A 115,343-nucleotide genomic window follows, 5' to 3' on the forward strand; every position below is an offset into this window, starting at 1 on the left:
GCTTCCGGCACCTCTGCCGCCGGCAAGGTGCTGAACATCTGGTGCTGGAACGATGAGTTCCAGAGCCGCTTCAACGACTACTATCCGGAAGTTTCCGAGATCGCAGCGGACAAGTCCACCACCACCCTGAAGGACGGAACCACCGTCAAGTGGACCATCAACGCCAACGAGAACAACAACTATCAGAACAAGCTGGACGAAGCACTGCTGAGTCAGGACAGCGCCGCCGACGATGACAAGATCGATATTTTCCTGATTGAAGCCGACTACGCGCTGAAGTATGTAGATTCCGACTACGTTCTGGATGTGAAGGCCGACATCGGCCTGACCGATTCCGACCTGGCCGGCCAGTACCAGTATACCAAGGACATCGTCACGGTGGACGGCAGCCAGCGCGGCACCACATGGCAGGCAACGCCCGGCCTGTTCGCATACCGCCGCAGCATCGCCAAGGATGTTCTGGGCACCGACGACCCCGCCGAGGTGCAGGCACACCTGTCCGACTGGGATAAGTTCAACGATGTGGCAGCACAGGCCTCTGCCAAGGGCTACAAGATGCTGTCCGGCTTTGACGATGCATACCGCACCTTCTCCAACAATGTGGCCGCTCCGTGGGTGGACGGCACCACCGTCACCGTGGACGAGAACATCATGAAGTGGGTGGAACAGACCAAGGAATACACCGACAAGGGCTACAACAACAAGTCCAGCCTGTGGGACAGCCAGTGGGCGGCCGATCAGGGCCCCACCGGCAAGGTGTTCGGCTTCTTCTACTCCACATGGGGCATCAACTTCACCCTGCTGGGCAACTCGCTGGAGACCCCTGTGGCCGAGGGCGGCAAGGAGGAAGTGGGCAACGGTATCTACGGCGACTACGCCGTGTGCGAAGGCCCTCAGCCCTACTACTGGGGCGGCACCTGGATCTGCGGCGCAGCCGGCAGCGACAACATCGAGACCATTAAGGATGTTATGCAGAAGCTGACCTGCGATGAAGCCATCATGAAGCAGATCACCATGGATACGCAGGACTACACCAACAACGAGAAGGCTATGAACGAGATCGCAAACAGCGATTACAGCTCCGCTTTCCTGGGCGGCCAGAACCACATCGCTCTGTTTGCAGAGGCTGCAACCAAGATCGATATGTCCAACGCCGGTCCCTACGATCAGGGCCTGAACGAGAGCTTCCAGAATGCGTTCAAGGATTACTTCACCGGCAACGTGGACGAGGATACCGCAAAGGCAAACTTCGAGACCGCCATCAAGGAGAAGTACCCCGAGCTGACCGATGTGGTCTGGCCCGCATGATTGCGGCATGACCCAATTCGCTGACACGGAAAAGTGAATACAGAGGGCGGGCGGCATATCTCGCCCGCCCTCTTTGCTTTTCTACAGATAACAGGAGGCGATCCTATGGGAGAAAAGAAAAAGAAAGGGTCGATCAGCTACGCGAAATGGGGCTACATCTTCATTGCGCCGTTCTTTATCATCTTCGCGGTATTCCAGCTGATCCCTCTGGCATCCACCATCTACTACAGCTTTTTTGAATATTACCGCAGCGGCCTGAAGATCATCGGCCCCAGCTTTGTGGGCCTGAAAAACTACATCACCCTGTTCGCCACCGACCTGCCCAAGTATTTCAGCAACACGCTGATCCTGTGGATCATCGGCTTTATCCCGCAGATCGCCGTTTCGCTGCTGCTGGCGGCATGGTTCACCGACCTGCGCCTGAAGCTGAAGGGCCAGACCTTCTTCAAAACAGTCATCTACATGCCCAACCTGATCATGGCTTCGGCCTTTGCCATGCTGTTCTTTGCGCTGTTCTCGGACAACGGCCCGGTGAACGCCGTGCTGCTGAGCATGGGCTGGATCAAGACTCCCATCAGCTTTTTGAACACCGTGTGGGGCAACCGGGGACTCATCGGCCTGATGAATTTCCTCATGTGGTTCGGCAACACCACCATCATGCTCATGGCAGCCATCATGGGCGTAGACCCCACCCTGTACGAGGCTGCGGAGCTGGACGGCTGCACCCCGAACCAGATGTTCTGGAAGATCACCATTCCGCTCATCCGGCCCATTCTGGTCTACGTGATGATCACCTCCATGATCGGCGGTCTGCAGATGTTCGATGTGCCGCAGATCCTCACCAACGGCAAGGGCGGGCCGGACCGCACCTCCACCACCATGATCATGTACCTGAACAACCACCTGTTCAGCAAGAACTACGGCATGGCCGGTGCTGTATCCGTGGTGCTGTTCCTCGTTTGTGCGGTGCTGTGCGTGGTGGTCTACTTCTCCCTCACCCGGGAGGATGACGGCCTGACCAAAGCCCAGCGCAGGGAATTGAAAGCTGCCCGGAAGGCAGCAGCTAAAGGGGGCAAGTGAATATGGCACGCACTCCGAAAACGCAGTCTGAAAAAGCAACACTGGCGGCACGCCGCGCCTGGTGCTATCTGGTGCTGGTGCTCATCAGCTTTCTGTGTCTGTTCTTCTTCTATGTGCTGGTGATCAACTCCACCCGCACCCATTTTGAGATCCAGAAGGGCTTCTCGCTGCTGCCGGGCAAGTCCCTCGTCACCAACTTCCGGAACGTGCTGGCAGACGCCAATATCCCGGTGGGCACCGGCATCCGCAACAGCCTGATCGTCTCTGCCTGCTCGGCAGCCCTCAGCGTGTATTTCTCGGCCCTGACGGCTTACGGCATCTACGCCTACAATTTCCGGTTCAAAAAAGCCGCCTTTGCCATCATCCTGCTCATCATGACCATGCCCACGCAGGTGTCGGCTCTGGGCTTTTTGCAGCTCATCACCAAAATGGGCCTGAAAAACAGCTTTGTCCCGCTGATCCTTCCCAGCATCGCAGCGCCCACGGTGTTCTTCTTCATGAAGCAGTATCTGGACGCTTCCCTGCCCATGGAGATCGTGGAGGCCGCCCGCATCGATGGCGCAGGCGAGTTCTATACCTTTAATAAGATCGTGCTGCCCATCATGAAGCCTGCTCTGGCGGTGCAGGCCATCTTCTCCTTCGTGGCCAGCTGGAACAACTACTTCATCCCCGCTCTGGTGCTGGACAGCGCCGACAAAAAGACCCTGCCCATCCTCATTGCACAGCTGCGCAGCGCAGACTTCCTCAAGTTCGATATGGGCAAGGTGTACATGATGGTGGCCATCGCCATCCTGCCGGTGATCATCGTTTACCTGCTGCTCTCCAAGTTCATCGTCCGCGGTGTGGCGCTGGGCGGTGTCAAAGGTTAAAGCACATCTGACCGCAAAAGGGCCCCCGCCGGTTGGCAGGGGCTCTTTTGCTGTGTTCAGGAACTGTTTAAGGTGTCAGATACGCCCCAGGATACAGGGAATGGTTCCATCAGACAAGGAGAGAAAAGAAGAAAAGACAAGGCACATACACACTCTGTCGGAGACGCTCAGGGGAAAGCGATTTACTCACCGCGGACAGCTGCGAAGCCTGCCTCCAGATCGGCAATGATATCATCGATGTGCTCGGTGCCGATGGACAGGCGGATGGTGTTCTGGTAGATCTGCTGCTCGGCCAGCTCCTGATCGTTCAGCTGGCTGTGGGTGGTGGAAGCCGGGTGGATGACAAGGCTCTTCACATCCGCAACGTTTGCCAGCAGAGAGAAGATCTTCAGGTTATCGATGAACTTGAATGCTTCCTCGCGGCCGCCCTTGATGTTGAAGGTAAAGATGGAAGCACCGCCGTTGGGGAAGTACTTCTCGTACAGGGCGTGATCCGGGTGATCCGGCAGGGAGGGGTGGTTGACCTTCTCCACCTGCGGGTGGTTTGCCAGAAACTCGACCACCTTCTTGGTGTTCTCCACATGGCGCTCAATGCGCAGGCTCAGGGTCTCGGTGCCCTGCAGCAGCAGGAAGGCGTTGAACGGAGAAATGGTGGCACCGGTATCACGCAGCAGGATCGCACGGATGTAAGTGACAAAGGCTGCGGGGCCTGCTGCATCGGCAAAGGAGACGCCGTGGTAGCTGGGGTTGGGATCGGCGATGTTGCCGAACTTGCCGCTTGCCTTCCAGTCGAACTTGCCGCTGTCCACGATGATGCCGCCCAGCGTGGTGCCGTGACCGCCGATGAACTTGGTGGCGGAATGAACAACGATATCCGCGCCGTGCTCAATGGGACGGATCAGGTACGGGGTGCCGAAGGTGTTATCGATGACCAGCGGCAGGCCGTGCTTGTGCGCGATGGCAGAAATGGCGTCGATATCGGGGATATCACTGTTGGGGTTGCCCAGAGTTTCCAGATAGATTGCCTTGGTGTTGGGCTGGATGGCGTTCTCCACCTCGGCCAGATCATGTGCGTTCACAAAGGTGGTGGTGACGCCGAACTGGGTCAGGGTGTGCTCCAGCAGGTTGTAGCTGCCGCCGTAGATGGTCTTCTGGGCCACGATGTGGTCACCGGCCTGTGCCAGTGCCTCGATGGTGTAGGTGATGGCAGCGGCACCGGAGGCGGTTGCCAGAGCAGCCACGCCGCCCTCCAGAGCAGCGATGCGCTTCTCGAACACGTCCTGGGTGGAGTTGGTCAGGCGGCCATAGATGTTGCCGGCATCTGCCAGACCAAAGCGGTCTGCTGCGTGCTGGCTGTTGCGGAACACATAGGAAGTGGTCTGGTAGATAGGCACTGCGCGGGAATCGGTTGCGGGATCGGCCTGCTCCTGGCCAACATGAAGCTGCAGAGTCTCAAATTTATAGTTAGACATTGTATTTTACCTCAATATTTGTACTTTTAGTATAATTTCTTGATACAAAAAATCCCGATGCGTGATACAAAAGCGCACCGGGCAATCACAATTCAGCTGTAAAACTGTCCCATGTCACATTCGGGCACACATTCGTGCACAACAAGAGGGCATCGTACAGTTCACAGCCAGATGTTCTGCCCGGTCACCGCACATTCGCCCACAGCGGAAGTTTGCATGCAGCAGGTCGTTCCAAATCAGCTTCATATCCGTGCCCTCCTTTCCCGTAAAACTCTTTCCCACTCCTCTACAAGCCGGTCTTTCAATTTCCCATCAGGCTTGTGGATTTGTTGTCTGCATTATATTCCTTCTTACCTAGTTTGTCAATGGGTTAATTCCAGTTTTTTGTAAATTGAGTTTTCTGCACGATGTGCAGCCCACATTTGCGGCAGGGCCTTGTGCAGTTGCAACAGGAGTCACACTTTTCCGTTCCTTCGGAGAACTTTTTCCATTCCTTGATAAAACCTTAAAAATTTGCTGCTATACTGGAACCGTTCTTGCAAAAGCCCGGCAAATCGTTTATTATGGTAGCGTTCTTTTTTATCATCAAAGGAGTTTTTCGATGCTTCATCGTTTCTTTCGTTTTGTAACACAGAGTCTGCTCACCTTCCTGTGCATTCTGCTGCTCGGCGGACTGCTGGCGGGCGGCTGGTTCTTTTATCAGGGCAGGCAGCTGTACCGCAGTGCCGCCAGCAGTTACCCGGTGGCTTCCATGTACGACACCATCCGTGCCCGCGGGAGCTATACCTCCTACGATGCGCTGCCGCAGACCTACATCAATGCGGTCATCTGCACCGAGGACGAGCACTTTATGACCCACAAGGGCATCGACCCGGGGGCCATCGCCCGCGCTCTGCTGGCCGACCTGCGTACCCACTCTCTGGCCGAGGGCGGCAGCACCCTGACCCAGCAGCTGGCCAAGAACGAGCTGTTCACGCAGGACAAGCATCTGGCCCGCAAGGCCGCCGAAATGCTGGCCGCGTTCGATCTGGAAAAGGCCTACTCCAAGCAGCAGATCTTTGAGATGTACGCCAACACCATCTATTTTGGAAACGGCTGCTACGGCATCACGCAGGCCGCCGAGGGGTACTTCGGCAAGGAACCCGCCCAGCTGACCGATGCCGAAGCCGTGTTTCTGGCGGGCCTGCCCAACGCGCCCTCGCTCTACGCCAGCAGCCCGGAGCTGGCCCTCAAGCGCACCCAGACCGTGCTCAAGCGGATGGTCAAGTGCCGGGTGCTCACCCAGATGCAGGCCGATGCCATCGCGGAAGAGGCTGCAGGGCTGACGGTCTGAGCGGCAGCCCGCGCTGTGCTTTTCGCCCATAACAAAACGCCGCGCCCTGTCTGCTGCGGAACAGACGGGGCGCGGTATTTTTTGCGGTATTTGGTTTGTAAAGGAGGAATCATGTTACCCATTCAGGCAGTTGCGGCTCTGCCTGTCCGGTGATATTAGGATACCAGATAATTTCAGCGAAAACATGTTCTTTATATGAAGCTTTTATGAATTTACCGGTTCTTTGCCGCGCTGCAGGAGTGAACAATTACTCCGGTGCCTTCATGCTTTCCACCATGCTGATATGGCGCACATGCCGCCGCATGGCAAAGCAGACCACAACGGTGAACAGCATGGTCAACGCCACTGCCAGCAGGTAGCTGCGGGGTGCAATGGTGCGAATGAACATCAGCTGATCCATTTCCACGGTCAGGATGATGAACCGGTGCAGCGGCACGCCCAGCAGCAGGCCCACGCCGGAGCCGATGAGGGACAACAGCTCGATCTCGCGGAAGATGTAGCGGTACACTTCTTTGTCATAGAAACCCAGCACCTTGATGGTGGCAAGCTCCTTTTTGCGCTCGGCAAGGTTGACGCTGATCAGGTTGTACAGCACCACCGCCGCCAGCGCCGCCGCGCACACGATGATCAGCACCACCACGTAGTTCAGGCTGCCGATCAGGCTGCCGAACATGGAGGTGGTGTCCTCGGTGAAGCTGACGCTGCTGACGTAGTTGCAGCCCAGCAGCTTTGTGCGCAGGGCATTGTACTCTGCCTCGGTGGCACAGCCGGTCAGGCCGTACACGGTATTCCACTCCGGGGTGCCGCCCAGCAGGCTCTCCAGCTGTGCACCGGACAGATACAGCCGGGTGAACATGTAGTTCTCGGCAATGCCGGTCAGGGTCAGCGGCACACGACTCCCGTCTGCAGCCTCCACGTAGAACGTATCGCCCACGCTCAGCCCCAGATTCAGGGCCGTTTTTTCGGTCAGGATCACGCTGTCCTCTTCAAAGGGAATGGGGTCGTGGCCCACCCGGGTGCGGAAGGTGAAGTATTCGGTCATCCGGGCATCGTCCTCCGCGCCCACAATGCTGACGTCGGCGCTCCCGCCCTCTTCATTATAAAGGGTGGTGGACTTTGTGTAGAACGCGCCCCAGCTGCGGACCGCACTGCTGCTGTCCAGCGTGCTGGCAAGGCCCTGCTCCATGGTCAGCGCTTTTTCGTCGCTGAGGACGATGGTCATATCGTTGTGGGTCAGCTGCTCAGACTGCTTGTCCACGATGGGCAGGATGGAATCCTGAATGCCAAAGCCGATCAGCAGCAGCGCTGTGCAGCCCGCCACGCCCAGCACGGTCATGAAAAAGCGCTTTTTGTAGCGGAACAGGTTGCGGGCTGTGGTCTTTTGGGAGAAGCTCATGTGCTGCCACAGCGGGGTGATGTACTCCAAAAAGATGCGCTTGCCCGCCACAGGTGCCCGGGGCAGCAGCAGGGCTGCGGTCTTTTCCTTCAGGCTGGCGCGGCAGGCGCTCCATGTGGCAAAACCGATGACGGCCGCACTGATGGCCACGCTGGCTGCCGCCATGCCGGGGTAAAAGTGCAGCGTGAAGGTGGACATGCTGAAGATCATCTGGTAGGCGTACCAGATGATGAGCGGGAACACCACAAAGCCGATGACCATGCCCACGATGCTGCCCAGCACGCTGGCGCTGAGGGCATAGAACAGGTACTTGCCTGCAATCTTTGCGTTGGAGTAGCCCAGCGCTTTCAGAGTGCCCAGCTGCAGGCGGTTCTCGTCCACCATGCGGGTCATAGTAGTAGTGGCCACCAGCGCCGCCACCAGGAAGAAGAACACCGGGAACACCCGTGCAATGGCGTCCATGCGGTCGGCATACTGCTCAAAGGTGACAAAGCTCATGGTGGAGCCGCGGTCCAGCACATACCACTCGCCGCTCTTGATCTGGCTCACCTGCTCCTCGGCATCGTTCAGCTGGGCAAGGCCGTCGGCCAGCTGCTGTTCGGCTTCGGCCTTCCGGCTCTCGTACTCCGCGCGGGAATCGGCCAGCTGCTGCACGCCGTCCCTGTATTCCTGCCAGCCCTCGTCCAGCCGGGTGCGTGCCGCATCAAACTGGGTGTAAGCTGTGGCCGTGCCGGTGGTGAGCTGCAGCTGCCCCTGCAGAAGCTTTACCTTCATCTGGCGCAGTGCGGCTTTGGCTTCGGTCACCAGCTGCTCGTTGGAAAGGCTGGGTGAAGAGATCAGCCCCTGTGCATACATCTGGCGCTTGCCCGCATCCAGCTGGGCCTGATAGCCGTTCAGCTGGCCGCTGATGTTGTCGTAAGCATCCTGCGCCTTCTGCAGGGCATCCCGCAGGTCAGTGTATTCCTCGTCGGCGGGCTCGGCCTCGTCCAGCGCCTTCTGCGCGTTGTGCAGAGCCGTTTCGGCATAGCCCAGCAGCGGGTCGGCCACCTTTTTCAGGTTCACCAGCATCTCGATCTGCTGCAGCTGATCCTCAAATTCCAGCAGTTGTTCCTCGCCGCTCACCAGCTCGTCCGCACCGCCCTGCATGGTATCCGGCAGGACCTTTTTGCTGGCGGCAAGCTCCGCTTCGCCCGCGTCCAGCTGGGCTTTGGCGCTGTCCAGCTGCGCCTGTGCATCGGCCAGCTGCTGCTCTGCCTCCGCAAACTGACGGTCTGCTTCGGCTTTTTTGTCGTTGTACTCGGCCCGGGCGTCGGCCAGCTCTGCACTGGCGTCCTCGATCAGCTCCGCCCGCCGGGCCGTGCACTGTGCCCCGCTGATGGCCTTTACCCTTGCGGCTGTGTCATCCACTGTCGCCTGATACTCGTCCGAGTAATTATCATACAGGCCGGCATTTTTCACCTTGAGATAGCACGCCGTATAATAATCCATGGTCAGGCTGCCTTCCGGCAGGAATACGATATCATCCAGCTGGCCGTCACCGGCGGTGCTGCTCTCCTTGTCCGTGGAAAAATGCTGTGGGTCCTGCACGGTGCCCACCACCGTGAACTGCCTCCGGCTCACATGTTCGGTGTCCTCCGGCAGGGTGAGCACCGTGCCCGGTTCCACCGGGTCGCCGTAGCCCATCACATGCACCACGCACTCGTCCGGAGCCTCGGGCATCCGGCCCGAGAGCAGCACCAGACGATCCATATTTTCTGCCGTGTCGGCCCCAGGGTCGGCGGGCAGCTGCTGCAGGCGCACCACCGCCGTCTCGCTCTGGCCCTGCCACTGGGCCTCCACGTCCTGATATTTCACCGGCTGCACAGCCTCCACGCCGTCCACGGCGGCAATGGCGGTGATATCGTCCTCCGAAAGGCCCAACGTGGACAGCACCCGCAGGTCGAATACGTTCTGCTGCACGTAGTATTTCTGCCCGGCGATGCGCATGCTGGGCGCAAAACTCATCAGGCCGGTCAGCATCATGACGCCCAGCGCCACGATGCCGAACAGCGAGACCATGCGGCTCAGATTGTCCTTCATTTCCCGCAGGATGTTTTTACGATAACTTTTCAGCACAGCTCTCACCACTCAATCTCCTGCACCGGCACAGGGTGCTCGTTGACCTGATTGGAGACGATCTTACCGCTGCGCACCTGAATGATGCGGTCTGCCATCGCCGTCAGGGCGGTGTTGTGGGTAATAACGATCACCGTGCGGCCGGTGCGGCGGCAGGTATCCTGCAGAAGGGCCAGCACCTGCTTGCCGGTCTTGTAGTCCAGTGCACCGGTGGGCTCGTCGCAGAGCAGCAGCTTGGGGTTTTTGGCCAGTGCGCGGGCAATGGACACCCGCTGCTGCTCGCCGCCGGAAAGCTGGGCCGGGAAGTTGTTCAGCCGCTCTCCCAGACCCACGCTGCGCAGGGTCTCTTTGGGGTCCAGCGGGTCGCGGCAGATCTCGCTGGCCAGCTCCACGTTTTCCAGTGCGGTCAGGTTCTGCACAAGGTTGTAGAACTGGAACACAAAGCCCACATCGTACCGGCGGTAGGTCGTCAGCTCTCTGGCGGTAAAATGGCTCACGTTCTGGCCGTCCAGCCAGACGTTGCCCTCGTCGCAGCTGTCCATACCGCCAAGGATGTTCAGCAGGGTGGTCTTGCCTGCGCCGGAGGGCCCCACGATGATACAGAACTCGCCCTTATCCACATAGAAATTCAGGTGGTCTGCGGCGGCGATCTTCACACTGCCGGTCTGGTAGTATTTGCAAACGTCCTCAAACTCCACAAAGTGTTCCATGGCGTCTTTTCCTTTCTATCGGGAATGCATACTGTTTCAATTTAACTATAACATCTCCCGGCAGACTTTGCAAAGACATCTGCGCAAATTTTCAAAAACTTAACAGAAAAGCGCAAAAAGGGCCGCTGCACATCTCTGCGTGCAGCAGCCCTTTCATCATTTGATCTCAGCGGTCAGCGCCCCACGATCAAATCGCGGCGGCAGCGCAGACCCACGGTGAGGAAGGTGTTTTCGCCCAGTCGGCGCAGCACCACGCGGTCGGTGCCCTTCTGGCCCTCCACCAGCAGAGACAGGTTCAGGGTGGTGGAGCCCTTCTCGGTCTGGACCACCAGCGTGCTCACACCCTCGTTCAGCAGGGTCTGCATGTCCTGCACGGTGGTGCGGAAGGTAGCAGAACCGGCGGGCACATCCAGCGTCAGCACGCTGTCCTTCTGGCGGGCAGTGTACAGCACTTCCCTGCCGAACAGGCCCTTGACGGTGTAACGGGCCTCGCTCTTTTTCGCCGCTGCATCTGCGGACGGGGCAGCCAGCTCATCGCCGGAGATCAGCATGATATTGCCCTGAATGGGGTTTCCCTCCGGTGCGCCGTAGCCGCCGTAGGTGGGGTCCTTTTCGCCGATCGCCACATCGGCGCTGTGCAGGGCGATATCCCCCTGCACCATCTGCTCCTGCGGGGGCAGATAGCCTGCGGCAGCAGGGTCGTTGATGTCTGCCTCTGCGGCAAATGCGCCCACGCTCAGCATGGCGGCAGCACCCAGCACTGCAGCTGTGGTGGTGACGGTACGGACAAATTTATGGTTCAGTTTCATTTGGAATACCTCCGTTGACGGCGGTTTTGCACCGCACATTTTTGTTTTGTGGAAAACCATGGTCTGCCATGCGGTGTAATACAAAACCGCCGCATCTGTCTTATAAACGGATGCGGCGGCGGGATTATTGCAGCGGGCTATAAAAATTTTTGGAAGCTCTGCCGCCGGGGTCACTGGGCCTGTGCCGGTTCCCGGTTCAGGATCTCCATGAACTCCTCGCCGGTGATGGTCTCCTTCTGGTACAGATACTGTGCCAGCTCGTCCAGCTTGGCGCGGTTGTCGGTCAGGATGCGGACAGCCTTTTCGTGCTGGGCCTTGACCAGCTCCACCACCTTCTGGTCGATCTCGCGCTGGGTCTGCGCCGAGCAGGCCAGCGAGGTGTCGCCGCCCAGATACTGGTTGTTCACGGTCTCCAGCGCCACCATGTCAAAGTCCTTGCTCATGCCGTAGCGGGTAAGCATGGCGCGGGCAAGCTTGGTGGCCTGCTCGATATCGTTGGAGGCACCGGTGGTGATGGATCGGAACACCACTTCCTCGGCGGCGCGTCCGCCGGTAAGGGTGGCGATCTTGTTTTCCAGCTCTTCCCTGCTCATCAGGTAGTGGTTGCCCTCGTCCACCTGCATGGTGTAGCCCAGTGCGCCGGAGGTGCGGGGGATAATGGTGATCTTCTGCACAGGGGCAGAGTTGGATTGCTTGGCCGCCACCAGTGCATGGCCGATCTCGTGGTAGGCCACGATGCACTTTTCCTTGTCGGTCAGGATGGAGTTCTTCTTCTGGTAGCCTGCAATGACCACCTCGATGCTCTCCTCCAGATCGGCCTGGGTCACGCTCTTGCGGCCTGCACGCACGGCGCGCAGGGCTGCTTCGTTGACGATGTTGGCAAGTTCCGCACCGGATGCACCGGAGGCCATGCGGGCCACGGTGTTGAAGTCGATGCCCGGGGCCAGCGCCACCTTTTTGGCGTGCACCTTCAAAATCTCTTCGCGGCCCTTGAGGTCGGGCAGCTCCACCGGCACGCGGCGGTCAAAGCGTCCGGGACGGGTCAGGGCCGGGTCCAGCGAATCCGGGCGGTTGGTGGCCGCCAGAATGATGACGCCGGTGTTGCCCTCAAAACCGTCCATCTCGGTGAGCAGCTGATTCAAAGTCTGCTCACGCTCGTCGTTGCCGCCGAGGTTGCCGCTGTTGCGCTTCTGACCGATGGCATCGATCTCATCGATGAACACGATGCAGGGGGCCTTTTCCTTGGCCTGCCGGAACAGGTCGCGCACCTTGGATGCGCCCATGCCCACGAACATCTCTACGAATTCGGAACCGGAAATGGAGAAGAAGGGCACGTTGGATTCGCCTGCCACGGCCTTGGCCAGCATGGTCTTGCCGGTGCCCGGAGGGCCCACCAGCAGGATGCCCTTGGGCATGGATGCGCCAATGCTCTCGTACTTGCCGGGGTCGTGCAGGTAATCCACGATCTCCTGCAGGTTTTCCTTGGCTTCATCCTCACCGGCCACATCCGCAAAGCGGATGCCGTGGGTGGACTGCACATAGACCTTGGCGTTGGATTTGCCCACGCCGCCGAACATCATAGCCCCCGGGCCGCCGCCGGCCTTTTCCATCAGCTTTTTGTTCATCTGGTTGCCGATGAAGCTGAACAGCAGGATGGGCAGCAGGAACCAGATCAGGAAATTGAGTATCGGCGACCCCTGCTCCACGATCTCGCTGGAAAACTGCGCTCCGGCGTCATACAGGCGCTGGGTAAGCTCCGGGTCGTTCATCAGGCCGGTCTTGTAGACCTGCTTTTCCTCTTTATCGGTAAAAATGATCTGGTTGGATTCGATATCCACACGGCCGATGTTCTTTTCCTCGGTCATGGTCATAAAGGTACCGTAGTCCACTTCCTCCACCTGACGCTCGCTCATCCACGGCACCAGCACAAGGTTGAGCAGCAGCAGGACCGCCAGCACGATGGCGTAATAGATCGCCAACGGCTTTTTGGAAGGTTTGACTTCTTTCATGACGCAATTCCTCCTTTGGTTCTTGATGCAAGTAGTATAGCACAGCCGCCGGGCCCGCAACAGCGGTTCGAGCACAACTTTCCAAAAACTTAGCAAATTGTTAACAATAAGAGTCCGTGCGCTCTGCTTGACAATATACGTTGGTTCGATTATACTACAAATAGAAAGGGCGCTGACTGCAATGGTCAGCTTCCTGTCCCGCTAGTCAAAAAGATTGACCGTCAGGCTTGGAACACTGGGCGGTCAATCTTTTTTGTTTTTATCGTTTCTTCGGTCGTGCGAGATCTTCCACGCAATGTCAAATGCAGCTTTCGCTACATCAACGAGCAACGCCGCCACTGTGGCCAGAAGAGTCAACAGCAGCATGGTCTCAGACAACGTCATTCGACATTCCTCCCTTCGCCTTCAAGGCTCCGGGAAGCTTCATTTACAAAAAAGTTCCACTCCCGGAACCTCTGCTTCGTTCCATGTATAGGAAGAATCAGTGATGCGGGAGCAGGAAGCATGACCACCGATTTTGCAATCAGTGCCTTGCAAATAGTGTACCATACTCTGGTGCGAAACACAACGCCCCCGGAAGGCTATTGTTCTTCCGGGGGCGTTATTGTACTGTTATTATGCGATTACTGCTTGGGGAACGCCTTGTTCCAGACCTCAATGACCTTGAGCTTGGGGGTCCAGCCTTCCGGCTTGAAGGTTTCTGCGGTCTTGGCTTCCATGATGCCCTGTTCCACGCACCACTGTGCAGCCTTTGCCATGTCGGCATCGTCCATATCCGCAAAGGCAGGTTCGTTCACAGGCGCGGGACGTCCTGCATTGTTCCAGACGAGCAGTGCCAGCTGACCGCGGTTTGCAGGGATGGCTGCGCCCTCGGGCAGGATGTTGTGCAGGATCACCCGGGTAGCGATCTCGTAGCCGCCCCAGACGGCCGCGCCGCCCACCAGAACGGCTGCAACAGCGCCGCCTGCGTCAGAGCCGGAGTCAACCGTACCGGTATCGTCGGGGGTGGTGTCACCGCTGCTTGCCGGGGCAATGCTGATGTACGGATCATTAAAAGCACCCGTGTATCCTGTGCCGCTTTCGCCCGTGTAGAAAGTCTCCGCACTTGCGGCAGCCGCACCGGTCTTGATCTCGTACTTCTGTGTATGAGTCGGGGTGTATTTCAGCTCACCTCTGACAGCCTTGCCGCTGCCCTTGTTTTCCAGAACCACATCACCGGTACTCTCGATATTGGCACTGCCAAAGATAGGATAAGCCTGACCAGTGCTGTTGCCTTTAACGGTCACATCGTGCGCGTCGACCTTGAATGTGGAAGCTGTAAGGCCGCCGATCACATCGCCGTTGCCCTTGTTCTCAAACAGCACATCGCCGGAGCAAGTAATATCGACATCGCCGTCGATGATCGTGCCATAGTGGCTGTCGCCGGTTTGATCTCGGTTTCCAACCACCGTTACGTTGTTTGCGCTGTCCACAGTAAGCTTGCCGTTTACCGCAACCGTCCCATCTGCGGGGGTCACAGTGATATTGTTTGCATTGTTGATGGTCAGGGCACCATCAACGACAGGAGTGGTGGCACCAACGTCGTTGCTCAGCTTCACATCCACACTGTCCGCAGCTGTAATATTGATTTTCAACTCGCCAAAGGTGCCGGTACCGGTCAGGGTGTGGCTCTCCGGGTCATAGGTGAGCTTGCCGTTGGTGTAGGTGTCACCGAGAATGTTCCCGCAGTTATTGCTGGTCACTCCAATGGCTTCACCATGGTTCATCGTGACCGTGATACCGTAGTTGGTTACTTTATCATCCGGGGTGGTATTTTCCGGGGTACCAGGCTGGATGTTCAGATACTTTGCATTCACCGGTTCAGAGTAAGTCGTACCCGTCAGCGCAGTCTGCGTATTGCTGCTTTCACTTTCACCAACTGCCACACGGTAAGCACTCGCGGTATCCGTGCCGGTAAACTCGACCGGACCCACAGGGCCGCTCTTGTTTTCCATCGTCAGCGTCTTGGCTTTGATCTTGAACGTGCTAAGGGACGAATCCCGGAACAGCACTAAGCCGCTACTGTCGCTGCCAGTCAGCTTGACCTCAGCAGCTCCTTTGCTAATCGACAGGTTCGTACGAACATCAGCGCCATCCGGGTTCTCAATGGTGATATTACCACTGCTGTAGGAAGAAAATGAACCGCCAATCAGCGGGGCCTCGCTTTTGCCGGTGATTATGATATCTTTTGCATAGTCATAAACAACGATGCCATCATATTGGCTGGTTACTGCACCGCTCGGGTTCGTAATCGTCACATCACCATAGCAGTCAAATGCAGCACTGCCATTGATTGCGGTAGAGTTGTTGTTTGCAAGCACTGTAACATTCTTTGCGCCGCGTGTCTGGTCTGAGACACCGATTTGCAGGCTCGTATTGACAGCCACGCCGTCGCCGCCATCGATCTTGATACTGTCATTCTGTGGATCAGAGCAGATCAGCGTTGCCGTATGACCTGTTCCACCTGCCGGAACAGAGAGCGTGCCGGAAAAAACATAGGTATTGGAACTGGTGTCGTACGAAACATCCACGCCGTCCCAAGGGTTCTTGTCATCTTCCCAGCGAACGCTTCCATCAGTATAGCGGTTCAAAACATAGGTGACAGAAGTATAGAGCCTTGAGAAGCCATCGTACACAGTGATGGAGCTTTCCACCGTAGGAGTCTCTGCCGCCAGTGCACTGAGGGGACTTTCCACCTGCAGCAGCATACCAAAGCTCAGCAGACCGGCAAGGAGTTTTCGGGTCCATCGTTTCATAAAATGAGTGCCTCCTCTCTTTCTTTGTCTGTATCATATCATGCTTGCCCCTCCCCCGGACGATCTCCGGCACGAATCGACTGTAAAATGCATCGAATCGACCCGTGCACAATTTTGGAAAATTCTGCCCCTTCTTTTGTGAAATTGTTTCATTTTGAGAATGAGCCAGACTGCTTGACACTGCCTGCGAATCATGCTAAACTTAGTCCACTTTGAAAAAAGCACAAATGCGTTGACGGGGAAAAAACGAATTTCTTCTGCGTACAGAGAGCCGCCGGGTGGTGCAAGGCGGGTGCAGAGGGCTTCGGTTACTGGCCCCTGAGCGGCAGAGTTGAACATGCAAGTAGGCTCTGACGGACGCCCACCGTTACCCGGGCAGCGATTCGCCGCAAAAAGCCGATCGTGCAAAGCGGCTGTGCCCAAAGGCGCAGCAAAGAGAGTGGTACCACGGGTGCCCTGTAGTTTGAATTTACAGGCTCTCGTCTCTCAAGGTTTTCGCCTTGAAAGACGAGAGCCTTTTCGTATGTAAACCCTCTCAGTCGCCTGACGGCGACAGTTCCCCCGAGGGGGGAGCTTTAAGAAAAGGGAAGAGATCTTTCTTCGAAGAAGGACCGACTTGCCCGTCAGAAGCCGAAAAGCTCCCCCTTTGGGGGAGCTGGCAGCCCCGCAGGGGCTGACTGAGAGGGTTCGTCTCACCACAACATCAGGAGGACGCACATTATGATGGACGCAACCAAGTACGCTCCGGGTTACTACCCGGTACCCGCAGGCTATGACAGCTGGGTAAAGAAAGATCACATTGAAAAGGCCCCCGCATGGTGCAGTGTGGACCTGCGCGACGGCAATCAGGCCCTGATCGTGCCCATGAGCCTTGAGGAAAAGCTGGAGTTCTTCCAGATGCTGGTCAAGATCGGCTTCAAGGAGATCGAGGTGGGCTTCCCTGCCGCCAGCGACACCGAGTACGAGTTCCTGCGCACCCTGATCGAGAAGAACATGATCCCCGAGGATGTTACCGTGCAGGTGCTGACCCAGTGCCGTGACCACATCATCCGCAAGACCTTTGAGGCCGTCAAGGGTGCTCCCCGGGCGGTGATCCACTTCTATAACTCCACCTCTGTGGCCCAGCGCGAGCAGGTGTTCCACAAGAGCAAGGAGGAGATCAAGAAGATCGCCACCGACGGCGCAAAGCTGGTCAAGCAGCTCAGTCAGGAGTACGAGGGCAACTTCCTGTTCGAGTACAGCCCCGAGAGCTTCACCGGCACCGAAGTGGACTACGCCGTGGATGTGTGCAATGCCGTGTTGGACATCATGCAGCCCACCCCGGACCGCCCCATGATCATCAACCTGCCCGTCACCGTGGAAATGAGCATGCCGCATGTCTACGCCAACCAGATCGAATACTGCGACAAGCACCTGAAATACCGCGACAGCGTCATCATCTCCACCCACCCCCACAACGACCGCGGCACCGGCGTGGCCTGCGCAGAGCTGGCCGTGCTGGCGGGTGCACAGCGGGTGGAGTGCTGCCTGTTCGGCAACGGCGAGCGCACCGGCAACGTGGACGCCGTGACACTGGCCATGAACATGTACAGCCATGGCGTGGACCCCAAGCTGGACTTCTCCGATATGCCGGACATCTGCGCCACCTACGAGCGGGTGACCCGGATGCACATTTACGAGCGCACCCCCTACGCCGGTCAGCTGGTGTTCGCCGCCTTCTCCGGCAGCCATCAGGACGCCATTGCAAAGGGCATGGCCTACCGCAAGGAGCATGGCGAGCACCGCTGGACCTGCCCCTACATCCCGGTGGACCCCCACGACATCGGCCGCACCTACGACGCCGACGTCATCCGCATCAACAGCCAGAGCGGCAAGGGCGGCATCGGCTTTGTGCTGGAGCAGAACTTCGGCTACAACCTGCCGCCCAAGATGCGTGAGGCGCTGGGCTACAAGGTCAAGAGCGTTTCCGACCACAGCCACAAGGAGCTGAGCGCAAACGAGGTGCTGCACATCTTCGAGGATGCCTTCCTCAACCGCTGCAAGCCGCTCAACGTTCTGGAAGCCCACTTTGCACAGGTGGGCGGCATCACCGCCACCGTCACGCTGGAGCTGAACGGTCAGCGCAAGGTGGTCACCTCGGTGGGCAATGGCCGTCTGGACGCCGTGGCAAACGCCATCCAGAGCGCCACCGGCATGGAGTTCCACCTCGAGACCTACTCCGAGCACAGTCTGGACGAAGGCTCCACCTCCCGCGCTGCCTCCTACGTCGGCCTTGTCTGGGGCGATAACACCGTCACATGGGGTGCCGGCACCGACACCGATATCATCGTGGCCGGCATCAAGGCACTGGTGAGCGCGATCAATAATAAGTAAAAGCATTTTTTCGATAAAAGGAGAGTACCATCATGGGAATGACCCTGACGCAGAAAATTCTTGCCGCACATGCCGGTCTTGCCGAGGTCAAGGCAGGCCAACTCATCAATGCAAAGCTGGACATCGTGCTGGGCAACGATATCACCACCCCCGTTGCCATCAACGAGTTCGAGCGTGCCGGTTTCAACTCCGTGTTCGACAAGCAGCACATCGCCATCGTGCTGGATCACTTTGTGCCCAACAAGGACATCAAGAGCGCCACCCAGTCCAAGCAGTGCCGCGAGTTCGCCAACAAGTACGACATCCTCAACTTCTACGATGTGGGCCAGATGGGCATTGAGCACGCCCTGCTGCCGGAAAAAGGCATCGTGACCGCAGGCGACTGCGTCATCGGTGCGGACAGTCACACCTGCACCTATGGTGCACTGGGCGCCTTCTCCACCGGCGTCGGCTCCACCGACATGGCCGCAGGCATGGCCACCGGCATGGCATGGTTCAAGGTGCCCTCTGCCATCAAGTTCGTGCTCAAGGGCAAGTTCGGCCCCCGTGTGTCCGGCAAGGACCTGATCCTGCACATCATCGGCATGATCGGTGTGGATGGTGCGCTGTACAAATCCATGGAGTTCACCGGCCCGGGCGTTGCCGGTCTTACCATGGACGACCGCCTGTGCATCTGCAACATGGCCATCGAGGCCGGTGCCAAGAACGGCATCTTCCCGGTGGACGATGTGACCCGCAGCTACCTCAAGGGCCGCAGCCAGCGTGAGCCGGTGTTCTACACCGCTGACCCCGATGCCGAATACGAAAAAACCATCGAGATCGATCTGGACAAGCTGGAGCCCACCGTCAGCTACCCTCACCTGCCCGAGAACACCCACCTTGCCAGCGAAGGCAAGGACATCAAGATCGATCAGGTAGTGATCGGCAGCTGCACCAACGGCCGTCTGGAGGACATGGAAGCCGCCTACAACGTGCTCAAGGGCAAGCACATCGCCAAGGGCGTGCGCGGCATCATCATCCCCGCCACCATGGCCGTTTACAAGGAATGCATCCTGCGCGGCTGGACCACCGCCTTTATTGATGCAGGCTGCATCGTGTCCACCCCCACCTGCGGCCCGTGCCTCGGCGGCTACATGGGCATTCTGGCCGAGGGCGAGCGCTGCGTTTCCACCACCAACCGCAACTTTGTGGGCCGCATGGGCCATGTGAAGAGCGAGGTCTACCTTGCTTCTCCCGCCACTGCCGCCGCCAGCGCACTGACCGGCTGCATCACCGACCCCCGCACGGTCTGATCGGAAAGGAGCACAACAATGAACGCAAAAGGTTCTGTTTTCAAATACCCGGACAACGTGGATACCGATGTCATCATCCCGGCCCGCCACCTGAACACGCAGGACGCCAAAGAGCTGGCCAGCCACTGCATGGAGGACATCGACAAGGATTTCGTCAAGAAGGTGAAGGACGGCGACATCATGGTGGGCGGCTGGAACTTTGGCTGCGGCTCCTCCCGTGAGCACGCACCGCTGTGCATCAAGACCGCCGGTATCTCGGTGGTCATTGCCAAGAGCTTTGCCCGCATCTTCTACCGCAACAGCATCAACATCGGTCTGCCCATCATGGAGTGCCCGGAGGCCGTGGACGCCATCAACGCAGGCGATACCGTGAGTGTGGACTTTGATACCGGCGTCATTACCGATGAGACCAACGGCAAGGTGTTCCACGCCGAGCCCTTCCCGCCGTTCATTCAGGAGATCATCTCGGCCGGTGGACTGATGAAGTCCATCAAGGCGAAGCAGCAGTAACCCTCTCAGGCGCTTCGCGCCAGCTCTCCCAAAGGGCGAGCTTTTTGCCATCTTCCCGAATGTATTTTCTTCCAGGATAAACAACGAACAATATCTTGCCCGCCTGAAAAGCTCCCCCTTCGGGGGAGCTGGCAATGCCGCAGGCATTGACTGAGAGGGTTCAAACCGATAGAAGGAGTTTCCCAATGGAAAAAAACATTGCTGTCATCTGGGGCGACTGCTCCAGCCCGGAGATCGTCAAGCAGACCATCCGTGTGCTTGACAAGGTGGCCGAAAAGTACGGCCACACCTTCCACTACACCGACGCTGCCATGGGCGGCGAAGCCATTGACAAGTACGGTGACCCGCTGCCCCAGCACGAGCTGGACAAGTGCCTTGCCGCGGACAGCGTCCTGCTGGGTGCCGTGGGCGGCCCCAAGTGGGAGGGTCTGCCCGGTGAGCAGCGCCCGGAGAAGGGCCTGCTGCGCCTGCGTGCAGGCATGGGCCTGTACTCCAACAACCGCCCGGCCAAGATCTGGCCCCAGCTGGCTCCTGCCAGCCCCCTGAAGCCCGAGATCGTGGCACAGGGCATCGATTTCATCATCGTGCGTGAGCTGATCGGCGGCGTATACTTCGGCAGTCACGAGACCCACACCCTCGAGAATGGCGAGAAGCAGGCCATCGACTCCATGCCCTACTCGGAGCACGAGATCGAGCGCATCGGCCGCATCGGCTTCGAGACCGCACGCAAGCGCCGCAAGAAGCTGTGCTGCGTGGACAAGGCCAACGTGCTGGACACCAGCCGCCTGTGGAGAAGCGTGATGCACCGCCTGCAGGCCGAGTACCCGGATGTGGAATACAGCGAGATGTTCGTGGACAACTGCGCCATGCAGATCGTCAAGAACCCCGCCCAGTTCGATGTCATCGTCACCGAGAACATGTTCGGCGACATCCTGTCGGACGAGGCTTCCATGATCACCGGCTCCATCGGCATGATCCCGTCCTCTTCTCTGGGCGACGGCACCCGCGGCCTGTACGAGCCCATCCACGGCTCCGCCCCGGACATTGCCGGCAAGGACATCGTGAACCCCACCGCCTGCATCCTGTCTGCCGCCATGATGCTGCGCTACTCCTTCGGCCTGACCGAGGAAGCCGACGCCATCGAGAACGCCGTGAACAAGGTGCTGGACAAGGGCCTGCGCACCGCCGACAACATGAGCGAGGGCTGCACCTGCCTTGGCTGCACCGCCATGGGCGACGCTATTCTGGCCGAGATCTGAATTTTTCCATAACGCACAAAGGGGAACGACAGCCGTCGTTCCCCTTTTCGTCTGCACAAAAAAGAGCAGCTGTTCCCAACTGCCCTTCTGCGATATAGTTTCTTACTTGGTGCCGTAGATACGGTCGCCGGCGTCGCCCAGACCGGGAACGATGTAGCCGTTCTCGTTCAGGTGGTCATCCTCTGCGCCGAGGTAGATATCCACATCAGGGTGTGCCTCGTGCAGGGCCTTGATGCCTTCCGGAGCAGCGATCAGGCCGATGAACTTGATGCGCTTTGCGCCATGCTTCTTGATCTGGGTGATGGCGTCGATGGCGCTGCCGCCGGTGGCCAGCATCGGGTCCAGAACCAGAACATCACGCTCTGCAATGTCCTGCGGCAGCTTGCAGAAGTACTCCACGGGCTGCAGGGTCTCCTCGTTGCGGTACAGGCCGATGAAGCCCACCTTTGCAGCGGGCAGCAGGGTCAGCATACCGTCCAGCATACCCATGCCTGCGCGCAGGATGGGCACCAGAGCCAGCTTGCGGCCAGCCAGCACCTTGGTCTTTGCCATGGTGATGGGCGTCTCGATCTCCACCTCTTCCAGAGGCAGGTCACGGGTCGCTTCGTAGCACAGCAGGGTCGCGATCTCGCCAACGAGGTCACGGAACTCCTTGGTACCGGTCTGCTTGTTGCGCAGAATGCTCAGCTTGTGCTGCAGCAGCGGATGCTCAACGATCATCGGGGTCATAAAAACACGCTCCTTATTTTAAATAGATAACTCTATCGGGTACGGGATCACGCTCTGAAACGGCTCTGCGTGCGCTTCGCCATGAGCAGAAGGGTCGTAACGAAAAGCGGCATCTGCACTGCAGTATTTCTAAGCAGCTGCCCATTACGGTCCCTTTTGTGAAAATGCGTTTGGAGCGGCCCTGCGGTTGCGCAGCAATGAAAGCCCCAGTGGGTCTTTCAAGCAGGCGAGCGATCTGCGATAGCAGATGGAAGGGCTTTGCCCTGACAAGCGTCGGGGCCGCGACAAACGCGAAATCAAAAAAATTTTTTCCTTGATTCATGGCCAGAGTAAAACGGAGGCCATTCCAATCGTCCAGCCTGAGAATCAGCGGTTCTCCAGTGCGGTCAGCTTGTCGATGCGGCGCTGATGGCGGCCGCCCTCAAACTCGGTATTCAGGAAGATATCCACCAGCTGGCAGGCCAAGCCTGCACCCACGACGCGGCCGCCCATGCACAGGGCGTTGGCGTCGTTGTGGCGGCGGGTATACTCGCAGCTGAAGCTGTCGGAGCAGCAGCAGGCACGAATGCCCTTGATCTTGTTTGCCGCCATGCTGATGCCCACGCCGGTGCCGCAGAACAGCAGTGCCTTTTCACACTGGCCGTTCACCACGGCGTCGCAGGCAGGCACTGCCATGTCGGGGTAATCCACGCTGTCGGTGCTGTGGGTGCCAAAATCGATGTATTCCAGCCCCAGCTCCTTCAGATGTGCCTTGACAGCTTCCTTCAGTTCAAATCCGCCGTGGTCAGCGGCCAGTGCAATGGGTTTTGCCATGGAAAAACGTCCTTTCTCTTGTAACGCAAACTATAACTCAAGCTTTTTCTTTTTTTGCCGCAGCTTCGGCCGCAAGGCGCTCTGCGCGCTCCCGCTCCGCCTGACTCAGGCGGTGATAATCCGGCAGCAGCGCCTCTGGCAGCACAGCCTGTCCGGCTGCGGCCATCTGCTTTGCCACAAGGGCTACCGCTGCAGCCCGTCCGCCGCGCAGCGCCGGGGGCGTTTGCAGCACGCCCGGCACACTGCTGTATTTATTATAGCACAGAGAAGCGCCATCACCAACAAAAAACAGGGGCTTTTTGCAATTTTCTACAAATTCTGCAAGATCAGCCACAGCCCGGGCATCGTCCTCCAGCAGGCGCCGGTGGGTGGAAAGCTCGAATGCGGCGCTGTACACCTGTGCGCGGCGGGCATCCAGTGCGCACAGCACAGTGCCCTCGCCGGTGTGTGCTGCGGCCAGTGCTTCCAGCGTAGACACCGGTGCACACAGCGTCTCCCGCGGGAAGGCAAGCCCCTTCACCGCTGCCAGACCGATGCGCAGGCCGGTAAAGCTGCCAGGGCCGGCATTGACGCCATACAGGTCGATGTCCGTGCAGGTCATGCCGCACATCTTCAGGCAGGTGTCGATCATGGGCATCAGGGTCTCGCTGTGGGTCATGCCCGCGTCCAGATAGACCTCGTACAGCAGGCGGTCGTCCTGCAAAAGGGCCACACCGGCCGTCTTGCCCGCCGTATCCACGGCTAAGATGTTCATAGCGTTACCCCCTCAATGGTGATCCTGCGGGTGTTCTCGTCCACACGCTGGATGTCCACCCGGATGGGGTTTTCCAGCGCCAGCAGGTCGGCGAAATTCTCGCTCCACTCTGCCGCCACAACGGCCCCCTGATCCAGATAATCGTAAAAGCCTGCCGCACACAGATCATTCTCGGTGGAAATGCGGTACAGGTCAAAATGTGCCAGCGGTCTCGGGCCGCGGTAATAGTTCACGATGGCAAAGGTGGGGCTGGACACCGGGTCGGTGCAGCCAAGCCCCTGCGCAAGGCCCTCGGTGAAAGCGGTCTTGCCCGCGCCAAGTCCGCCGGTAAAAGCCACCAGAGAGCCCGGTGCCAGTGCGCCGGCCATGCGTGCGCCCAGCGCCACGGTCTCGGCACGGGAGTGGGTGATATATTCAGACATGAAGCTTACCTCATTTTATAAAGCAAAAGGGACGGCAGAGCTCTGCCATCCCTTAGTATAATATACTTTGCACAAAAGCGCAATGCCAAGAAACTGCTGCGGGGTCTGCTCAGGCCGCAGCCGCAGCTTCTTGTGCCGTGTAGGGGTTGGGCAGCACGGCACTCCGGCTTCCGCTCAGCATCGCATAGGATGCCGCTGCATGGGGCCGTCTGCCGCCCTGCTCGTTGTACCAGATGATATCATCGGTGCCGTAGATGCTCTTGGCATAGTCCACGGCCTGCTCCAGCGTTTCGCCTTCGATCATCCGGTTCACAGTGGCCCACAGCATGCTGCGGGAGTACACCGAGTACACATTGTTCACATAGCCCATCACGGCTTTGGCACCGCCTGCCAGCAGGCCGTCTGCCATAGCGGTATCCACATGGCCGTTCTTGCCGTAGAACTCACAGGTCTCGCTGAGCACGATGCCATTGCCCCGGTATGCACTGCGGAAGAAATCGCCGTTGACGGCATACATGCCGTTCACCTTGACCACACGGTGGGCCAGCAGGTCAAAGCCATAGCGCAGGTCGCTCCAGAATTCTGATTTTTCGCTCAGCAGGATCAGCGGCTCGGTGGCGGTCCTTTTCCACAGCCAGCCGTATTCATAGGTATAGTAGGCACCATGGGTGCTCAGGATGCACAGGTCATAATCACCCATCCTGCGCAGGTCGGACACGGTAACGGTAGTGTCCAGTCTGGTCTGCAGCCCCACCGAATCCCAATAGGTCTGCATATAGGCATAGTAGGGGTAGCGGGCGCTGTTGATGGTGTTGTCAAAGGCGTAATAGATGGCCGCCGTGCCCACCCGCTTGTTCTCGGCCAGCTGCTGCAGCTGTTCTTTCTCCAGCTGCGGCAGAGCGGCAGCGTTCTCCTCCTCCGGGTCTGCCACCAGAATGCCGCCCAGCGCACCGCAGCTGTAGGTAAAGCTCACCATACCGTTTTCGGCATCGGTGTACACAGAGCCCTGCTTCACAAGGCCCTGCCGGGTCAGCTCCTCCAGCTGCTGCAGGGCTGCATCGATGCGCTCGTCCTCGCTCATCCGGGTGTAATCCTCGCTATCGGTCAGCTCCGTGACTGCAGCATCTGCCTGCTGCATCCCGCGCACATCCGCAGCCGTCAGGCTCTGCTGCACAGCGGCGGTTTCCTCCGGCTGCTGTGCAAAAGCCGCCATGGGCAGAGCTGTCAGCGCAAAAGCCAGCGCACACAGCACACACACAAGGCGGCAGGGTCTATTCTGTTTCATTCCCATTCCCTCCGGGCCTGCCGTGCGCCCATGCAGCACGGGGCCCTTTTCCGGCAGGCAGGATGCCTGCCCGGCCAATGACCGGCCGTTCCATCTTCTTCCCGCGGCAAAAACTTCATCCGTGTTTGTCGTGCCTTCATTGTAGATGCTGCCGTCCGCTTTGTCAAGCACCCACGCAGATTTTACAAGGCTGTTCCACACGGCAGATTGAAAACGCTGCGCCATCTGTGTATAATAAGGATAAACTGGGTTTGTGTTGCCTATGCGTGCAGCCGGACCCGGTGTGCATCTGGAAACGAAAGGTGGTGCTTTCTTGGAAAGCATTCGACAATATCTGAAGCGGACGGATAAGCTCTACCTGCTGCTGTGCATCTTCAGTAGCACCATGGCTGTGGTGGCACTGGCCTCCTGGGCCGCAAAGCAGGGCAGCGGCTTTGCTACCGATGAGCTCACCGGTGCCGTTATCGGCATCGGCGATTACCGCCGTGCGCTGGTGCAGGCCGGTGCGGCGGTGCTGGGCATCATCCTTGCGCTGCTGCTCTCCTGCATCGATTACCGCAGCCTCGTCAAGGTGTGGCCGGTGCATGTGGCCCTGACATGGGGCCTTGTGCTGCCCACCCTGTTCATCCGCAACGTGACCATCGGCCCGCTGACCATCGGCTTCAACGCCGGTGATACCGATAACTACTCCTGGTACAAGCTGGGCGGCTTTACCTTCCAGCCCACTGAGCTGGCAAAGATCAGCTTCATCCTCACCTTTGCCATGCATCTGAACAATGTGCGCAGCCGCATCAATGAGCCCAAGGAGCTGGCCAAGCTGCTGCTGCACCTGCTGGTGCCCATCGCCATCATCCATGTTCAGGGCGATGACGGCACCGCCATCATCTACGCCATCATCGGCTGCAGCATGATGTTTGCGGCGGGCCTGAGCTGGAAGTATATCATCGGAGCCATTGCAGCCGCCGCTGCCGCAGTGGCCGCAGCCTTCGCCTTTTTCAGTGATAAGATCGGCAAGGGCTACCAGTGGTACCGCATTCTGGCCGTCATCGACCCGGAGAACACCACCGGCTGGGCACCCAACGAGACCACCTGGAAAAACATCATCTACCAGCAGCAGCGCGGCGAGATCGCCATCGGCTCCGGCGGCATCTTCGGCAACGGCCTGTTCAGCGGCCGGTACTACAGCGTACCCAACGCCCACAACGACTTTATCCTCAGCTGGATAGGCAACACCATGGGCTTTGTGGGCCTGTGCATCGTGCTGGGTGCCCTGCTGGCACTGGTGATCAAGACTTTTGCCACCGGTGCCCGCAGCGAGGATCTGCTGGGCAGCTATATCTGCGCCGGCATCGGCGGTGCCCTGATGGCTCAGATCGCCGTGAACGTGGGCATGAACCTGCGGGTGCTGCCGGTCATCGGCGTCACCCTGCCCTTTTATTCTGCGGGCGGCAGCTCGGTGCTGATGCTGTATATCTGCGTGGGGCTTGTGCTGTCGGTCTATATGCACAACACAAAGAGCCTGTTCGGGTAAGGCTCCGGCACACCGGTCTGTCTGTTCATCGTTTCCCCCCTGTGATCCGGCTTTTTCTGACATACCTGACAAAAAAATGGTTCAACTCTCTTGCAATCTGCCTGTGCACATGGTAAAATTGTACAGAAGTTTGCAGTTTTATTGTGCAATAGGTGCAATAACTGTGTGGGAGAGTTTGGGGCTCTTCTTATTTTCTGTTATGGACTAAGATGGAGTGAATCTGAATATGACAACTGTAAACACTGCGCCAGAAGCGGAATACTGGCTGCAGACCGGCCGGATGGAGGAGCCCGGCGCAGAGCTTGGCATCCGCAAGCCGGTCACGGTCGACCGTAAGACGAATCTTCATGAGCACCGCGCCTACTGGTGTGTGCGCCGCGCACAGGATATCTTCTTTTCCCTGCTGGCGCTGATCGCGCTTTCCCCGCTGATGCTCCTTACCTGCATTGCAGTCTGGATCGACAGCCCGGGTGCAAGCCCGGTGTTCAGCCAGCTGCGGGTGGGCCGCAACGGCAAGCTGTTCCGGCTGTACAAGTTCCGTTCCATGTGCCCGAACGCTGAGAGCAAGCTCAACGATCTGCTGCAGGACAACGAGATGGACGGCCCGGTGTTCAAGATGAAGGACGATCCCCGCATCACCCGGGTGGGCCATTTCATCCGCAAGACCAGCATCGACGAGCTGCCTCAGCTGGTGAACATCCTCAAGGGCGATATGAGCATTGTGGGCCCGCGCCCGGCTCTGCCCCGTGAGGTGGCCCAGTACACCCCCTATGAATGGCAGCGGCTGTACGTGACGCCGGGCCTGAGCTGCTACTGGCAGATCGCCCCGCACCGCAACCAGCTGAGCTTTGAGGAGTGGATGGCGCTGGATGTGAAGTATGTCAAGGAGCGCAGCTTCCTGGTGGACTGGAAGATCATCTTTGCAACCTTCCGTGCAGTGCTGTTCGGCCACGGAGAATAAATTTTTGCCTGAGAAGTGACAAAGCCTGTCTGCTTTGTCGCTTTCTTTTTATCTATGGGCCTGCGGGCCTGCAGGAAACAAAAAAACAGAGGGACGACGCGGGGTCGTCCCTCTGTTTTTGCTTAGATCATCAAATTACTTCAGCACGGCACCCAGATTTGCACTGGTGACCATGCGTGCATAGCGGCTGAGCCAGCCGGTCTTGATGTTGGGTTCGGGTGCAACATACTTTGCCTTGCGCTGGGCCAGGACTTCGTCGCTGACCTCCAGCGTGATGGAGGCATTGGGGATATCAATGTTGATGGTATCGCCCTCCTCGATCAGGCCGATGGGGCCGCCGGAAGCAGCCTCCGGGCTCACATGGCCAATGGCTGCACCGCGGCTTGCGCCGGAGAAGCGGCCATCGGTGATGAGGGCCACGGTCTTGTCCAGCTTCATGCCGGCCAGTGCGGAGGTGGGGTTCAGCATCTCACGCATGCCGGGGCCGCCCTTGGGGCCTTCGTAGCGGATGACCACCACATCGCCCGGGACGATCTTGCCCGCGTAGATGGCGGCAATGGCCTCGTCCTCGCTGTTGAACACACGGGCCGGGCCGGAATGCTGCTGCATCTCGGGGGCCACGGCGCTGCGCTTGACCACACAGCCGTCCGGTGCAATGTTGCCCCACAGGATCTGCAGGCCGCCGGTCTGGGAATAGGGGTTGTCGATGGGGCGGATGGCCTTGTCGTTCAGGATGTGTGCGCCCTTGATGTTCTCGCCCAGCGTCTTGCCGGTAACGGTAGGCACATCCAGATCCAGCAGGCCCTTCTTGGCCAGCTCTGCCTGCACAGCAGGAATGCCGCCTGCGGCGTACAGATCCGGCATGTGGGTGGGGCCGGCCGGTGCCAGATGGCACAGGTTGGGGGTCTTGGCGCTGATCTCATTGAACAGCTTCAGGTCGATGGGCACACCGGCCTCATAGGCGATGGCCAGCAGGTGCAGCACGGTGTTGGTGGAGCAGCCCAACGCCATATCACAGGTCAGAGCGTTGCGGATGGAGCGCTCGTTGATGATCTGGCGTGCGGTGATGCCCTTCTTGACCATATCCATGATGGCCATACCGGCGTGCTTTGCCAGCTGCAGACGCTTGGAGTAGACGGCAGGAATGGTGCCGTTGCCGGGCAGTGCGATGCCGATGGCCTCGCACAGGCAGTTCATGCTGTTGGCGGTGTACATGCCGGAGCAGCTGCCGCAGCTGGGGCAGCAGTTGCAGGTGCAGTCTTCCAGCTGATCCTCGGTGATCATACCGGCCTTGTAGGCACCCACAGCCTCGAACATCTTGGAAAGGCTGACCTCTTCGCCGCCGTAGGTACCGGCCAGCATGGGGCCGCCGGAGCAGACCACAGCGGGCACATCCATGCGCACCGCTGCCATCACCATGCCGGGCACGATCTTATCGCAGTTGGGCACCAGCACCAGACCGTCCAGCTGGTGGGCCATGAGCATGGTCTCCACGCTGTCGCAGATCAGCTCGCGGGAAGCCAGCGAGTACTTCATGCCCACATGGCCCATGGCGATGCCGTCGCACACGCCGATGGCAGGAATCAGGATGGGGGTACCGCCTGCCATCTCAACACCGGCCTTTACGGCATCGGCGATCTTGTCCAGATTCATATGGCCGGGCACGATCTCGCTGTAGGCGCTCACCACGCCGATCAGCGGGCGCTCCAGCTCTTCCTTGGTATAGCCCAGTGCGTAGAACAGGCTTCGGTTCGGAGCGCGCTCCGAGCCCTTGGTCACATTGTCGCTTCTCATTTCAAATCCTCTTTTCTGTCAAAAACCCTCTCCGTCACGGCTGCGCCGTGCCACCTCTCCCGAAGGGGAGAGGTTTTTGCGGAGGATCTATAAGTATAAGGTTCTCACTTTCAACAAAAGCTCCCCCTTTCGGGGGAGCTGGCCGCCGAAAGGCGGCCTGAGAGGGTTTTCCTCTTACTTCTTCAGCCAGCTCATCATGCCGCGCAGCTCTGCGCCGACCTTCTCGATGGGCAGCTCTGCTTCCATGCGGCGCTTTGCCAGGAAGTGCACCTTGCGGCCGCCGTTGGGGCTCATCTCGGTCAGGAACTCGGAAGCGAAGGTGCCGTCCTGGATCTCGGTCAGGACCTTCTTCATCTCCTTGCGGGTCTCGGCGGTGATCAGGCGCTTGCCGGTGCGGTAATCGCCGTACTCAGCGGTGTTGGAGATGGAGTAACGCATCTTGGAGAAGCCGCCCTCATTGATCAGGTCAACGATCAGCTTCATCTCGTGGCAGGTCTCAAAGTATGCCATCTCGGGCTCGTAGCCAGCTTCCACCAGCGTATCGAAACCGGCGTGGATCAGCTCGGAAACACCGCCGCACAGCACTGCCTGCTCGCCGAACAGGTCGGTCTCGGTCTCCTCCTTGAAGGTGGTCTGCAGGATGCCTGCACGGCCTGCGCCGATGCCGGAAGCGTATGCCAGAGCGATATCCTTAGCCTTGCCGGTGTAGTCCTGCTCCACGCAGATCAGAGAGGGGCAGCCCTCACCCTCGGTGTACAGGCGGCGGACAATGTGGCCGGGGCCCTTGGGAGCGATCATGATAACATCCACATTCTTGGGAGCGGTGATGGTCTTGAAGTGGATGTTGAAGCCGTGTGCAAAGGCCAGTGCCTTGCCCTCGGTCATGTAGGGAGCCACCTGCTTGTTGTAGATGTCGGCGCACAGCTCGTCGGGCACCAGCATCATGACAACGTCGCCGGCCTTGGCAGCTTCTTCCACTTCCATGACCTTGAAGTTCTCGTGAGTTGCTGCGAACTCAGAAGCCTTCTCCCAGTGAGCAGAGCCCTTGCGCAGGCCGACGACGACGTTCACGCCGCTCTCGGCCAGGTTCTCGGAATGGGCGTGGCCCTGGCTGCCGAAGCCGATGACAGCGACGGTCTTGCCGTCCAGCACGCCGAGGTTGCAGTCGGAATCGTAGTATTTCTTGATAGCCATGGTAGTTGTTCTCCTTTTTTGTTTTGTGTTTATTCAGTGGCTGATTCTAAACATTTTATTTTTTCGCTCCTTGAGAGCGGAAAAGCGAAGTTTTAACCCTCTCAGTCATCTCGCTTTGCTCGATGCCAGCTCCCCCGAGGGGGGAGCTTTTATCATACCTTTTCTTTTGATGATGCATAAAACCTCGCCCTTCGGGAGAGGTGGCACGGCGCAGCCGTGACGGAGAGGGTTCGTTCTTATTTTCTCTCCGGGCAGTGGGTCCCCGGCAGAGGCAGCTGCGCTGCGCGCACCTCCTGCGGCGGCTTCTGCATGTGCTGGTGCATCCCGCCGCGCTCCAGTGCGGTGACGCCGGTGCGGCACTGCTCCAGGATCTTATAATCCGCGAACATTTTCAGGAAGGCGTCGATCTTATCCGGCTTGCCGATCAGCTCAAACACCATGCTGTCCGGCGAAAGATCGATGATCTTTGCCTTGTAGATGCTGGCGATTTCCCGCAGCTCACTGCGGTTGTGCACGTCGGACGCCACCTTCAGCAGCAGCAGCTCCCGTTCCAGCGATTTTTCGCCGTCCAGCACGAACACCTGACGGGTGACCTCCAGACGCTCGGTCTGCAGGATCAGCTGGCTGAGTGCCTTTTCGTCGCTGGTGATTGTGACCGTGATGCGGCTGACCGCCGGGTCGTTGGTAGCCGAAACGGTCAGGCTGTCAATGTTGAAGCCGCGGCGGCAGAACAGGCTGGACACACGGGCCAGAACACCGCTCTGGTTGTCCACCAGCAGGCTGATAACCCTGCGTTTGTTGGTTTCCATTTTGCTGTGTCCTCCTTATTCCATGATGATGTCGTTGATGTCGCCGCCGCCGGGGATCATGGGCAGCACCTTTTCGTCCTTATCGATGATGCACTCGATCCATGTGGGGCCCTTCTGCTTGAGCGCATCCGCAAAAGCAGCCTGAAACTCCGGCAGGTTAGTGCAGCGGTAGCCCTTCAGGCCAAAGCCGTCTGCCAGCTTGACGAAATCCGTCTTGCGGTGGGGGTCGGTCTGGCTGTAGCGCCTGCCGTAGAAGGTGGTCTGCCACTGGCGCACCATGCCCAGCACCGAGTTGTTGAAGATCACGGTGATGATGGGCAGCTCGTAGCTCACAGCGGTGCAGGCCTCGTTCAGGTTCATGTGGAAGGAGCCGTCACCGGTGAACATGACCACCCGCTGATCCCGGCCAAGGGCCATCTGTGCGCCGATGGCAGCACCGTAGCCAAAGCCCATGGTGCCCAGACCGCCGCTGGTGATGAAGCCGCGGCTCTTGGCGTGGCGCAGATACTGCGCTGCCCACATCTGGTGCTGGCCCACATCGGTCACATACACGGCCTCCGGACCGCACTGATTGCACACCTCTCCGATGACCTGATGGGGCATCAGGCGGGTGGGGTCGGACACCGGGTGGTAATCCTGTGCCTGCCACTCGTGGATCATGGCCATCCACTCCGGATGCTTTTTCTCCTTGATCTGGGGCAGCATGGCGTTCAGCACATAGGCCGCATCGCCCACGATGGAAAGATCGACCTCCACATTCTTGCCCAGCTCACTGGGGTCGATGTCGATCTGGATGATGGTGGCGTTCTTTGCAAAGGTCTTGGGGTTCAGGGCCACACGGTCCGAGAAGCGGGTGCCCACTGCAATGAGCACATCGCAGTCGGCCACAGCGCGGTTGGAGGTGTAGCAGCCGTGCATGCCCACCATCCCGATGTTCATCGGGTCGCCGTAGGGCACGACGCCTGCGGCCATCAGGGTATAAGTCGCAGGATCTCGGCCTTCTTCAGCAGGTCGCGCAGGGGCTGGCAGGAAGCTGCGCTGCGCACGCCGCCGCCAAAGTAGACCAGCGGGCGCTGTGCGGCGTTGATGAGGTCTGCCGCCCACTTCACCCGCTCTGCGTTGAAGGTGGTCACGGTGCGGATGGGCTCCGGCTTTTTGGGGGTGAACTCGCACACCGCCGCCGTCACGTCCTTGGGGATATCCACCAGCACCGGGCCCTTGCGGCCGCTCTGTGCAATGCGGAAGGCAGAGCGCATGGTATCGGCCAGCTCCTCTACCCGGCGCACCGTGAAGTTGTGCTTGGTAATGGGCATCGTGATGCCCTCAATGTAGGCTTCCTGAAAGCCGTCCTTGCCAAGGCCCGTCGTGGCTACGTTGCCGGTGAAGGCCACCATGGGCACCGAGTCCATATAGGCTGTGGCAATGCCGGTGACCAGATTGGTGGCACCCGGGCCGCTGGTAGCCAGCACCACACCGGTGCGTCCGGTGGCGCGGGCATAGCCGTCTGCCGCGTGAGCCGCGCCCTGCTCGTGGGCGGTGAGCACATGGGTGATGCGGTCCGAATTCTTGTACAGTTCATCGTAAAGGTTCAGCACTGCGCCGCCGGGATAACCAAAAAGGGTGTCCACGCCCTGCTCGCACAGGACCTCTACAAAGATCTGAGAACCATTCAACTGCATGGTGTTGCTCCTATTCCTGTTCTACTTCTTATCCATTCCCTCAGGGAGAGCTTTTGAAAAAGAAAAAGAAAAAGCCCTTGTCCCCTGCTTCTTTCAAGAGACAAAGACCTTGTAACATCAAGCTCTCTGCGGTACCACTCTCGTTGGCGTGCTGTGCACACCCTCTCACGGGCTTCCAACAAAGCCCTGCACGGTAACGGCTGCAACCGGCGCTGCTTACAAGGGTTTTGCACCCGTTGGGCAGGCTGCTCCGGGATGATTTTCCGCACGAAACGCTGACTGCCTTGCACCAGACGGCAGCTCTCTGAACAGTGGGGATCGTGTGGTACTTTTTCCCATCTGCGCATTTGTTGATGTAAATTATACTATAAATCGGGCTTTTGTCAATCGATGATTTGTCTCCTGAAGCATCTCAAACATGAAGGGATTTGAACACCTCTTGCGCCCCGGCAAAAGCTGCTGTATACTTCTGATATGCGCGCCTGCGCGTTTATTTATCACACGCTCAAATCAGAGGGACAGGAATATGAAACTGAGAGAATGGAATGCCCGGCTGCACGGGCTTGTTATTTTCCGCAGCTTGCTGGACGATCCCGTGGTGGCAAAGTTTGCGGATCTGACCGACCGCATGGAAGCCGGTGCGCCCGGCTGCGGCCCGGTGTGTGACGCCGTGGCACAATTTGAAGCGGCGCTGTTCGAGCACACCACCAACTGGGGCAGCTACCTCAGCGCCGCCGTGCTGGAAACCGAGACCGTCTGCGTGCGGCAGGCTGCAGCGGGCACCCTTGCCCCGGTGCTGCAGACTGCACTGGACAGCGAGCTGGCCTTTTTGCAGGCCCTGTGCGGCCTGACGCTGGACGAGCTGCTGGCCGCAGCCGGTTCTGCTGCCGGTCAGGCACAGGAGCTGGACTTTCTTCCCCGGTGGGAGACGGCACAGCTCGACCTGCCTGCCGCCTACGCCCAGCGCATGAGCGAGGTGGGCAGAAAGGGCTACGGCATGTTTGCCAAGCACCATGTGTTCACGGTGGAAAACGGCCAGCTGGTGCCGGTGAAGTACCCCGACCCCCAGCGCCTTTCCGAGCTGCCCGGCTATGAGAAGGAGCGGGAAAAGGTCATTGCCAACACCAGGGCCCTGCTGGCCGGAGTGCCCGCCAACAATGTGCTGCTGTACGGTGACGCCGGCACCGGCAAGTCCAGCGCGGTGAAGGCCATTGCCAACGAGTTTGCGCCCGACGGCCTGCGGCTGGTGGAGGTGAAAAAGAACCAGCTGTACCAGATCCCGGATCTGATGGACAGGCTGGCGGCGAACCCGCTCAAGTTCATCCTGTTCATCGACGACCTGAGCTTTACCGCCAACGACGACAACTTTGCCGCCCTGAAGGCCATTCTGGAAGGCAGCGTAGGCGGCCGGGCCAAGAACATTGCGGTATATGCCACCTCCAACCGCCGCCACCTGATCAAGGAGACCCTGACCGACCGCACCGGCGATGACATCCACGAAGCCGACACCCGGCAGGAGCTGATGAGTCTTTCCGCCCGGTTCGGCCTGACCGTCACCTTCCAGCGCCCGGAGAAGGCCCGGTTCGAGACCATTCTGGCAGAGCTGGCAAAGCAGCACGGCATCGATATGCCCATGGATCAGCTGCTGGTAAAGGCCGAGGCCTTTGCCATCCGCGCCGGAGGCCGCAGCCCCCGGGTGGCAAAGCAGTTTATTGAACAGTGCGAGGCCGGGGTGCAGAAGTGACCCCCGCGCCCTCACTCTTTCCGCAAAAAAGCCGCAGGAACGCTGCTTTGCAGCATCCTGCGGCTCTCTTTTTGTCCGGTATTCAGAAACAGTCTGCGTGCGTTCACTCACGCACGGCGATGCACTCGATCTCCAGCTTTGCGCCCTTGGGGATGGCCGCCACCTGCACACAGCTGCGTGCAGGGAACGGCTCTGCAAATGCCTTGGCATACACGGCGTTCACAGCGGCAAAATCGTTGATGTCGGCAAGGAAGATGACCGTCTTGACCACATTTGCCATGGAAAGACCTGCCTCCGCCAGAATGGCCTTGAGGTTTGCCAGACTCTGTGCAGCTTGCTCCTCCACGGTATCGGCCATCTTGCCGGTGGCAGGGTCTACCGGGATCTGGCCGGAAACGAACACCATATTGCCCAGATCGATGGCCTGGCTGTAAGGGCCGATGGCGGCGGGTGCATTGGAAGTAGAAACGACTTTCATAGCAGTTCTCCTTTGTTGTAAGATCACAATTTAAAATGGCCGGCGCGTGCGCTTTGGCTCTATTCAGCGGAAATTTGATTTTTATATTTGTGCTCCGGAAAAGCCTGCGGGCTTTTCCGGAGCACTTTTTCATGAGACAAGCCGTACAAATAGCAATTGAAAATAGTGCTTTGTGTGTCGGCCCCTTTGGTGAAAATGCGTTTGGAGCGCCCCGCGTTTGTGTAGCAATGAAAGCCCCAGTGGGGCTTTTAAGCGGCGAGCGGTCTGCGTCAGCAGATGGAGGGGCTTTGCCCCGACAAGTTCCGCAGGGCACGACAAACGCAAAATAAAAAATTATTTTCCGCTATTTATGGCCAGAGCGCAACAGCGATGACCGCTGCCTGTGGCAGAAACAGGGAGGAGCTGTTGGGGCAGCGGCCTGCAAGATGCGAGTGCCGCGCCAAGGCACGAAGCAGATGCAGGGAGCCGCAACTCGTAAGCGGAGGCCATTCTAAATCGTCTGTTTTTCCTTATTATACTCTTTCGCTCACCAGCTGGAAACCCTCTTTTGCAAGTTCTGCACGGATCTGCTCGATCTGCGCTGCGTCGCGGGTCTCAAGGGTCAGCTTGAGGAAGCAGCTGGAGATGGGCATGTTGGGGTCAGAACCATCGTGCTGCACCGACACCACATTGCTGCCGCAGCGGGAAACGATCTCCGCCACCTTCTTCAGCTGGCCGGGCTTGTCCTCCAGTGCGATGGTCATGTTGGCCTTGCGGCCGCTCATCACCAGACCGCGGGTGATGACACGGTTGAGGATGTTCACATCGATGTTGCCGCCGGAGACAACGCAGGCCACCTTTTTGCCCTCGACCGGCAGCTTGTGGAACAGCACTGCAGCCACCGGCACGGCTCCGGCACCCTCGGCCACCAGCTTCTGGTTCTCCATCAGGGAGAGGATGGCGGCAGCGGTCTCGTCCTCGGTGACGGTGACGATATCATCCACATACTGTTCGCAGATCTGGTAGGTCAGCTCGCCGGGCGTCTTGACCTGAATGCCGTCTGCAAAGGTGGAGGCCGCTTTCAGGGTCTGATACTTGTGCTCATGCAGACTGCGGTACATGCTGGGGGCACCTTCGGCCTGCACGCCGTACACCTTTACCTCCGGGCGCAGGCTCTTGATGGCAAAGGCCACGCCGGAGATCAGGCCGCCGCCGCCCACCGGCACAACGACCGCATCCACATCCGGCAGCTGATCCAGAATTTCCAGACCGATGGTCCCCTGCCCCGCGATGACCTGCTCATCGTCATAGGGGTGGATAAAGGTCATGCCGGTCTCTTCCTGCAGCTCCACGGCCTTGTCGTGGGCGTCGTCGTAGGTGCCGGGCACCAGACACACTTCTGCGCCAAGGTTCTTGGTGTTCTCCACCTTCATGATGGGCGCTCCGTCCGGCATGCAGACGATGCTCTTGATGCCGCGGCGGGTGGCAGCCAGTGCCACGCCCTGCGCATGGTTGCCCGCAGAGCAGGCGATCACGCCCTTGGCGCTCTCCTCTGCGGAGAGCTGGCTGATCTTATAGTAAGCGCCGCGCACCTTGAAGCTGCCGGTGGCCTGCAGATTCTCGGTCTTCAGGTACAGATGGCAGTCCTTGGAAAGCTTGGATGCCTCAATGAGGTCGGTCTTGCGGGCAACGTCCTTGAGCACAAAGGCGGCGTGGTAGATCTTATCCAGAGTCAGCATGGTGATTCTCCCTCTATATGACACATTTTACTGTAATTGCATGGTTTTCAGTATAGATTAGCAAAGTTGTTTTGTCAAATGAATTTCCTTCATGATAAAAGTCGCAGAAAAGAGAGCGGCAATGTTTTCCATCAAGACCGGCACGGCAGCTGCCTCTTGCCGCCCCGACCCCATCCGTGAAAAAGGGGTTCTGAAAAGCCCGCAGGCTTTTCAGAACCCCAAAATCTCAAATAATTCTTCCGCTGAAACGGCCCAAAGCAGCGCGGAGGGCATTTTAAATCGTCCGTTCCCCCGCCATTGCCGCGCAGCGGCACATCATTGCGCAGGCACATCATTTTGCGCCACGGCGCAAACATCATTGCGTCAGCACATCATTGCCGCGCAGCGGCGTTACCGTCCGCGTCCACCGCCGCCGCCATGGCTGGAGCCGCCGCCCATTCCACCGAAGGAGCCGCCGCCGAAGCTGCCGCCGCCGAACGAGCCGCCTCCAAAGGAGCCGCCTCCGCGGGAGCCACCGAAGGAACCGCCGCCAAAGCCGCCGCCCATGGGAGGACGGGGCGGACGCCGGTTGTTGTTCCGGGGCGGGCGGGGCCGGTCATTGCGGGGGCCGGGGCCATAGCCCGGGCCGTATCCGGGGCCAAAGCCGGGGCCCGGAGGAGGAGGCGGGCCGGGACGATAATGCCGACGGGCCGAGCCTGCCATGTAGCCCCATGCGAAGGGGCCCCAGTTCCAGCCCACTGCATGGCCGATGGGTGCAATGAACACCCGGAACACGAACAGCACGATGATCAGCATCACCAGCAGGGACATGAACAGGATCACGATGCCCAGAACGACATCCTCAAAGGTGGTGGGGCCGTCGTCCGGCTCCGCGTAGCCGCCATCGTCGTAGCTGCCATTGTTCAGATTTACCCCATAAACACTTGCAATGGTGTCGGCCACATTGTTGGCACAGGTGGTCACGGCACCGTCGTAGTCGCAGGCAGCAAAGTCATTTTCCATGGTCTGGGCGATGGCGCTGGCCTGACTTTCCAGCGTGGTGTTGCGGAAGCCGTCGCCGTAGGTCACGTAGTAATCGCCATCCTCGTAGATGGGTGACTCCATCACCAGCAGGATCAGCACGCCGTTATTATTCGTAGCATCGCCGATGCCCCATGCGTTGAAGGCCTGTGTTGCATAATCCTCAGTGGAATAATTGCCCGTATAATCTACAGTCAGTACGCCGATCTGTGCCCCATTGCAGCTGGACTGCAGCTGGTTGTTCAGGTCGATGATGGTCTGGGTGGTGCTGTCGCTCAGAACGTTGGCGTCATCCACCACACACTGATCTCTGGGCAGATCCGGCAGGCTGGCGGCGGCAAGGGCCGCCGGGCACAGGGCCGCTGCGCCCACCACAAGGGCCAGCACCAGAGCGCTCACGCGCTTTGCAAAATTTTTCATGCGAAGGGTTCAACCTCCTTTACCCCGGCAATGCTGCCCAGCACACTGGCCGGAAAGCCGCCGGTCTCTTTCTGGTAGTCATAAACGGCATCGTTGTACTGCAGGGTGCCGATGATGGTAGCCGCACTGTTGAACTGGCCGTACTGCCCCTGCACTGCGCCCATCTTCATGGGGTCTGCAGCCTGCTCCTGCAGCTTTGCATAGAGCTGGTCGATCCGCGAACCCAGCACCTCGTTGGCCTGATACAGTGCATGCATCGTGCTGCCCTGATAATAAGGCAGCGAGGTGAGGGCCTGCGCTTTGCCGCCGTTCTGCACCGCTTCCAGACAGGCCGAGAAGTCGTTCAGTGCGGTCTGTGCAGCCTGCACCTCGGCACTGTCGGCCCCCAGCGTGTTGCCGGCGGTGGTGATGATGTTCGCCGCCGTGTTCATGCGGGTGGTCAGCTCCTCGCTGAGGTTATAGCCATTGTCTGCCGCCACACCCACCGTATACCATTTGCGGGCTTCGTTGTACCGGCTGCGCAGCTTGGCGCTGCCAAAGCCCAAAAAGGCCGCCAGCATCACCACCACGCTCAGGGCCAGCGCCGCCGCCCGGGTGGAAAGGGCCGGGGGCAGCTTTGCTTCCGCACCCGCCAGCTTCTGCTGCAAAGGGGTCAGCGGCACAGCCTGCTCCGGCTGCTTTTGTTCGCGGTAGCTGCCCGCGTCAAAACCGCCGGGAGTGCTGTTCTGTTTTTGCGAAAAATCTGCGTTTGCCATTTCAGCTCCGGATCTCCATCATTTTTGCTTTCAGTTCGTCCTCGATGCGGTTCAGCTCCTGCTCGGCGGCGGCACGCTTTGCGCGGCCCTCGCTCTGGATCTTGTTCAGCTCGTCCAGCGTCTCGATCAGGCTCTTGTTGGTCTGCTGCAGGGTCTCGATGTCCACCACACCGCGCTGGGACTCCTTGGCGGTCTCGATGGTACCCATCTTGAGGGCCTCGGCATTTTTCTTGAGCAGGTCGTTGGTCATATCGGTAACGGCACGCTCGGCCTGCATGGCCTGCTGGCTGTGGGCCAGACCCAGTGCCAGCACCATCTGGTTCTTCCACAGCGGGATGGTGTTGACGATGGTGGACTGGATCTTTTCCGCCATCATGGTGTTGTTGTTCTGCAAAAGGCGGATCTGGGGGCCCATCTGCAGGCTGATGTTGCGGGTGAGCTCCAGATCGTAGAGCTTTTTCTCAAACCGCTCGCACTGGTCGGCCAGATCGCGGGCAGCCTGTGCGTCCTCCGGCAGGCCGGAAACCTTGGCCTTGTCCATGGCCTGCTGCAGCTCGTTTGCCCGCACATCGGCCAGCTTCTTTTTGCCGGCCAGGATATACATGCTCAGCTCCTTGAAGTAGGCCATGTTCAGATCATACATCTTATCCAGCATGGCGATGTCCTTGAGCAGCTGCACCTGATGGCCCTCCAGCATGGACTGGATCTTTTCCACATTGGTCTCGGCCTTGTTGTACTTCATCTTCATGGCATCCAGCTGGTCGCCCTTCTTCTTGAAGAAGCCCAGAATGCCTTTTTTCTCCTCCTCACCGGCATCAAAGCTTTTCAGCTCACCGATCAGGCTGGTGATCATGTCGCCCACCTCGCCCAGATCCTTGGTGGACACCTTGGAGAGCGCAGCCTCGGAGAAATCGCCGATCTTTTTCTGGCAGGCAGAGCCGTACTGCAGCACCTGCTGGCTGTTGGTAATGTCGATCTTTTCGGCGAACTGGTCCACCATGGCCTGCTCCTCCGGGGTCAGGTTCACCTGTGCCTCCGGAGCGGGGGCTTCCTGCTGGACGGGCGCAGCCTTTTCCTCCGCTGCCGGGGCGGGGTCCAGCGTCAGGGTGGGCACAGCGGGTGCATCCAGATCAAAGTTGAATGTATTGTCTGCCATAAGAGATTCCTTCCTTTCCAAATACCGGTTACCTTTTTCTTCAGCTCAGTCCCTGCCCCTTGAGCATGTTCTGCAGCACCGTGATGTCTGCAGAAAGGTCCATGCTCTCGGCGGCGTACAGGGCATCCAGCTGGTTTTCAAACGCCGTGGCAATGGAAGCAGCATTGTGCTCCACCTCGGTACGGATGGCTGCGGCATTCTCACCGCGCACGCCCTGCTTTGCCAGCTTTGCATACTGCTGCAGCACGTTCACCGCATCCGGCAGGTAGTAGTTTGCGAACCTGCGCACCTGCTTTGCCTTTTCCGGATTTGCTTCCACCGCCTCCACAATGGAGCGGCCCGCTTTTTCCATGCGGGTCATGGCGGCAGAGAGCTGCGGGTCCGGCAGCTGCTCGTTGAGAGTGTGCAGGGTATCCAGTTTCTGCTGGATATCGGTCAGCATCGCGTCCACATCCTCCACACCGGTGTGGAAGGGCACTTCGTGCTCCACCACCTGGGGCGGGCAGACCTTCTGCGCCGCGCCAAAGGCGATCAGGGCGCCGCCCAGCGCTGCCAGCAGCGCCCACAGCTTATACACCGGCAGTACCGCGCACAATCCCAAAAAGACCAGCGCCATTGCATAAAATGGCAGAACGCTGGGCTTCTGGGTGCGGATGATCTTACTCATGAACCTTCTCCTTCTTTGGGGTAGCTTCCCCTTATGTTACCCATGATACCGCACCCGGCGAAAAACGCAAGGGTTTCACGGATAATTTACAACCTTGCAATCATTTGGAAATCCACGGGCCCAGTGCTTCGCCCCAGACCGCGCGCAGCGTTTCCGGGCGGCAGGCGGCGTTTGCCGGGCTGGTGCTGGGCAGCTTGACGGCCGCGATGCCGGACACCGGCTGCAGATACTTTGTATAGATGCGGTATGCCGCCGCACCGTTGCAGAGCACCGCCTCGATGGGTGCCTTTGCCAGCAGTGCGGCGATATCATTCGGCACCGCATCCCGGATGGAAGCGTCCGACGCCCCGGTAATGGTGCAGCGTTCCAGCGTGTCCCAGAGGGCCAGACCATGGCGCAGGATCAATCTGCTTTTTGGCTTCGATGTCCTCCCGCGCGGGCGTCTGCTCCCCGGTCAGCGCGGCCAGCATGGGCCAGAAGCGGTTCTGCGGGTGGCCGTAGTAAAAGGCCATCTCGCGGCTTTTGGGGCTGGGCCATGTGCCCAGGATCAGCGCCCGGCTGTGCTCGTTATACACCGGGTCAAAGCTCATTGTCCGCCTGCACTTTCAATTTTATCCCAAGGCGAGCCAAGGTCGCGGCCGGACGGCACCGCTGTGGGGCCGTCGAACCACAGCTCCTCGATCAGATCCGCCACGCCGTCCTCCCGCACGTCGCCAATGATGCGGTCGGCGGCAGCCTTTGCGTCCGGCGTGCCGTTTGCCATACAGCAGCCAAGGCCTGCTGCCTTCAGCATGCCCACATCGTTGGCAGAATCCCCTGCCGCCACGGCATCGGCCAGCGTCAGACCCATTTTTTCACACAGGTCGGCAAGGCCAACCCCCTTGTCCATTCCACCGCGCACGATGTCGTAGTAGCACAGGCCGTCGGCATTCTGCGCACCCACCTGCATCCAGTGCAGGCCCAGATGGCCGTACTTTGCCGCAAAATCTGCCACGTGCTCCGGCGGCACTGCCGCAAAGGCCGCGTGGGGCATATCGATCAGGTGGCGGTCCTGATCTTCGCCGTCCACGCAGTCCAGCCCGATGCTGTTCATCTGCCGGTAGCCCCTGTGCAGATATTCATACTCGCAGTAGGCGTAGCAGGCATCCCTGAAATTGAACTGCAGCGGATAGTTATAATCCTCACAGAAATCCACCAGCGCATACATTTCCTCAGCGGTGAGCGGGTGCTCTGCCACGATGCGGCCCTCGCGGTCCACCACGCAGGCACCATTGCAGGTGATGGCGTAGTCGAACCGGATGCCGCCCAGCTGCCCCTTGAGGCTGACGCACGGATAGGCACGGCCGGTGCTGAGCACGAATCTACCGCCTGCGGCCTGCAGCTTCTTCACCGCCTTGACCACCTTCTGGCGGGGCTTGCTCTCGCCAAAGGGCACCAGTGTATTGTCATAATCGCTTGCCAGAATCTTATATTGCATTCTTTTCTCCCCTATGGAACCAGTTTTGTACCAGTATACCATACTTTTTAAATTTTGGGGTGCATTTGTGCATAAAAATAAGGCTGTCGCACAGGATCTCATGCAATAGCCTCATACGCCGTTCTTCTCAGATCGTCCAGTTCCGGCTTACCGACCGGGTACATTTTCGAGAAGGCGGGCCAGAGCGAGGATGAGATCTTCCAGAACATCAGCAAACTTTATAAGAATGTGGTCGTTCTGGACTCCGGCGCGGGCTTTTTCGCCCTTCTGGTCGCGGCGCTGGCACCCGAAGTTCCCGGTGCAGCACAGTTCCAGCTGATGGAACTTCTGCAAAGCCTTGCGCAGCAGGGCCGGACCGTCGTGATGGTTTTGCACGACCTTGCCCACGCGATGCAGTACAGCGATGCCGTGGGTGTATTCGCAGACGGAAAACTTGCCACCTTTGCGGAACCCTCCCAACTGTATGAGCAGAAGATCTGGGAGGAAGCGTTTCAGGTAAAACTCTGTAAGGCACTGGATGGAACATATTATATCAAGTCGCTGGAAAGAAACGCACTGTTTCATGCTGTTGCCCCCCTTGTTTCAAAAACGGGGCTGTTGCAAAATAAAAATGCGATAGCAGCTTGCACAAAGAGATAGTGCAAAAAACGAAAAACAGGAAGTTCCCACTGGGGAACTCCCTGTTGTACATATCGCTATTGTCTGTGGCTTTTGGCAGGGTGCGTCCATTCAGGGCGCACCCTGTTTTTGTTTTATTCCCAGTTACAATTCAGCGCCGTTTGTCTCAATGACCCGCTTATACCAGTAAAAGCTATCTTTACGCTCGCGGCTCAGGTCGCCGGTGCCATCATCGAACTTGTTGACGTAGATGAAACCGTAACGCTTTGCCATCTCGCCGGTGGAGGCGGAAACGAGATCAATGCAGCCCCACGGGGTATAGCCCATCAGATCCACGCCGTCCTTGACCGCCTCAGCCATCTGCTCGATGTGCCGGCGCAGGTAGTCAATGCGATAGCTGTCGTGGATCTTGCCGTCCTCGCTCTTCACATCGTAAGCACCCAGACCGTTCTCCACCACCATCATAGGCAGGTGGTAACGGTCGTAGATTTCGTTGAGGGTGTAGCGCAGACCAATGGGGTCGATCTGCCAGCCCCAGTCGGAAGCCTTCAGGTAGGGGTTCTTCTTTCCGGCAACGATGTTGCCGCCCACATCCTCGGTATCCTTATGGGTGGTGATGCAGTTGGACATATAATAGCTGAAGGTGTAGAAGTCCACCGTGCCTTCTTTCAGGATGTCAGCGTCCTCGGGCTGCTGCAGGATGGTGATACCGTTCTCGGCGAACCAGCGCTTCATATAGCTGGGATACTCGCCGCGCACCTGCACATCGGAGCAGAACCAGTTGGTAATCTGCATCTTCTGCTGGTTGGCGACCACATCGGCAGGGTCACAGGTCAGCGGATAGCTGGTGATGAAGCTGATCATGTTGCCCATCTTGAACTGGGGATAGTTGTCGTGGGCGTACTTGACCGCCTTGGCGCTGGCCACGAACTGGTGATGAAGTGCCTGAAAACGCTCCTGCTTGTTGTCGGGCACATCGGCGGTGGAGCCTTCAAAGCCTTTGATCGTGCCGGTCCCGAGGATCGCGCCTATGGGCATGGTGCCGCAGTTGATCTCGTTGAAGGTCAGCCAGTACTTTACCTTGTCCTTGTAGCGCTCAAAGATTGCCTTGCAGTAGTTCATGTAGAACTCGATCAGTTCCCGGGAAGCCCAGCCGTTGTACTTTTCCACCAGAGCATAGGGCAGCTCGTAATGGCTAATGGTGACCAGCGGCTCGATGCCGTGCTTCTTGCAGCAGTCGAACACGCGGTCGTAGAACTCCAGACCCTTCTCATTGGGTTCCGTTTCCCAGCCGTTGGGGAAGATGCGGGTCCAGTTGATGGAGGTGCGGAAGGTCTTGAAGCCCATCTCAGCAAAGAGGGCGATATCCTCTTCGTAGTGATGATAGAAATCAATGGCCTCGTGGCTGGGGTACAGACGGTCAGGGCGGATGCCGGTGGTCACCCATTTCGGGCTGGTGTGGGAACCGTTGGTACACATATCCGGCACGCTGGGGCCTTTGCCGTCCACATCCCATGCACCCTCGAACTGATTGGCAGCGCAGGCACCGCCCCACAGAAAATCATCACGAAAAATTCCCATTTTATTCTCCCTTATAATTCAGCGGCAGAGATTCCCAACGTCTTTTGAAGGTGAATGCTGCATCCTTGGGCTGACGCTGGCGCGTAAAGATGCCCTTCTTGTTTCCGTTGACGCGCATAACGCCCTCGGAAGTCTGGAAGTCTGCAAAGTTCCAGACCAGCTCGCCCTGCACAAAATCGTAGCTGTCAAACACGCTGAAATTCATTGCCAGATACTCATTCTGGTATTCCTGACTCCACATGATAGCGGGCAGCTTGTGCTCAGTGGCAAGGGTGTCCGTGCCGAATTCGGTAAAGACGAACGGAACGTTCAGCTTTTTTGCCGCCCACTTGTCCATTTCAGCACGGAACCTGACCTCCGCTTCCTCCATCTCTGCGCCGCCGCTGATGTACCAGCCATAATACCGGTTCAGACAGATGAAATCACACAGCTGATAACAGCGGCACTTGTCAGGCGCACTGTTCTTCTCGAACGCACCGGTCAGCGGACGGTTCTGCGGGTCCAGTGTACGGGCGGCCTCAAAGACTTTCGTGAAGTAATCCTTTGCATACTCGCTGGTGGTTTCCGGCTCATTGAACAGGCTCCACGCAAAAACGCTGGGGTGGTTCTTGTCGCGCGCCATCATTTCTTTGACCTGCTGAATGTGATTTTTCAGCAGCTCCGGAACGGTGGGGGTCTCAAAGAAATAGGTGTACTGTCCAGTGCCTGCCGCCGCAAAGTTATGGGTCGAACGCATCATGCCGACAGCGGGGACTTCGTCAATAATAAGGAAGCCCTCTTCATCTGCCATCTGATACCACTCTTCTGCATAAGGGTAGTGGCTGGTACGGAAACAGTTGGCATCCGTCCATTTCATACATTCAAAATCCCGCTTTGCGACGGCCCAGTTGAAGCCACGCCCCAGAATATCAAAGTCCTCGTGCTTGCCAAAGCCTTTCAGATAGACAGATTTTCCGTTGATGAGTATCTTTGTTCCGCGAATCTCCACTGTGCGGATGCCGATGCGTTCCCGGTACTCGTCCACAGGCAAGCCGTCCTTTTTCAGTGTGATGACGATGGTGTAAAGATAGGCGTTTCGTACCTGCCAGAGATGTGCGTTCTGCACGCAGAGAGCACCTTCCGCACCGTTTGCTTCTGCCACCAGCTTGTTTTCCGCATCCAGCAGCTGTACTGAAATCTCTCCTGCACCTTCACAGAAAACCTTGTAATCCACCTGTGCATCCGCACCATCCAGCGTATAGCTTACCTCATAGTCCTGAATGCTTTCTGCCGGGAGCATGACCAGATACACACTGCGCTGGATGCCGGAGTAGTTAAAGAAATCGAAATAAGGCTTAACGATTTTTCTGCCGCTGGAGAGGACATTGTGTGTTCCGCAAGGCAAAGTGCTCTCGTTCAGATCGTTGTTCACCCAGATACAGACCCGGTTCACCGCACCACAGCGGACAACGTCCGTGACGTCGGCAACAACGGGGAGGAAGCCGCCCTCATGCCGGGCGACCTCAACACCGTTGCAGAATACAATTGCACGGTGGGTAATGCTTCCAAAACGCAGCTGCACCTTGCTCTGCACCGTTTCAGGCACAAAAAAATCCTTCTGATACCAGAAATCGCCGCAGTAGTCCCGGTCAGGGCCGCTGGTGAAGAAATCAGAGAAGCTGGCAGGTACCGGCATGGAAATGGGGGACGGCAGACCGTTTTTCCAGTTCTCAGCGAGACCGCAGGACTTCGGGTCAAACTGGAACTGCCACATCCCGTCCAGCGACAGAGCCATGCGGTAACGGTTTGTAATGGGGTAAAGGACTGAGTTTTTCATCATAGAACGATGCTCCCGTTTTTGATTGTATTTATGGTCTGTTTACCAAAAATGCTCCGCAGCTGTTCATCCTTCAAGAAAAACATCTGCGAAGCACGGCGTTATTTTACTTGCTTTCTTTTTCCAGCATCTTATCGCTGTAACCAAACAGCCAGGTCAGGACAAAGGAGCCGACAAAGGAAACCACGATGGCGACCACACCCCAAGGACCATAGACAGCCCAGATTGCAGGGATCGTCAGCAGATTGACCGACATCTGAACATTACGGGTAACATTGAAGATGCCGCAGATGGCACCACCGATGCCGTTGACGAGACAGACGATCATCATGGGCTTTTTGAATTTGAGCAGAATACCGTACACAGCAGGCTCGGTAACACCGCCGATCAAAGCGGAGATCACGTCAGGACCGGCAATCTCTTTGAGTTCTTTGTTCTTGGTCTTCAGGAAAACCGCAAGGCAGGCAGCCGCAATACCAAAGTTGCAGCCAACAGTCAAGGGCAGCAGATAATCATAGCCCAGCACTGCCAGATTGTTCAGAGCGATGGGGACAAATGCCCAGTGGATACCGAAGATGATCATAACCGGCCACAGAGCAGCCATCAGGAAACCACCCAGCGGCGGGCAAAGGTGCATACCTGCCTCGATAATGGTGGAAAGACCATTGCCCAGGATATCGGTAACAGGTCCTACAACGATAAAGGTCAGCGGAACAAGAATGAGCAGATCCAGCACCGGGATAAAAATGCCCCGCAGCATCTTGGGAATGACCCGGTTCAGCAGTTTTTCAAGCTTAGCCTGCACGAAACAGGCGGCAATGATGGGGAGAACCGAGCTGGTATAGCTGATCATGTGGACGGGGATACCAAAGAAATCAACTGCGATGGGGTCGGTTGCGCTGAACAGAGCGGTGATATTGGGGTATACCAGCGCAGAAGCGATTGCCATCGAGATAAAAGGCTTAGCACCAAACTTGCTGCCTGCGCAGTATGCAAGGAAGATCGGCAGGAAGTAGAACACACCGTCACCGGCTGCGTTCAGGATTGCATAAGTCGTAGTGGACTTGTCCAGCACACCCAGCGTGACGAACAGGACCATAAAGCCTTTCAACAGACCGGCACCGGTAAAGGCACCAAGGAACGGGGTGAAAATACCAGAGATCGTGTCGATCAGGACAGCAGACAGCTTCTGCTTTTCCGCCGGGGTGGTATCGGCAGCCGTTTCTGCTGCCGAAGCCTGTGCCACGCCTGCTGCGGTGATGTGGGTGGTTTTCAGGATAATATCATACACATCTCCTACATCGGTACCAATGACGACCTGATACTGACCGGCGGCTTCCATGACCTTGAGTACGCCGTTCAGTTTTTTGATCTCTTCGGTCTTTGCCAGAGAAACATCTTTCAGTTTGAAACGCAGACGTGTAACGCAATGTGCCAACGAGACAACGTTTTCTTCACCACCGACCAGCTCGACAATGCTCTTGGCAAGCACGTTGTAATCTTTTGCCATGGTTTTCCTCCTAATGCTTTTCTTGTTTTTTCATGTTTTTCACAACGATCCTGCGGCAGGGGCCCACTGCTTTGAGATTCTGAAAATAGGATATCATTTTTTGAAAAGATGTGATAGAATAAAATATAGTAAAATAGAATTATTCACCGTTCTCAATTAGAATAAAACAATTTAGAATAGGATAAAACTATGACTTTAAATGAATGTTGTGCTCTTGCACAGGATATGACACGCATCCCTATCACCGTTTTGCAGACTTCTACGGACTGTATGCTCTTCTGCACACAGTATCAGTTTCATCCCTTACAGGAATATCTTCTGCCGCATATAATGAAGTTGTTTCTGGAAGGACTCTCGGAAAACGAAACTGTCTGCGTGACTGATCCCTTCCATATAAAAACTCTGTTTTTTCGGATTGGTTCGGTTCCTCTCGTGCTTGGTCCGTTCTGTACCGAGTTCTATTCCTTGAATGACTGTGAAAGCCTGCTGCGACAGATCGAGTTAAAAAACTTTTCTCCGGAAGAACTGGCTGCACACCGGGGCAAGATCCCGGTGGCGCCAAAGTCCAATCAGCAGCATATCATTCACTGCCTGTTCCGCGCGATGGAGACCCCCATTCCAGAAGATTTCCGAGAAATCAATTACGACAAGAAGAATGTCCGTACTATTTTTCAGGATGTTGACTCTACTGTTCCCTATGCGGAACTTGTTGCTCAGCGCTATGCGCTGGAAGCCGCGCTGATGACAGCTGTTGAAAACGGCAATGTCGTAAAAGCACTGGAGAGTTGGAATGAACTGCACAATTCTGTTGCCTTCTTGAAACGGTTGGGACAAACACTGGAAAGTGCCCGGGTTTCGGCTGCCATTACCCGCACAGTTATCCGCATTGGCGCAATGCACGCAGGGATTCCTCCCATTGTAAACGACCGGCTGTCCTCTGCCAGTGCCTCCATCATTTGGGATGCCCACACCATCGACGAGATCAATCAGGAACATGAACGGCTGATCCGTGAATACTGTCAGACGATCCGGCGCAAAAAGACCACCAGCTACAGCAACCTGACGATCAGTGCACTATATTATCTGGAGCACTCCTATGCACGGGCAGTCACCGTGCAAAACATGGCAACAGAACTGGATGTTTCTCCAAATCATCTGATTTCGCTATTCAAAAAGGAAGTCGGTATCACGCCGCTGGCCTATCTGAATCGCATTAGAATGCAGCACGCTGCACACAGTTTGGCGCATAGCAGAGCACCAATACACGAAATTGCAGAATCCGTTGGCATCATGGATGCTAACTATTTTGTCAAACGCTTCAAAGCAGAATTTCAGGATACTCCGAGCCAATACCGTGCTAAATATTTTCAATAACTCCGTTGTGTTTTTCTCCGTTTGAGCAGCATGAAAAGTGGGCAGGCGCGTAGCACAGAAAATGTATAAAGATCACCCGCAACTGTTGTCGAGTTGCACCGAATGTTCTATCCGCACATAAAAACAGTTTCCATCTGTAATTTTGTCGTACAGATGGGAACTGTTTTTTTAGGGAATCTTTATAGCGTGGTCAATCTTCTAATCCATGACTCCCAGCCACTTTCTTCAAATATTCCTCCGGGTTACCATTCAGAATCAAATCAGCATAGCCCAGTGGGTCATTATAGATGAGATAATCCAGTTCTGACCTCTGCGCCATGGTAACATCCAACGCATGGTGATGCCATTCTTTTCCGCATAGGCCGTGCACTCGCGGATCTGGCCTTCAATGGATTCTTCGCGCTGGTTGTCGCTGGAATAGCGGGCATAGATCACGGCGGTCATGGCAGGCACATCCTATTTATACATCATTGAACGGTGGAACGTGCATCTTAAGCAATGTTTCGTATAATGGATATGCCACATTTTGCGTAAGATTGCAAGATAAATCTTATTTCTGACAGAAAGAGCCGAACCCGTGCAACGAGTCCGGCTCTTTCTGTGCTTTGGTTGGATCTTGAGCAAAATTATGGTAAATGAAGAGGTTGGCTTTGGGAGTTTACAGCAGGCTCAGTGCTTCCTCGTCTGCCACAAGGATGCAGTCCGGATGCAGCTGCAGGATGCTGCCGGGGCAGGCAGGGGTCACAGGGCCGGTCACGGCGTCCTTGACGGCCTGTGCCTTGGCTTTACCGTTGGCTACCACCAGCACCTTGCGTGCCTGCATGATGGTCTTGATGCCCATGGTGTATGCCTGTTTGGGGACAAGGGCCTCGTTGCCGTCAAAGAAGCGCTTGTTGGCTTCGATGGTAGTGGGCGCAAGGTCGACGCAGTGGGTCTCCAGCTCAAAGGCTTCGCCCGGCTCATTGAAGCCGATATGACCATTGGGGCCGATGCCCAGCAGCTGCAGGTCGATGCCGCCCAGCTTGTGGATGATACCGTTGTAACGGGCACACTCGGCGGCGGTGTCCAGATTGGTGCCGTCCGGCAGGTTGGTCTTGGCCGGGTCGATATTCACCTTGCTGAACAGGTTCTCGTTCATGAAATACCAGTAGCTCTGGGGGTGCTCCTTGGGCAGGCCGCGGTACTCATCCAGATTGACAGTAGTGACCTCGGAGAAATCCAAATCGCCTTTGTTGTACCAGTCCACCAGTTGGGCATAAGTGCCCACCGGGGTGCCGCCGGTGGCAAGACCCAGTACACAGTCCGGCTTCATGATGACCTGTGCGGAGATGATATTGGCCGCTTTGCGGGACATATCCTGATAATCTTTTGCACGAATGATCTTCATAATAATGCTCCTTTTATAGTACCGTTACGCCTGCGTTCCGGCAGGCCTGTAAAAATTCTATGGGCAGCTTTCCGTCCGAGATCACAATATCAATATCGGACAGCTCGCAGATGTGGAACGTGCTTTTCAGTCCGATCTTGGAGGAATCCAGCAGCACGGCTTTCTGCTCACAGCGGCGGAGCACGGTCTGCTTGAGCCGTGCTTCATCCTCCACGCCGCAGGTAAAACCGGTTTCCGGGCTGTAACTGGTCACGCCCAGCAGCAGCAGATCAAAGTTGATGCCCTCCATCGTCTGGATGCTCTGTGCACCGCAGACGCTCAGGCTGAACCGGTTCAGCCTGCCGCCCGGCAGGGACACATGGGGCTTTTCCAGCTTTGCCAGCTCCATGGCGCAGCTCAGGCCGCTGGTGTAGATGAGCATGGGCTTACCGGGATGCACCGGGCCACTGCTGTGGCGGTGCTGCCGGAATCCAGAAACAGGGTGGTGTTGGGGCGCAGCAGAGCAGTGGCTTTTTCGGCAATGATCTGCTTTGCTTCGGCATTGCGGGCGGCACGGCGGCTCAGCAGGTCGTCTGTGCCTACCACCTGCTCCACCGACTTGACACCGCCATGCACCCGCACCACACGGCGGGCTTCATCCAGTGCTTTCAGGTCGGTGCGCAGGGTCATTTCCGAAACGGAAGGGAAAGCTTCCTTGAGCTGGGCAAAGCTAATGCTGCCTTTGCGGTTCACCAGCTCCACGATTTGATTGCGGCGTTGTTCCATGGGGGATTCCTCCTGTTTGCGTTTGTCCTGTCCCATGGCACGTTCCGCTTAGTCCTCCGGGTTGAAGTTTGCCAGCAGATATTCCTCCGCTTCCGGGCACCACAGGCCGTTGTGGGCATCCACGATGTCAGCCAGTGCGGTATAGCGGGGGTCGTTGTCCTGTTCGCCCTTGGCACGCAGATCGGTCAGGGCGATGAGGGGCATGGTCAGGTGGGTGTAGATCAGCTTTTTGCCGCCGGGGATCTTGGGCAGGTTGAGGGTGGTCTCGGCAGCGGCGTTCAGACCGCCGATGTGGGTGACCATCACAGCCGGGTCGATGCGCTTAGCGGCGGTCAGTTCCAGCGACTCGATCATGTCGGCGGTATTACCGCCGGTGGTGCCCATGACATGGGTAGAATTGTAGTGCACATCGTAGAAGTTCATCTTGGCGCTGAACTGCTTGTCGGTGGGGCCTGCAAAGAAGTTCAGGCAGCCGTCACGACCCAGCACAGCACTGGACAGCTCCACCACCGGCGCGATGGGGGCGTAGCAGAACACATCATCAAAGCCGGTACCGCCGGTCAGCTCCCGCAGCTCGGCAGCGGGGTCTGCCATGTTGGCGGTGTTGACGAAGTACAGGTCGATGCCGTCCTTCTCCTTGACCTCCTTCGGGGGGAAGAGGGACTCCGCACGGGCCAGACGATCCTCGTTGATATCGGTGACCACCACCATGCCGGGGCGCACATCACGGTGCAGTGCGTAGGTCAGAGCACCCAGACCCATGGGGCCTGCACCGGCCAGAATCGCCAGCTTGCCACCCTTCTTGATGCCCATATCGTGATGGTACACACCCATCTTGGTGTGGTAGGCGGCGTTGAAAGCACCGATGGAGCAGCTCATAGGCTCGGCCAGAGAAGCCTCGTAGTAAGCACGGCCCTTGTACTCCAGCAGGCAGCCCAGTTCCATGACCTCGGCAGGGATGATGCAGTAGGTGGCATCGCCGCCGAAGAACTCGTAGGAGTAGCCGGGGCTCCACATGGTGCCCTTGTAGTTCAGGGCGGGCTGCAGGGTGAACTTCATGCCGGGCTTGAACTTGTCCTGATGCGCCTTGCCCACCTTGACGATATCACCGGCGAACTCGTGACCCATGATGGCGGGGTGCTCGGCTACATCCGGATGCACACGCTTGTGACCAGTGCCGAGGATGGCGCACTTGTAAGTAGACATGCAGATGCTATCGGAAACGACCTTGACCAAGATCTCATCGTCCTTGATCTCCGGCAGTTCAAAAGTATCCAGACGCAGATCGTTGGCGGCGTGCAGACGAACAGCTTTGACTTTCATAATGAAACTCTCCTTTTATTATAACAGTTACCGTTGTGTTTTCAAGAAGTTTTACAGATGCTGGAAGGTGACCCGCGGCAGCAGTTCTTCGATCTGGCTGCGCTCTGCGGCCTGTGTGCCGCTGCACATCACATTGGCGGCTCCTGTGGCGATGGACAGGCGAACGGTGTTTTCTTCGCTAAGCCCTTCCGCTTCGGCGTAGGCGAGAGCGGCGACCACGCTGTCGCCGGCACCCACCGTGCTGCCCACTTTGACCTTCAGTGCCGGAGCGCAGATTACGCTGTCCTTGCGGAGATACAGCGCACCCCGACCGCCCATGGACACCACCACATGTTCGATGCCCCTGCGGATGAGTGCCTGACCGGCATCGGCCAGTTCATCCAGCGTTTTCAGCTCCCGGCCCATCATGCGGGAAAGCTCGTCGTTGTTGGGTTTGACCAGATAGGGAGCAGCCTTCAGCCCCTCTGCCAGCAGCTCGCCGTCTGCATCCAGAAAGACCTTTGCCCCTACCTTTTTGCAGGATTCCACCCATGTGTAGTAGGTGTCCTTGGGGGCACCCTTCGGCAGGCTGCCTGCCAGCACCACGATATCCCCCCGCTTCAGTTCCTTCAGCAGGTCGTACAGCAGGGCGGTCAGCTCCGGGGCATCCACCTCGATGCCCGGCTCGTTGATGTCGGTGTTGGTGTGGTTTTCCGGGTCGATGACCTTCAGGTTCGTGCGGGTCTCGCCGGGCACGAAACGGAAGTTGTGGGCAAGCCCTTCACTGTCCAGTGCGTCCTGAATGGCTTTGCCGCTGTTACCGGCCAGAATGCCGATGGCCTTGCTGGTCCCACCCAGCTTTGCGATCACCTTGCTGACGTTGATGCCCTTGCCACCGGGATCGGTACGCATCTTGGTGATCCGGTTTACGGTGTCCAGCGCAAGGTTCGGGATCTCAACGGTCTTGTCCAGCGCCGGATTCAATGTTACGGTGTAGATCATGGGAACAACAGCCTCCTTCATGATTGTTGTTATGAAACTCGAAACTGTTGAAACGAAAGCTCTAGCATTATAATACCAACAGTTTTTGCCCTTGTCAAGCTGTTGTTTCAACAAATTGCACTGCGTGTTTTTGGCGCTTTTCGCTAACTTTCTGGGATACATGATTTTTAGTTCAAAAGTTCTCTAATAGGTATCTTTTTACAACAACAAAAAACTCCCGGCTCTGCCCAAAAAGGCAAAAGCCGGGAGTGCGTTTTCAGTTCATTTTGTGTGCGGCGGTTTGCAGTCCGCAAAAAAGCCACGGTCAAAGCCCTGTTCCAGCAGGTCTGCCGCTTCCTGCTGCTGGCCGGTGCGCAGCGCTTCCATCAGCCGGGGCGTTTCGATCAGCTGCCCGCTGACATTCTGCATGACCTCCACCGGGACGCCGTTCCCGTCGTCCGGAGCCAGCAGCACCAGTGCCCCCAGCACGATGCGCCCCGGCTCATAGACCGGCGGCTGTGCCTGCAGATAGCCCAAGCGGCAGTCCTTTACCGCACTTGTCCTGCAATGGAGCAGCAGGGCATACAGGGATTTGATGTAGGTATCGCCCAGCGTTTCACGGCGGCGAAGCTGCTGCTCCACCAGCCGGGCGTCCGCTTCCTGCGGGCAGAACAGCTGCGCCGCTGCATGGATGAGGGCAGCGCGGCTGCCGGGAACCTTGACGGGCTGGATGGTCAGATGTTCCAGCAGCCCGGTCATGGACCGGGTCAGGCGCGCATAATACTGCAGCTTAGAGCCTGCGTGCGGTGCATCCTGCACGGGCTGCACCGCCGGTTCCGGTTCTGCGCGGTTCTGGCTGTACCGCGTGATAGCGTCCTTCAGCACGGCACGGTCTGGCTCCAGCAGGGAAGGGCTGATGCACACCGCCGGGTAATCCAGTTCCAGCGGCACGGTGGAGATAATGAAGTCGATTTTTCTCCGACGCAGGTCGGCAGTGTTCAGCTCCCGCACCGAGCAGCACCCCTCCACCTGCAAAGAGGGAAACTCGTTTCCCAGCCGGGAAGCCAGAAAGCGGCTGGAACCCATGCCCAGCGGACAGGCCACTACCACCCGCAGCAGCAACCGGAACATGGCATTCTGTTCCAGCACTGCGCCAAAGTGCATGGCAAGGTAGGCCGCTTCGTCATCCGAGATGGCGGGCAGGACGAATTGCTGCTGCACCGCATCACAGGCGGTGCGGGTGGCTTTCCACAGGCCGGGGTAGGCGGTGCGGATGGTGTCCAGCTGGGGGTTTTCGGTACGAATGTTCTGCTCCACCCGCAGCAGCATGGGGCGCAGGTGGCAGTACAGGTCATCCCGCAGAGAGGTGTAACCGGAAAGGTCTGTGTGCAGCGCCTTTTCCATTTCCCGGATAAGGGCGGCTTCCAGATTCCGCAACTCCATCTCCTGTGCGCTACCCCAAGGGTCCTCTGCGCCCAGATAGGCGGAGAGATACAGTTCCAGATACTGCGCTTCCTCAGGCGGCAGGGTCAGCCCGAAGGCGCGGTTCAGCGCCGCCACCAGCCGGGCAGCATGATTGCCCGCCGGGCGCAGCCCTCTGGGGGCGCTGCCCTGCCGCAGCTGCTGAATGGTCAGGGTGCAATGGATCGCCAGCGCCAGAAAGCCTGCATCCGGCAGATGGAGCTGCTCTTCCTGTTCAAACTGCTGCAAAACCGCCCAGACCTTTTCGGCCGTTTTTGTATCCAGCAGGGTCGAGAAGATCTCGTTTTCCGGCATCCGTCCGCAGAGCACCTCTGCCAGTTCCTTTTCCGGCATACTGCTGCGCAGCAGGGCAGACACCACCCTCCGGTAGGAAGAAGCATCCCCCTGCAGCCAGACCCCCACGCCGGGGCGGCGGAACATCTCCACCCGGTAGGGGTGTAGCTTGGTCTCAAGTTCATCCAAGTCTGCAGACAGCGTGCTTTCCGAAACGCCAAGCGCCCGTGCCAGTACCGCTGTTTTGCAGGGCTCCTGCTCGCTGAGCAGCCTTGTCAAAAGCTGCTGCCGCCGCTCTGCGCGGGAAAGTTTTTTCCTGTCGCCGCTGTTCAGCTGGGTGCGCAGTGCGTCTCGCCGCTCCGGCGCTTCATCCAGCAGCAGACCCTTGCCGGGATTCCGCACAAAATGCGCCCCGGCAGCCTGCATCCACTGCTCCACAGCGGGCAGCTCCCGCAGCACGGTGCGGCGGCTGACCCCGATGCTTTCAGCCAGCGCCGCCGCCGTCACCCAGCCCTGCGGAAGGCTGAGCAGCTGCTCGATCAGCTTCCGTGCATTTGCCGACAGTTCCTCACGATACACCGCACCCATGTTGCTTCTCTCCTTTTCCCAAAAGTTACCCATTGCTTCTATTGTAACATAGTGCCACCCCGTCTGCCAGCCCCCAACGCAGAAAAGAAGTTGTGTGTTTTTTGTCACCATTGCCCGGTGACAAAAGCTTCCTTGTTCCCGTCTTGTATCCCGGCGCATCAGCAAATATGCACAAATCACCCGCGCATCCATTGGAAATGTTGCCGTATCAGCCCACTGGTGTCACCATCCTCCGGTGACAACCCCACCGCTTGTCACCATTGAAATCCGGCGCAGTATCGGCTAGAATAGTGCCAGAACGAAACGAAAGCTCCTCCGAACAACCGTCCGCAGGCCGCAGCTCCCATGCCACAGGAGCTGCACCGCCTGCCTTTCAAGTGAAAAAGGAGAGCTACAAATGAAAAACGCTGTTTCCCGCTTTGGCAAGTTCCTCAGCGGCATGGTCATGCCGAATATCGGCGCATTCATCGCGTGGGGCTTCCTCACTGCTCTGTTCATTGAAGCGGGCTGGTTCCCCAACGAAAAGCTGGCCAGCATGGTCTCCCCGATGCTGACCTACCTGCTGCCCATCCTCATTGCAGGGCAGGGCGGCAAGATGATTGCAGGCGACCGCGGCCGCGTCATCGCCGCCATCGCCGTGGTGGGCTGCATCTGCGGCTCGGACTACACCATGCTGATGGGCGCCATGGTCATGGGCCCTCTGGCCGGCTGGGTCATCAAGCAGTTCGACAAGAAGGTGGAAGGCCATATCCCCGCCGGTTTCGAGATGCTGATCAACAACTTCTCCATCGGCATTCTGGGTATGCTGCTGGCCATCCTTGGCTACTACGTCATCGGCCCGTTCATGACTGCCATCCTCACCGTGCTGACCGCCGGTGTGGACTTCCTTGTGGCGCACAGCCTGCTGCCGCTGGTGTCCATCTTCATTGAGCCTGCCAAGGTATTGTTCCTGAACAACGCCATCAACCACGGCATCTTCAGCCCCATCGGTGCAAGCCAGGCTGCTGAGACCGGTCGTTCCATCATGTATATGCTGGAAGCCAACCCCGGTCCCGGTCTTGGTGTCCTGCTGGCTTACTGCTTCTTCTGCAAGGACGACACCACCCGCCAGTCCGCTCCCGGTGCTGTGATCATCCACCTGCTGGGCGGCATCCACGAGATCTACTTCCCCTACATCCTGATGAACCCCGTGATCATCATCGCCCCCATCGTGGGCAACTTCTGTGCCATCCTGTTTTACTCTATGACCGGTGCAGGTCTGTCCGGTCCTGCTTCTCCCGGTTCCATCATCGCCTACATGGCAATGGCTCCCCGGGATTCCATTCTCACCGTTCTGCTGGGCGTTGTCATCGCCGGTGCTGTTTCCTTTGTTCTGTCCTCGGTCATCCTGAAAGCGACCTCCGGTCACACCAAGAGCCTGACCGACGCCCAGAACGAAATGAAGGAGATGAAGGCACAGGCTAAGGGCGAGATCCCCGAGCCTACTGCCGTGAATGTCGGCCAGATCCGCAAGATCGTCTTTGCCTGCGATGCCGGTATGGGTTCCAGCGCCATGGGTGCTACCAAGTTCCACAACCGCATTAAGGCGGAGCGCCCCGACCTGACCGTGACCAACTCCAGCGTGGACACCATCCCCGCTGACGCGGACGTGGTGGTCTGCCAGCGCGTTCTGGCTGACCGTGCCGCCAAGTGCGCCCCGCAGGCACAGCTTGTTACATTGGATAACTTCCTTGCAGATCCGCATCTGGACGCATTGTACAACGCACTGACCTCCACTACCCCGGCACTGGATGCCAAGGCCGAAGCTGCCGCCAATGAGGAGATCGTATCCGACCTGCGCAATGCAGCCGTAGCCCCTCTGGCGGCTGCCGTGACCGAGGCTTCCAAAGCCAACGGTTCTGTGATGAAGATCCAGGCGGAGGACATCCAGCTGGGTCTGCCCTCCGTCACCAAGGAGGAGGCCATCCGTGCGGCCGGTGCGCTGCTGGCAAAGCGGGGCTATGTGGATGACAGTTACGCCGATGCCATGGTGGAGCGCGAAAAGCTGGTGAGCACCTACATGGGCATGGGCGTAGCCATTCCCCACGGCACCAGCCAGAAGAAGGGCACCGTTAAAAAGTCCGGCGTTGTTCTGCTGCAATATCCGCAGGGCGTGGACTTCGGCGATGAAAAAGCCTACCTCGTGTTCGGCATTGCCGGTGTCGGCAACGACCATCTTGACCTGCTGGGCAATGTCTGCGAGATCCTTGAAGACGAGGATGCGCTGGAACAGCTCAAGACCACTTCCGATATGAACTATGTGCTGGAGCACTTACAATAACGATTCCCAAAAGGAGAGATTTTTATGAAGAGCATCGATATCACCATTCAGGACAAAGAAGGTCTGCACGCCCGTCCCGCCGGTATCCTGAGCAAAGCTGCCAAAGGCTTTGAGAGCAAAGTCACTATGACTAAGAACGGCAAAGTCGCCGACATGAAGAAGATCTTTGCCGTAATGGGTCTGGCCGTGAAGTGCGGCGAGACCGTGACCATCGCCGCCGATGGCCCGGACGAGGATGCCGCCATCGAAGAATTGACCAAGCTGTGCAAGGACGCATGACTTCTCCCTCCGTCTATGACCATTCTGCATAAATACTGCTGACGCAAAACCGCTCCGGGCAGAACGCTCGGAGCGGTTTTACTGTCAGTACAGAGAGAAACAGAGCGTTCCCGACGGGGAACGCCCTGTTGTACATATCGCTCTTGTCTGTGGATTTTCAGGGTGCGTCCATTCAGGGCGCACCCTGTTTTTGTTTTGAGAAAAAACTTGAGAAATAAATCTTAGGCCTTTGTTAGGATCAGGCACTCATACGGACGCAGGGCATCGTTTCTGTCAGGATAGTTTCCCAGCAGCTTATCTGCGTCTGCCCAGCCCTCTGGCAGGGTGTAAGGTGCGTCATGCTCAATCAGGTTGCACAGCACCAGCAGTTCTTCCCCATCTTCGGCACCATAGCGGCGGTAAGCCAACAAATCGGCATTGTCCGGGTAAAGAAACTCGATCTTGCCCTCGCTGATGACCTTGTGGGTCTTGCGCAGATGCACCAGCATCTTGTAAAAGCTGCGCACAGAATCTGGGTCATCCACCTCAGCAGCGGCGTTGATGGCCTTGTAGTTGTCGGCAATGCCGATCCACGGCGTACCGGTGGTAAACCCGGCGTTCTCGCTCGCGTCCCACTGCATCGGGGTGCGGCTGTCGTCGCGGCTGCGCTGGGCGATAATGTCCAGCGTTTCTTCCTCGGACTTGTCCTGCTGGCGCAGAATCTTATAGTAGTTGCGGCTTTCCACATCACGGTACTGGTCAATGGATGTGAAGTGCGGGTTCGTCATGCCCAGTTCTTCGCCCTGATAAATGTAGGGGGTGCCGCGCATAAAATGGATCGCTGCCGCCAGCATTTCGGCACTTTGTTTCCAATATTCTCCGTCACTTCCAAAGCGGCTCACCGCACGGGGCTGGTCGTGGTTGCACCAGAACAGGGCATTCCAGCCGTTGTGCTCCTGCATTCCTTCCTGCCAGGTCCGGAACAGTTTCTTCAGCGCCATGTGGTCAGGCTGCATCAGTTCCCACTTCTGACCATTCTTGTAATCCACCTTCAGGTGGTGGAAATTGAAGCACATCGTCAGCTCGTGATTGCCCTCAGCGGTGTAGCCGATGCAGTTTTCCAGCGTGGTGGAGGACATTTCGCCAACGGTTATCATACCGTCGATGCCGCCATCCGCGACCAGCTCCTTCAGGTACTTGTGGACGTTGCGGCCATCGGTGTAGAAGCGGCGGCCGTCGCCCTCGTAGTCGTCCTCATAAAATTCCGGCTTGGAGATGACATTGATGACGTCAAAGCGAAAGCCCTTGATGCCTTTCGCCTTCCAGAAGCGCAGGATGTCGGCCATTTCCTCCCGCACGGCGGGGTTCTCCCAGTTCAGGTCGGCTTGCATGACGTCGTAAAGATGCAGATACCACTTGCCCAGCCGGGGCACATACTCCCACGCGGGGCCGCCGAATTTGGAGACCCAGTTTGTCGGGTAGCAGTCGGGCGTGCCGTCCTTGAAGATGTAATAGTCCTGGTACTTTTTGTCGCCCGCCAGTGCTTTTTTGAACCACTCATGCTCGGTGGAGGTGTGGTTGAACACCATGTCCAGCATCAGGCCGATGCCGCGCCTGTCCGCCTCGCGGATAAGCTCCTCCAGGTCCTCCATCGTGCCGTAGCGCGGGTCAACGGCACGGTAGTCGGCCACATCATAGCCGTTGTCGCGCTGGGGCGAGGGGAAGAACGGCGTCAGCCAGAGATAGTCAACGCCTAGGTCGGCGAGGTAGTCTAGTTTCGCGGTGACGCCCTTCAAATCGCCGAAGCCGTCACCGTTCGAGTCCATGAAGGATTTCGGGTAAATTTGGTAGACAACTTTATCTTTAAAATCATTCATGGTATACACCTCACAAAATCAGGCAACGCCTTTTTTCCTGCCGACGATGACGGTCAGCACAAAGGGGACGACGATGGCAATGGCCATGCACAGCGCAAAGCTGAGCATATAGGCGGGCTGGATCGACAAAATACCAGGGATGCCGCCGACACCGATGGCGTTGGCCGTGGTGGAAGTTGCCACACAGACGACCGCTGCGATGGCAGATCCAATCATGCCGCAGATAAACGGGAAGTGGAATTTCAGGTTGACACCGAACATGGCAGGCTCGGTAACGCCGAGGTAGCAGGAGATGCAGGAGGGAACGTTGACTTCCTGTGCGGCAGCATTCTTGCGCTGCAGGTAGATCATGCCCAGCACGGCGGAGCCCTGTGCAATGTTGGAAAGGGCGATCATGGGCCACAGCATCGTACCGCCGAAGTCGGCGATCAGCTGCATATCGATGGCGTTGGACATGTGATGCAGGCCGGTGATGACCAGCGGGGCATAAACAAAACCGAAGATTGCGCCAAAGACCACGCGGAAGGAGCCGGAAATGCCGGCGTAGACGATGTCAGAAATGAAGGTGCCGATCTTCCAGCCGATGGGGCCAAGGACAGTGTGGGCGATGATGACGGACAGCACCAGCGAGCAGAAGGGCACCACGATCATGGAAATGACCGCCGGGCAGATCTTGCGGAAGAATTTTTCTAGATAGACCAGCGTGAACGCGGCCAGCATAGCGGGAATGACCTGCGCCTGATAGCCAATCATGTTGATGGTGAAGAAGCCAAAATCCCATTTGGGGATATCTGCCGCCGCAGTAGAAGCCACGGCGTAGGCGTTGAGCAGCTGGCCGGAGACGAGCGTCAGACCGAGGACGATGCCCAGGCTTTGGGTCGTGCCCATTTTCTTTGTGACAGACCAGCAGATGCAGACCGGCAGCATATGGAAGATGGCTTCGCCAATCAGCCACAGGAAGCTGTCAACGCCGGACCAGAACTGGCTGATGTCGCACAGCGTCTGGGTGCCGTTATTAAAAAAGTAGATGCTGTCAATGCAGTTGCGGAAGCCGAGAATCAAACCGCCGGTGATGATGGCGGGAATCAATGGGGCAAAAATCTCCGCAAGCACGCTCATGACCTTCTGCAATGCGTTCTGGTTCTGCTTGGCCGCGCTCTTGACAGCGTCCTTCGAGACACCGTCGATGCCGGAGACGGCAATAAAGTCATTGTAGAAATCGCTGACCGTATTGCCGATGATGACCTGGAACTGGCCTGCCTGGGTGAAAGTGCCCTTGGCGGATTTCAGTGCCTCGATCTTGGCAACGTCCGCCTTGGCGGGATCGTTGAGGACAAATCGCATACGCGATACGCAGTGGGATACTGCCGCAATGTTCTCCTTGCCGCCAACGTACTCAAGCAGCAGCCGCGCGTCCTGTTCGTATTTACCCATAATGTTTTCCTCCTTTTGCCCGGTAGAGCGGGCATCTTCGAACTTGTTCATACGGGCATTCTTGAACTTGTTCATACAAGTTCTCCTTACAGCCACAGAATACCAGACTTGTTCATACAAGTCAATATGCTTTTGCAAAAAAGCATTGCAGAATGCCTATTTTCGGCACTGCTCACAAGTTGCCCACTTGAAATTTAGCCGAAAAGACGGTATACTAAAGTAAATGTTTGAACAAGTTGCGAGGTACACACCATGCCAAAGGCAAAATATGAGGGCATTTATCACAGTATCAAAAAACGCATCGAGGCGCAGGATTACCCCTATCAATCGCTGCTGCCCAGCGAGAATACCTTAATAGAGGAATACGCCTGCTCCCGCAACACAGTTCGACGCGCATTGGCGGAGCTGGTAGCCGACGGCTATGTGCAGACCATGCAGGGGCGCGGCGTGCGGGTCATCTACCAGCCGGTGGGCAAAACGACATTTACCATCGGCGGCATCGAGACGTTTCAAGAAACCGCCCGCCGCAACCGCCTTCGCGCCGTGACGAAGGTCACGAAGTTTGAGACTGTCATCGCAACGGAACAGTTTGCCGCGGAAAGCGGATTTTCTGAGGGCGATGAATTGTGGGCGGTACAGCGTGTGCGTTATCTGGACGGAAAAGCACTGATTCTGGACATCAACTACTTTTTAAAGGAATTTGTACCCGGACTGACAGAGGAAATCGCATCCCATTCCATCTATGATTTTATTGAAAACGTGCTTGGAATGCAGATCATCACCAGCAAACGGCGCATCACGGTGGAACACGCAACTGCCCGTGATGAAAAGCTGCTAGATATGGACGGCTATGATTGCGTGGCAGTGGTGGTAAACCAGACCTTCAACTCGGACGGGATGCTGTTTGAGTACACCCAGTCCCGCCACCAACCGGACTATTTCTGCTTTCAGGACATTGCCACGCGAAAGAAAAACTAAAGGCGATGTGCTTCGCTATAAAGCACATCGCCCAAACTCAACTCATGCAATTTTCATATCTACCGTCTGCCGCAAAGAGCAGATGATATTTTTCTAATCCTCTAGCCCATGGCTCCCGGCCACATTCTTCAAATATTCCTTCGTGTCACCGTTCAGAATCAAATCCGCATATCCCAGCGGGTCATTGTAGATGAGGTAGTCCAGTTCCGTCCTCTGCGCCATGGTCACGTCCAATTCATCCTCGACCCCAGTGCAGTCAATGGAAATGTAAAACAAAAAAGACAGTGGACAGTCTGCCTCCCGGTAGACATTCCTACAGGTTGGGAACCGCAGCGGAATCTGGCGGTCAGGGCCTTACGGGTTGCGTTTGCTGATTTTTCTGCAGCCCCTTGGCAGGGCTTTGAAAAATCAGAACGCGGCCCCAACAACTCCTCCCTGTTTCAGCCGCTGGCTGCGGTCGTCGTCGTTGCTGTTCAAGTCCTATTATCCGCAGTTACTGCTAAAGAGAAACTACTGTGTAAAACAAAAAAGACAGCTATCAAAAGCTGTCTTCCTTGTGGTGCGGATAAGAGGACTTGAACCTCCACCGAGTTGCCCCGATTAGAACCTGAATCTAACGCGTCTGCCAATTCCGCCATATCCGCATATTCTGTTGTGTTCGTGAGCTGTGTCGCTCGGAACGATAGTTATTATACCAGATATACGCAGAATGTCAAGCATTTTTTCAAAAAAACTTTTTCTTCACTACAAAACGTCATACTTTCGCGAAAAAGCCCTCTGCAGGCCGATTTTCCGGCGGTGCAAAGGGTCGGAGTTTCTTTGTTTTTTCTTCAGCAGACAGCCGTGCCGGAGGCCAGCAGATCAGACTTTGCCCCACACCAGCCACAGATACACATAGCCTGTCAGCACTGCAGCCAGCGTAAAGGGCACGCCGATGCGCAGGAAGTCCCGGGTCGTGACGGTTTCACCGTTTTTGCGCAGCAGGCCGATGGCAGCAATATTGGCCGAAGCGCCGATCGGCGTCAGGTTGCCGCCCAGAGTGGCACCGGTAAGCAGACCGAAGTAAAACACGTAGGGCTCCATCCCCCGGCCATCATTCATCAGTGCAGCAATGCTTTGCACCACGGGCAGCATGGCGGCTACGTATGGGATGTTATCGATGAACGCCGACAGCACGACCGAAACCACTACCAGCAGCGTAAACAGCCGGAAGGGGCTTTCTCCCGCCACGGCGTGGAACAGCCGGGCTGCTGCATCAATGACGCCCGCCGCCTGAATGCCTGCGATCACGATGAACAGACCAAACAACAGCAGCAGGGTATCGCAGTCCAGCTCACCCAGCACCCGCCCCAGCGGCTTTGCTGACTTTGCCCGCAGGCAGGCGCGCACGGTGCCAAACAGGCACAGGCCCATGCAGATAAGACCGCTGCGCAGCTCATACACCGTATGCAGCGGCCCGGCGGCGGGCTCCGGCAGGAAAGATGCCGCGATCAGCAGGCCTACCGTCAGCAGCATCAGGGCGGCGGGCACGTCGTCCTCCACTTCCGTTTCCACCTTTGCACAGACCGGCTGGGTCTCACGGCGGAACAGCCACAGCAGCACCGCCAACGATGCCAGTGCGCCCAGCTCTACGCCCCAGAAAATGCCCGGACGGCCCTGCATCCAGAAGAACTCGAAGAAGTTCATGTCCGCAAAGCTGCCCAGCAGGATGCTGGTGGTATCGCCCACCAGCGTGGCTGCGCCCTGCAGGTTGGAGGAGACCGCAATGGAAATGATCACCGGCACCGGCGAGATCTTCAGCTTGCGGGCAATGGCAAGGCCCACCGGGGCCACCATGAGCACGGTAGCCACATTGTCCACAAAAGCACTGATGACGCCGGCGAACAGCGCCAGCATACACACCGCCCGCTTGACATCCGGCACCCGGACGATGAGCATTTCCGCCAGACGGGCGGGCATTTTGCTCTCGATGAACAGCGCCACCGTCCCCATGGTGCCCGCCATCATCAGCAGAACGTTGTAATCCACCGCCTGCAGTGCCGCGCGGAGCGAAAAGCCGTATACCCCGGCCTCGCCCAGCACAATAAAGAGCACCGCACTGCACAGTGCCACCCACGGGCGGTACTGCTGCAGCCGCAGCATCAGCAGATAGGTGGCTGCAAACAGAAGCAGCGCAAGTGTCATTCCAGATTCTCCCTGTTACGGGTGTCGTTGTCCTCGTCGATCATGCGGTAGCCCACGCCCAGCTCATTGAGGATATAGGCGTTGCTGCCCGGGCGGCTGCCCAGCTTTTTGCGGATGTTGGCCATATTCACCTGCAGCTTCTTGGTGCTGCCGATGTCGGTATCGCCCCAGATGGCTTTGACGATGGCCGCATAGGTCATCACACGACCCGCGTGCTGGGAGAGGAACGCCACGATGTTGTACTCGGTCTGGGTCAGCTTGATCTCCTGCTCGTCCACAAACACCTTGCGGCGGTCATAGTTGATGCGCATTCCCTGTGCGCGGAACTCCCCTGCCGGGGCATTGCCGCCGCGCAGGGCACCGTAACGGTTCAGGCGCAGGGCAGCACGCACGCGGGCCAGCAGCTCGCCGGTGCTGAAGGGCTTGGTGATATAGTCATTGGCCCCCAGATCCAGCGCTTCGATCTTATCCATCTCGTCGGTGCGGGCCGAGAGCACCACGATGGGGGTCATGTACTTCTGCCGCACGGTGCGGATGAACTCCAGACCGTCCCGGTCCGGCAGGCCCAGATCCAGAATGACCAGATCCGGGTTGTGGGAGGCAAACAGGGTCAGGCCCATGGTACAGGTGTGGGCCACCAGCGCCTGATAATCATTGGTAGTCAGCAGCGTTTCGATAAAGCTGCAGATATTCGCCTCATCCTCCACAATGAGGACCTTGAATTTATTATTGCTCATCTTCTGCATCCTCCATTTCAATTTCTTCGGTCTCCAGCCAGAAGCGGATGGTGGTTCCCTCGCCCACCCGGCTCTCGGCCTTGATCTCGCCGCCGTGGGCCTTGATGATGGCTGCGCACACCGACAAGCCGATGCCCATGCCGTGCTTGCGGCTGTCTGCCGGCACATCCGGGTCGGTGCTGCCGGTGCCGGAGAACAGCGTTTTCAGCCGTTCTCTGGGGATGCCGCAGCCATTGTCCGTCACCTCGAACACCGCGCGATTGCCCACCGTGAACACCTTCAGGGTCAGTTTTGTCATGCCCTCGGCGTGCAGAGCAGCGTTTTCCAGCAGATTCATCAGCACCTGCTGGATGAGCATGGAATCCATGGGGATCACGATAAAGGCATCCGGCGTTTCCAGCTCCACCTGAATATCCGGGTATCGCTTGCGGAACTTGACCAGCACGGCATCCAGCAGTTCGTCCAGCACCGTGGGGGTCTTCTGCACCGTCACCTTCTCGCTGTCGATGCGGGTGACCGAGAGCAGGTTCTCCACCATGCGGGTCAGCCACTGGGCATCGCTGCAGGCCTCGCCCAGCAGCTTGATGGTCTTTGCCTTATCCAGTGAATCGTAGTTTTCGATCACGGTGGAGCAGGCACCATAAATGGAAGTGAGCGGAGTGCGCAGATCATGGGAAACCGCGCGCAAAAGGTTCGCGCGCATTTTTTCCTTTTCGCTCTCCATGCGCAGCTGCTCCTGCTTTTTGATGCGGGTGGTCAGGGTGCTGGTCATGATGGACACCACAAGCATCACAAGGCCGGAAAACAGGTTTTCCGACAGAGTAAAGTTGAACGCGAAATACGGCGAGAGGAAGGCAAAATTCACCGCCAGCACGCTGATCAGGGACGCTGCCACGCCCCAGACATACCCCTCTGTATACATTGATGTGACAAATACTGCCAGCATAAAGATCAGCATGGCAACGCCCTCAATGCGGCCCATAACGGCCTGTGTAAGCATCACCATGGCATAGGCAGCGAACAGAGCCAGCAGCATTACGGCAGCATCCCGCACAAGCGTCTGTTTTTTCATGCACATTCCCCTTCCCAAACAATATGTTTCCTCTCCTGAATTATACCATAGCTGTACTAAAGATACAGTAAAAATCCTTTGCCGTAAAGGGAGGACGGGGTTTGACCATGGAAATCAACTTTCCGAATAAAGGCTTCCCCCGGTCGGGGGAAGCTGTCACCGCAGGTGACTGATGAGGGCGCAGGACAGCAGCATTTTGCCCTAAATACCCCTCATCCGGCGCTACGCGCCACCTTCCCCCCAAGGGGTGAAGGCTTTAGCTCCGGGTCAAGCTCCCAAAATTGATTTCCGTGGGGTTTGACACTCCCCCTCCCCCGTAGTAGAATAGCCTTATCCGCGCTTTATCTCACTGGATCAGGAGAATGACAGATGCTTTATTTTGAGAACGACTACTGCGAGGGTGCACACCCCGCGATCCTGCAAAAGCTGACCGAGACCAATTTTGAAAAGGTGTCCGGCTACGGCACCGACCCCTACTGCGCCAGCGCCAAGGCAAAGATCTGCGCTGCCTGCGGCTGCCCGGATGCAGATGTGTACTTTATCTCCGGCGGCACCCAGACCAACGCCATCGTCATTGCGTCCATGCTGCAGCGCTGGCAGGGCGTGCTGGCCGCAGCCACCGGCCATGTTGCCGCCCACGAGGCCGGTGCCATCGAGTACACCAGCCACAAGGTCATCCCGCTGTCGGCCCACGAGGGCAAGGTGAGCGCTGCCGATGTGCGCAGCTGGTGCGCCACCTTCTACGCCGATGTCAACCACGACCACATGGTGTTCCCCGGCATGGTGTATATCTCTCACCCGTCGGAGTACGGCACCCTGTACACTAAGGCAGAGCTGGAAGAGCTGCACGCCGTGTGTCAGGAATACAAGATGCCGCTGTTCATGGACGGCGCACGGCTGGGCTACGGCCTGATGGCAAAGGGCACCGATGTCACCCTGCAGGACATTGCCCGCCTGACCGATGTGTTCTACATCGGCGGCACCAAGGTGGGTGCTCTGTGCGGCGAGGCCGTGGTGTTCCCTCACGGCGCACCGGCCCACTTTATGACCATGGTCAAGCAGCAGGGCGCGCTGCTTGCCAAGGGCCGTCTGCTGGGCCTGCAGTTCGACGTGCTGTTCACCGATGATCTGTACACCCGCATCAGCCGGAACGCCATCGAGACCGCAGACCGTCTGAAGGAGGGCCTTGCTGCCAAGGGTTACCGCTTCTATATGGAATCGCCCACCAATCAGGTGTTCCCCATTCTGGCAAACAGCCAGCTGGAAGCGCTGGAGCCACTGGCGAAGTTCGGCTTCTGGGAGAAGTACGACGACACCCACACCGTGATGCGCATTGCCACCAGCTGGGCCACCCGCATGGAGGAGATCGAACAGCTGATTGCCCTGATGTGACCCTGCCGAAGATTTTCTGCCGATTTTATGCAGGATATCGATTGCAATTTTCTTCACGATATGGTATCTTTTGGGTATACCACATTGGTTTCGGAAACGGCCGGCTGCACTGCGCCGCCGCTTCCTGTAAAGTGATTGGAAGGAAGGTATTTTACCATGGGATTCTTTGATAAGCTGTTCGGCGGCAAGGCCGAGCAGGAAGAGACCGCTAAATTCTTTGGTCAGCGCAAGACCGTTTTGACCCCCATCCGCGGCAAGGTGCTGGCACAGGCCGACATCCCCGACGAGACCTTTGCACAGGGCATCCTTGGCCCCGGCTGCGGCATCGAGCCCACCGGCAAGACCGTGTATGCTCCGTTTGACGGCACCGTGGAACAGGTGGCTTCCACCCTGCACGCCGTGGGCCTGACCAGCGAGGACGGCATCGAGATCCTGATCCATGTTGGCATGGACACTGTGGAGATGCAGGGCAAGGGCTTCAAGGCACTGGTCAAGGTGGGCGATAAGGTCAAGGCCGGCACCCCGCTGCTGAAGGTGGATCTGGACGCCATCCGCGCCGCAGGCCATCCCACCGCTACTGCCATCATCGTGACCAACGGCGACGACTTGGGCGAGCTGAAGATGCTGGCTGAGGGCGACGTGCTGGCAGGCACCCCGCTGTTCAAGTTCTGATCGTAATCGTAAAAGGCGTGAGCTTCCATTCGGAGGCCCACGCCTTTTTTGTTATTCCTTTTCTTGTTTATATTTCAGCATCTTCTGGGCGAAATGTCCATCGAAGAACTGGATGAAGGGGCCAAAGGCGATGATGATAACACCCATCACCATGCCGATGATGCGCCGTGCCGAGGGAGCCTGCCGGGTCTTGTTCATGACCTCCTTCTCCTTCTCCTTCTGTTTTTCACCATTCTGTTGTTTTTGTGTTGAAAATTCAGGCCTTGAGCCGTGCTTCAATGGCCGCTTTGTCCAGCCCTTCGCCAATGACGATGAGCACATCCTGTCCCTGCGGGATGGGGGCCAGCGTTTTTCCGGCGGCGGTGGCGTTCAGTTCCAGCCAGCCGGTCTGCCCGCCCGGGTCCGGCGCAAAGCCCTTCACCCGCAGCACATGGCCGCAGGCCCTGTCCGCAAACAGGCGGTCTGCCGCAGCCTGCAGCTGCTGCAGTGTCAGGTGCTGTTCCAGAAAGCAGAGGGACGAAAAGGCTTTGTGCTCGTCAAAGTGCAGCTTTTCGCAGCTGGCCTGCCGGTATCCACAGGACGCAAGGGCGGCAAGGTCGGCTCCGGTGAGCTGCGCCCAGTCCTTTGTCAGGATCTCCTCCGGCGCAAAACGGCGGGAGCACTTGCAGCCTTCCAGCGCCCGGGTCAGGTGGGCCGCAGCGGCGGCCGTCTGGGCCTGCCCGGCCTGCCGGGTACGGCTGAGCAGCACCCGGCCCGCGTTGGCGGTCTCGGATGCCAGCAGATACTCTGCCTGCGGGGACAGGGTCTCGGGCAGCATGGCGTCCACAATGGCGATCACATTGCCCACCTGATACCAGCGGTCCAGCGGGTCGTCCCGCAGCACGTCAAAAAACTCGTCCACATCAAAGATGCCGCTGGGCTCCACCACCACCCGGTCGAACCCGCGCATGGCCATGGCAATGAGCTTGGTGCGCATCCGGCGCTGGTGGGTGTCGCAGTCGCACCCGCCGCTGATGGTCTCAAGGTCGCAGCGGGGGCCCAGAAGGTCCTGCACCAGCATCGCGTCCACATTCACGGCCCCAAAGTCGTTTTCCAGAATGCAGACGTTGTGGCCCTGTTCCACCAGATACCGGACATACCAGCGCAGAAAGGTGGTCTTTCCTGCCCCCAGAAAGCCGGTGATAAGGTCTACCTGTACCATGATAAAAAGCACCTCCCGTGCTGTTCTGTTTCAGTTGCCGACCGGGCATCAGCCGCAGTCCGAGCTATGGCTGTTTTCAATGATCTGCCGGGCAGCGGGCGCGATCCGGGTCGGGATGTTGGCGGGCTTTGCAAGGAAATAGCCCTGCAGGCCGTCCACGCCCAGCTCCAGCACCTTTTTCAGCTCCTCGGCCGTCTCCACGCCCTCGGCAATGATCTGCATGCTGCGCGGGTGGGCATAGGCCACGATGTTCTGCACGATCTGCTGTTTGTCGGGGTCGGTGTCGATGCCGCGGATGATGGTGAGATCCACCTTGATGAACCGGGGCGAAAGCTCCAGCAGGCTGCCCTCGTTGGAGTAGCCGCTGCCATAATCATCCAGCGCGAACATGCCGGAAAAACCCGGCGCATGGCGCTTTGTTTCCATTGCTTCCCGGTCGATTGCCTCTTCCTCGGTGATCTCGATCACCATCTGGCGGCGCAGCTCATGCCAGCGGCTGTCCATATACTCGCTGTCCTCCCGCGGCAGGGCAATGCTTGCAATGGAGTTGATGAACAGCAGCGCGTCCCTGCGCACAAGACCCTCGCTGCGCAGGTGGTCAAAGGTCTCCAGCGACTTGAAGAAGGTCAGCCGTTCGATCTCCTGCAGTGCCCCCTGCTCCCGCGCCAGCTTCATGATGGTGGCAGGCGAACGCAGTCTCTCCATATCGGAGCGCATCAGGGCTTCGTAGGCCATCACCCGGCCATCGTGGGCCGAGAAGATGGGCTGGAACACATAGTACACCCGTTCCTCGGTAAGCAGCTGCTGGAAGTCCCGCCGCAGCTGTGCGGTCTGGGCTTCCCTGCGGTAGCTTTCCATGCTGAACTCCTGCAGGCAGCCCTTGTGGGAGTGCTTGACCTGATACAGCGCAAAGTCGGCATATTTTTTCAGGGTCTCCATGTCCCGGCTGTCCTCCGGGTACCATGCCATGCCGCCCGAGATGCTGATGCGCAGTTCGCTGCCGCCGGGCAGCACCGCCACGCTCTTCTGCATGGCGTCGCTCAGGATGTGCACCTTTTCCCGGATCTGCTCCCGGTTAGGATAACCGTAGAACAGCAGCATGAACTCATCGCCGGACAGGCGGGCCACCACCGTGCCAGCGGGGGTGTTCTCTGCCAGACAGAGGCCGGTGCGGTGGATGTACTGGTCGCCCCAGTCGTGGCCGTAGGTGTCGTTGATGTGCTTGAGGTTGTCCAGATCCTCATCATCAGCAGGGCTGCGGTGCCCAGCTGCTGCGGGTCCTCAAACAGCTCCCCGCACACCCGCTGGAAGGCCTGACGGTTGTACAGACCGGTGAGGATATCGTAGTCCCGTTCGTGCTCGATGCGCAGGCGCTCCAGCGTGGCGATGGTGACATCCTCGGCCAGACCCACCTGCACGTTCCAGTCTTTGGTGACGCGCAGCAGAACGTAGCGGGTCTGGCCATCCTTGCGGATGGTCAGCAGCTTGTCTCCCCTTTCCGTGGTGGTGCAGGGGCGGGAAAGCTGGATCCGGGTCAGCGTCTCCTCAAAGCGGCGCACGCTCAGGAAGCGGTCCGCGGGCTGGGGTTCGCCCAGCAGGGAAAAAAAGTTATCGGTAACATACACGCTGCCGGTGTCGAACCGCAGCTCATAGCCGCCCAGCTCCACACTGGCCATATCCATGATGCGCAGAAACTTTGTGGAGTTGTTCAGCAGCTCGCTGTTCAGGCTGGTCAGTGCATCAGCCAGACGATCCAGCTCCCGGATCTTTGTATGGGACAGCTCCGGGAACTTCTTTTTCTCCTGCCCGTCCACCACCTCGTGATACAGCAGCTCCACCGGGCGGGCCAGCTTGCGGGCGGTCAGCAGGCTGCTCAGAATGCCCAGCACCAGCGTACCCACCACCACAGCTGTGAGCACATTCCGGACATTCTGCGCAAAGGCGAACAGCGTCTTGCTGTTCACCGCGCCGATCAGCAGCCAGTGCTCATCGGAGAAGGGCGCGTTGCGGCTGTACAGGAAGATGGGCATTGCCACCGCGTAGTAATCCCGTTTGTGCAGGTTCAGCCAGCAGCCGTCTGCCCGCCTCTCGCAGCGCATCATGCTTTCCGGCGCTTCCAGTGCATAGCTATCCTGACTGGACGTGACCAACTTGCTGACCACGAATTCCTCGGCGTCCTCGTCCGCAGTGGTGGACACCAGAAAATACGCGCCTCTTTTCTCGTTCTGCAGCTCTTCATAGGGCATTTTTTCCTGCACATAGCTGGTGAGCAGCTCCACGCCCACCACGCCGTACACCGTGCCGTCCGGCAGGATCAGCGGCTGGGAGTAGGCAATGGCCGAACGGTCATCGTCCGAGATCGTGTATGCGCTGGTGGTCCAGCGGCCGTAATATTCCTCGCTCAGGCGGGCATTGTCCTCATAGGCCCGCAGGAACGGCTCCTTGAAAAAGCCCCGGCCCTTCAGGCCATAGTAGCGCAGGACAGGCTGCCAGCTTTTATCGGTGGTGATGCCCAGCGCCTTGACCACTGCCGCGCTGCCGCGCTCGATCAGCAGGTCGGCATTCTCCTCCGAGGGGCGGGCGTCCGGGTCCAGATCCGCAGATAGATGCCGGGCACACCGCTGCCCACATCCAGAAGGCGCAGATCCTCGGTGTTCAGCACCACAAAAATACCGGTGACGGACCGTGCGCGCAGGGTGTTGACCAGCTCCGGTGCAATGGCGGCAAGCAGCGCGCTGCTCTGTTCACTGTCGGTGTTCAGGGCATCCAGATCCAGACGGCCCGTGTTCACCATGGAAAGGGTGGCCCGGTCGATGTAGTCCGAGAGATCGGTCAGGTCCTGTGCATTCTGCATCAGGTCCTGCATGTAACCGACGCGGTTGCGCACCTGCATGGCAAGCATGTCCTTTGCGATCTGGTTCAGCCTGCCGCCCACATTGGTGACGCAGATGCTGATCACGAGCAGCAGGACCTCTGCCACCAGTACCAGCATCATCGCCCCGAAAATGGTGCGGAAGATCGGTTGCGTCTTTTCTCCGCGCCGGGGCGTCTGTGTGCCCTGCGCTGCCCGCCTGTGCAGCATCATTCCTCACCTCTTTCTCTCCGTATGTCCTGCGCAGCTCAGCCCTCGTACTGTGCAAGCTTTGCGCAGATGTCCTGATACCATGCCTCAAAATACTCGTCGGTCAAAAACTCGGCCTCTGCCTCGGCGGCGCTCCGGCCCTCGGCGATGCGCTGGACTACCGTCTCGCGGTCCGCTGCGGCAAGGTCGCTCAGGCCGTATTCCAGCACCTTGCGGGCACTGTTGCTGCCTGCAAAGGCGTGGGGCGTATACAGACGATTCCCGTTCACCGTATCCACCGCAACTGCCAGCGTCTGCTGCATGTTATCGTCCAGAGTCAGGCCGCTGGCAAGGATCTCCTGCATATCGTTGGCCTTCCGGGTGACAGGCAGATAGCCCGAGCCCACCGAGAAGGCAATGTTGTTCTCTGCCCGGACGAACCATTTGAGGAACTCCACCGAGGCCTCGACCTCCTCCTCTTTGGCTGCTGTCACCACCATGCCGGCACCCTGCTGCACCGCTACCGCCTCGCCGCCTTCAAACTGCGGGGCGGGCAGTGTCTTCAGGCTGATCTCATGGCTCTCGTTGGCGTCGTTCGTCACCCTGGCGGGGAAGAAGGTGGCGCTGGAACTGGAGCCCACGTAGGCCAGCACATTGCCGGTCTTGATATCATCGCTGCGGAAACGGCCGGTGGCGGCAAACCAGCCCCTGACAAAGGGAACATAGTAGTTGTCCCACAGCCTGCGGGCCACATCGCGCTCAAAGTTGACGGTCATTCTGCCGTCCTTTACTGCAAAGATGGTGTCGCCCAGCTGCTGTGCGCCCACCAGCATATAGTTTGCCATGGCATCACGGCCGAACAGCGCCTTGCCGTCATCCGGCGCGGCGGTCTGGGCATCGGTCCAGTTGTAGTATTTTTCTGCAGCGGCCGTCAGCCCCTCCATGGTGGCAAGGTTCTCGTATCGGACACCGGCGGCATCGGCAAAGGCCTGCCAGTCGGTATCATTAAGGAACAGCAGCTCGGTGGATTTTGCCACCGGGAAAATCTTGATGCTGCCGTCCTCCCCGAAGTCGCCCTCCGAGAGGTAGCCTTCCACGAACTGAGCCTTTTCCTCCTCGGTCAGGCAGGGGGCAAGGTCCACCACCATGCCCATCTGGTCCAGCGCATAGGCGGTATCGGCGTAGGCCGAGAAGATATTGGGCATGGCGGCAGCGCCCACCTTGCCCTCGGCAGAGTCCATCACACTGGTTTCCAGATCGTTGACGCTGCCCTGACTCTCGGTGGACACCTTGATGCCCTTTTGGGCACCGACGGTCTCGTTGAACTGGTTCACAAGGCTGGTAAAGCTTTCCAGCTGGTCGCCATTGTAATAGGTCCACACCATGATATTGGTCACTTTGGCGGGCACTTCTGGCCCGGCACTGCCGCCGCAGCCGGCGCAGCCCAGTGCCAGTGCCGCCGCGCACAGTCCACACAGCAGCGACTTGATATGGTTTTTCATTGGTTTTCTCCCTCCGGGTGCTGCACGGCAGGCTTGCCCGCCCGTGTCCAGTTTACACCTAGTTTATCATACCATCATTTTCCGCTGGCGTAAACAGAAACGCGCAAAAAACACCCACAGCGCAGAGAGAAAGGCCCCGACCGGCCGGAAAAACCGGCTTTTGGGCAGCACAAAGGGCCGTCCCCCGCATTCGGAGACGGCCCTTTGCTTTATGATAACCCTGCCTTTTGGGAGAAACGCATCAGCCCTTCAGTTCCAGCAGTGCATCGCCCTGCTTCACGGTACCGGAGGCTTTGGGGGTGACCGCTGCATACTCGTCGGTGTTGCAGACGATCAGCGGCGTGGTGACGGGATAGCCCTCGGCCTTGATGGCCTCGATGTCAAAGCGGATCAGCGGCTGGCCCTTGCGCACCTTGTCGCCCTCATTGACGAGGTAGGTGAAGTGCTTTCCGCCCAGCTTGACGGTGTCGATGCCAATGTGCATCAGCAGCTCCGCGCCGTCAACGGTGGTCATGCCAACCGCGTGGTGGGTGTCGAAGGTGGAAGAGATCTCGCCGTCGGCAGGAGCCACCAGCTCACCCACCGCAGGCTCGATGGCAATGCCGTCGCCCAGCGCACCGCTGGCAAAGGCTTCGTCCTTCACCTCGGCCAGCGGGACAACGGTGCCGGTGAGGCAGGCTGCAAGCACGGTATCCTTTGCGGCTGCTGCCGGGGCTGCGGGGGCAGCTGCCGGGGCGGGTGCTGCGGGCGCTGCCGGGGTCTTGGGCGCATTTTCCAGATAATCCTCCAGCTTTGCTTTGATGACTGCCACCTTGGGGCCGTACACCACCTGAACGCCATTGCCCTTGCAGATGACGCCGGAGGCGCCGGAGGCCTTGAGCACATCCTGCCGGACCAGCGCAGCATCCTTGACGGTGCAGCGCAGGCGGGTGGCGCAACAGTCCACGTCGGACAGGTTGTCGGTGCCGCCCAGACCTTCCACGATCAGGGCGCTGACCGGGTCATCCCCTGCGGGGGCGTTGCTGCCGGAAGCGGCGCTGCGGGCGTTCACGTCCGCACGGGTGTACAGCTTGACCTCCTCCGCATCGTCGCGGCCCGGGGTCTTGTAGTCAAACTTGGAGATCATGAAGCGGAAGATCAGGTAGTACAGCACAAAATACACTGCACCCACAACGACCACCCAGATCCAGTGGGTCTTGGCGTTGCCCTGCATCGCGCCGAACAGCACCAGATCGATCAGACCGCCGGAGAAGGTCATGCCCACGCCCACGTTCAGGATGTGCATGAGCATGAAGGACAGGCCCGCCAGCACGCAGTGCACGGCGTACATGGGCAGTGCCACAAAGATGAAGGTGAACTCCAGCGGCTCGGTGATGCCGGTGAGGAAGGCGGTCAGGGCTGCAGAAAGCAGCAGGCCGCCTGCCGCCTTTTTCTTTTCCGGCTTTGCGCAGTGGTACATTGCCAGCGCAGCGCCGGGCAGGCCAAACATCATAAAGGGGAACTTACCGGCCATGAAGCGGGTGGCACTGACCGAGAACACAGTAGTGGACTTGGAGGCCAGCTCTGCAAAGAAGATGTTCTGGGCACCGGTCACGGTGACACCGTCGATGATGGCGGTGCCGCCCACAGCGGTCTGCCAGAACGGCATGTAGAACACATGGTGCAGGCCAAAGGGGATCAGTGCGCGCTCCAGCAGGCCGTAGATAAAGGTGCCTGCATAGCCGGAAGCCAGCACCAGTGCGCCCAGCGCAGCAATGCCGCTTTGCACCACCGGCCAGATGTAGAACATGGCGATGCCGACCACCAGATACACGATGGAGCTGATGATGGGCACAAAGCGGGTGCCGCCGAAGAAGGCCAGCACCTGCGGCAGCTCGATCTTATAGAACTTGTTGTGCAGGGCTGCCACGCCCAGACCGACCACGATGCCGCCGAACACGCCCATCTGCAGGGTGGTGATGCCCAGCATGGTGGTGGTGGAGTTGGCAGGCATTGCGTCCACGCCGCCTGCGGCGTTGATCATGGCCTGAATGGCCGTGTTCATGATGATATAGGCCACCGCACCGGACAGGGCGGCCACCTCTTTTTCCTTGCGGGCCATGCCGATGGCCACGCCCATGGCGAACAGCAGGGCCAGGTTGTTGAACACGGCGCTGCCGGTCTGGCTCATCACGTCCAGAATGGTGTAGATCAGGGTACCGGGGTGGATGACGCTGTTCAGGCCATAGGCCGCCAGCATGGTCTCGTTGGTGAACGAGCTGCCGATGCCCAGCAGCAGGCCCGCCACGGGCAGCAGTGCAATGGGCAGCATAAAGCTGCGTCCGACACGCTGCAGCACGCCAAAGATCTTGTCTTTCATCTTCAATTCTCCTTTTTCCAAATTCGTATCCAGCAAATATATCCACACGCAGGCGCGGCCTGCGGAGAATCAGAGGTACGGCGGTGCGGCAGGCGACCGGCTTACTTTCCCATCCGGATGCGCTTCAGGTGGATGGTGAGGAACACCAGCTCCTCGTCCGAAAGCTCCTTGTTCCATGTGTTGCGCACGTAATCCGCTAGGCAGCAGGCACATTTATAATGTTCGCTGCAGTTCCGTGCGATCAGCGCCCGGAACATCTCATCGTGGGCATCGTTCTCGCTCTCCTGTTTGCCCTGAAACACCCGCTGCGCAAAAAAGCGCAGATGTACCGTGAAGCGGCTGAAATCCAGCGCATCCCGGTCAAAATGGCAGCCGTAGAAGCACTCCACCACCTGCACGCAGCCGTCCACAAAGCGGGTGACGTCGTTCACCACGCTCATGGTGGTGTTCAGCTCCGCATTGACGATGTGCAGGGCGATGAAGCCGCCCTCGTCGTCCGAGAGGTCTGCTTTGCAGCGCTGGCGGATGATGGCCAGACAGTCCATGCCGAGGCGGTACTCCTGCGGATAGAACTCCCGGATCGGTGCCATGAGCGGGTTGGAGAAGCGGATGCCCTGCTCACTGCGCTGGATGGCAAAGCTGATGTGGTCGGCCAGCGTGATGAGCAGGCTCTCGTTCAGCGGGTAGTTCACCCGGCTGCGGATCATTGCCACTAGTTCATCGGTGAGCAGCAGATGCTCATAGGGGATCTGTTCCAGCAGCTCCACCAGCTTCTGCTGCACGGCAGGGCTGGTCATGCGGTAACTGCGCTCCACCTTTCCGGCGTCCAGCTTGTACCCCGGCTTTGCGCCAAAGCCCAGCCCGCGCCCGGTAACGATCAGCTCGCAGCCGGTGGGGTCCACCACCCGCAGGATGTTGTTGTTGATCGGTTTTTTGACGGTATATTGCATCGTTTCTCCTCCTCAGGCCGAAAAAGGCAATAAAAAAAGACCACTCCTGACACAGCAAATAACACCGAAGGCTGAAACACGCTTTCGGCTTGTGCTGTGCAGAGTTGGTCTAGCCCGCCAAACGGTAACAATCCAACGACGCTGCTCACGTACGATTTTCTTTTGATCTGGCCCAAAGCGGCCCGCCGCATGAATGCAGACCGGCTCTGTGCTTTTTTAAAATAGCATATTTTTTGCAGGGCGTCAAGGCGGAAATGGCCTTCCGGTCCCGTTTTATCAGGCTGTCCAAATTCAGGTGATATTTTACAGCAGAATGACGAATAAAGAGAAGCCCCACCCCGTTTTTCCACCGTTTATCCCGCTCCTGTGGAAAAGCCCATGATTCTCCTTCCGAAAAAGCAAAACAAAAAAGCATCCTGAAACTTCAGGATGCTTGGTGGTTGCGGGGGCCGGATTTGAACCAACGACCTTCGGGTTATGAGCCCGACGAGCTACCAGACTGCTCCACCCCGCGATATTTACTTTGTGCTCTCAGCGGCTCTCGCTGACTGCTCAAGTATAATACCACACAGCGGGATGGATGTCAACCCTTTTCTGAAAAAATTTTCTGGTTTCCTTCCGGGCCTGCTCACTTTCTCTTTTTGCGCCACACTGCGACGCCGCCAGCCACCGCCGCCGCGATGACCACCACCGGCCATGCGCCTGCAAGGAAGACAGCCAGCTGCTGCACGCCCTGTGCAAAGTTCTGCCAGCCGCTGGCAAATGCGTCGGCCATGCGGGAGACAAAGCTCTCGCTGGGCGGCGAGTAGGTCTTTACCTCGCTCAGGCTCACGCAGACGGTGCACTGCTCCACCTGATTGCTGTACCAGTCCATCTGGCTCTGCCAGCTCTCGATCTGGCTCTGCACCTCGGTCAGACTGGACTCGATCTCCAGCAGGTCGGAAAGGGTCTCGGCCTGCTGCTGCAGCTGCTGCAGACGGGTGCGCTGGACCTTGAGGTTCTCAAGCCGGGCCTCCACGTCCATGTACTGGGCGGTCACATCGTCGGCCTGCTGGTTTTTGTAGGTCACGTTGCCGGCTTCGGCCACAGCCGCAAGAAAGCTGGCGTAGTTCTCCTGCGGCACCCGGAAGGTCAGGCTGACGCTGCGGCTGTCCTCGGTGCCGGAGTATTCGCTGCTGGACTCCATGTAGCCGCCCGCTTCGGCAGCCGCCGCATCCAGCGCGGCGCGGGCCGCGTCGTAGTCCTTGCTTTCCAGACTGAGGTTCGCGGTGTAGATGATCTTTGCGTGGTCGGTGCTGTGGGCCGCTGCCGCCGCGTCGTCCTCCGAATAAGCAGCGGTGCCGTTGTCTGCGCCGCTTTCCAGTGACAGGCTGTTCAGGCTGTAATCGGCGGCCATGGGGCTGTCCATAGCGGCGCGGTCCACGCCGCCTGCCGCCATCGCGGCCGCAGTGCTGTCCGCCGAATAATAGGCCGCCGGGCTGCTGCTCTTTGCACCAAGGCCGATCATGCCGGTGGCAAAGGCACCGTAGCCCACCGCGCACACCGCCAGACAGGCCGCCAGTGTGCCCACCCGCTTTACAGGAAAGTGGACAGGCTTTTTCCGCTGCACCGGTGCAGGCCGGGCCGGTGCCGGGGTCTTCATCATGGGCTGGTTCTTTTCCTCTTCGGTCAGCTGGTCGGTCATGGCCAGCAGCTTTGCTTTCAGGTCCTCCGGTGCACAGAGATCGTCCGTCTCCATCTTATACTCATACCACCTCATCCTCGATCTCCTCCTTCAGCATCGTATGTAACTGTGCTCTTGCGCGCCGCAGCCAGCTCAGCACCGTGTTGGACGGTGCACCCAGCATCCGCCCGATCTCCGCCGCCGTGTAGCCCTCATAATAATGAAGGTAGATGGCGTTGCGGTAGTTTTCCGGCAGGGCGCGCACCGCATCCAGCACGCTGCCGTCCGCAAACTCATCCGGTGCGGGCAGGTTCTCGTCCAGCTCCGTGTCCTTCTGGTGCGCTGCACGGGTCAGGTCCCGGCAGCGGTTGATGGCTACCCGCAGCAGCCATGCTTTGAGGTGCTCCTCACTCTCAAAGGTGCCGTTGTAATGCAGGAGTTTTTCGTAGACATCCTGCACCACATCCTCGGCATCGGCCGCGCATCGGCTGTTGTGCATGGCAGCACGGTAGACAGCATCGCTGTACTTCTGCACTGCCAGCGTGAATACTTCATTTCTGGTCAGCTGTCCCATCATTCAAGCTCTCCTTTTACGCCTGTACAGGGCTGTGGAATCCGTATTCCACGGGGACATTCACCCTATACACGGCTGAACGCCCCCGAAGATTGCATTGCTGGAAAATTTTATGAAAAACTGCGCACACAGGCCGTTTGTGCGCATTCGTATGCGATAGTATACCATGAAACCGCAAAAAACAAAAGGGTTGCAAAAGGCCTTTTGGTTAAGAATCGTCTCCGCTTTGCCAACTCACCCGCCGGCGCGGATGCTCCCCATAGGGAACCAGCGTCCGCAAATGCAGTTTGCCCTTGCCGCCTCTCCCGTGAAAATGCAATAGCAGACGGCCCGCAGGCCGTCTGCTATTGCTGAATTAAAAATAATATTACATTAAATATTGTCCGGGCTGCGGCGGCCATTCAGATCCTTCTCTCACCGACGGTAGACCCTTTGCAGCAGCGCCACCCGCCCGGCCAGAAAGGTATCCGCCTTCGGGTGATGCAGCCAGTGCTTGTGCTGTGCCGTATGCACCAGCTTCCGGCCCAGCGCTGCGGGGTCGGCATCGATGAGCTCCACATCCTGCATGGTCAGCTGCAGCGCCAGCGCCGCAGGCGCATCCGGCACAGGCGGCAGCGGGTCCTCCCACACAAAGGGCGGCAGCAGCTGCACCGCCACGGTGGTGCGGGTGCACTCCCCGGTGAGCAGCAGCGCCGCAGGCGCGCCGTCCGGTGCCACATGCAGGGTGCTGTACAGCAGCTGCAGATTGCCCGGGGCCAGAAGACGGGTATCCCCTTCCCGCTCCGTGGGCGACAGGGTCAGATACTCCCGCGCTTCGTCCGGTTTCGATCCACCGCGCCGGTGCCTGCACGCGGGCATACAGCGCCGGCAGGGCAAAGCTGCCCGCCGCATCCAGTGCGTGCTGCAAAAGCAGATAGAACTCGGTCAGCGGGCAGGCCGGGTCGGGCTGCGGCATCCCGAAATCGGGGCGCGATACGTGTCCTCCACCCATAGGGGACCTCCTTGTTTTTCTTGACAAGCCGTATAAAACAGGCTATACTATCAATAGAAAAGGTGCTGCCCGCAAGGGTCAGCTCTCTTCGGCTAAGTAGTCAATAAGAATGACCGCTCAGTGTTTGCGAGACTGTGGGCGGTCATTTCTTATTGTTATGGATCTCCTTGAAGATTGCCCATGCGATCTGAAATGTAATTCCGACTGTCCCGCCGATGACGACGAACAGCTGAAGAACGTCTTCTAACTTCATGAGGCATCCCCCCTTTCGCGTTTGCGTCCGGGGGAACCGAGCAATAAGGTTTCACAGCCCCCGGACACTTGCCGGAGGAAGTCAGACCACCTTTTTATGCAGACAACACCCGCCGCCGTTTCAGGCGGCATTTTTATTTTAGCACACTCTCCACCGTATTACAATCAGGCTCCGGATTGTAAACCTCCTGCAAACTTTATTGTTGACCATCTGTCCCCCGCTGCGCTATACTCGGGCACAGATGCCTTGTAAATTTTTAACAGAGGGGAATTTCAATCTATGAAAAACAAAAAACTGACCACCTATCAGATGTCCGTCACTGCACTGATGGCCGCCGCAATGTGCGTGCTGGGCCCGCTGACGGTGCCCATCGGGGCCGTGCCCATCTCGCTGGCAAACTTTGTCATCTGCCTGACTGCATGGCTGCTGGGGCCCAAGTTCGGCACCCTGAGCGTGGCGGTGTATCTGCTCATCGGTCTGGTGGGCGTGCCGGTGTTCTCCGGCTACGGCGCAGGCATTGCCAAGCTGGCAGGCCCCACCGGCGGCTATCTGGTGGGCTATCTGCTGCTGGCCTTCATCGGCGGTCTGTTCATCGAAAAGAGCAAGGGCCAGCCCGTAGTCTCCGGCATCGGCCTTGTGCTGGGCGATGCCGCCTGCTATGTGCTGGGCACTGCATGGTTCGTGTTCCAGATGCAGTGTGAGCTGAGCTATGCGCTGTCGGTTTGCGTGTATCCCTTCATTGCGCTGGACCTTGCCAAGATCGTGGTGAGCTGCGTCGTGGGTGCACTGCTGCGCAAGCGTCTGGAGCAGGCCGGTGTGCTGAAACTGCAGAGTGCAGTTTCAGAATGATGTGCCTGCGGCAATGATGTGCTGCGCAATGATGTTTGTGCCGGGCGCAAAATGATGTGCCGCTGCGCGGCAATGCCGGAGACGGGAGCATTCAAAATGCCCTCCGCGATGCTCTGGGCATCCTCAGCGGAAAAACTTTTCAGCAGAGCAAGGGGCTGTTGCAAAATATCGAGGGCGAAAGACGTTGAAAACTTCAGCAAAGAGCACCTGAAGCAGCCCAAAAGTTGAAAAACGCATCATAGATCCAGAGAAAAAAGTACAGCAAAGCTGAGCATCTGCGAAAAAACAGGTGCTCAGCTTTTTGCATTTTCAGTTCCGAAAAATTCTTTTGGCAAAAAGAGAGAGGGCTGGACGGTGCCAGCCCTCTTGACAAGGTTTTTTCATTCCATCACAGCTTTGATTGCAGCAAGCTGCTCTTTCAGGTCACCGTCTACACCCAGTGATTTCTCCTGGATTATTTGTGGGATGTACAGATTGCCCTTGTAAAAGGTGATATAAAACGCATCCGGTTCCGTGAGCCAACGCCAAACTCCAGAATCAACAGCTTTTTGTTGCAACGGTGTACAAAGGGAACATAATAAAAAACTTAATAATGGACTGCCAATCTTACACAAAGTACCGCCCAAACGAGACTACGGGCGGTATTTTTGTATCATGGCGGAGAAAGGAGGAACTTCCCACGGGGGCTTGACTGAAAAGTTGAGCCCCTTTTTTCATGCCAAAAAACAGGAGGCAAATGCTTATGGCAGATGATAAAACCACAAAAACGACGGAACAGCCGGTAACAGATAGCGGGCCGGGCAAGGAAACGCCTCCCGCTCCCCCCAAAGAGCCGAAGAAGGTTTCCGTTTCCCCGGAGCCGGAAAAAAAGACGGAACCGGAGGTAAAGAACCCACAGGTTTCTGTCTATAACTTCGCTGAAATTATGAAGGAAAAGAAAGTCGAGGAACGGGCGGCAGCTCCCAGCGGGGAAAAGCCTGTCCCGGCAAAAACGGAAAAACCGGAAAAGCAGCCGGAGGCTCCGAAGAAAGCGGAGGAAAAACCCAAAGAGCCGGAACAGCCGAAGCGCCGGGGCCGTCCCCCGAAGGCAGATAAGGACAAGGACGCAGCCCCGAAGCCCAAAGCTCCCGCACAGAAACCGGAAAAGGCGGTCAAAAAGGAACCGGAGAAAAAAACGGCTCCAACGGTGCAGACTGCTCCCACTCCGAAGGTACCCGAAAAGCCGAAGGATGCACCACGCCGGGGCAAGGAGCAGATCGTCTATATCAAGCTGAACGAGCTCTACGCCTTCAAGAACCATCCCTTTGAAGTCCGGGATGATGAAGAAATGCGGGCTATGGTGTCCAGCGTTAAGGACAAGGGCGTGACCCAGCCCGCTATTGTTCGTCCCCGTGAGGATGGCGGCTATGAGATCGTGTCCGGCCACCGCCGCCAGAAAGCCAGCGAGCTTGCCGGGTATGCGGATATGCCCTGTATCGTCCGAAACCTGACAGACGATGAAGCCATCACACAGATGGTTGAGGACAATCTCAACCAGCGTGAAGAAATCCTACCCAGTGAGCGGGCCAAAGCCTTGAAAATGCAGCTTGAGGCTATCAAGCACCAGGGCTCCCGCACTTCGGGCCAGATTGACCCGAAGGACGCTGGCAAACGCTCCAACGAGATCGTGGCCGAGCGCAATAAGATGGCGGTCAAGCAGGTGCAGCGGTATATCCGTCTCAATGAGCTGGTTCCAGACCTGATGAAGCTGATGGATGAAAAAAAGCTGGGTTTTACTACGGCGGTGGAGCTTTCCTATATCGGCAAGAAGAACCAGAACTATATCGCCGTCGCCATTGACAGCCAGCAGTCCTCGCCTTCACAGGCGCAGGCAAAGCGTATGCGTGAGTTGGACGAAAAGAAGCTACTCAACGGGGATGTGATCGACGGCATTATGATGGAGGACAAAAAGGAGGTAGACAAAGTGATTTTGACAGGTGCGGAACTGAGCAAGTATTTCGGCAAGGAAACTACGCCGAGGGAAATGAAGGACCAGATCATCAAGCTGCTGGACGACTGGAAGGGCCAGCAGAAGGAACACGAAAAGCCGGAGAAGAAAAACGAACAGGAAAAGTAAGCCGAAACTTCGGGTCAACATGGCCCGAGGGTTGCGGGGCTCTGCCCCGCGCCCCGAAGCTCTGGAGATATAAATTATTCCCCGTCGCCAGTTATTCCGTAGCATAGCCGGGAAAATCAGTCAAGGGCAGCGCCGCCGCAGGCGGTGCCAGAGGCACCCTTGACGGATTTCTCCCGGTTATGCTTTTTCCCGGTCAAGCGACGGGGATATAAATTCTCCAGAGCCGTTCCCCTTCCCGGGGGAAGGGGCGGAGGGGTTGGGCGATACCTTGCTTTTCCCTAAACCAAAACAGAAATGGAGGCTCAACCAATGAAACGACCTTTAGCGTACCTGACCGCCGCATGGAGCGGCGAGCCGGATGTTGATATGGAGCTGGCGGCCCACTACTGCCGCCTTGCTTATGAGGCGGGCTTTTCCCCGATCTGCCCGCTCTTGTATCTGCCGCTGTTTTTGAATGACAGCGTTCCCGAGGAACACAAGGCCGGGATTGATATGCGCCGGGATATGCTGCGGCGCTCCCACACCCTGATCGTCTGCGGCAGCGTTGTGGACGAGGATGTAAAAAACGATATTGCGGTTGCCGGGCGGCTGGGCATTGCGGCGACAACGCTGGAAGGGGTGCTTGCCGTGAAGGGACACGGCACCCCGGGCTATGCCGGACATTAAGCTGGGGAGCCTTTTTGACGGGATCGGCGTGTTCCCTCTGGCTGCTTCCCGGTGCGGTATCCGTCCGGTATGGGCCAGCGAGATTGAAAAAGCGCCCATCTCCATAACCAAAAGGCACTTTCCCGATATGGCGCATTTGGGAGATATTACGAAGGTGGACGGCGGGAAAATCCCGCCGGTCCATGTGATAACCTTCGGCTCTCCCTGTCAGAACCTTTCTCTGATCGGCAACCGCTCCGGCCTTGCCGGGGCAAAATCAAGCCTGTTCTATCAGGCGTTTCGTATCATACAGGAAATGAGGGATGCTACTGATAACCTATATCCAGCTATCGCTGTTTGGGAAAACGTCATGGGAGCGTTTTCTACAAATGACCGGATGGACTTTAGAGCCGTCCTATCCGCCTTCTCGGACACCGAAGTTCCAATGCCTCCTTCGGGAAGATGGGGAAACGCCGGAATGGTGCGAGGGGGAACGCCTGATGTGTGCTGGCGGCTCATGGACGCCCAGTATTGGGCAGGCTCCCGAAGGCTGGCACGAAGGCAGCGGATTTTCGTCGTGGCGGATTTTGGAGGCAGATGTGCCGCAGACATACTATTTAAGCCCCGTCCAATGCTCCCACTTCCTCCGCCTTGCGGAGAGGGCGGGCGGGCCGCCGCCGAAGGAGATCGAACAGCTTCTTTTGAAACAGGGCGGCAGATACCAGTCATCCACCCATTTCAGTGCTTCCGTATGCGGGGAGCGGCAAAAAGGCAGGAAGAAACGGCCTTCCGAAACAGCTTCGGATTACCAACTGACCCTTTTCCCACTCTTTTAGCCAGTGATGTAACGCCTTTTGCCTTCTGGTATGAGGGCGACCCGGAGGGCGGCTGTATCCGTTTTCTGACGGAAACAGAAAGCGAACGGCTGATGGGGCTGCCAGAGGGCTGGACAAAGTACGGGGCGGACGGCGTGGAGATTCGGCCTCTGCAACGCTACAAGGCGCTGGGAAATGCGATTGCCCTCCCTTGCGCCGATTACATTATGGCCGGGATTTATGAGGTGCTGGCTGACCGGGCCGGAAAGGAGGAATGAGCCCATGTTTGAAGCCTATATAACCAATACAGCCCTATACCCCTTAATGGGGATTGAGGTAGGGACAACGGTACATTTCCCCATGACGACACAGGAGTTGCAGGCCGCCCTTGCCAAAATCGGGATAGACGGAAAACGGTACAGCGAAGTGTTCTTTACCAGCTTTGACAGTGATGTGCTGGGGCTCTACGATCATCTCTACGAATGTGAGAACATCGACGAGCTGAACGAGCTGGGCCACGCCCTGCTGGAAGTACGGGATAAGGGCGGACTGGAAACCTTTGAAGCCGCTCTTGTCTTAGGAAACCACACAAGGAGCGTGAAGGATTTGATAAACCTGACGCAGAACCTTGACCTTTACCGCTTTTACCCGGATATTTCCGATGATGAAGAGCTGGGCCGTCTTTACGCCGACGAGCTTGGGACTATCGACATACCGGAGCACATTCAGAACTACTTCGATTATGAAGCATATGGGCGGGATGTGCGTATCAACGAGGGCGGCGTATTCGCTCCCGGTGGGTATGTGTCGGCAGTCCCGGAGGGCTTCAAGGAGTATTACCACGGGCCGCAGGACATTCCGCCGGAACACCGGATATTTGCCTATCCTGAAAAGGCCGAGCCTGTCCACTCCATTCTCGCTGCACTCAAACGGTTTCAAGAAGCCCCGCCCGCTCCGAAAAAGGACAAGGCGGAGCCTTCCCATGAAGAACGGTAAGACTTCGGGCCAGCATGGCCCGAAGCATGAAGGAGGTGCATACCATCAACTATTACCCTATCAATGAAGGAGCCGCCCGTCGGGCAAAGGAAATGAACAGCTTTTCCGACTACAAGGAAGGGAGCGCAACGGCGGAATACCGGGCAATGGTGGACAAGGCCGCCGCCATAGCGGAACAGCAGAAATCCCGGGTGGACCCCATACGCAAAGAAATATCACCCGGAGCAGTACAATGGGACAAAGTTCTCCAATCCGTACCTGTGGGGGACCTCCTCCGTAAGAACAATTTTAGGTCGGCAGGAATATCTGGGACACACTGTTTTACGAAAATCTGTAAGCACAAATTTCAAACTTCACAAGAGAAAAGAAACAGATGAAGATGAACAGTACGTTTTCCAGAACACGCATGAACCGATTATATCGCAAGAACTTTGGGATAGTGTTCAGAAACGCAGAAGCCGAGTGAATCGTGCTTCTGCTTGGGGAACGCACACCAACCGTTTAAGCGGGTATCTGTATTGTGCCGACTGCGGCAGAAGATTGACCTTGCAAACACACTACAGTAAAAAGGATGGGTCTACTCAATATTCTTATCGTTGTGGTGGATATGCAAGTCGGGTGAATGGCTGTACTGCCCATTCAATCAGTGCCGATAATGTTGAAGCCCTGATATTGGCATCGGTCAAACGCTTTTCGAGATTTGTTCTAAAAGATGAAGAAACCTTCGCTTTGGAACTGCAATCACTTTGGAAAGAGAAACGTGAAGAAAAGCCGAAGCAGAACCAATCGGAATTGAAACGTTGTCAAAAACGCTATGATGAGCTTTCTGCCCTTATTCGTAGTCTGTACGAAAATCTTATGTCTGGACTATTGCCCGAACGACAGTACAAGCAGCTGATGGCACAGTATGATAGCGAGCAGGCAGAATTGGAATCGAAGATGGAAACGATGAAATCCGAAATTGCCGAAGGTAAATCAAGTTCTGCTGATATTCGGCATTTCATTTCGCTGATTCGCAAGTGCAAAAATCCAACAGAAATCTCCGATTCAATGTTTAACGAACTTGTCGATAAAATCGTTGTTTATGAAGCCGAGGGTGCAGGCAATGCCCGCACACAAAAGGTTGACATTTATTTCAACTATATCGGCCAAGTCGATATTGCTTATACCGAGGAAGAACTTGCCGAACTGAAAGCGCAGAAGGAGCAGGAAGAACGGCAGCGCATGGAAAAGCAGCGCAAACGTGAAAAAGCCTATCGAGAAAAGCGAAAAGCAAAGAAAATCGCTAAAAACGGTGGCGAGATCATTAAAACCAAAACGTGTCCGCACTGCGGGAAGGTGTTTACACCTACGAGCAACCGACAGCTTTTCTGCTCAAGGGAATGCTGGAATCAGGCAAGACTGGAGCAAAAGAAAGCGGATAGAGAAGCCGAGAGAGGAACTCACTACTACCGGCAGCGCACCTGTGCCGTGTGCGGTCACTCCTACTGGCCTACACACAGCCAGCAGGAATTTTGTTCCGATGAGTGCAGGAGAGTCAACCACAACAAGAAAACCTTGGAATTCTATCACAAGAAAAAAGGAAATCCAAAACCTGACCCAGAAGCAGTCCCAACGCCGAAACCAAAGGAGGATAATGCAGCATGACTACCTTAAAGAACACGCTCCATGACAGCAACAACGGTCTGGACTACACCCTTGTCAATGACCACTATCTGCCGAACCTGACCGCAGCAGCCTCGGCAGAGCAGCACCCCACCGGGCGGTGGGGCCGCTTACATAAAAGGTATCTGAAAGAACATCATCCCATCCGGTACAATCAACTGCTCCTGTCCGGGGAGCTGGGGAGCTACCTTGCCAAGCTGGACAAACAGTCCGAAGAGCAGCTTGCATTGACCGTCCGGCAGATGCAGGAAGCTGAGGGCGTGACCGAAGCACTGAAAGCCGCCGATCAACTGGAATGGGTGCGCCGAATGAACAGCATCCGCAACCGTGCCGAGGAAATCATCAAGTCTGAGCTGATTTTTGTATAAGGAGGTGCCCACGATGGCTGTGCTGAAATGGATGCTGAAACTTGCCCTTTTTCCGCTGCTTCTGCTGCTGATTCTGGCGCAGTGGGTGGGCATCTTCCTCACGACCTTCTCCACGATCCTGACGAATCTGCTGGCGGGACTGTTCTTTTTCGTGGCGCTTGCAAGCTGGGTCATGAAGCTGGCAGACGGCGGCGAAGTCCTGAAAATGCTGATTACCGCATTTGTGGTTTTCGTCCTGCCTTACATAGCGATAGCTGCTATCGCAAAAATCTCCTTTTTCGCTGATGAACTCCGGGATTTTCTCCAATCCTGAGTTCAAGACCGCCCTGCACAACGCACGGCGGTCTTTTTGCTACATCGGGTCTGCACAGGGCAGACCCTTTTTTATACGGAGGAACAAGCCTATGAAACTGACGTTTGAAGAAAAGATGCTGCTCTACACCTATGGCTGCGCCGATCTGGAGCTGACCCGCAAGCGGCTGTACGGAGTTGCCGGGCTGACGGTTGACCCCGACCAGAACAGGCTGGTATATGACTTCTGCCGGAAGTTGGAGGACAAAACGCTGGCAGACTGGTACGACCAGATGTTCTACTTCGTCCGTTCCGAGATGGAGTGCTACACCAATATGCGGCTCCTGATGCAGGACATCGAGGAGGACGAGGACTGGGAACCGACCATCTTTGACGAATCCGAGGAGGGAGAACTGATTGACGATGTTTAAGCTGGAAACCATGATCTACGCCAGCGAGGATGGGACAAGCAGCGTATTTACGCTGAATCCCGCCTTGCAGAAACAGCTTGCCGCCCTTGCTACACAGCACCCGGAGGTGTGCCAGAGAAAGGCAAGGGGCGAAGCCGGTGGGGTGACGTATCAGGTCAGGGGTGCTGCGCTGGCTATCCAGCCTGTGCGGGCATCCTGAAAGCGATAACCGATCTGCTATGGTAGAATAAAGAACAACGGGCAAAGCGTCAGGAGGGATGCTTTGCCCGTTTTACATAGAACGATGAAATTCACTTTTAGCAGAAAGGGGCGATTTATTGGGGAATTTATATGGCTATATCCGGGTCAGCACCCGTGACCAGAACGAGGACTGACAGTTGATTGCACTGCGGGAACTGAAAATCCCGGAGAAAAATATTTTTATGGACAAGCAGTCCGGTAAGGACTTCAACCGTCCGCAGTACAAGCGGCTGGTGCGGAAATCAAAAAAAGACGATCTGCTTTATATCAAAAGCATCGACCGTCTGGGGAGAAACTATGAAGAAATATTGGAGCAGTGGCGCATCATCACAAAGGAAAAAGCGGCGGCAATCGTCGTTCTGGATATGCTGCTGCTGGATACCAGAAAAAACCGTGATCTGACAGGTACACTGATTGCGGACATCGTCTTGCAGCTTCTTTCATATGTCGCACAGACCGAGCGCGAGTTCATCCGTCAGCGGCAGGCTGAAGGCATTGCCGCCGCAAAATTACGAGGTGTTCAGTTCGGTCGAAAGCCAAAAGAAAAGCCGCCGGAGTATCCGACGGTTCTGGAAGCGTGGCGCAGAAAGGAGCTGTCGGCAAGAGCGGCAGCCGTAAGGCTCGGCGTCACACACAAGACGTTTCAAAAATGGGCAGAATAGGACACACTCCGCTAAAAAAGTACAGGTTGCTCCCCATGGTTGACTTTTCATGCGTTCCGGTTATATGTGTCGTAAAACGTTGCATTTACACTGTTCATGTGGTAAACTTTTCTTGATAAATATTAAAAAAATGATCTTGGTGACTGGCTACGAGCCTGTACCATGGTATCCATTTGGAGAAATAACTGCTCGAAATACACCTTGAGTTGGAAGAGAGGAAATGTGCATGAACCTAACCGGCTATCCGTCCATCGACAAGCCCTGGCTGAAATACTATTCCGAAGAGGCGCTGTGCGCCGAATTGCCCACAGGGTCTATGTTTGACTACGTCTTTCAGAGAAACGCAGAGCATCCAAGCGATATCGCGCTGATCTATTACGGAAATAAGATCAGCTATCGAGCTCTTTTTGAGAAGATCAACCGGTGCGCAAGTAGCTTTACGCATCTTGGGGTTAAGAAGGGTGATGTTGTTACCATACAGGCTATTGCTGTCCCGCAGCTTGTTGCCGTGCTCTATGCGCTGAACAAGCTGGGAGCCTGCTGCAATATGCTGATGCCGGATGCCCGCGCAGCGGACGTAGCGCGCGTTATGGAAAGAACACAATCAAAGCTTTTTGTCGTGGTGGACAATCTTCTTTCTACATATGAAACGGAGTTCAGCGATTCGTTTGATAAGCCAATCCTGCTCATCAATGTTGCGGAAGAGATGGGCTTTCCGGCCAGACTGCTTGCGAAAAAGAAAGCTGCATACAAGCAGCAAAATAGCAGCCTTTCCACACTCACTTGGAAAAAGTTCCTCGCACTTCCGGCAAGCGAATATACGCCGAATCACGATTCCGATGTGCCTGCCTTTATGGTGCGGACGGGCGGCACGACCGGCATTTCAAAGGAAGTGGTTCTTACCAGCCGAAACTTCAATTCCGTTGCAGAAGCGACATTTTACACGGATATGTGCCACGGATGGAACAGGCAGCACACCAGCGTTAATCTGCTGCCGCCGTTTATTGCATTTGGAATCGGTAGTTCGCTGCACCATCCTCTTAGTTTTGGAATTACCTCCGTCATTGAGCTTGATATCTCCCCGCAGTCAGTTGGCAAGCTGTTCACAAAATACCATCCCAACTATCTCATTGCGGGAACTGTTCAAGCGGAACAGATGATGAAAGACCTTCGGTTGTTAAAAATTGATATGAGTCCGCTTGAGCTGGCGGCAATCGGCGGCGAGACAATGAGCAAAAAGTTCGAGCAGGAGTATAACACCTTCCTCAAAGAACATAACTGCAAAGTGCACCTTACTAAAGGGTACGGATTGACAGAGACATCTGCGACCGTTATTGCAGAAACGATCTATGCCAATGAAGCAGGCTCTGTGGGAATCCCGATTCCATTCTGCAACGTTAAAGCCGTTGATATTGATTCTGGGGAAGAACTGCCGTACAACAACGAGGGTGAAATCTATATCTCGTCACCCGGATTGATGCGGGAATATTACAAGAACCCTGCCGCGACGGACGAGGTGATCGTAGAGCAGGACGGAGTGCGGTGGCTGCGCACCGGAGATGTAGGATCAATCTCTCAGGACGGGCTTCTGACTATCACGGGCAGAATCAAGCGCATGATTGTCTGCTTTGAAAATGACATTTATCACAAGGTGTTCCCTAAACTGCTGGAGGAAAAGCTGGAGACAGTAGACGGTGTTTCTGAGGTCGCAATCGTTGGCGTTGCAGACGAAGCATCCGCAAATCATCTGGTCGCGTTTATCGTTCCTGAGCACGGCTGTGATGAGGCTGCACTGAAAGAGCGCGTAGAGGGATTCTCTGCCGCCAACTTTGAAACCTATGAACAGGTACATGAGATTTACATCACTGAGGCTCTTCCGAGAACATTGATCGGCAAAGTGGATTTCCGTGCACTGGAGCGCAAGGCGGCAGAAAACGCTGATTGTAGAGAAAAGTTGGATTTTATAACCGGTCAGTAAAACTAAGTTGTTTGCATAACTGCAGCCTGTTTTCAGGCGGCAGTTCGAAAAAAAAAACGCGTTTTTTAGTTTCTTTAATGAATGCTTGCTTCTGATTTTGAATGGATACTATGGTCAACTTTCGTATCCAACCTGCGTCTGATTCGGCGCTGTATTCAAAAATAGTGGAGCAAGAAAATGGAAGAAAAGAAGCTGACGGGCTATCCGTCCATTGATAAACCTTGGCAGAGATATTATTCCGAGGAGGCTATCCATGCCCCGTTGCCGGAAGGGGCTATGTATGACTACATGACCGCTTGCAATGTGGGACGATTAGATGAGCCTGCGCTCAATTACTTCGGACGGAAAATCACCCACCGGCAGTTGCAGACGGAGATCGACCGCTGCGCCCGTACGTTGATAGCTTGCGGCATAAAGGCGGGCGACGTTGTGAGCCTGTGCCTGCTGGCAATCCCAGAGGCGGTGTATCTGCTGTACGCGGTCAACAAGCTTGGTGCAGTGGCGAACTTCCTTGTGCTGAACGCCACGCCGCAGGAGCTGCACGAACAGATCATCGCGGCGAAGAGCAAGGTCGTAATCACAGTAGACCTCATGGAATAGCTTCATGGAAGCCGGGAAGAATGTCGATGCAGGTATGCGATATGCACGTTTTATTGACAGTCAAGTGAAGGCATTAAAAAAGAAAGATGCCATTCGCACAAAATGAGAATCAGACCATAATTTAACCCCATGAAAAGCAGCTCGGACGCAATGTTTGAGCTGCTTTTTTCATCTGGAATGTACAAACAAGGAGCGTGATGCCATTGACCCAACCCAAAACCGACCTTGCCTACCTCCGCAACGAAAAATCCAAAGCAGAGCAGAAGCTGCGCTCTTGCCAGCACCGAGAGAAGATTCTTGAACGCCAGATGTCAGAGCTGAACCGAAAAGAGCGCGTGCATCGTCTTTGCACTCGTGCTGGAATGCTGGAAAGTTTTCTGATCTGTCCGGGAGAACTGACCGACAATCAGGTGATGGAGCTTCTGAAAATCTCGTTCCGTCAACCGGAAGTCGTGCTGGCACTTGCAAAGATGGTGCATGATGTTCACGAACGCAGCAACGTCCAAAACCCTTTAGAATAAAGGGCGCAATTATACACCGTTCCGGTGAAATTGCGGTCTTGCAGACGGCTCGATGAAATCGAAGCTGGCGTTTGTGCGCCAGCCCGATTCCATCCCAAGGAAAACTGCATTTTCCTTGCGCTGCTTTGCAGCTATCCTTTTGCGGCTCCCGCCCAAGACCGAAGTGCACGGCACTCCGGTCCAAGGCGGCGAGCACAACCGAATACGATTCCAGACCGTTCACAAGAGCAATCTTGCTGGGCGGTCTTTTTGTTTGGGGGTGATGCCTATTCCGTGTCCGCATTTCAAAATTACCATCGTCAAGCGCAGCCAAGGACAGTCCGCTGTTGCCGGGGCCGCTTACCAGAGCGGCGAACGGCTGTTCAGCGAGTACGACCAGAAAACAAAATTCTACAACAAGAAGAAAGAACTTGTTCATGCTGAGATCATGCTACCGTCCCATGCGCCGCCCGGATTTGCAGACCGGACAACGCTCTGGAACGCTGTGGAAGCCGTGGAGAACCAATGGAACTCCCAGCTTGCCCGGCGTATCGTGCTGGCGTTCCCGGTGGAGGTGCCGAAGGAACAGTATCTTTCCATGCTCAAAGAATTTTGCAACGAGCAGTTTGTTTCCAAAGGCATGATTGCTGACTTTGCCATCCACGACAAGGGAGATGGAAACCCACACGCCCACATTCTGCTGACGCTCCGAGCGATGGACGAACACGGCAGGTGGCTTCCAAAAGCCCGAAAGGTTTACGACCTTGACGAGAACGGCGAGCGCATCCAGCTTCCTTCTGGGAACTGGAAGTGCCACAAGGAAAACACCGTGGACTGGAACGACCAGAAGTACGCTGAGGTCTGGCGGCATAGCTGGGAAACCATTACCAACCGCTATCTGGAAGCCGCTGGCAGACCGGAACGTGTTGACCTGCGCTCCTTTGAGCGGCAGGGCATCCAGCAGATACCGACTGTGCATCTCGGCCCCGCCGCACACCAGATGGAAAAGCGTGGCATCGAAACTTTTCTCGGAAACCTGAACCGAGATATTCGAGCCGCCAACAGCCTGATGCAGTCCATCCGCAGCGCCATCCGTGGGCTGCAACGCTGGATTGCAGACCTGAACGAAAAGAAGCAGCTTCTTCTGGACGCTCTGGAAAAGGCGAAAGAACCCACGCTGTCCGACCTGCTGGTGGACTACTTCAATCTCCGCAATGAGCAGCGCAGCGATTGGTCTGGCAAGGCAAAACTGAAATGCACTGTTCGGGACTTTGAGGAAGTCAAACGGGCGGTGGACTATCTGAAAGCCCATTTTCTGAACACCATTGAGGATTTGAACCAAGCCATTGACAGCTTAAACCAGACCGCTGCTCCTCTCCGCGGACAGTTGAAGCAGAACGAAAACCGTATGCGCGCAATCGCTCAGATCAAGGACGCCGCTGCCGTCCATGCCAAGCTGAAACCCGTCCATGATACCTTTATAAAGAAGAACTTTAAGCTGACCAAGGACGCTTACGCCGCCCAGCACAAGGACGAACTGGACGCATTCAACAAAGCTGTCCGCACCCTGATGAAGCTGAACGGCAGCACAGCGGTGGATTTTTCGGCATTGGATGCCGAATTTTCTGCGCTGCAATCCAGCAGCGCAGAGCTGCGCACCCAACTGGAAACCTTGCAGCCGGACATCTCTGCACTGAAAAATATCCGCAAGTATATCGACATGGTGCTGAATAAGCAGCAGCTTTCTGCACCGGGCGGCAAGACCCCGGAGAAGGAATCGGTGCTGAAAAAGCTGGAAGAAGCCAAGGCAGCACAATCCCAGAAGAAAACCGAGCAGAAAAATCACACACAGGAGCTTTAAGGAGGAAGCAATATGACCTACACCCAAGCCCAGATCGACAAAGCCAATGCGGTGGATCTGGAAAAATTTCTCCGGGCACAGGGCGAAACGCTGGTGCGCAGCGGAAAAGAATACCGCTGGAAAGCCCACGACAGCCTGACCGTCTGCGGAAACAAATGGTTCCGGCACAGCCAGAGCAAGGGCGGTTTCCCGGTGGATTTCGTGATGGAATTTTACGGAAAGTCCTTCCCCGAAGCGGTGCAGATGCTGACCGGAGAGCCGGGCGAAGCCCAGCCGGAGGCTGACCCCGCCCCCTCTCCGGCGTTTCGTCTGCCGCTGAGGAACGTCACCAACGCCAACATTCTGAATTATCTGACAAAGGAGCGGAAACTCAGCCCCTCGCTGGTGAACTTCTTTATCGCTACCGGAGATATTTATGAGGACGCCGCCCACCACAACGTGGTCTTTGTGGGGCGGGATGCGGATGGGCATCCCCGCTACGCAAGCAGCCGTGGGATTCGGGAAAAGTTTCGGCAGGATGCAGCCGGCGCAGAAAAGGTGTTTGGCTTTGCCCATCGCGGCACCGACAAACAGTTGCTGGTCTTTGAAGCTCCCATCGACCTGCTGTCCTTCATCGAACTGTTCCCGAAAAACTGGCAGCAGCATAATTATCTGTCGCTGGGCGGCGTGTCGGCAAGGGCATTGCAGCAGTTTCTCTCGGAACGCCCGGACGTAGAGCGGGTGTTTCTCTGTCTGGATGCCGACAAAGCCGGAGAGAATGCCTGCAAGCGGCTGGCGGGGCTGCTGCCGGACACCGTGAGCGTGACCCGCATCCAGCCCTGCATGAAGGACTGGAACGATGTTCTGGCGCACCGGGCAGAGATTCCGAACCGCAATTATTTTAAAAGCATCGTGCTGAAAGAGCCGTTAAAACCGGAAACGGTGAAGATTATCCGCATGAGCGACGTGGAGCTGACCCCGGTGGAATGGCTTTGGAAGCCATATCTTCCTTTTGGAAAGCTCAGTGTGCTGCAAGGAAATCCGGGCGAGGGCAAGACCTACTTTGCCATGCACCTTGCCGCTGCCTGCACCAACGGAAAGCTGCTGCCCAACATGGAGCGCATGGAACCCTTCAACGTGATCTACCAGACCGCAGAGGACGGTCTGGGCGATACGGTCAAGCCCCGCCTGATCGAAGCCGGTGCAGACCTTGACCGGGTGCTGGTCATTGATGACAGCGATGTGCAGCTGACGCTCTCCGATGAACGAATTGAAAAAGCCATTGTCGAGAACAACGCCCGACTGGTCATCATCGACCCGATTCAGGCATATCTCGGTGCCGACGTGGACATGAACAGGGCGAACGAAGTCCGGCCCATCTTCATGCGGCTGGGACAGGTAGCGCAGCGAACAGGCTGCGCTATTTTGCTGATTGGACACCTGAATAAAGCCGCCGGAATGCAGAGCTTGCAGCGGGGCCTCGGCTCCATCGACATTGCTGCCGCCGTCCGCAGCGTCATGTTCATCGGCAAGCTGAAGCACGACCCCACCATGCGCATCCTGACCCACGAGAAAAGTTCTCTTGCCCCGCCGGGAGCGTCACTGGCGTTCTCTCTGGGGGACGAGGGCGGCTTCCACTGGGTCGGCGAGTACGACATTACCGCAGACGAGATGCTGTCCGGCATTGAGCCGCAGCGGGAAACCAAGACCCAGCAAGCCAAAGACCTAATCTGCGCCCTGCTTGCCGGAGGAAAGCAGGTGCTCAGCGAGGACATCGACAAGGCGGCGCTGGAAAGGGGCATCCCCGGCAGAACCGTCCGGGATGCCAAGCGTGAACTGGGCGATGCCCTGAAAAGCAAGATCGTGGAAGGCCGCAAAAAGGTCTTTTGGATGGAATAAACCATTTGACTGGCAGAAAACTTTGGCTGGCAAGAAAATCATGGTACACCCACAGTTGCCAGTCTGCCAGCCAAATTGGGAAAATGACGATTTAAGGAGAAATTGAATGGAGAATCAGAATTCGAGTTATTCGGTACAGATTGGCAAGACCACCTTTATTGTGTGTGTGAAGCAGTCCGAAACTGCCAAAAAGCCGATTGAAAAGATGTTCAAGGATATGTGCAGACATGAGGTCACAAGGGGCTTCCTTGCGGACAACCTGATGAATTTAGAAAAATTACCGAAAACCTCTTGACGAAGTCCAGCCCGAAGGCGCTGACCCCGCAGGGACGCCAGAGTGTAAAAAAGCTGATGAACCACTATGGCGGCAAAAGCGCCATGCCCTATGTGGGAGCCCCAAAGGATTTTGACCGGATCGCAAAGGAGTTCCATGTGGACTACGCTTTCCATAAAGTGAGCCCCGGTCATTACCTACTGTTTTTCAAAGCCAATCAGGCGGACGCTATCACGGCGGCCTTCCAGAAGTACAGCGCAAAGGTGCTGAACAAAGAGCAGGACAAGGCTTCCATCCTCGGCCAGCTTCGGAAATTCACGGAGCAGATCAGGACGCAGGCAAAGGAAAAGCAGCGGACCAGAGAGGCGGTGAAGGACGGACGTTGAGTGACAAGATTAGAAAATATGTGCTCCCAAACCTGCCGTACCTCTTTGTGTTCTGGTTCTTCTCCAAAATCGGGACGGCCTACCGGATCGCCCCCGGCACAGACTTCGGGACAAAGCTCATGGGGATGCTCGATACCTTCCCCAAAGCCTTTGAAACCTACTGGCCGGGGCTTGGCGGTATTGACCTGCTGGTGGGCCTTGCCGGTGCGGCTGGGGTGTATCTGCTGATACAGTCAAAGATCAGGCAGGCGAAAAAATTCCGGCGGGATGCAGAGTACGGCACCGCCCGCTTTGGAACAAAGGAGGATATAAAGCCGTTTGTAGACCCTAAATTTCAGAACAATGTCATTCTGACCGGGACGGAGTTCCTGACCATGAACACCCGTCCGAAAATACCCGCCAATGCCCGGAACCTAAACGCCTGTGTCATCGGCTCGTCCGGTTCGGGTAAGACAAGGTTCTGGCTGACCCCGCAGCTTCTTCAAGCTCATTCCTCGTATGTGGTGGTAGACCCGAAGGGCGGCACCCTCGATCAGTGCGGGCGGTTCCTGCAACGGGAGAAATACAGGGTGCGGGTGTTCAACAGTATCGACTTTTCAAAATCCATGCACTACAATCCGCTGGCCTATATCAAGACGGAAAGCGATGTTTTGAAATTCGTTACTGCTCTGATCGCCAACACCAAAGGCGACGGCAAGGAGGGCGACGAGTTCTGGACTAAAGCTGAAACCCTCTTGTACTGCGCCCTTGTGGCCTACATCGTCTTTGAGGGGCCGGAGGAAGAACGCAACATGAATACGCTGGTGGAAATGATAAACAGCATGGAAGTCCGGGAGGATGACGAAACCTTCAAAAATGCGGTGGACTATATGTTTGACGGGTTGGAACGTCGCAGCCCCCAGCACTTCGCCGTGAGGCAGTATAAGAAATACAAGCTCGCCAGCGGTGTAATAAGATGAAAGAGACTTTTTAGTACCTTAACAGATTAAAGATTCTCTTTGAGCTTATTACTTTTGGCTCAAATACAGAGGAAAGGAGCAGAACATGAGTAGTGAGAAAATAATTGTATTATATGAACGATTAAGCCGAGAGGATGAGAACCTTGGGGAGTCGTACAGTATATCAAATCAAAAGAAGCTGCTGGAAGATTATTGCAGAGAAAAAGGGTGGACCAGGTTCAGGCACTTCACTGATGATGGTATATCCGGCACAACCTTTGACAGACCATCCTTTAAGGCTATGATACAGCTTGTGGAAGATGGAGAAGTGGAAACCATTATTCTAAAGGATATGAGCCGGTTAGGGCGGGATTATCTTGTGGTAGGTCAGCTCCGGGAGTTCTTTCGCAAAAAGGGAGTTCGTCTGATTGCAATTAACGATAATCATGACAGTTACAATGGAGATGACGATTTCCTTGTATTCAGGGATGTTATGAATGAAATGTATGCCAAGGATATCAGCAAAAAGATAAAATCCACATTCAAATCCAAGGGAAAATCCGGAAAGCATGTGGCAAGTGTTACACCATACGGATACCTGAAAGATGAAAATGACGGAAACCATTGGATTGTGGATGAAGAAGCTTCCGAAATTGTGAGGCTGATATTCAAATGGACTATTGATGGGCTGGGTCCTTATCAGATAGCAAAACTTCTGCAGGAGAAAAAAGTGGAAATACCGGCAGTGCATATGGCACGCTTCGGGCAGGGGAATAACAGAAACAAGAAAGTGAAAGACCCTTATGGATGGGGTTCTTCTACAGTAGTCGGGATATTGAAGAAAAGGGAATACTTAGGTCACACGGTCAATTTTAAAACACAGAAGCATTTTAAGGATATAGACCATGCGGTTACACCGGATGTGCTAGCTAAGGTATCAGCAGAGTTCTTTGACGAGTTCAATAAAAGATATGGCTCCCACATTCATATATTGGACTGGGCACTGCACCTGGATGAGGCAACCCCGCATATTCATGAGAGGCATGTATTTGACGCAAAAAACAAATATGGAGAATTATGTCCCCAGCAGGATAAGGCACTGGAAGAGCTTGGCTTTGAACTGCCTGACCCAGCAAAAAAGAAAGGGAAATACAATAACCGGAAAATGAACTTTGATGCAGAATGCAGAAAATTGTTTTTGGAGATAGCACAGAGAAACGGAGTGCAGGTGGAGTGTGAGCCGGTTTATGGTGGTGCAGGCTATCTTGAAAAGCAGGACTTTATAATTGAAAATCAGAAAAAGCGAATTGCAGAGAAGCAGGCAGTTCTGGATGAGATTACCATGAGAGTTTTGGATATGGAGAATTTTGTGGAACAGGTAGCTGAGGATCCGCATATTGTCCTTGTAGCGGATGACCAGACTCTGGGCTTTGTCAATCAGGGGCGTTTTGGTCAGCCCTGCACCGATGACGAACATGGCTACGAACATGACCACGTTCGTGTTGATGAAGCCGCCAAAGGCCTCGGCAGGGGTCTTGATGCCGGTGAGGATCAGCGCCAGAATGATGCCGGTAGAAATGACCGAGAACGGGACTTTACCGGATACAAAGGCGATGATCGTTACAAGCAGGATGACCAGTGTGATCTCCAATGGGCTCATTTGGGTTGTCCTCCTGTGGATTACTTCCACCTTGCAGATGCAAAGCAGGGATTTGTTATACTTTTGTCGAAAAACACAATTTTCCAAAGGATCTTTATATAAGGTGTGTAGAACAAAAAGAACGGCCAAGATCTTCTTTGTCTGCATTTTTTTCGTGCACATATTTGACCGCAAATAGCAACACCCCGGATGTTGATATGGCAGACAGCATCCGGGGTGTTTTGCGGAGAAGCAGGATAAACAGGGTAATGAAGATAGGAGTAAATGATAAGAAGTCTGTTGGATCTGTGAAAGCAAATATGGTTGTTAGAATTAACGTGATAGTGAGTTCATTTTAGGAGAAGAAGCTTTTGATGGATGGTTGCTCTCCGCAGGGTATAGGCAACGCTGGCTTCGCAGTTGGATCTTATTTGATGAAGCCAACGTGCTTGCAAATTTCCTCGACGGCCTTATCCTTGCGCTGATTGAAGATGACCTTGTTCTCTTCGAACAGGTTGCGGCCCTCAGCGTCGATGGAAACGATCAGGGGGCCAAACTCGTTAACGTGGCAGTGCCACAGAGTTTCCGGCATACCGAGGTCACGCCACTGGGCCTCGACGATCTCCTCCACCTCGGTGGCAGCCACAACGGCGTTACCGGCAGGGAAAACACAGTGGATGGCACCGAACTCCTTGCAGGCGCGCTCGGTGTTGGGGCCCATGCCGCCCTTGCCCACGATGACGCGGACACCGGACTTCTGCACGAACTCATACTCGAACTTTTCCATACGCATGGAGGTGGTGGGGCCCACAGACACCATCTCGAACTTGTCGTCCTCCAGAGGGCGAATGATGGGGCCGGCGTGGAAAATGGCAGCGTCCTTGACATCCACAGGCAGCGGGCGGCCCTCTTCCACGAGGCGGCGGTGCGCCACGTCACGGCAGGTGGTCAGGTCGCCGTTCAGGTAAACGACATCACCGATATGGATGTCCTTCAGGTCCTCTGCGGAGACCGGAGTAGTAAGGATCTTCTTTCCGTCTTTAATGGTCAGCATTACAAAGTCACCCCCGAATGAGTATCAATGGTGTAGTTCAGATCTTTATCAAAAATGATGTGGCCGCGGCGATGGCTCCAGCAGCCCACGTTGACGGCAACGCCGATGGCAGAAGGATGGCGGGCAGTGTTCTCAATGTGCACGCCCATGACGGAGTACTTGCCGCCCATGCCCTGAGGACCAAGGCCGATGGAGTTGATGCCGTCCTCCAGCAGCTTCTCCATATAGGCTGCGCGCTCGTTCTCGTTGTGGCTGCCCAGAGGACGCATCAGAGCCTTCTTGGACAGCAGAGCGGCGGTCTCAACAGAGGTGGCAACGCCCACGCCCACCAGCAGCGGAGGGCAGGCATTGATGCCGTAGCTGGTCATGACATCCATGACGAACTTGGTCACACCTTCGTAACCTGCACCGGGCATCAGAACCATGGCCTTGCCCGGCAGGGTGCAGCCGCCGCCTGCCATATAAGCGTAGATCTCACACTTGTCGCTGTTCGGGATGATATCCCACCACACGGTGGGAGTGCCCTTGCCCACGTTCAAACCGGTGTTGAACTCATCGAAGGTCTCAACACTGTTGTGGCGCAGAGGTGCTTCAAAGGTAGACTTGACCACAGCCTCCTTCAGCAGACCCTCCACCTCACCGATGAGGGGGAAGTCCACGCCGCACTTTACCCAGAACTGCAGCACACCGGTGTCTTGGCAGCTGGGGCGGTTCAGCTCCTTGGCCAGCTTCTGGTTGCGCTTCATAGTCTCGTAGATGACCTTGGACAGAGGAGCATCCTCCTGTGCGCCCAGCTCATCCAGCTTTTTGATGATGTCGTCCGGCAGCACCTTGGCGATATGGCTCACAAAGTTGGCCATATAGGTCGTCATCTGCTGCACCTGTTCCTGTTTGTTCATTCCATTTCCTCCTTGAATGATTTGGCTTTGGTACATTTGTGCGTTTGCTTCACTTATTCAACGCTCTGCCCGTATTACTGCGGGAAGAACGGAAATGCGATGGGAAGGATCACCATGCTGACAACCGTTGCGATGAGGATGAGGGGCAGGCCAGCCTTGGCATAATCCTTGAAGGTGTAACCGCCGGCAGAAACCACCATGGTGTTGGCGGGCATACCGATGGGCGTTGCGTAAGCGCAGGAGCCGCCGATGACACAAGCCATCAGGACTGCGCGGGGGTCGGCACCCATGCCCTGTGCGATGCTCAGGCAGATGGGAACCATCAGGGCGGTAGTAGCAGTGTTGGACATGAAGTTGGTCATGACGCAGCAGAGCAGGAAAACCACCAGAGTCAGGACGTAGGGAGAGGGATTCTCGCCCAGAGCACCAATGACGATGTTTGCAATCTCTGCGCCTGCCCCGGTCTTATCCAGTGCAGAGGCCAGAGACAGCGTACCACCGAAGAGGAAGATGGTCTTGAGGTCGATGGACTTCAGGGCGTCTTTCTCGGAGATGACACCGGTGAGGATCAGAGCCAGCGCACCGATACAGCCGGTGATGTTGAGCTTGATTCCGATCTGCTTTTCAAAGATTATGCCCAGCAGGGTGAGCACGAGGATGACAAGGGAGAGCACCTGTTTCCACTTGGGAACATTGCTGAAGTCCTGCTCGCCGCTGAAGGAGTCATCATCGGAGACGGGGTGGTTGGGCAGCAGCTTCATGCCAAGGGTGGCGTAGAAGAGGATGCCGGCGGCGAGGATGGGCAGGCCCACGATAGCGTACTCGAAGAAGCCGAAGGACATCCCGATCTCACCCAGAGCACTCTGGGCGATGAGGTTGCCCGGTGCGCCGATGAGGGAAAGGTTGCCGCCCATGGCCGCTGCAAATACCAGCGGCATCAGCAGCTTGGAGCGGGCATAGCCGGACTTTGCCGCAATGCCGATGACCACGGGGATCAGGACGGCGGCGGTACCGGTGTTGGAAAGGAAGCCGCTCATCAGGCCAACGATGACCATGATGGCCACGATGAGGCTGCGCTCGGATCTGGCAAAGTGGGTAACAATGCCGCCGATCTTGTTGGCCATGCCTGTTTCAAACAGCGCACCGCCAACGATGAACATGGCGACAAATAGGATGACGTTGCTGTCGATGAAGCCCGCAAAAGCGGTCTTGACATCCAGCACGCCGGCGACGACCAGACCGATACAGACGATCATGGACGTTACGCCGAGGGGGATCTTCTCAAACACGAACATGACGACCGCGAAGAGAAGAAAGAGTAGGGTGATAGTTGCGGCTGACATACCGGGGGTCCTCCTTTAATGAAATATAATGTATCCATTTCATCAGAGCAAAACAGCCCTGACTTTCGGAACGCCCCAGCTGCACCTCGTTGTGCAGAGTCTTTGCCGCCGTGCTGTGCCCTCACAGCCCTTTTTTGTTCTGGAAGGATCTGCCCGGAACCTTAGAATTCCGGGAATCTCGGCAGCGTCTTTTTAAATTTTTATATCCAATCTTTGATAATGTATCCACTTGACGACACGAGAATACACCCGAAACAGAGATTTGTCAATCCCTTTTTTCGAGTTTTGTCGCATTGCACGGATTATGTACCAATTTTTGTGCACGCCAGACAAACAGTAGGATACAAGAAAATCTCCCTCCGCCGCCTTCTGCAAAAAACACGCGATCTCCAAAGCAGATGGAGAACGCACGTTTTTCCTTCTTTTATTCCAGCCGCTTTTTGAAATACCCCTCGGCACAGTAAATGGCACCGCAGGGATTATGTGCCAGAACGCGATCCTTGGCCACCAGCGTTGTGACCATGGCATCCGAATACTTATAAAACATCGAGTCGTGTCCCACACAAAGTCCGACCTCAATGTTGAACTCGGTGTGCTGTTCGTTCAGAAGCTTTGCCTGTGCGATGGGGTTGCACATGGCCTCAAATTCGCCGGGGTGGATCTTGACCTCTTCCGGGATGCCCACTTCTTCCTTGGAGATGCCACCGGTCTTGCAGATGACCGACACCACCTCAAACCCCTGCGCACGGAGCAGGTCGGCCACGATGCGGGCTTCCTTCCGCAGACCTTTGCAGAATGCAAGACCCAGCTTGTGGTAGCCCATCCGCTTGCAGAACTCCACCGTCTCCTTCAGGCGGGGCCATTGACAGTAGCCAAGCCCCTCAATGGCCGAGCAGTTGACATAGAAATCGTGATTCTCAGGCAAATCATAGCCGGCGCGGGCGGCCTCCATCACCGAAGCATTCCGCATAGGGCAGTTTTTGGGCATCTTTTCCGGCTCGTTGTTGGCGCAGGCCAGAACCGTACAGTTCGCACAGGTATACACTGTCTTGTCCTCCCTGATCTTATAAATAATAGGTCAGCGCATCGTCCATACTGCGCAGGATGTGTTTTTCCATTTCAGCCCGCGCGGCCATCGCATCCCGTGCTTCCAGCGCTGCATAGATCTTTTTATGCTCGCTCTGGGAGTTGAGGGCATAGTCCAACTCGCTCATCTCCACGCCAATGGACAGGCCGTTCCACAGCTCCGAGAGAAGATTGCGCATTTTTTCATTGCCGGAAGCTTCCCAGATCTCAAAATGGAAGGACTGGTTGTAGTCAGTATAATTTCCGGCCTGCTGAAGAGAAAGAGCCTCCTCAGCAGTATCCACGCAGTTTTTGATCTTGGACAGGTCAGCGTTGTTCTGGCAGCAGAGCATACACGCCGTCCCTTCCAAGGCAGCGCGCAGCTGGTAGTGCTCCCGAATCGTTTTTTCCGTTACGCCCAACACAATGGCGCACTTGTTTTGCTTGACTTCCAGCAGACCGTCACGGGCAAGGATCTGAAAGGCCTCCCGCACCGGCGTGACCGACACGCCCAGTTCCTGTGCGGTGTTTTCCAGCGTGAGTTCTGCACCCTCCGGGATGCTTTTTGAGATAATGGCTTTCCGCAAAGCGGAAGCTACCCGCTCGCGGGCAGGCAGCAGCTTAATGGGTTTCAGTCCCAGCATATTGACTCCTTATCGTTAAAATCAGATGCAGTAGTTCTTCTTCATAGGCGTTCCATGCATCCGGCACATCAGGGGAGCCCTGACGGTCCAGCATCAGCAGGCGGGCAAGCCGGTCGTTCACCGGCGCAGGACGTGCGCTCACGGCAAAGGCAATGTAGGTCTCCTGAATGCTCTCCAGCAGCTTGCGATGCAGCGGATAGGGCAGGACGGTCCGCAGGGTACGGTGCTGCAGCATCTCGCCGCCTGCCAACATCGCATCCTGCGGCAGCGCACGCATAGCCTGCCGTTCCAACTGAGCCCCCAATGCCAGAATTTGGCGCAGTGTCTCTTCGGTCAAATCTGCCGCTTTTATCCGATTGTTGGGCAGGCGGATGATAAGACCCTGATATTCAAGGATCATCAAGGCCTCCCGCACCGGCATCCGAGAGACACCGAGACTCTCTGCCAATTCGTTCTGGGTCATTTCAGTGCCCGCCGGGATCTGCCCAGATAAAATGGCCTGCTGCAGGGCTTCCACCACACCGCCGTTTTTCTTCTGGATGCCGATATATTCCATAGAGTCCTCCGTGCAAATGTCTTTTTTATATTGTATCCAATTTTACAATAAAAAGCAAGACTTCCTTTATGACAAACAAAAATACCCGGCAGATTCTTTATGAAAAATCTGCCGGATATAGACCGGATGCCCTTGGGGCGTTCCATTCTGAAAAATTGCAGGGCAAATGCAAGCTGTGTTAACTGTTATGTAACCTTGTCAATCAATCTTCCATTCTTCCATGGTCGCAGCCAAGCGACAGGTAGTGCTCAATCTCCCCTCTCAGCACAAGCTGTACATACTCCAAGGGATTGTTGTACAGCAGCCAGTCCAGTTCTGTCCGTTGTGCCGGGGTGTTGCCGTACTCGTCTTCGATGGCGATGCAGTCGATGGCAAGGGTGGTGCCACCCTCGAACCGGGCTTCCACCCGGTTGGTGTCCATGTTGTAGCGGCAGGAAAGCAGTTTGTTCATAAGAAAGCCTCCATGTTTTTCACATTTACTTCTTCTGCGGTGGAAAGTTCTGGCTGTCCGTTTGCAAATACATAAAGCCACTTCTTGACGCAGCCCTTTGCAGGTCTACACCCATCCACCACACGCCCGATTCTTACACCAAACGCGAACTTGTCGGGGCGAGGCCCCTCCATCTTGCTTGCGCAAGACCGTTCGGTCGCTTAAAAGCCCCACTGGGGCTTTCATTGCTCCACTTCGCTGCGCAAACGCGAACAACGCTCTTTTTGCTCTGCACAAAATCCTGCATCGTTTGGCGTAAAATTGGCGTATGGCGTAGTTTTTACTGGAAATCCATCAAAAGAAAAAGCCTGAAACTTCTCGGTACATCAAGAAGTTTCAGGCTTTGCTTCGCTTAAATTGGAAATTTACTGTTCAATCGGCTTCATCGTGGGGAACAGCAGCACATCGCGGATGGAGGCGCTGTCGGTGAGCAGCATCACCAGACGGTCCACGCCGAAGCCCAGACCGCCCGTGGGGGGCAGGCCGTACTCCAGCGCGTTCACGTAGTCGTAGTCCACCTGTGCCTTGCAGTCGGGCTCGATGGCCTTGCGCTCGGCTACCTGACGCTCGAAGCGGCCCTTCTGGTCGATGGGGTCGTTCAGCTCGCTGAAGGCGTTGCCGTACTCGGTGCAGTCGATGAAATACTCAAAGCGCTCGGTGAAGGCGGGGTCGTCCGGCTTGCGCTTTGCCAGCGGGCTGATCTCCACGGGGTAGTCGTAGATGAAGGTGGGCTGGATCAGCTTGTCCTCCACAAAGGCGTCGAAGAACTCGGCCAGAATGGCACCCTTGGTGGGCACCTCGGGCAGCTCCACGTGGTGCTCCTTGGCGGCGGCGATGGCGTCCTCGTCAGACTTCCAGTCGTTGAAGTCCACGCCGGAATACTTCTTCACGGCTTCCACCATGGTCAGGCGCTCCCAGTGGCCCATGTCGATCTGCTTGCCCTGATAGGGGATGACCATGCTACCGCAGATCTTCTGGGCAAGGCGCTTGTACAGCTCCTCCACCAGATCCATCATGCCGTGGAAATCGGTGAAGGCCTGATACAGCTCGATGCTGGTGAACTCCGGGTTGTGCTTGGGGTCCATGCCCTCGTTGCGGAAGATGCGGCCCACCTCGTACACGCGGTCCATGCCGCCCACGATCAGACGCTTGAGGTACAGCTCGGTCTCGATGCGCAGCACCATGTCCATGTTCAGGCTGTTGTGATGGGTGTAGAAGGGGCGTGCGGATGCGCCGATCTCAAAGGGGGTCAGGATGGGGGTGTCCACCTCCAGGAAGCCCTTCTCGTCCAGATAGGCGCGGATCTCCTTCAGGATCTGGCTGCGCTTCACGAAGGTGTCCTTCACCTCGGGGTTGGCGATCAGGTCCACATAGCGCTGACGGTAGCGCATCTCGGTGTCGGTCAGGCCGTGGAACTTCTCGGGCAGGGGGCGCAGGCTCTTGGCCAGCAGGGTCAGCTCAGTGGCACGGACGCTCAGCTCGCCGGTCTTGGTGCGGAACACCTCGCCCTTCACGCCGATGATGTCGCCCACGTCCAGCTTCTTGAAGGCGGCGTAGGACTCCTCGCCCAGCTCGTCGCGGCGGACGTACAGCTGGATGTCGCCCTTATCGTCCCGCAGGTGGGCAAAGCTTGCCTTGCCCATCACGCGCTTGGACATCATGCGGCCTGCCAGCGCCACGGTCTTGCCGCTGTCGGTCTCGTTGGGCAGGGCGGCAAACTCTTCCTTCAGGTCGGCAGAATAGGCGTCCTGCGGATACTTGGTCAGGGTAAAGGGGTCGTGGCCTGCAGCCTGCAGGTCAGCCAGCTTCTGGCGGCGCACCTGCACCTGCTCGCTCTCGGACAGGCCCTGTGCGGGGTTCTTCTTTTGCTCTTCCATGATTACTCCTACTTAGTTTGCTGCGTGAGAAATGCGCAGCACAGTGTACTCCACCGTGTGGCCGGTGGGCAGCAGAACTTCGGTCTTGGCACCCACGGCCTTGTTCAGCAGGGCGTGGCCCACGGGGCTCTCATCGCTGATTTTGCCGTTCAGGGGGTCGGCCTCGGTGCGGCCCACGATATCGTATTCTTCGGTCTCGTCCTCACCGGTCATCCGGATGACCACATGGGTGCCCACAGACACGCTGTCCACACTCAGCTCGCTCTCATCAATGACGACAGCGTTCTTGATCATCTGCTCCAGCTCGGTGATGCGGTTCTCCACCAGACCCTGGGTGTTCTTGGCCTCGTCGTACTCGCTGTTCTCGGACAGGTCGCCGTGGCTGCGTGCTTCCTTGATCTCTTCAGCCAGCTCCTTGCGGCGGACCGTTTTGAGGTATTCCAGTTCCTCCTGCATTGCCTTCAGACCGGCGGCGGACATCTTGATCTCTTGTGCCATTTTGAGAATCTCTCCTTGTCTATTTGTTTTGCACAGCCGCAAAGCCGCACAATAATGCCATTTTGACTACATTATTATAATAGCAAGCCGGGTCTTTGTCAACAAAAAAGGCGGTGCTGGGGAGGAAAAACAAAAAAGCGGCAGCGGGTACGGTATGATCGTACGCTGTCGCTTTTTGTTGTACTGCGTCAGAGCTTGTGTTATACTGGCACTGCAGCCCTTCTCCGATCCCCCAGTCGCGGAAAGGAGGTGGAATCCCATATGGACAATCTTATCGCGTTTTTCCAGACTGTCGCAGCAGAAGTAGTTGCATACTATCTCTGCAAGTGGCTTGACAGCCTGATGTGCAAGGGCAGTAAGCACTAACACAAGAACCCCCTCGGAGTTGCCGCTCCGAGGGGGTTTTGTTTTTGCATGGAATCCCATGGAAATAGGCCTTATCGCGTTGCCTACTTCTAGTATATGCAATCCGGCGCAAAAGTCAAGCAGGCAGATAAAAATTAACAATTTGCCGTTGGAATGGCCCGCAAAAACCCCCGCTGACAGAGGGAAAAGTGTCAACGGGGGTCAGGGTGATGTCATATTTCGGTGGGAACTCCCTCAGTCAGAACCTGACGGTTCTGCCAGCTCCCTCATGGAGGGAGCCTGAGGCCCCCCTCTCCGAGGGGGCTGCCGCCGGTCAAGCGGCTGGGGAGTTGGCGCGCTCAGTCGTCGGCGGCTTCGTCCAGGTTGCCCAACTTCTTGGCCTGCTCCACCACGGCGGGCACCAGCATCTCGGGCAGGGTCTCGTAGCGGGCGAACTCGGTGGTGAACCAGCCGCGGCCCTGGGTGGTCTGCCGGATAAAGGTGGTAAAGTTGGCCAGCTCTGCCAGCGGCACTTCCGCAATGATGGTCTGCATGCCGTCCTCGTCCGGCTCCATGCCCAGCACGCGGCCCCGGCGCTTGGTCACATCGCCCATGATGTCGCCAGTGTTGTCGTTCGGCACATGGGCCTTCAGGGTGTGGATGGGCTCCAGAATGATCGGCCCGGCCTCGGGCATGGCGGCCTTGTAGGCCAGCTTTGCGGCCATGATAAAGGCCATTTCAGAGCTGTCCACCGGGTGGTAGCTGCCGTCCAGCAGGGTGGCCTTCAGGCCCACCACGGGGTAGCCCGCCAGCACGCCCTTTTCGGCGGCAAGGCGCACGCCCTTTTCCACAGCGGGGAAGAAGTTCTTGGGCACGCTGCCGCCGAACACCTTCTCCTCAAACACCACCTGCTCGCTGTCGCAGGGCTCGAAGTTGATGATAACGTCACCGAACTGGCCGTGGCCGCCGGTCTGCTTCTTGTGGCGGCCCTGCTTCTGGCAGGCCTTGCGGATGGACTCACGGTAGGCGATGCGGGGTGCTTCCAGACCGATCTCCACGCCGAACTTGTTCTTCAGCTTGGCCTTCACCACGTCCAGATGCTGCTCGCCCAAACCGCCGATGACCTGCTGATGGGTCTCGGCGTTGTTCTGGTAGCTCAGGGTGGGGTCCTCTTCCATCAGGCGGGCCAGTGCGCTGGAGATCTTGCCCTCGTCGCCCTTCTTGGCCACGGTGACGGCCATGAACAGGCTGGGCTGCGGGAACACGGGGGCCGGCAGCTTCACCACACGGTCGGCGTCGCACAGGGTGTCGCCGGTCTTGGCGCTCACCAGCTTTGCCACGGCGCCGATGTCACCGGCAATGATGCCGTCCGAGTCCACCTGCTTCTTGCCGATGACGGTGAGGGGCTTGGTCGATCTTTTCCACGTCACCGGTGCGGGCGTTGGTCAGCGGTTCACCGGCGGTCACCTTGCCGCTGACCACCCGCAGGTAGCTCAGCTTACCCACAAAGGGGTCGGCCACGGTCTTGAAGACGTAGGCGGCGGTGGGCTCGTCCACGGTGCAGTGCAGCTCCACCGGCTCGCCGTCGGCATCCTCGGCCAGCGTGCTGGCTTCGTGCTCCGGGCTGGGCAGCAGCTTGTGCATGTTGAACAGCAGCATATCCAGCGCCTGCTGGTTCACGGCGCTGCCGCAGAACACGGGGGCGATCAGGCCGTCCTTGACGCCCTTGCGCATGCCTTCCACGATCTCCTCGGTGGTAAAGGCCTCGCCGCCGAAGAACTTTTCCATCAGCTCATCGTCCGTTTCGGCGATGGCTTCGCTCATGGCCTCGATCAGGCCCTGAAAACGGTGGCCGATGTCCGGCAGATCCACCTGGATCTGCTTGCCGCCCTCGTACTTGAAGGCCTTCTGGCTGAACAGGTTGATGTACACGGGGGTGCCGTCGTCCAGCTTGGCGGGCACCACGCAGGGGCAGATGGTGGAGCCGAACTTGATCTTCATATCCTCAAGGATCTTGAAGTAGTTGGCGTTTTCCAGATCGCACTTGGAGACGAAAACCATCGTAGCCTTGTTGTTCTTGCGGGCCAGCTGGAAGGCCTTCTCTGCACCCACGGTGACGCCGCTGCGGCCGGACACCACCACCAGCACGCTCTCGGCGGCACGGATGCCCTCATACTCGCCGGCCTCGAAGTCGAACAGGCCCGGGGCGTCGATCAGATTGTACTTGATGCCCTCGTACTCCACCGGCACTACAGACGCCGACAGGCTGGCCTTGCGCTTTGCTTCCTCGGGGTCAAAGTCCGAAATCGTGGTGCCGTCCTCGACCCGGCCCATACGCTCGGCAGCGCCCGAAAAATAGACCAGCGCCTCGGTGAGCGTGGTCTTGCCGCTGCCGGCATGACCGGCAATCAGGATATTGCGGATGTTGTTGCTTGCGTATTTCATATCGGTTTTTCCCTCATTTCCGCCGCACGGAGCATTCTCTCCGCTTTTGTGGCATATTTTACAAAGATAATACCACACTCAAAACGATTTTTAAATATATCGTTTGAAAAAAGCCGGTCGAATGCCTGCCAAACTTCAGGGCAGTGTTTTGTGCAAGTTGACATTGGGGGAGATTTCCCCGCAGAAAAAGCAAGCCCCCGGTGCCGCACACAGGTGCGATGCCGGGGGTGTTTTCGTTGCAAAGCGTATGATTTTATGGTATGCTGTAGATGCCGCTTCGGCGGTGATCAGGTGCTGATTGCATAATCGGTGGTCTAGCTCCTTCCGGCTGCGCGCCAGAGGGGACGAAAAACTTTTTGCTTCCCCTGACGCGAAAGCGGAAAGGGGGGATGCCTCATGACGTTTGAACAGGTCGTGCTGCTGCTCACGCTTCTTGGCGGAGCAGTGTACATTACCTTCGAGATCACATGGACGATTTCCAACGGCAAAAAGAAATGACCGCTCATGCCCTCAGAAAGCAAGCGGTCATTCTTTACGACTGATTCGCCGGATGAGGAGCTGACCATTGCAGTCAGCACCTTTTCTATTCGTAGTATAGTGTATTTTACCGGGTTTGTCAAGCGGCGGGCCCGCTGCCGGAACAGGAGGTTTTTCCGCGATGAAACGTACCGATTACATCAACTGGGATGAATATTTCATGGGCATTGCGCTGCTCACCGCCATGCGCTCCAAGGACCCCAACAGTCAGGTGGGCGCATGCATCGTCAGCCCGGAAAACAAGATCCTGTCGCTGGGCTACAACGGTATGCCCATCGGCTGCAGCGACGACGAGATGCCGTGGGAGCGGGAGGGCGACCCGCTGGACACCAAGTATATGTATGTCTGCCATGCAGAGCTGAACGCCATCCTCAACAGCGCCCACAACAACCTGAAGGGGGCGCGGGTGTACGTGACCCTGTTCCCCTGCAACGAGTGCACCAAGGCCATCATCCAGTCCGGCATTGCCGAGGTGGTGTACTACGGCGATAAATACCACGACAGCGATTCCAGCGTGGCGGCGCGGTTCATGTTCAAAAAGGCCGGTGTGAAGCTGACTGCCTACACCCCCACCGGACGCCGGGCCGAGCTGGAGCTGTAAAAAACGGTTGTGCTGCCGCGAAAGATGTGCTAAACTGTTGATAAGGCGCTGATTGCAAAATTGGTGGTCATGCTTTCCTGTCCCGTATCACGAGCTTTTCTATTTTTACTTAGAATAAGCAGAGGTTCCGGGAGGAAACTTTTTTGGAAGTACCCTGCCCGGAGCCTTGAAGGCGAAGGGAGGGATGTCGGATGACGTTGTCTGAGACCATGCTGCTGGCCCTTCTGATTGCAGCGGCTACACTGATCCTCGATGTAGCGAAAGCTGCATTCGATATCGCGTGGAAGATTTCACACGACCGAAAAGACGATGATAACAAAAAAGATTGACCGCCTCAGTGTTCCAAGCCTGACGGTCAATCTCTTTTGACTCACGGGACGGAAAGCTGACCTTTGCGGTCAGCGCCCCTTCTGTTTGTAGTATACTCGCAGCATCGTGGTTTGTCAAGATGGCCGTGTCCTCTTGACCGGCTGCGGAGAACGTATTATAATAGTATTGCACTTCGCATAAACATACATCAAACTTTGCATAGAGAGGGAAATATACAATGAGTCTGAAGAACCGCAGCTTTTTAAAGCTATTGGACTACACCCCTGCCGAGATGGAGGAACTGCTGGACCTTGCCGCCGACCTGAAGGCAAAAAAGAAGGCCGGCATCCGCCACAATGACCAGCTTGCGGGCAAAAACATTGCCCTGATCTTTGAAAAGACCTCCACCCGCACCCGCTGCAGCTTTGAGGTGGCCGCACACGATCTGGGCATGGAAGTGACCTACCTTGATCCTTCCGGCAGCCAGATCGGCAAAAAGGAGTCCATTGCCGACACCGCCCGGGTGCTGGGCCGCATGTTTGACGGCATCGAGTACCGGGGCTACGGCCAGCAGATCGTGGAAGATCTGGCCCGCTACGCCGGCGTCCCGGTGTGGAACGGCCTGACCAACGAGTTCCATCCCACCCAGATCCTGGCCGACTTCCTCACCATCCGGGAGCATTTTGGTCACCTGAAGGGCATCCACTTCGTTTACTTTGGCGATGCCCGCTACAACATGGGCAACAGCCTGATGGTGGGCTGCGCCAAGATGGGTCTGCACTTCACCGCCTGCGCACCCAAAAAGTACCAGCCGGACCCGGCCCTTGTGGCACAGTGTCAGGCCATTGCCGCCCAGACCGGCGCCACCCTCACTTTTGAGGAGGACCCTGCTAAAGCCGCAAAGGGTGCCGATGTGCTGTACACCGATGTGTGGGTGTCCATGGGCGAGCCGGTGGAGGTCTGGGCCGAGCGGATCAACGACCTGTCTGCGTACCAGATCAATCAGCAGCTGATGGACATTGCAGGCCCTCACGCCGTGTTCATGCACTGCCTGCCCGCCTTCCACGACCACAAGACCACCGTGGGCAAGGAGATGGGCGAGCGCTTTGGCCGCGACGCCATGGAAGTGACCGATGAAGTGTTTGAAGGCCCCCAGAGCATCGTGTTCGACGAGGCCGAGAACCGGATGCACACCATCAAGGCCGTCATGGCAGCGACCTTGGGATATGAGAAATGATGGATTCCGCTTGTGCGGAATATGAATGTGCTGCGCAAATAGAAACAGGCTGTTGGAACAGGGATCCAACAGCCTGTTTTTGTATGATCTGTGCCAGACCGTCTATCTCTCGCCGCAGATCTGTATACAAAAAATGCAAAGTAATTGACCACCTGTTCTTATTGCTTTCACTGTTTTACTTCTTTACAACATCATCTTTGCAAAAAGCTCTTGGCCTTTAATATAGAGGTCAAGAGCTTTTTTGCTTGCCGCTGAACTTCTGCTTTCAAAGATCGTGTTCAGCATAATTTTCAATTCTCTACACTTTGCGTTTCAGATAATTCTTCCCAGTCTTCCGGGTTTCCACACCTACGGAGATACTCATGCCCGCCATCGACTGCACACGATACTTTCCTCCCGGAAATAGTGGAACATCCGCTG

The 115,343-nt window shown here is 57.0% G+C and carries 95 protein-coding genes, 2 tRNA genes, 11 pseudogenes and 2 other annotated features (2 of these 110 cut by a window edge); of the genes and pseudogenes, 42 read left to right on the forward strand and 66 right to left on the reverse strand.

Annotated elements, in window-relative coordinates:
* From ACKXF7_RS01545 to ACKXF7_RS01555, 3 genes are all read left to right on the forward strand, one after another.
* Positions 1-1,308: the 3' portion of a carbohydrate ABC transporter substrate-binding protein gene (locus ACKXF7_RS01545; RefSeq protein ID WP_423741945.1), read on the forward strand. 132 nt of this gene lie to the left of the window's left edge; only the last 1,308 of its 1,440 coding nucleotides appear in the window; the start codon falls outside the window, past its left edge; it ends in the stop codon at positions 1,306-1,308.
* Positions 1,309-1,413: 105 nt separating this feature from the next.
* Positions 1,414-2,388 carry a carbohydrate ABC transporter permease gene (locus ACKXF7_RS01550; protein WP_117529995.1) on the forward strand — a complete coding sequence of 325 codons (975 nt, stop codon included), beginning with the start codon at positions 1,414-1,416 and terminating at the stop codon, positions 2,386-2,388.
* A 2-nt stretch (positions 2,389-2,390) separates the two neighbouring features.
* On the forward strand, positions 2,391-3,257 hold the full coding sequence (locus ACKXF7_RS01555) for a carbohydrate ABC transporter permease (RefSeq protein WP_249238079.1): 867 nt from the start codon (positions 2,391-2,393) through the stop codon (positions 3,255-3,257).
* Between the two features lie 182 nt (positions 3,258-3,439).
* On the opposite strand, the gene ACKXF7_RS01560 is transcribed toward ACKXF7_RS01555, so the two are convergent.
* Both ACKXF7_RS01560 and ACKXF7_RS01565 read right to left on the reverse strand, forming a co-directional pair.
* Positions 3,440-4,729: an O-acetylhomoserine aminocarboxypropyltransferase/cysteine synthase family protein gene (locus tag ACKXF7_RS01560; protein ID WP_249238078.1), complete on the reverse strand. Its 1,290-nt coding sequence runs from the start codon at positions 4,727-4,729 to the stop codon at positions 3,440-3,442.
* Positions 4,730-4,843: 114 nt separating this feature from the next.
* Positions 4,844-4,975 (reverse strand): hypothetical protein, encoded by a 132-nt coding sequence (locus ACKXF7_RS01565; protein ID WP_339395399.1) that lies wholly within the window; start codon positions 4,973-4,975, stop codon positions 4,844-4,846.
* Between the two features lie 355 nt (positions 4,976-5,330).
* On the opposite strand from ACKXF7_RS01565, the gene ACKXF7_RS01570 reads away from it, so the two are divergent.
* Positions 5,331-6,062, forward strand: coding sequence for a biosynthetic peptidoglycan transglycosylase (locus tag ACKXF7_RS01570; protein WP_249238077.1), 732 nt, complete (start codon positions 5,331-5,333; stop codon positions 6,060-6,062).
* 247 nt (positions 6,063-6,309) lie between these two features.
* Here ACKXF7_RS01570 and ACKXF7_RS01575 read toward each other — a convergent pair whose 3' ends face one another.
* The 6 genes from ACKXF7_RS01575 to ACKXF7_RS01600 form a co-directional block, all read right to left on the reverse strand.
* Positions 6,310-9,582 (reverse strand): FtsX-like permease family protein, encoded by a 3,273-nt coding sequence (locus tag ACKXF7_RS01575; RefSeq protein WP_423741946.1) that lies wholly within the window; start codon positions 9,580-9,582, stop codon positions 6,310-6,312.
* A complete protein-coding gene (locus tag ACKXF7_RS01580) occupies positions 9,579-10,283 on the reverse strand; it encodes an ABC transporter ATP-binding protein (RefSeq protein WP_005942271.1) in 705 nt (234 codons plus the stop codon). The genes ACKXF7_RS01575 and ACKXF7_RS01580 overlap by 4 nt, the downstream gene beginning before the upstream one ends.
* A 173-nt stretch (positions 10,284-10,456) precedes the next feature.
* Positions 10,457-11,092, reverse strand: a complete 636-nt coding sequence (locus ACKXF7_RS01585) for a hypothetical protein (RefSeq protein ID WP_044953740.1) — start codon at positions 11,090-11,092, stop codon at positions 10,457-10,459.
* A gap of 170 nt (positions 11,093-11,262) precedes the next feature.
* Positions 11,263-13,101, reverse strand: coding sequence for an ATP-dependent zinc metalloprotease FtsH (gene ftsH, locus ACKXF7_RS01590; RefSeq protein ID WP_423741947.1), 1,839 nt, complete (start codon positions 13,099-13,101; stop codon positions 11,263-11,265).
* A gap of 243 nt (positions 13,102-13,344) precedes the next feature.
* Complete coding sequence (locus ACKXF7_RS01595) at positions 13,345-13,485, reverse strand: hypothetical protein (protein ID WP_423741948.1); 141 nt, start codon at positions 13,483-13,485, stop codon at positions 13,345-13,347.
* Between the two features lie 239 nt (positions 13,486-13,724).
* Positions 13,725-15,896: a hypothetical protein gene (locus ACKXF7_RS01600; protein ID WP_423741949.1), complete on the reverse strand. Its 2,172-nt coding sequence runs from the start codon at positions 15,894-15,896 to the stop codon at positions 13,725-13,727.
* A gap of 223 nt (positions 15,897-16,119) precedes the next feature.
* Positions 16,120-16,386: a binding site (T-box leader), on the forward strand.
* A gap of 230 nt (positions 16,387-16,616) precedes the next feature.
* Between ACKXF7_RS01600 and ACKXF7_RS01605 the strand changes: the two genes are divergently transcribed.
* The 4 genes from ACKXF7_RS01605 (at position 16,617) to leuB (ending at position 21,330) form a co-directional block, all read left to right on the forward strand.
* Positions 16,617-18,269 (forward strand): 2-isopropylmalate synthase, encoded by a 1,653-nt coding sequence (locus ACKXF7_RS01605; protein ID WP_097774024.1) that lies wholly within the window; start codon positions 16,617-16,619, stop codon positions 18,267-18,269.
* A gap of 32 nt (positions 18,270-18,301) precedes the next feature.
* Positions 18,302-19,561: a 3-isopropylmalate dehydratase large subunit gene (leuC, locus tag ACKXF7_RS01610; RefSeq protein WP_423741950.1), complete on the forward strand. Its 1,260-nt coding sequence runs from the start codon at positions 18,302-18,304 to the stop codon at positions 19,559-19,561.
* A gap of 18 nt (positions 19,562-19,579) precedes the next feature.
* Positions 19,580-20,071, forward strand: coding sequence for a 3-isopropylmalate dehydratase small subunit (leuD, locus tag ACKXF7_RS01615; protein ID WP_005942253.1), 492 nt, complete (start codon positions 19,580-19,582; stop codon positions 20,069-20,071).
* 185 nt (positions 20,072-20,256) lie between these two features.
* Entirely contained in the window at positions 20,257-21,330 is a 1,074-nt protein-coding gene (leuB, locus tag ACKXF7_RS01620; RefSeq protein WP_423741951.1) for a 3-isopropylmalate dehydrogenase, read from the forward strand.
* 102 nt (positions 21,331-21,432) lie between these two features.
* Here leuB and upp read toward each other — a convergent pair whose 3' ends face one another.
* The 5 genes from upp to ACKXF7_RS01645 all read right to left on the reverse strand — a co-directional run bounded on the left by upp (position 21,433) and on the right by ACKXF7_RS01645 (position 25,333).
* Complete coding sequence (gene upp, locus ACKXF7_RS01625; RefSeq protein ID WP_249238071.1) at positions 21,433-22,059, reverse strand: uracil phosphoribosyltransferase; 627 nt, start codon at positions 22,057-22,059, stop codon at positions 21,433-21,435.
* 366 nt (positions 22,060-22,425) lie between these two features.
* Positions 22,426-22,872 carry a ribose 5-phosphate isomerase B gene (gene rpiB / locus ACKXF7_RS01630; protein ID WP_348584649.1) on the reverse strand — a complete coding sequence of 149 codons (447 nt, stop codon included), beginning with the start codon at positions 22,870-22,872 and terminating at the stop codon, positions 22,426-22,428.
* A gap of 37 nt (positions 22,873-22,909) precedes the next feature.
* Positions 22,910-23,626, reverse strand: a complete 717-nt coding sequence (tsaB, locus tag ACKXF7_RS01635) for a tRNA (adenosine(37)-N6)-threonylcarbamoyltransferase complex dimerization subunit type 1 TsaB (protein WP_423741952.1) — start codon at positions 23,624-23,626, stop codon at positions 22,910-22,912.
* On the reverse strand, positions 23,623-24,048 hold the full coding sequence (tsaE, locus tag ACKXF7_RS01640) for a tRNA (adenosine(37)-N6)-threonylcarbamoyltransferase complex ATPase subunit type 1 TsaE (protein WP_339395409.1): 426 nt from the start codon (positions 24,046-24,048) through the stop codon (positions 23,623-23,625). The genes tsaB and tsaE overlap by 4 nt, the downstream gene beginning before the upstream one ends.
* A 109-nt stretch (positions 24,049-24,157) precedes the next feature.
* On the reverse strand, positions 24,158-25,333 hold the full coding sequence (locus ACKXF7_RS01645; RefSeq protein WP_423741953.1) for a hypothetical protein: 1,176 nt from the start codon (positions 25,331-25,333) through the stop codon (positions 24,158-24,160).
* A gap of 313 nt (positions 25,334-25,646) precedes the next feature.
* On the opposite strand from ACKXF7_RS01645, the gene ACKXF7_RS01650 reads away from it, so the two are divergent.
* Together ACKXF7_RS01650 and ACKXF7_RS01655 are read left to right on the forward strand one after the other, a co-directional pair.
* Positions 25,647-26,864, forward strand: a complete 1,218-nt coding sequence (locus tag ACKXF7_RS01650; RefSeq protein WP_423741954.1) for an FtsW/RodA/SpoVE family cell cycle protein — start codon at positions 25,647-25,649, stop codon at positions 26,862-26,864.
* A gap of 280 nt (positions 26,865-27,144) precedes the next feature.
* Complete coding sequence (locus tag ACKXF7_RS01655) at positions 27,145-27,825, forward strand: sugar transferase (RefSeq protein WP_249238692.1); 681 nt, start codon at positions 27,145-27,147, stop codon at positions 27,823-27,825.
* Positions 27,826-27,960: 135 nt separating this feature from the next.
* On the opposite strand, the gene ilvD is transcribed toward ACKXF7_RS01655, so the two are convergent.
* The 4 genes and pseudogenes from ilvD to ilvB form a co-directional block, all read right to left on the reverse strand.
* The gene (gene ilvD, locus ACKXF7_RS01660) at positions 27,961-29,619 is read right to left on the reverse strand and encodes a dihydroxy-acid dehydratase (protein WP_097774031.1); all 1,659 of its coding nucleotides are present in this window, start codon (positions 29,617-29,619) and stop codon (positions 27,961-27,963) included.
* Positions 29,620-29,793: 174 nt separating this feature from the next.
* A complete protein-coding gene (gene ilvC, locus ACKXF7_RS01665; RefSeq protein ID WP_097774032.1) occupies positions 29,794-30,813 on the reverse strand; it encodes a ketol-acid reductoisomerase in 1,020 nt (339 codons plus the stop codon).
* A gap of 236 nt (positions 30,814-31,049) precedes the next feature.
* Positions 31,050-31,622: an acetolactate synthase small subunit gene (gene ilvN, locus ACKXF7_RS01670; RefSeq protein ID WP_339395412.1), complete on the reverse strand. Its 573-nt coding sequence runs from the start codon at positions 31,620-31,622 to the stop codon at positions 31,050-31,052.
* A 15-nt stretch (positions 31,623-31,637) separates the two neighbouring features.
* Positions 31,638-33,301: pseudogene (ilvB, locus tag ACKXF7_RS01675) on the reverse strand (biosynthetic-type acetolactate synthase large subunit).
* 93 nt (positions 33,302-33,394) lie between these two features.
* Positions 33,395-33,652: a binding site (T-box leader), on the reverse strand.
* A 175-nt stretch (positions 33,653-33,827) separates the two neighbouring features.
* Between ilvB and ACKXF7_RS01680 the strand changes: the two are divergent.
* Positions 33,828-35,045 carry an ATP-binding protein gene (locus ACKXF7_RS01680; protein ID WP_423741955.1) on the forward strand — a complete coding sequence of 406 codons (1,218 nt, stop codon included), beginning with the start codon at positions 33,828-33,830 and terminating at the stop codon, positions 35,043-35,045.
* A gap of 103 nt (positions 35,046-35,148) precedes the next feature.
* Here ACKXF7_RS01680 and ACKXF7_RS01685 read toward each other — a convergent pair whose 3' ends face one another.
* The 12 genes and pseudogenes from ACKXF7_RS01685 to ACKXF7_RS01740 form a co-directional block, all read right to left on the reverse strand.
* The gene (locus tag ACKXF7_RS01685; RefSeq protein ID WP_097774035.1) at positions 35,149-35,523 is read right to left on the reverse strand and encodes a RidA family protein; all 375 of its coding nucleotides are present in this window, start codon (positions 35,521-35,523) and stop codon (positions 35,149-35,151) included.
* A 512-nt stretch (positions 35,524-36,035) separates the two neighbouring features.
* Entirely contained in the window at positions 36,036-37,241 is a 1,206-nt protein-coding gene (ilvA, locus tag ACKXF7_RS01690) for a threonine ammonia-lyase (protein ID WP_249238061.1), read from the reverse strand.
* A 390-nt stretch (positions 37,242-37,631) separates the two neighbouring features.
* Positions 37,632-38,681, reverse strand: a complete 1,050-nt coding sequence (locus ACKXF7_RS01695; protein WP_423741956.1) for a TPM domain-containing protein — start codon at positions 38,679-38,681, stop codon at positions 37,632-37,634.
* Complete coding sequence (locus ACKXF7_RS01700; RefSeq protein ID WP_423741957.1) at positions 38,678-39,436, reverse strand: LemA; 759 nt, start codon at positions 39,434-39,436, stop codon at positions 38,678-38,680. Before ACKXF7_RS01700 ends, ACKXF7_RS01695 begins: the two co-directional genes overlap by 4 nt.
* A gap of 1 nt (position 39,437) precedes the next feature.
* On the reverse strand, positions 39,438-40,592 hold the full coding sequence (locus ACKXF7_RS01705) for a toxic anion resistance protein (protein WP_348584642.1): 1,155 nt from the start codon (positions 40,590-40,592) through the stop codon (positions 39,438-39,440).
* A gap of 40 nt (positions 40,593-40,632) precedes the next feature.
* Positions 40,633-41,259, reverse strand: a complete 627-nt coding sequence (locus tag ACKXF7_RS01710) for a 5-bromo-4-chloroindolyl phosphate hydrolysis family protein (protein WP_423741958.1) — start codon at positions 41,257-41,259, stop codon at positions 40,633-40,635.
* A gap of 100 nt (positions 41,260-41,359) precedes the next feature.
* A pseudogene (locus ACKXF7_RS01715) lies at positions 41,360-41,849 on the reverse strand (DNA-deoxyinosine glycosylase).
* Positions 41,846-42,736 (reverse strand): HAD hydrolase family protein, encoded by an 891-nt coding sequence (locus ACKXF7_RS01720; RefSeq protein WP_423741960.1) that lies wholly within the window; start codon positions 42,734-42,736, stop codon positions 41,846-41,848. Before ACKXF7_RS01720 ends, ACKXF7_RS01715 begins: the two are co-directional and overlap by 4 nt.
* 147 nt (positions 42,737-42,883) lie before the next feature.
* On the reverse strand, positions 42,884-43,300 hold the full coding sequence (locus ACKXF7_RS01725; RefSeq protein WP_423741961.1) for a hypothetical protein: 417 nt from the start codon (positions 43,298-43,300) through the stop codon (positions 42,884-42,886).
* A gap of 198 nt (positions 43,301-43,498) precedes the next feature.
* Positions 43,499-44,935 carry a glycoside hydrolase family 1 protein gene (locus ACKXF7_RS01730; RefSeq protein ID WP_423741962.1) on the reverse strand — a complete coding sequence of 479 codons (1,437 nt, stop codon included), beginning with the start codon at positions 44,933-44,935 and terminating at the stop codon, positions 43,499-43,501.
* Between the two features lies 1 nt (position 44,936).
* Positions 44,937-46,754 carry a beta-glucuronidase gene (uidA, locus tag ACKXF7_RS01735; RefSeq protein ID WP_423741963.1) on the reverse strand — a complete coding sequence of 606 codons (1,818 nt, stop codon included), beginning with the start codon at positions 46,752-46,754 and terminating at the stop codon, positions 44,937-44,939.
* A gap of 103 nt (positions 46,755-46,857) precedes the next feature.
* On the reverse strand, positions 46,858-48,261 hold the full coding sequence (locus ACKXF7_RS01740; protein ID WP_423741964.1) for a PTS transporter subunit EIIC: 1,404 nt from the start codon (positions 48,259-48,261) through the stop codon (positions 46,858-46,860).
* 189 nt (positions 48,262-48,450) lie between these two features.
* On the opposite strand from ACKXF7_RS01740, the gene ACKXF7_RS01745 reads away from it, so the two are divergent.
* Complete coding sequence (locus ACKXF7_RS01745; RefSeq protein ID WP_423741965.1) at positions 48,451-49,635, forward strand: helix-turn-helix transcriptional regulator; 1,185 nt, start codon at positions 48,451-48,453, stop codon at positions 49,633-49,635.
* A 190-nt stretch (positions 49,636-49,825) separates the two neighbouring features.
* On the opposite strand, the pseudogene ACKXF7_RS01750 reads toward ACKXF7_RS01745, so the two are convergent.
* The 7 genes and pseudogenes from ACKXF7_RS01750 to ACKXF7_RS01780 form a co-directional block, all read right to left on the reverse strand.
* Positions 49,826-49,969, reverse strand: a pseudogene (locus ACKXF7_RS01750) (DUF6061 family protein); the annotation flags it as partial.
* Positions 49,969-50,079, reverse strand: a pseudogene (locus tag ACKXF7_RS01755) (recombinase family protein); the annotation flags it as partial. The pseudogenes ACKXF7_RS01755 and ACKXF7_RS01750, both read right to left, overlap by 1 nt.
* A gap of 214 nt (positions 50,080-50,293) precedes the next feature.
* Positions 50,294-51,022, reverse strand: coding sequence for a glucosamine-6-phosphate deaminase (nagB, locus tag ACKXF7_RS01760; protein ID WP_117554657.1), 729 nt, complete (start codon positions 51,020-51,022; stop codon positions 50,294-50,296).
* Positions 51,023-51,035: 13 nt separating this feature from the next.
* Positions 51,036-51,823 (reverse strand): annotated as a pseudogene (locus tag ACKXF7_RS01765) (DeoR/GlpR family DNA-binding transcription regulator).
* Positions 51,824-51,835: 12 nt separating this feature from the next.
* Positions 51,836-53,110, reverse strand: coding sequence for a zinc-binding dehydrogenase (locus ACKXF7_RS01770; protein WP_117929075.1), 1,275 nt, complete (start codon positions 53,108-53,110; stop codon positions 51,836-51,838).
* A 51-nt stretch (positions 53,111-53,161) separates the two neighbouring features.
* The gene (gene pfkB, locus ACKXF7_RS01775) at positions 53,162-54,091 is read right to left on the reverse strand and encodes a 1-phosphofructokinase (RefSeq protein WP_423741967.1); all 930 of its coding nucleotides are present in this window, start codon (positions 54,089-54,091) and stop codon (positions 53,162-53,164) included.
* A gap of 261 nt (positions 54,092-54,352) precedes the next feature.
* On the reverse strand, positions 54,353-56,413 hold the full coding sequence (locus ACKXF7_RS01780; protein ID WP_423741968.1) for a PRD domain-containing protein: 2,061 nt from the start codon (positions 56,411-56,413) through the stop codon (positions 54,353-54,355).
* A 397-nt stretch (positions 56,414-56,810) separates the two neighbouring features.
* Here ACKXF7_RS01780 and ACKXF7_RS01785 point away from each other — a divergent pair, with 397 nt between their 5' ends.
* Positions 56,811-58,733 carry a PTS mannitol transporter subunit IICBA gene (locus ACKXF7_RS01785; RefSeq protein ID WP_348584627.1) on the forward strand — a complete coding sequence of 641 codons (1,923 nt, stop codon included), beginning with the start codon at positions 56,811-56,813 and terminating at the stop codon, positions 58,731-58,733.
* A gap of 24 nt (positions 58,734-58,757) precedes the next feature.
* On the forward strand, positions 58,758-59,012 hold the full coding sequence (locus tag ACKXF7_RS01790) for an HPr family phosphocarrier protein (protein ID WP_006735298.1): 255 nt from the start codon (positions 58,758-58,760) through the stop codon (positions 59,010-59,012).
* Positions 59,013-59,233: 221 nt separating this feature from the next.
* On the opposite strand, the gene treC is transcribed toward ACKXF7_RS01790, so the two are convergent.
* Both treC and treP read right to left on the reverse strand, forming a co-directional pair.
* Positions 59,234-60,868, reverse strand: coding sequence for an alpha,alpha-phosphotrehalase (gene treC, locus ACKXF7_RS01795; RefSeq protein WP_423741969.1), 1,635 nt, complete (start codon positions 60,866-60,868; stop codon positions 59,234-59,236).
* Between the two features lie 18 nt (positions 60,869-60,886).
* On the reverse strand, positions 60,887-62,302 hold the full coding sequence (gene treP / locus ACKXF7_RS01800; RefSeq protein WP_423742594.1) for a PTS system trehalose-specific EIIBC component: 1,416 nt from the start codon (positions 62,300-62,302) through the stop codon (positions 60,887-60,889).
* 252 nt (positions 62,303-62,554) lie between these two features.
* Between treP and treR the strand changes: the two genes are divergently transcribed.
* Positions 62,555-63,280: a trehalose operon repressor gene (gene treR, locus ACKXF7_RS01805; protein ID WP_423741970.1), complete on the forward strand. Its 726-nt coding sequence runs from the start codon at positions 62,555-62,557 to the stop codon at positions 63,278-63,280.
* Between the two features lie 93 nt (positions 63,281-63,373).
* Here treR and ACKXF7_RS01810 read toward each other — a convergent pair.
* From ACKXF7_RS01810 to ACKXF7_RS01830, 5 genes and pseudogenes are all read right to left on the reverse strand, one after another.
* A pseudogene (locus ACKXF7_RS01810) lies at positions 63,374-63,547 on the reverse strand (DUF6061 family protein); the annotation flags it as partial.
* A gap of 290 nt (positions 63,548-63,837) precedes the next feature.
* Positions 63,838-63,924: transfer RNA gene (locus ACKXF7_RS01815), tRNA-Leu, on the reverse strand.
* Positions 63,925-64,141: 217 nt separating this feature from the next.
* Positions 64,142-65,464 (reverse strand): SLC13 family permease, encoded by a 1,323-nt coding sequence (locus ACKXF7_RS01820; RefSeq protein WP_423741971.1) that lies wholly within the window; start codon positions 65,462-65,464, stop codon positions 64,142-64,144.
* Positions 65,461-66,201, reverse strand: coding sequence for a response regulator transcription factor (locus ACKXF7_RS01825; protein WP_339395519.1), 741 nt, complete (start codon positions 66,199-66,201; stop codon positions 65,461-65,463). Before ACKXF7_RS01825 ends, ACKXF7_RS01820 begins: the two co-directional genes overlap by 4 nt.
* Positions 66,191-67,273, reverse strand: coding sequence for a sensor histidine kinase (locus ACKXF7_RS01830; protein ID WP_423741972.1), 1,083 nt, complete (start codon positions 67,271-67,273; stop codon positions 66,191-66,193). The genes ACKXF7_RS01825 and ACKXF7_RS01830 overlap by 11 nt, the downstream gene beginning before the upstream one ends.
* A 369-nt stretch (positions 67,274-67,642) precedes the next feature.
* Here ACKXF7_RS01830 and ACKXF7_RS01835 point away from each other — a divergent pair, with 369 nt between their 5' ends.
* Both ACKXF7_RS01835 and ACKXF7_RS01840 read left to right on the forward strand, forming a co-directional pair.
* Positions 67,643-68,665, forward strand: coding sequence for a threonine aldolase family protein (locus ACKXF7_RS01835; RefSeq protein WP_423741973.1), 1,023 nt, complete (start codon positions 67,643-67,645; stop codon positions 68,663-68,665).
* Positions 68,666-68,821: 156 nt separating this feature from the next.
* A complete protein-coding gene (locus ACKXF7_RS01840) occupies positions 68,822-69,337 on the forward strand; it encodes a PTS glucose transporter subunit IIA (protein WP_348584617.1) in 516 nt (171 codons plus the stop codon).
* Between the two features lie 51 nt (positions 69,338-69,388).
* Here ACKXF7_RS01840 and ACKXF7_RS01845 read toward each other — a convergent pair whose 3' ends face one another.
* From ACKXF7_RS01845 to ACKXF7_RS01895, 11 genes are all read right to left on the reverse strand, one after another.
* Entirely contained in the window at positions 69,389-69,535 is a 147-nt protein-coding gene (locus tag ACKXF7_RS01845; protein WP_423741974.1) for a hypothetical protein, read from the reverse strand.
* Between the two features lie 58 nt (positions 69,536-69,593).
* Positions 69,594-70,538, reverse strand: a complete 945-nt coding sequence (locus tag ACKXF7_RS01850) for a GTP-binding protein (protein ID WP_423741975.1) — start codon at positions 70,536-70,538, stop codon at positions 69,594-69,596.
* A gap of 48 nt (positions 70,539-70,586) precedes the next feature.
* Complete coding sequence (locus ACKXF7_RS01855) at positions 70,587-71,774, reverse strand: EAL domain-containing protein (RefSeq protein ID WP_423742595.1); 1,188 nt, start codon at positions 71,772-71,774, stop codon at positions 70,587-70,589.
* Between the two features lie 1,312 nt (positions 71,775-73,086).
* The gene (locus tag ACKXF7_RS01860) at positions 73,087-73,623 is read right to left on the reverse strand and encodes a hypothetical protein (RefSeq protein ID WP_423741976.1); all 537 of its coding nucleotides are present in this window, start codon (positions 73,621-73,623) and stop codon (positions 73,087-73,089) included.
* A gap of 35 nt (positions 73,624-73,658) precedes the next feature.
* Entirely contained in the window at positions 73,659-75,101 is a 1,443-nt protein-coding gene (locus ACKXF7_RS01865; RefSeq protein ID WP_423741977.1) for an extracellular solute-binding protein, read from the reverse strand.
* Between the two features lie 241 nt (positions 75,102-75,342).
* Positions 75,343-77,460, reverse strand: a complete 2,118-nt coding sequence (locus tag ACKXF7_RS01870) for a PTS transporter subunit IIABC (protein WP_249238034.1) — start codon at positions 77,458-77,460, stop codon at positions 75,343-75,345.
* A 101-nt stretch (positions 77,461-77,561) separates the two neighbouring features.
* Positions 77,562-78,410, reverse strand: a complete 849-nt coding sequence (locus tag ACKXF7_RS01875) for a PRD domain-containing protein (RefSeq protein WP_249238033.1) — start codon at positions 78,408-78,410, stop codon at positions 77,562-77,564.
* 437 nt (positions 78,411-78,847) lie between these two features.
* Positions 78,848-78,924 (reverse strand) — tRNA-Met (locus ACKXF7_RS01880).
* Positions 78,925-79,038: 114 nt separating this feature from the next.
* Positions 79,039-80,169 carry a DUF4349 domain-containing protein gene (locus ACKXF7_RS01885; RefSeq protein WP_423741978.1) on the reverse strand — a complete coding sequence of 377 codons (1,131 nt, stop codon included), beginning with the start codon at positions 80,167-80,169 and terminating at the stop codon, positions 79,039-79,041.
* Positions 80,156-80,650: an RNA polymerase sigma factor gene (locus ACKXF7_RS01890; protein WP_249238031.1), complete on the reverse strand. Its 495-nt coding sequence runs from the start codon at positions 80,648-80,650 to the stop codon at positions 80,156-80,158. Before ACKXF7_RS01890 ends, ACKXF7_RS01885 begins: the two co-directional genes overlap by 14 nt.
* 411 nt (positions 80,651-81,061) lie before the next feature.
* A complete protein-coding gene (locus ACKXF7_RS01895; RefSeq protein WP_423741979.1) occupies positions 81,062-81,505 on the reverse strand; it encodes a hypothetical protein in 444 nt (147 codons plus the stop codon).
* A 665-nt stretch (positions 81,506-82,170) separates the two neighbouring features.
* On the opposite strand from ACKXF7_RS01895, the gene ACKXF7_RS01900 reads away from it, so the two are divergent.
* From ACKXF7_RS01900 to ACKXF7_RS02005, 22 genes and pseudogenes are all read left to right on the forward strand, one after another.
* Positions 82,171-82,740, forward strand: coding sequence for a biotin transporter BioY (locus ACKXF7_RS01900; RefSeq protein WP_423741980.1), 570 nt, complete (start codon positions 82,171-82,173; stop codon positions 82,738-82,740).
* 736 nt (positions 82,741-83,476) lie between these two features.
* Positions 83,477-84,856 (forward strand): ParB/RepB/Spo0J family partition protein, encoded by a 1,380-nt coding sequence (locus ACKXF7_RS01905; RefSeq protein WP_423741981.1) that lies wholly within the window; start codon positions 83,477-83,479, stop codon positions 84,854-84,856.
* A gap of 309 nt (positions 84,857-85,165) precedes the next feature.
* Positions 85,166-85,522 (forward strand): hypothetical protein, encoded by a 357-nt coding sequence (locus ACKXF7_RS01910; protein ID WP_178105371.1) that lies wholly within the window; start codon positions 85,166-85,168, stop codon positions 85,520-85,522.
* A complete protein-coding gene (locus ACKXF7_RS01915) occupies positions 85,509-86,594 on the forward strand; it encodes a DNA cytosine methyltransferase (protein ID WP_156066605.1) in 1,086 nt (361 codons plus the stop codon). The genes ACKXF7_RS01910 and ACKXF7_RS01915 overlap by 14 nt, the downstream gene beginning before the upstream one ends.
* A gap of 4 nt (positions 86,595-86,598) precedes the next feature.
* Positions 86,599-87,312 carry an antirestriction protein ArdA gene (locus ACKXF7_RS01920; RefSeq protein ID WP_423741982.1) on the forward strand — a complete coding sequence of 238 codons (714 nt, stop codon included), beginning with the start codon at positions 86,599-86,601 and terminating at the stop codon, positions 87,310-87,312.
* Positions 87,313-87,326: 14 nt separating this feature from the next.
* Positions 87,327-87,524 (forward strand): annotated as a pseudogene (locus ACKXF7_RS01925) (hypothetical protein); the annotation flags it as partial.
* A 34-nt stretch (positions 87,525-87,558) separates the two neighbouring features.
* Positions 87,559-87,762: pseudogene (locus ACKXF7_RS01930) on the forward strand (recombinase family protein); the annotation flags it as partial.
* Positions 87,763-87,774: 12 nt separating this feature from the next.
* Positions 87,775-88,959: a DUF4368 domain-containing protein gene (locus ACKXF7_RS01935; protein WP_423741984.1), complete on the forward strand. Its 1,185-nt coding sequence runs from the start codon at positions 87,775-87,777 to the stop codon at positions 88,957-88,959.
* The gene (locus ACKXF7_RS01940; RefSeq protein WP_423741985.1) at positions 88,956-89,345 is read left to right on the forward strand and encodes a TnpV protein; all 390 of its coding nucleotides are present in this window, start codon (positions 88,956-88,958) and stop codon (positions 89,343-89,345) included. The genes ACKXF7_RS01935 and ACKXF7_RS01940 overlap by 4 nt, the downstream gene beginning before the upstream one ends.
* Positions 89,346-89,358: 13 nt before the next feature.
* Positions 89,359-89,658 carry a hypothetical protein gene (locus tag ACKXF7_RS01945; protein ID WP_412289930.1) on the forward strand — a complete coding sequence of 100 codons (300 nt, stop codon included), beginning with the start codon at positions 89,359-89,361 and terminating at the stop codon, positions 89,656-89,658.
* Positions 89,659-89,749: 91 nt separating this feature from the next.
* The gene (locus tag ACKXF7_RS01950; protein WP_423741986.1) at positions 89,750-90,067 is read left to right on the forward strand and encodes a hypothetical protein; all 318 of its coding nucleotides are present in this window, start codon (positions 89,750-89,752) and stop codon (positions 90,065-90,067) included.
* Entirely contained in the window at positions 90,060-90,266 is a 207-nt protein-coding gene (locus ACKXF7_RS01955) for a hypothetical protein (protein WP_423742596.1), read from the forward strand. Before ACKXF7_RS01950 ends, ACKXF7_RS01955 begins: the two co-directional genes overlap by 8 nt.
* A gap of 178 nt (positions 90,267-90,444) precedes the next feature.
* A complete protein-coding gene (locus ACKXF7_RS01960) occupies positions 90,445-90,969 on the forward strand; it encodes a recombinase family protein (RefSeq protein ID WP_423741987.1) in 525 nt (174 codons plus the stop codon).
* A 226-nt stretch (positions 90,970-91,195) separates the two neighbouring features.
* Positions 91,196-92,947, forward strand: a complete 1,752-nt coding sequence (locus ACKXF7_RS01965; protein ID WP_423741988.1) for a class I adenylate-forming enzyme family protein — start codon at positions 91,196-91,198, stop codon at positions 92,945-92,947.
* A 177-nt stretch (positions 92,948-93,124) separates the two neighbouring features.
* Positions 93,125-93,547, forward strand: a complete 423-nt coding sequence (locus ACKXF7_RS01970; protein ID WP_423741989.1) for an AMP-binding protein — start codon at positions 93,125-93,127, stop codon at positions 93,545-93,547.
* 197 nt (positions 93,548-93,744) lie between these two features.
* Positions 93,745-94,068: a DUF3847 domain-containing protein gene (locus ACKXF7_RS01975; protein ID WP_423742597.1), complete on the forward strand. Its 324-nt coding sequence runs from the start codon at positions 93,745-93,747 to the stop codon at positions 94,066-94,068.
* Positions 94,069-94,336: 268 nt separating this feature from the next.
* On the forward strand, positions 94,337-95,908 hold the full coding sequence (gene mobQ / locus ACKXF7_RS01980) for a MobQ family relaxase (RefSeq protein ID WP_423742598.1): 1,572 nt from the start codon (positions 94,337-94,339) through the stop codon (positions 95,906-95,908).
* Positions 95,909-95,920: 12 nt separating this feature from the next.
* Complete coding sequence (locus ACKXF7_RS01985; RefSeq protein ID WP_423741990.1) at positions 95,921-97,786, forward strand: AAA family ATPase; 1,866 nt, start codon at positions 95,921-95,923, stop codon at positions 97,784-97,786.
* A 106-nt stretch (positions 97,787-97,892) separates the two neighbouring features.
* On the forward strand, positions 97,893-98,081 hold the full coding sequence (locus ACKXF7_RS01990) for a transposon-encoded TnpW family protein (protein ID WP_098924812.1): 189 nt from the start codon (positions 97,893-97,895) through the stop codon (positions 98,079-98,081).
* Complete coding sequence (locus ACKXF7_RS01995; protein WP_423742599.1) at positions 98,063-98,446, forward strand: PcfB family protein; 384 nt, start codon at positions 98,063-98,065, stop codon at positions 98,444-98,446. The genes ACKXF7_RS01990 and ACKXF7_RS01995 overlap by 19 nt, the downstream gene beginning before the upstream one ends.
* Positions 98,443-99,393 (forward strand): annotated as a pseudogene (locus ACKXF7_RS02000) (type IV secretory system conjugative DNA transfer family protein); the annotation flags it as partial. The gene ACKXF7_RS01995 and the pseudogene ACKXF7_RS02000, both read left to right, overlap by 4 nt.
* 97 nt (positions 99,394-99,490) lie before the next feature.
* Positions 99,491-100,306 (forward strand): annotated as a pseudogene (locus ACKXF7_RS02005) (recombinase family protein); the annotation flags it as partial.
* Between the two features lie 153 nt (positions 100,307-100,459).
* Here ACKXF7_RS02005 and ACKXF7_RS02010 read toward each other — a convergent pair.
* The 11 genes and pseudogenes from ACKXF7_RS02010 to ACKXF7_RS02060 form a co-directional block, all read right to left on the reverse strand.
* Entirely contained in the window at positions 100,460-101,206 is a 747-nt protein-coding gene (locus ACKXF7_RS02010; RefSeq protein ID WP_423742600.1) for an SLC13 family permease, read from the reverse strand.
* A gap of 244 nt (positions 101,207-101,450) precedes the next feature.
* Positions 101,451-102,077, reverse strand: a complete 627-nt coding sequence (ttdB, locus tag ACKXF7_RS02015; protein ID WP_005940583.1) for a L(+)-tartrate dehydratase subunit beta — start codon at positions 102,075-102,077, stop codon at positions 101,451-101,453.
* Entirely contained in the window at positions 102,077-102,976 is a 900-nt protein-coding gene (gene ttdA, locus ACKXF7_RS02020; RefSeq protein WP_044953528.1) for a L(+)-tartrate dehydratase subunit alpha, read from the reverse strand. Before ttdA ends, ttdB begins: the two co-directional genes overlap by 1 nt.
* Before the next feature lie 74 nt (positions 102,977-103,050).
* The gene (locus tag ACKXF7_RS02025) at positions 103,051-104,319 is read right to left on the reverse strand and encodes an SLC13 family permease (protein WP_423741991.1); all 1,269 of its coding nucleotides are present in this window, start codon (positions 104,317-104,319) and stop codon (positions 103,051-103,053) included.
* A gap of 424 nt (positions 104,320-104,743) precedes the next feature.
* Positions 104,744-105,364, reverse strand: coding sequence for a DUF1847 domain-containing protein (locus ACKXF7_RS02030; RefSeq protein WP_112144378.1), 621 nt, complete (start codon positions 105,362-105,364; stop codon positions 104,744-104,746).
* A 19-nt stretch (positions 105,365-105,383) separates the two neighbouring features.
* Positions 105,384-106,028 (reverse strand): GntR family transcriptional regulator, encoded by a 645-nt coding sequence (locus ACKXF7_RS02035; protein WP_005940691.1) that lies wholly within the window; start codon positions 106,026-106,028, stop codon positions 105,384-105,386.
* The gene (locus ACKXF7_RS02040; RefSeq protein ID WP_423741992.1) at positions 106,006-106,584 is read right to left on the reverse strand and encodes a GntR family transcriptional regulator; all 579 of its coding nucleotides are present in this window, start codon (positions 106,582-106,584) and stop codon (positions 106,006-106,008) included. The genes ACKXF7_RS02035 and ACKXF7_RS02040 overlap by 23 nt, the downstream gene beginning before the upstream one ends.
* Before the next feature lie 202 nt (positions 106,585-106,786).
* The gene (locus ACKXF7_RS02045; protein WP_423741993.1) at positions 106,787-107,035 is read right to left on the reverse strand and encodes a DUF6061 family protein; all 249 of its coding nucleotides are present in this window, start codon (positions 107,033-107,035) and stop codon (positions 106,787-106,789) included.
* 404 nt (positions 107,036-107,439) lie between these two features.
* On the reverse strand, positions 107,440-108,951 hold the full coding sequence (lysS, locus tag ACKXF7_RS02050) for a lysine--tRNA ligase (protein ID WP_423741994.1): 1,512 nt from the start codon (positions 108,949-108,951) through the stop codon (positions 107,440-107,442).
* A 12-nt stretch (positions 108,952-108,963) separates the two neighbouring features.
* On the reverse strand, positions 108,964-109,449 hold the full coding sequence (gene greA, locus ACKXF7_RS02055; protein ID WP_348584565.1) for a transcription elongation factor GreA: 486 nt from the start codon (positions 109,447-109,449) through the stop codon (positions 108,964-108,966).
* Between the two features lie 704 nt (positions 109,450-110,153).
* Positions 110,154-112,239: pseudogene (locus ACKXF7_RS02060) on the reverse strand (elongation factor G).
* A gap of 658 nt (positions 112,240-112,897) precedes the next feature.
* Here ACKXF7_RS02060 and ACKXF7_RS02065 point away from each other — a divergent pair.
* The 3 genes from ACKXF7_RS02065 to argF all read left to right on the forward strand — a co-directional run bounded on the left by ACKXF7_RS02065 (position 112,898) and on the right by argF (position 114,923).
* Positions 112,898-113,377: a deoxycytidylate deaminase gene (locus ACKXF7_RS02065; RefSeq protein ID WP_249238021.1), complete on the forward strand. Its 480-nt coding sequence runs from the start codon at positions 112,898-112,900 to the stop codon at positions 113,375-113,377.
* A gap of 191 nt (positions 113,378-113,568) precedes the next feature.
* On the forward strand, positions 113,569-113,706 hold the full coding sequence (locus tag ACKXF7_RS02070; protein ID WP_423741995.1) for a hypothetical protein: 138 nt from the start codon (positions 113,569-113,571) through the stop codon (positions 113,704-113,706).
* A 218-nt stretch (positions 113,707-113,924) separates the two neighbouring features.
* On the forward strand, positions 113,925-114,923 hold the full coding sequence (gene argF / locus ACKXF7_RS02075) for an ornithine carbamoyltransferase (RefSeq protein WP_339395493.1): 999 nt from the start codon (positions 113,925-113,927) through the stop codon (positions 114,921-114,923).
* Positions 114,924-115,213: 290 nt separating this feature from the next.
* Here the strand turns inward: argF and ACKXF7_RS02080 are convergent, their stop codons facing one another.
* Positions 115,214-115,343, reverse strand: partial view of a DUF7695 domain-containing protein gene (locus ACKXF7_RS02080; RefSeq protein ID WP_423741996.1) — the 3' portion only. The gene runs 8 nt beyond the window's last position; only the last 130 of its 138 coding nucleotides appear in the window; its start codon lies off the right edge, out of view — the gene reads right to left on this strand; its stop codon occupies positions 115,214-115,216.

Origin of the sequence: Faecalibacterium sp. 7, from assembly GCF_049562865.1 — a bacterium.
In the GTDB taxonomy this organism is placed as follows: domain Bacteria; phylum Bacillota; class Clostridia; order Oscillospirales; family Ruminococcaceae; genus Faecalibacterium; species Faecalibacterium wellingii.

Excerpts from the sequence above, each read along its gene's own strand:
- ACKXF7_RS01550 (WP_117529995.1), top strand. The coding sequence starts at position 1,414 with ATGGGAGAAAAGAAAAAGAAAGGGTCGATCAGCTACGCGAAATGGGGC.
- ACKXF7_RS01555 (WP_249238079.1), top strand. The coding sequence starts at position 2,391 with ATGGCACGCACTCCGAAAACGCAGTCTGAAAAAGCAACACTGGCGGCA.
- ACKXF7_RS01560 (WP_249238078.1), bottom strand. The coding sequence starts at position 4,729 with ATGTCTAACTATAAATTTGAGACTCTGCAGCTTCATGTTGGCCAGGAG.
- ACKXF7_RS01565 (WP_339395399.1), bottom strand. The coding sequence starts at position 4,975 with ATGAAGCTGATTTGGAACGACCTGCTGCATGCAAACTTCCGCTGTGGG.
- ACKXF7_RS01570 (WP_249238077.1), top strand. The coding sequence starts at position 5,331 with ATGCTTCATCGTTTCTTTCGTTTTGTAACACAGAGTCTGCTCACCTTC.
- ACKXF7_RS01580 (WP_005942271.1), bottom strand. The coding sequence starts at position 10,283 with ATGGAACACTTTGTGGAGTTTGAGGACGTTTGCAAATACTACCAGACC.
- ACKXF7_RS01585 (WP_044953740.1), bottom strand. The coding sequence starts at position 11,092 with ATGAAACTGAACCATAAATTTGTCCGTACCGTCACCACCACAGCTGCA.
- ftsH (WP_423741947.1), bottom strand. The coding sequence starts at position 13,101 with ATGAAAGAAGTCAAACCTTCCAAAAAGCCGTTGGCGATCTATTACGCC.
- ACKXF7_RS01595 (WP_423741948.1), bottom strand. The coding sequence starts at position 13,485 with ATGACGTTGTCTGAGACCATGCTGCTGTTGACTCTTCTGGCCACAGTG.
- ACKXF7_RS01600 (WP_423741949.1), bottom strand. The coding sequence starts at position 15,896 with ATGAAACGATGGACCCGAAAACTCCTTGCCGGTCTGCTGAGCTTTGGT.
- ACKXF7_RS01605 (WP_097774024.1), top strand. The coding sequence starts at position 16,617 with ATGATGGACGCAACCAAGTACGCTCCGGGTTACTACCCGGTACCCGCA.
- leuC (WP_423741950.1), top strand. The coding sequence starts at position 18,302 with ATGGGAATGACCCTGACGCAGAAAATTCTTGCCGCACATGCCGGTCTT.
- leuD (WP_005942253.1), top strand. The coding sequence starts at position 19,580 with ATGAACGCAAAAGGTTCTGTTTTCAAATACCCGGACAACGTGGATACC.
- leuB (WP_423741951.1), top strand. The coding sequence starts at position 20,257 with ATGGAAAAAAACATTGCTGTCATCTGGGGCGACTGCTCCAGCCCGGAG.
- upp (WP_249238071.1), bottom strand. The coding sequence starts at position 22,059 with ATGACCCCGATGATCGTTGAGCATCCGCTGCTGCAGCACAAGCTGAGC.
- rpiB (WP_348584649.1), bottom strand. The coding sequence starts at position 22,872 with ATGGCAAAACCCATTGCACTGGCCGCTGACCACGGCGGATTTGAACTG.
- tsaB (WP_423741952.1), bottom strand. The coding sequence starts at position 23,626 with ATGAACATCTTAGCCGTGGATACGGCGGGCAAGACGGCCGGTGTGGCC.
- tsaE (WP_339395409.1), bottom strand. The coding sequence starts at position 24,048 with ATGTCTGAATATATCACCCACTCCCGTGCCGAGACCGTGGCGCTGGGC.
- ACKXF7_RS01645 (WP_423741953.1), bottom strand. The coding sequence starts at position 25,333 with ATGAAACAGAATAGACCCTGCCGCCTTGTGTGTGTGCTGTGTGCGCTG.
- ACKXF7_RS01655 (WP_249238692.1), top strand. The coding sequence starts at position 27,145 with ATGGAGGAGCCCGGCGCAGAGCTTGGCATCCGCAAGCCGGTCACGGTC.
- ilvD (WP_097774031.1), bottom strand. The coding sequence starts at position 29,619 with ATGAGAAGCGACAATGTGACCAAGGGCTCGGAGCGCGCTCCGAACCGA.
- ilvC (WP_097774032.1), bottom strand. The coding sequence starts at position 30,813 with ATGGCTATCAAGAAATACTACGATTCCGACTGCAACCTCGGCGTGCTG.
- ilvN (WP_339395412.1), bottom strand. The coding sequence starts at position 31,622 with ATGGAAACCAACAAACGCAGGGTTATCAGCCTGCTGGTGGACAACCAG.
- ACKXF7_RS01680 (WP_423741955.1), top strand. The coding sequence starts at position 33,828 with ATGAAACTGAGAGAATGGAATGCCCGGCTGCACGGGCTTGTTATTTTC.
- ACKXF7_RS01685 (WP_097774035.1), bottom strand. The coding sequence starts at position 35,523 with ATGAAAGTCGTTTCTACTTCCAATGCACCCGCCGCCATCGGCCCTTAC.
- ilvA (WP_249238061.1), bottom strand. The coding sequence starts at position 37,241 with ATGCTGACTCTGGATAAGATCTACCACGCCGCCTTTGTGCTCAAGGAC.
- ACKXF7_RS01695 (WP_423741956.1), bottom strand. The coding sequence starts at position 38,681 with ATGAAAAATTTTGCAAAGCGCGTGAGCGCTCTGGTGCTGGCCCTTGTG.
- ACKXF7_RS01700 (WP_423741957.1), bottom strand. The coding sequence starts at position 39,436 with ATGGCAAACGCAGATTTTTCGCAAAAACAGAACAGCACTCCCGGCGGT.
- ACKXF7_RS01705 (WP_348584642.1), bottom strand. The coding sequence starts at position 40,592 with ATGGCAGACAATACATTCAACTTTGATCTGGATGCACCCGCTGTGCCC.
- ACKXF7_RS01710 (WP_423741958.1), bottom strand. The coding sequence starts at position 41,259 with ATGAGTAAGATCATCCGCACCCAGAAGCCCAGCGTTCTGCCATTTTAT.
- ACKXF7_RS01720 (WP_423741960.1), bottom strand. The coding sequence starts at position 42,736 with ATGCAATATAAGATTCTGGCAAGCGATTATGACAATACACTGGTGCCC.
- ACKXF7_RS01725 (WP_423741961.1), bottom strand. The coding sequence starts at position 43,300 with ATGAAACAGTGCGTTTCTTTCCAGCGACTTGATATAATATGTTCCATC.
- ACKXF7_RS01730 (WP_423741962.1), bottom strand. The coding sequence starts at position 44,935 with ATGGGAATTTTTCGTGATGATTTTCTGTGGGGCGGTGCCTGCGCTGCC.
- uidA (WP_423741963.1), bottom strand. The coding sequence starts at position 46,754 with ATGATGAAAAACTCAGTCCTTTACCCCATTACAAACCGTTACCGCATG.
- ACKXF7_RS01740 (WP_423741964.1), bottom strand. The coding sequence starts at position 48,261 with ATGGCAAAAGATTACAACGTGCTTGCCAAGAGCATTGTCGAGCTGGTC.
- ACKXF7_RS01745 (WP_423741965.1), top strand. The coding sequence starts at position 48,451 with ATGACTTTAAATGAATGTTGTGCTCTTGCACAGGATATGACACGCATC.
- nagB (WP_117554657.1), bottom strand. The coding sequence starts at position 51,022 with ATGAAGATCATTCGTGCAAAAGATTATCAGGATATGTCCCGCAAAGCG.
- ACKXF7_RS01770 (WP_117929075.1), bottom strand. The coding sequence starts at position 53,110 with ATGAAAGTCAAAGCTGTTCGTCTGCACGCCGCCAACGATCTGCGTCTG.
- pfkB (WP_423741967.1), bottom strand. The coding sequence starts at position 54,091 with ATGATCTACACCGTAACATTGAATCCGGCGCTGGACAAGACCGTTGAG.
- ACKXF7_RS01780 (WP_423741968.1), bottom strand. The coding sequence starts at position 56,413 with ATGGGTGCGGTGTATCGTGAGGAACTGTCGGCAAATGCACGGAAGCTG.
- ACKXF7_RS01785 (WP_348584627.1), top strand. The coding sequence starts at position 56,811 with ATGAAAAACGCTGTTTCCCGCTTTGGCAAGTTCCTCAGCGGCATGGTC.
- ACKXF7_RS01790 (WP_006735298.1), top strand. The coding sequence starts at position 58,758 with ATGAAGAGCATCGATATCACCATTCAGGACAAAGAAGGTCTGCACGCC.
- treC (WP_423741969.1), bottom strand. The coding sequence starts at position 60,868 with ATGAATGATTTTAAAGATAAAGTTGTCTACCAAATTTACCCGAAATCC.
- treP (WP_423742594.1), bottom strand. The coding sequence starts at position 62,302 with ATGGGTAAATACGAACAGGACGCGCGGCTGCTGCTTGAGTACGTTGGC.
- treR (WP_423741970.1), top strand. The coding sequence starts at position 62,555 with ATGCCAAAGGCAAAATATGAGGGCATTTATCACAGTATCAAAAAACGC.
- ACKXF7_RS01820 (WP_423741971.1), bottom strand. The coding sequence starts at position 65,464 with ATGACACTTGCGCTGCTTCTGTTTGCAGCCACCTATCTGCTGATGCTG.
- ACKXF7_RS01825 (WP_339395519.1), bottom strand. The coding sequence starts at position 66,201 with ATGAGCAATAATAAATTCAAGGTCCTCATTGTGGAGGATGAGGCGAAT.
- ACKXF7_RS01830 (WP_423741972.1), bottom strand. The coding sequence starts at position 67,273 with ATGAAAAAACAGACGCTTGTGCGGGATGCTGCCGTAATGCTGCTGGCT.
- ACKXF7_RS01835 (WP_423741973.1), top strand. The coding sequence starts at position 67,643 with ATGCTTTATTTTGAGAACGACTACTGCGAGGGTGCACACCCCGCGATC.
- ACKXF7_RS01840 (WP_348584617.1), top strand. The coding sequence starts at position 68,822 with ATGGGATTCTTTGATAAGCTGTTCGGCGGCAAGGCCGAGCAGGAAGAG.
- ACKXF7_RS01845 (WP_423741974.1), bottom strand. The coding sequence starts at position 69,535 with ATGAACAAGACCCGGCAGGCTCCCTCGGCACGGCGCATCATCGGCATG.
- ACKXF7_RS01850 (WP_423741975.1), bottom strand. The coding sequence starts at position 70,538 with ATGGTACAGGTAGACCTTATCACCGGCTTTCTGGGGGCAGGAAAGACC.
- ACKXF7_RS01860 (WP_423741976.1), bottom strand. The coding sequence starts at position 73,623 with ATGATGCTGCACAGGCGGGCAGCGCAGGGCACACAGACGCCCCGGCGC.
- ACKXF7_RS01865 (WP_423741977.1), bottom strand. The coding sequence starts at position 75,101 with ATGAAAAACCATATCAAGTCGCTGCTGTGTGGACTGTGCGCGGCGGCA.
- ACKXF7_RS01870 (WP_249238034.1), bottom strand. The coding sequence starts at position 77,460 with ATGAAAGACAAGATCTTTGGCGTGCTGCAGCGTGTCGGACGCAGCTTT.
- ACKXF7_RS01875 (WP_249238033.1), bottom strand. The coding sequence starts at position 78,410 with ATGCAATATACCGTCAAAAAACCGATCAACAACAACATCCTGCGGGTG.
- ACKXF7_RS01885 (WP_423741978.1), bottom strand. The coding sequence starts at position 80,169 with ATGAGGTGGTATGAGTATAAGATGGAGACGGACGATCTCTGTGCACCG.
- ACKXF7_RS01890 (WP_249238031.1), bottom strand. The coding sequence starts at position 80,650 with ATGATGGGACAGCTGACCAGAAATGAAGTATTCACGCTGGCAGTGCAG.
- ACKXF7_RS01895 (WP_423741979.1), bottom strand. The coding sequence starts at position 81,505 with ATGCCCGCGTGCAGGCACCGGCGCGGTGGATCGAAACCGGACGAAGCG.
- ACKXF7_RS01900 (WP_423741980.1), top strand. The coding sequence starts at position 82,171 with ATGAAAAACAAAAAACTGACCACCTATCAGATGTCCGTCACTGCACTG.
- ACKXF7_RS01905 (WP_423741981.1), top strand. The coding sequence starts at position 83,477 with ATGCTTATGGCAGATGATAAAACCACAAAAACGACGGAACAGCCGGTA.
- ACKXF7_RS01910 (WP_178105371.1), top strand. The coding sequence starts at position 85,166 with ATGAAACGACCTTTAGCGTACCTGACCGCCGCATGGAGCGGCGAGCCG.
- ACKXF7_RS01915 (WP_156066605.1), top strand. The coding sequence starts at position 85,509 with ATGCCGGACATTAAGCTGGGGAGCCTTTTTGACGGGATCGGCGTGTTC.
- ACKXF7_RS01920 (WP_423741982.1), top strand. The coding sequence starts at position 86,599 with ATGTTTGAAGCCTATATAACCAATACAGCCCTATACCCCTTAATGGGG.
- ACKXF7_RS01940 (WP_423741985.1), top strand. The coding sequence starts at position 88,956 with ATGACTACCTTAAAGAACACGCTCCATGACAGCAACAACGGTCTGGAC.
- ACKXF7_RS01945 (WP_412289930.1), top strand. The coding sequence starts at position 89,359 with ATGGCTGTGCTGAAATGGATGCTGAAACTTGCCCTTTTTCCGCTGCTT.
- ACKXF7_RS01950 (WP_423741986.1), top strand. The coding sequence starts at position 89,750 with ATGAAACTGACGTTTGAAGAAAAGATGCTGCTCTACACCTATGGCTGC.
- ACKXF7_RS01955 (WP_423742596.1), top strand. The coding sequence starts at position 90,060 with ATGTTTAAGCTGGAAACCATGATCTACGCCAGCGAGGATGGGACAAGC.
- ACKXF7_RS01965 (WP_423741988.1), top strand. The coding sequence starts at position 91,196 with ATGAACCTAACCGGCTATCCGTCCATCGACAAGCCCTGGCTGAAATAC.
- ACKXF7_RS01970 (WP_423741989.1), top strand. The coding sequence starts at position 93,125 with ATGGAAGAAAAGAAGCTGACGGGCTATCCGTCCATTGATAAACCTTGG.
- ACKXF7_RS01975 (WP_423742597.1), top strand. The coding sequence starts at position 93,745 with ATGCCATTGACCCAACCCAAAACCGACCTTGCCTACCTCCGCAACGAA.
- ACKXF7_RS01985 (WP_423741990.1), top strand. The coding sequence starts at position 95,921 with ATGACCTACACCCAAGCCCAGATCGACAAAGCCAATGCGGTGGATCTG.
- ACKXF7_RS01990 (WP_098924812.1), top strand. The coding sequence starts at position 97,893 with ATGGAGAATCAGAATTCGAGTTATTCGGTACAGATTGGCAAGACCACC.
- ACKXF7_RS02010 (WP_423742600.1), bottom strand. The coding sequence starts at position 101,206 with ATGTGCACGAAAAAAATGCAGACAAAGAAGATCTTGGCCGTTCTTTTT.
- ttdB (WP_005940583.1), bottom strand. The coding sequence starts at position 102,077 with ATGCTGACCATTAAAGACGGAAAGAAGATCCTTACTACTCCGGTCTCC.
- ttdA (WP_044953528.1), bottom strand. The coding sequence starts at position 102,976 with ATGAACAAACAGGAACAGGTGCAGCAGATGACGACCTATATGGCCAAC.
- ACKXF7_RS02025 (WP_423741991.1), bottom strand. The coding sequence starts at position 104,319 with ATGTCAGCCGCAACTATCACCCTACTCTTTCTTCTCTTCGCGGTCGTC.
- ACKXF7_RS02035 (WP_005940691.1), bottom strand. The coding sequence starts at position 106,028 with ATGCTGGGACTGAAACCCATTAAGCTGCTGCCTGCCCGCGAGCGGGTA.
- ACKXF7_RS02040 (WP_423741992.1), bottom strand. The coding sequence starts at position 106,584 with ATGGAATATATCGGCATCCAGAAGAAAAACGGCGGTGTGGTGGAAGCC.
- ACKXF7_RS02045 (WP_423741993.1), bottom strand. The coding sequence starts at position 107,035 with ATGAACAAACTGCTTTCCTGCCGCTACAACATGGACACCAACCGGGTG.
- lysS (WP_423741994.1), bottom strand. The coding sequence starts at position 108,951 with ATGGAAGAGCAAAAGAAGAACCCCGCACAGGGCCTGTCCGAGAGCGAG.
- greA (WP_348584565.1), bottom strand. The coding sequence starts at position 109,449 with ATGGCACAAGAGATCAAGATGTCCGCCGCCGGTCTGAAGGCAATGCAG.
- ACKXF7_RS02065 (WP_249238021.1), top strand. The coding sequence starts at position 112,898 with ATGAAACGTACCGATTACATCAACTGGGATGAATATTTCATGGGCATT.
- ACKXF7_RS02070 (WP_423741995.1), top strand. The coding sequence starts at position 113,569 with ATGACGTTGTCTGAGACCATGCTGCTGGCCCTTCTGATTGCAGCGGCT.
- argF (WP_339395493.1), top strand. The coding sequence starts at position 113,925 with ATGAGTCTGAAGAACCGCAGCTTTTTAAAGCTATTGGACTACACCCCT.